This window comes from Paracoccus benzoatiresistens, from assembly GCF_026913015.1.
GTDB classification, from domain to species: Bacteria; Pseudomonadota; Alphaproteobacteria; order Rhodobacterales; family Rhodobacteraceae; genus Paracoccus; species Paracoccus benzoatiresistens.
Genome location: NZ_JAPTYD010000002.1, coordinates 164,877 through 276,478, shown reverse-complemented (window position 1 = coordinate 276,478; position 111,602 = coordinate 164,877). Strand labels below are relative to the sequence as shown.

107 protein-coding genes and 2 tRNA genes (2 of these 109 cut by a window edge) are annotated in these 111,602 nt (G+C 67.6%); 68 read left to right on the top strand and 41 right to left on the bottom strand.

The features are described from left to right. The 24 genes from OU682_RS03385 to OU682_RS03270 all read left to right on the top strand — a co-directional run. Positions 1–1,082 carry the 3' portion of an aminotransferase-like domain-containing protein gene (locus OU682_RS03385; protein WP_503634161.1) on the top strand. Its footprint begins 277 nt before the window's first position, so the window shows 1,082 of its 1,359 coding nt (coding positions 278–1,359); its start codon lies off the left edge, out of view; it ends in the stop codon at positions 1,080–1,082. 130 nt (positions 1,083–1,212) lie between these two features. After that, positions 1,213–1,626: a DUF983 domain-containing protein gene (locus tag OU682_RS03380; protein ID WP_268940649.1), complete on the top strand. Its 414-nt coding sequence runs from the start codon at positions 1,213–1,215 to the stop codon at positions 1,624–1,626. A 144-nt stretch (positions 1,627–1,770) separates the two neighbouring features. Next, complete coding sequence (locus OU682_RS03375) at positions 1,771–2,337, top strand: carboxymuconolactone decarboxylase family protein (RefSeq protein WP_268940648.1); 567 nt, start codon at positions 1,771–1,773, stop codon at positions 2,335–2,337. Next, on the top strand, positions 2,334–3,407 hold the full coding sequence (locus OU682_RS03370) for an acyl-CoA dehydrogenase family protein (RefSeq protein WP_268940647.1): 1,074 nt from the start codon (positions 2,334–2,336) through the stop codon (positions 3,405–3,407). The genes OU682_RS03375 and OU682_RS03370 overlap by 4 nt, the downstream gene beginning before the upstream one ends. Further along, positions 3,404–4,183 carry an ABC transporter ATP-binding protein gene (locus OU682_RS03365; protein WP_268940646.1) on the top strand — a complete coding sequence of 260 codons (780 nt, stop codon included), beginning with the start codon at positions 3,404–3,406 and terminating at the stop codon, positions 4,181–4,183. The genes OU682_RS03370 and OU682_RS03365 overlap by 4 nt, the downstream gene beginning before the upstream one ends. Before the next feature lie 11 nt (positions 4,184–4,194). Further along, complete coding sequence (locus OU682_RS03360; protein ID WP_268940645.1) at positions 4,195–5,382, top strand: ABC transporter substrate-binding protein; 1,188 nt, start codon at positions 4,195–4,197, stop codon at positions 5,380–5,382. Continuing rightward, positions 5,379–6,167: an ABC transporter permease gene (locus OU682_RS03355; RefSeq protein ID WP_268940644.1), complete on the top strand. Its 789-nt coding sequence runs from the start codon at positions 5,379–5,381 to the stop codon at positions 6,165–6,167. The genes OU682_RS03360 and OU682_RS03355 overlap by 4 nt, the downstream gene beginning before the upstream one ends. 187 nt (positions 6,168–6,354) lie before the next feature. Then, positions 6,355–6,912: an FMN reductase gene (gene msuE / locus OU682_RS03350; RefSeq protein ID WP_268940643.1), complete on the top strand. Its 558-nt coding sequence runs from the start codon at positions 6,355–6,357 to the stop codon at positions 6,910–6,912. 19 nt (positions 6,913–6,931) lie between these two features. Further along, positions 6,932–7,126 (top strand): hypothetical protein, encoded by a 195-nt coding sequence (locus OU682_RS03345; RefSeq protein ID WP_268940642.1) that lies wholly within the window; start codon positions 6,932–6,934, stop codon positions 7,124–7,126. A gap of 14 nt (positions 7,127–7,140) precedes the next feature. Next, a complete protein-coding gene (locus OU682_RS03340; RefSeq protein WP_268940641.1) occupies positions 7,141–8,493 on the top strand; it encodes an LLM class flavin-dependent oxidoreductase in 1,353 nt (450 codons plus the stop codon). A gap of 4 nt (positions 8,494–8,497) precedes the next feature. After that, on the top strand, positions 8,498–9,304 hold the full coding sequence (locus tag OU682_RS03335; RefSeq protein WP_268940640.1) for an ABC transporter permease: 807 nt from the start codon (positions 8,498–8,500) through the stop codon (positions 9,302–9,304). A gap of 28 nt (positions 9,305–9,332) precedes the next feature. Continuing rightward, positions 9,333–10,301 (top strand): ABC transporter substrate-binding protein, encoded by a 969-nt coding sequence (locus OU682_RS03330; RefSeq protein ID WP_268940639.1) that lies wholly within the window; start codon positions 9,333–9,335, stop codon positions 10,299–10,301. Next, positions 10,298–11,062 (top strand): ABC transporter ATP-binding protein, encoded by a 765-nt coding sequence (locus OU682_RS03325; protein ID WP_268940638.1) that lies wholly within the window; start codon positions 10,298–10,300, stop codon positions 11,060–11,062. Before OU682_RS03330 ends, OU682_RS03325 begins: the two co-directional genes overlap by 4 nt. 571 nt (positions 11,063–11,633) lie before the next feature. After that, positions 11,634–13,571: a polysaccharide biosynthesis protein gene (locus OU682_RS03320; RefSeq protein WP_268940637.1), complete on the top strand. Its 1,938-nt coding sequence runs from the start codon at positions 11,634–11,636 to the stop codon at positions 13,569–13,571. Next, on the top strand, positions 13,568–14,767 hold the full coding sequence (locus OU682_RS03315) for a glycosyltransferase family 4 protein (RefSeq protein ID WP_268940636.1): 1,200 nt from the start codon (positions 13,568–13,570) through the stop codon (positions 14,765–14,767). Before OU682_RS03320 ends, OU682_RS03315 begins: the two co-directional genes overlap by 4 nt. Then, positions 14,760–15,152: a GtrA family protein gene (locus tag OU682_RS03310; RefSeq protein WP_268940635.1), complete on the top strand. Its 393-nt coding sequence runs from the start codon at positions 14,760–14,762 to the stop codon at positions 15,150–15,152. Before OU682_RS03315 ends, OU682_RS03310 begins: the two co-directional genes overlap by 8 nt. Next, positions 15,149–16,741, top strand: a complete 1,593-nt coding sequence (locus tag OU682_RS03305; RefSeq protein ID WP_268940634.1) for a glycosyltransferase family protein — start codon at positions 15,149–15,151, stop codon at positions 16,739–16,741. The genes OU682_RS03310 and OU682_RS03305 overlap by 4 nt, the downstream gene beginning before the upstream one ends. A 37-nt stretch (positions 16,742–16,778) precedes the next feature. After that, positions 16,779–17,585, top strand: coding sequence for a glucose-1-phosphate cytidylyltransferase (rfbF, locus tag OU682_RS03300; protein WP_268940633.1), 807 nt, complete (start codon positions 16,779–16,781; stop codon positions 17,583–17,585). A 13-nt stretch (positions 17,586–17,598) separates the two neighbouring features. Further along, entirely contained in the window at positions 17,599–18,726 is a 1,128-nt protein-coding gene (rfbG, locus tag OU682_RS03295) for a CDP-glucose 4,6-dehydratase (RefSeq protein WP_268940632.1), read from the top strand. Between the two features lies 1 nt (position 18,727). Continuing rightward, positions 18,728–19,933, top strand: a complete 1,206-nt coding sequence (locus tag OU682_RS03290) for an aminotransferase class I/II-fold pyridoxal phosphate-dependent enzyme (protein WP_268940670.1) — start codon at positions 18,728–18,730, stop codon at positions 19,931–19,933. After that, entirely contained in the window at positions 19,930–21,189 is a 1,260-nt protein-coding gene (locus OU682_RS03285; protein ID WP_268940631.1) for a class I SAM-dependent methyltransferase, read from the top strand. The genes OU682_RS03290 and OU682_RS03285 overlap by 4 nt, the downstream gene beginning before the upstream one ends. Further along, positions 21,189–22,124 carry an NAD-dependent epimerase/dehydratase family protein gene (locus tag OU682_RS03280; protein ID WP_268940630.1) on the top strand — a complete coding sequence of 312 codons (936 nt, stop codon included), beginning with the start codon at positions 21,189–21,191 and terminating at the stop codon, positions 22,122–22,124. Before OU682_RS03285 ends, OU682_RS03280 begins: the two co-directional genes overlap by 1 nt. Beyond that, positions 22,121–23,104, top strand: a complete 984-nt coding sequence (locus OU682_RS03275; RefSeq protein WP_268940629.1) for a glycosyltransferase family 2 protein — start codon at positions 22,121–22,123, stop codon at positions 23,102–23,104. The genes OU682_RS03280 and OU682_RS03275 overlap by 4 nt, the downstream gene beginning before the upstream one ends. Continuing rightward, positions 23,101–24,225 carry a glycosyltransferase gene (locus OU682_RS03270; RefSeq protein ID WP_268940628.1) on the top strand — a complete coding sequence of 375 codons (1,125 nt, stop codon included), beginning with the start codon at positions 23,101–23,103 and terminating at the stop codon, positions 24,223–24,225. The genes OU682_RS03275 and OU682_RS03270 overlap by 4 nt, the downstream gene beginning before the upstream one ends. On the opposite strand, the gene OU682_RS03265 is transcribed toward OU682_RS03270, so the two are convergent. From OU682_RS03265 to OU682_RS03220, 10 genes are read right to left on the bottom strand one after another with little or no spacing between them, the layout of a single operon-like run. Further along, on the bottom strand, positions 24,179–24,832 hold the full coding sequence (locus tag OU682_RS03265; RefSeq protein ID WP_268940627.1) for an HAD family hydrolase: 654 nt from the start codon (positions 24,830–24,832) through the stop codon (positions 24,179–24,181). The genes OU682_RS03270 and OU682_RS03265 overlap by 47 nt on opposite strands. 2 nt (positions 24,833–24,834) lie before the next feature. Then, complete coding sequence (locus tag OU682_RS03260; RefSeq protein WP_268940626.1) at positions 24,835–25,809, bottom strand: ATP-grasp domain-containing protein; 975 nt, start codon at positions 25,807–25,809, stop codon at positions 24,835–24,837. Beyond that, entirely contained in the window at positions 25,802–26,644 is an 843-nt protein-coding gene (locus OU682_RS03255; protein WP_268940625.1) for a sulfotransferase family protein, read from the bottom strand. The genes OU682_RS03260 and OU682_RS03255 overlap by 8 nt, the downstream gene beginning before the upstream one ends. Further along, a complete protein-coding gene (locus tag OU682_RS03250) occupies positions 26,631–27,818 on the bottom strand; it encodes a glycosyltransferase family 4 protein (protein WP_268940624.1) in 1,188 nt (395 codons plus the stop codon). The genes OU682_RS03255 and OU682_RS03250 overlap by 14 nt, the downstream gene beginning before the upstream one ends. After that, a complete protein-coding gene (locus tag OU682_RS03245; RefSeq protein ID WP_268940623.1) occupies positions 27,819–29,054 on the bottom strand; it encodes a polysaccharide biosynthesis/export family protein in 1,236 nt (411 codons plus the stop codon). It lies immediately after the preceding gene. Beyond that, on the bottom strand, positions 29,051–30,304 hold the full coding sequence (locus OU682_RS03240; protein WP_268940622.1) for an O-antigen ligase family protein: 1,254 nt from the start codon (positions 30,302–30,304) through the stop codon (positions 29,051–29,053). The genes OU682_RS03245 and OU682_RS03240 overlap by 4 nt, the downstream gene beginning before the upstream one ends. A 5-nt stretch (positions 30,305–30,309) precedes the next feature. After that, a complete protein-coding gene (locus OU682_RS03235) occupies positions 30,310–31,644 on the bottom strand; it encodes a lipopolysaccharide biosynthesis protein (protein WP_268940621.1) in 1,335 nt (444 codons plus the stop codon). After that, on the bottom strand, positions 31,641–33,050 hold the full coding sequence (locus tag OU682_RS03230; protein WP_268940620.1) for a hypothetical protein: 1,410 nt from the start codon (positions 33,048–33,050) through the stop codon (positions 31,641–31,643). Before OU682_RS03230 ends, OU682_RS03235 begins: the two co-directional genes overlap by 4 nt. After that, positions 33,025–34,878, bottom strand: coding sequence for a GumC family protein (locus OU682_RS03225; RefSeq protein WP_268940619.1), 1,854 nt, complete (start codon positions 34,876–34,878; stop codon positions 33,025–33,027). The genes OU682_RS03230 and OU682_RS03225 overlap by 26 nt, the downstream gene beginning before the upstream one ends. After that, the gene (locus tag OU682_RS03220; protein WP_268940618.1) at positions 34,875–36,035 is read right to left on the bottom strand and encodes a glycosyltransferase; all 1,161 of its coding nucleotides are present in this window, start codon (positions 36,033–36,035) and stop codon (positions 34,875–34,877) included. The genes OU682_RS03225 and OU682_RS03220 overlap by 4 nt, the downstream gene beginning before the upstream one ends. Before the next feature lie 150 nt (positions 36,036–36,185). On the opposite strand from OU682_RS03220, the gene OU682_RS03215 reads away from it, so the two are divergent. From OU682_RS03215 to OU682_RS03175, 9 genes are all read left to right on the top strand, one after another. After that, positions 36,186–36,788 (top strand): sugar transferase, encoded by a 603-nt coding sequence (locus OU682_RS03215; RefSeq protein ID WP_268940617.1) that lies wholly within the window; start codon positions 36,186–36,188, stop codon positions 36,786–36,788. After that, the gene (locus OU682_RS03210; protein WP_268940616.1) at positions 36,785–37,693 is read left to right on the top strand and encodes a methionyl-tRNA formyltransferase; all 909 of its coding nucleotides are present in this window, start codon (positions 36,785–36,787) and stop codon (positions 37,691–37,693) included. Before OU682_RS03215 ends, OU682_RS03210 begins: the two co-directional genes overlap by 4 nt. Then, positions 37,684–38,373, top strand: a complete 690-nt coding sequence (locus OU682_RS03205; RefSeq protein ID WP_268940615.1) for a PIG-L deacetylase family protein — start codon at positions 37,684–37,686, stop codon at positions 38,371–38,373. The genes OU682_RS03210 and OU682_RS03205 overlap by 10 nt, the downstream gene beginning before the upstream one ends. A gap of 9 nt (positions 38,374–38,382) precedes the next feature. Then, complete coding sequence (locus OU682_RS03200) at positions 38,383–39,549, top strand: DegT/DnrJ/EryC1/StrS family aminotransferase (protein WP_268940614.1); 1,167 nt, start codon at positions 38,383–38,385, stop codon at positions 39,547–39,549. After that, entirely contained in the window at positions 39,542–40,687 is a 1,146-nt protein-coding gene (locus OU682_RS03195; protein WP_268940613.1) for an acyltransferase, read from the top strand. The genes OU682_RS03200 and OU682_RS03195 overlap by 8 nt, the downstream gene beginning before the upstream one ends. Positions 40,688–40,711: 24 nt before the next feature. Further along, positions 40,712–41,629 (top strand): NAD-dependent epimerase/dehydratase family protein, encoded by a 918-nt coding sequence (locus OU682_RS03190; RefSeq protein ID WP_268940612.1) that lies wholly within the window; start codon positions 40,712–40,714, stop codon positions 41,627–41,629. Beyond that, positions 41,626–42,207 carry a dTDP-4-dehydrorhamnose 3,5-epimerase family protein gene (locus tag OU682_RS03185; RefSeq protein WP_268940611.1) on the top strand — a complete coding sequence of 194 codons (582 nt, stop codon included), beginning with the start codon at positions 41,626–41,628 and terminating at the stop codon, positions 42,205–42,207. Before OU682_RS03190 ends, OU682_RS03185 begins: the two co-directional genes overlap by 4 nt. 225 nt (positions 42,208–42,432) lie before the next feature. Continuing rightward, entirely contained in the window at positions 42,433–43,470 is a 1,038-nt protein-coding gene (locus tag OU682_RS03180; protein WP_268940610.1) for an NAD-dependent epimerase/dehydratase family protein, read from the top strand. A 319-nt stretch (positions 43,471–43,789) separates the two neighbouring features. Next, positions 43,790–44,740, top strand: a complete 951-nt coding sequence (locus OU682_RS03175; protein ID WP_268940609.1) for a TIGR03885 family FMN-dependent LLM class oxidoreductase — start codon at positions 43,790–43,792, stop codon at positions 44,738–44,740. Between the two features lie 58 nt (positions 44,741–44,798). On the opposite strand, the gene OU682_RS03170 is transcribed toward OU682_RS03175, so the two are convergent. Further along, positions 44,799–46,457 (bottom strand): NAD+ synthase, encoded by a 1,659-nt coding sequence (locus tag OU682_RS03170; RefSeq protein ID WP_268940608.1) that lies wholly within the window; start codon positions 46,455–46,457, stop codon positions 44,799–44,801. A 121-nt stretch (positions 46,458–46,578) separates the two neighbouring features. On the opposite strand from OU682_RS03170, the gene OU682_RS03165 reads away from it, so the two are divergent. Together OU682_RS03165 and OU682_RS03160 are read left to right on the top strand one after the other, a co-directional pair. Continuing rightward, positions 46,579–48,024: an MORN repeat-containing protein gene (locus OU682_RS03165; RefSeq protein WP_268940607.1), complete on the top strand. Its 1,446-nt coding sequence runs from the start codon at positions 46,579–46,581 to the stop codon at positions 48,022–48,024. Between the two features lie 72 nt (positions 48,025–48,096). After that, positions 48,097–48,669 (top strand): ImuA family protein, encoded by a 573-nt coding sequence (locus OU682_RS03160; protein ID WP_268940606.1) that lies wholly within the window; start codon positions 48,097–48,099, stop codon positions 48,667–48,669. 84 nt (positions 48,670–48,753) lie between these two features. Here OU682_RS03160 and OU682_RS03155 read toward each other — a convergent pair whose 3' ends face one another. From OU682_RS03155 to OU682_RS03140, 4 genes are all read right to left on the bottom strand, one after another. Beyond that, a complete protein-coding gene (locus tag OU682_RS03155; protein WP_268940605.1) occupies positions 48,754–49,653 on the bottom strand; it encodes a TonB family protein in 900 nt (299 codons plus the stop codon). Beyond that, positions 49,650–50,147 carry a TonB system transport protein ExbD gene (exbD, locus tag OU682_RS03150; protein WP_268940604.1) on the bottom strand — a complete coding sequence of 166 codons (498 nt, stop codon included), beginning with the start codon at positions 50,145–50,147 and terminating at the stop codon, positions 49,650–49,652. The genes OU682_RS03155 and exbD overlap by 4 nt, the downstream gene beginning before the upstream one ends. 3 nt (positions 50,148–50,150) lie before the next feature. Then, positions 50,151–51,122 (bottom strand): tonB-system energizer ExbB, encoded by a 972-nt coding sequence (exbB, locus tag OU682_RS03145; protein ID WP_268940603.1) that lies wholly within the window; start codon positions 51,120–51,122, stop codon positions 50,151–50,153. A gap of 149 nt (positions 51,123–51,271) precedes the next feature. Then, entirely contained in the window at positions 51,272–52,300 is a 1,029-nt protein-coding gene (locus OU682_RS03140; protein WP_268940602.1) for a siderophore-interacting protein, read from the bottom strand. A gap of 102 nt (positions 52,301–52,402) precedes the next feature. On the opposite strand from OU682_RS03140, the gene mobA reads away from it, so the two are divergent. Together mobA and OU682_RS03130 are read left to right on the top strand one after the other, a co-directional pair. Next, entirely contained in the window at positions 52,403–53,020 is a 618-nt protein-coding gene (gene mobA, locus OU682_RS03135; protein ID WP_268940601.1) for a molybdenum cofactor guanylyltransferase MobA, read from the top strand. 31 nt (positions 53,021–53,051) lie between these two features. Next, positions 53,052–53,765, top strand: a complete 714-nt coding sequence (locus tag OU682_RS03130; protein WP_268940600.1) for a TspO/MBR family protein — start codon at positions 53,052–53,054, stop codon at positions 53,763–53,765. On the opposite strand, the gene OU682_RS03125 is transcribed toward OU682_RS03130, so the two are convergent. Continuing rightward, positions 53,726–55,114, bottom strand: a complete 1,389-nt coding sequence (locus OU682_RS03125) for a cryptochrome/photolyase family protein (RefSeq protein WP_268940599.1) — start codon at positions 55,112–55,114, stop codon at positions 53,726–53,728. The genes OU682_RS03130 and OU682_RS03125 overlap by 40 nt on opposite strands. A 119-nt stretch (positions 55,115–55,233) precedes the next feature. On the opposite strand from OU682_RS03125, the gene cobA reads away from it, so the two are divergent. Both cobA and OU682_RS03115 read left to right on the top strand, forming a co-directional pair. Continuing rightward, positions 55,234–55,974 (top strand): uroporphyrinogen-III C-methyltransferase, encoded by a 741-nt coding sequence (cobA, locus tag OU682_RS03120; RefSeq protein WP_268940598.1) that lies wholly within the window; start codon positions 55,234–55,236, stop codon positions 55,972–55,974. Between the two features lie 112 nt (positions 55,975–56,086). Continuing rightward, positions 56,087–59,461, top strand: a complete 3,375-nt coding sequence (locus tag OU682_RS03115; protein ID WP_268940597.1) for a M10 family metallopeptidase C-terminal domain-containing protein — start codon at positions 56,087–56,089, stop codon at positions 59,459–59,461. A gap of 4 nt (positions 59,462–59,465) precedes the next feature. Here OU682_RS03115 and queG read toward each other — a convergent pair whose 3' ends face one another. The 4 genes from queG to OU682_RS03095 form a co-directional block, all read right to left on the bottom strand. After that, positions 59,466–60,488, bottom strand: coding sequence for a tRNA epoxyqueuosine(34) reductase QueG (gene queG, locus OU682_RS03110; RefSeq protein WP_268940596.1), 1,023 nt, complete (start codon positions 60,486–60,488; stop codon positions 59,466–59,468). 49 nt (positions 60,489–60,537) lie between these two features. Then, a complete protein-coding gene (gene fzlA / locus OU682_RS03105; RefSeq protein WP_268940595.1) occupies positions 60,538–61,224 on the bottom strand; it encodes an FtsZ-binding protein FzlA in 687 nt (228 codons plus the stop codon). A 61-nt stretch (positions 61,225–61,285) separates the two neighbouring features. After that, positions 61,286–62,011: a monofunctional biosynthetic peptidoglycan transglycosylase gene (gene mtgA / locus OU682_RS03100; RefSeq protein WP_268940594.1), complete on the bottom strand. Its 726-nt coding sequence runs from the start codon at positions 62,009–62,011 to the stop codon at positions 61,286–61,288. Between the two features lie 32 nt (positions 62,012–62,043). After that, a complete protein-coding gene (locus tag OU682_RS03095; RefSeq protein WP_268940593.1) occupies positions 62,044–62,592 on the bottom strand; it encodes a DUF1269 domain-containing protein in 549 nt (182 codons plus the stop codon). Between the two features lie 146 nt (positions 62,593–62,738). On the opposite strand from OU682_RS03095, the gene OU682_RS03090 reads away from it, so the two are divergent. Next, on the top strand, positions 62,739–63,047 hold the full coding sequence (locus tag OU682_RS03090) for a hypothetical protein (protein WP_268940592.1): 309 nt from the start codon (positions 62,739–62,741) through the stop codon (positions 63,045–63,047). Between the two features lie 88 nt (positions 63,048–63,135). Then, positions 63,136–63,585, top strand: a complete 450-nt coding sequence (locus tag OU682_RS03085; protein WP_268940591.1) for a DoxX family protein — start codon at positions 63,136–63,138, stop codon at positions 63,583–63,585. Between the two features lie 111 nt (positions 63,586–63,696). On the opposite strand, the gene OU682_RS03080 is transcribed toward OU682_RS03085, so the two are convergent. Continuing rightward, positions 63,697–63,781 (bottom strand) — tRNA-Leu (locus tag OU682_RS03080). 185 nt (positions 63,782–63,966) lie between these two features. Between OU682_RS03080 and OU682_RS03075 the strand changes: the two genes are divergently transcribed. The 5 genes from OU682_RS03075 (at position 63,967) to gltB (ending at position 72,660) form a co-directional block, all read left to right on the top strand. Beyond that, positions 63,967–64,953 (top strand): complex I NDUFA9 subunit family protein, encoded by a 987-nt coding sequence (locus tag OU682_RS03075; RefSeq protein ID WP_268940590.1) that lies wholly within the window; start codon positions 63,967–63,969, stop codon positions 64,951–64,953. Then, complete coding sequence (locus OU682_RS03070) at positions 64,953–65,756, top strand: undecaprenyl-diphosphate phosphatase (RefSeq protein WP_371832195.1); 804 nt, start codon at positions 64,953–64,955, stop codon at positions 65,754–65,756. The genes OU682_RS03075 and OU682_RS03070 overlap by 1 nt, the downstream gene beginning before the upstream one ends. 151 nt (positions 65,757–65,907) lie before the next feature. Further along, entirely contained in the window at positions 65,908–67,404 is a 1,497-nt protein-coding gene (locus OU682_RS03065) for an NAD(P)-dependent oxidoreductase (protein WP_268940589.1), read from the top strand. A gap of 10 nt (positions 67,405–67,414) precedes the next feature. Beyond that, entirely contained in the window at positions 67,415–68,125 is a 711-nt protein-coding gene (locus OU682_RS03060) for a hypothetical protein (RefSeq protein WP_268940588.1), read from the top strand. Continuing rightward, positions 68,122–72,660 carry a glutamate synthase large subunit gene (gene gltB, locus OU682_RS03055; protein WP_268940587.1) on the top strand — a complete coding sequence of 1,513 codons (4,539 nt, stop codon included), beginning with the start codon at positions 68,122–68,124 and terminating at the stop codon, positions 72,658–72,660. The genes OU682_RS03060 and gltB overlap by 4 nt, the downstream gene beginning before the upstream one ends. Positions 72,661–72,811: 151 nt before the next feature. Here the strand turns inward: gltB and OU682_RS03050 are convergent. After that, positions 72,812–72,887: transfer RNA gene (locus OU682_RS03050), tRNA-Lys, on the bottom strand. Between the two features lie 86 nt (positions 72,888–72,973). Between OU682_RS03050 and dapF the strand changes: the two genes are divergently transcribed. After that, complete coding sequence (gene dapF, locus OU682_RS03045; protein WP_268940586.1) at positions 72,974–73,813, top strand: diaminopimelate epimerase; 840 nt, start codon at positions 72,974–72,976, stop codon at positions 73,811–73,813. Beyond that, the gene (gene mtaB, locus OU682_RS03040; RefSeq protein ID WP_268940585.1) at positions 73,810–75,063 is read left to right on the top strand and encodes a tRNA (N(6)-L-threonylcarbamoyladenosine(37)-C(2))-methylthiotransferase MtaB; all 1,254 of its coding nucleotides are present in this window, start codon (positions 73,810–73,812) and stop codon (positions 75,061–75,063) included. Before dapF ends, mtaB begins: the two co-directional genes overlap by 4 nt. Before the next feature lie 15 nt (positions 75,064–75,078). Here mtaB and OU682_RS03035 read toward each other — a convergent pair whose 3' ends face one another. Next, positions 75,079–75,915: a universal stress protein gene (locus OU682_RS03035; RefSeq protein ID WP_268940584.1), complete on the bottom strand. Its 837-nt coding sequence runs from the start codon at positions 75,913–75,915 to the stop codon at positions 75,079–75,081. Positions 75,916–76,116: 201 nt separating this feature from the next. Between OU682_RS03035 and ccoN the strand changes: the two genes are divergently transcribed. From ccoN to ccoP, 4 genes are all read left to right on the top strand, one after another. After that, complete coding sequence (gene ccoN, locus OU682_RS03030) at positions 76,117–77,721, top strand: cytochrome-c oxidase, cbb3-type subunit I (protein WP_268940583.1); 1,605 nt, start codon at positions 76,117–76,119, stop codon at positions 77,719–77,721. Positions 77,722–77,734: 13 nt separating this feature from the next. Next, positions 77,735–78,460 carry a cytochrome-c oxidase, cbb3-type subunit II gene (gene ccoO, locus OU682_RS03025; RefSeq protein ID WP_268940582.1) on the top strand — a complete coding sequence of 242 codons (726 nt, stop codon included), beginning with the start codon at positions 77,735–77,737 and terminating at the stop codon, positions 78,458–78,460. A 9-nt stretch (positions 78,461–78,469) separates the two neighbouring features. Further along, positions 78,470–78,658, top strand: a complete 189-nt coding sequence (locus OU682_RS03020; protein WP_268940581.1) for a cbb3-type cytochrome c oxidase subunit 3 — start codon at positions 78,470–78,472, stop codon at positions 78,656–78,658. A 164-nt stretch (positions 78,659–78,822) separates the two neighbouring features. Beyond that, a complete protein-coding gene (gene ccoP, locus OU682_RS03015) occupies positions 78,823–79,695 on the top strand; it encodes a cytochrome-c oxidase, cbb3-type subunit III (protein ID WP_268940668.1) in 873 nt (290 codons plus the stop codon). A 242-nt stretch (positions 79,696–79,937) separates the two neighbouring features. Here ccoP and OU682_RS03010 read toward each other — a convergent pair whose 3' ends face one another. Both OU682_RS03010 and miaB read right to left on the bottom strand, forming a co-directional pair. After that, positions 79,938–80,300: a hypothetical protein gene (locus tag OU682_RS03010; RefSeq protein WP_268940580.1), complete on the bottom strand. Its 363-nt coding sequence runs from the start codon at positions 80,298–80,300 to the stop codon at positions 79,938–79,940. 230 nt (positions 80,301–80,530) lie between these two features. After that, on the bottom strand, positions 80,531–81,862 hold the full coding sequence (gene miaB, locus OU682_RS03005; RefSeq protein WP_268940579.1) for a tRNA (N6-isopentenyl adenosine(37)-C2)-methylthiotransferase MiaB: 1,332 nt from the start codon (positions 81,860–81,862) through the stop codon (positions 80,531–80,533). Positions 81,863–81,924: 62 nt separating this feature from the next. On the opposite strand from miaB, the gene OU682_RS03000 reads away from it, so the two are divergent. From OU682_RS03000 to OU682_RS02975, 6 genes are all read left to right on the top strand, one after another. Then, entirely contained in the window at positions 81,925–82,251 is a 327-nt protein-coding gene (locus tag OU682_RS03000; protein ID WP_268940578.1) for a TfoX/Sxy family protein, read from the top strand. A gap of 56 nt (positions 82,252–82,307) precedes the next feature. Continuing rightward, positions 82,308–82,937 (top strand): TetR/AcrR family transcriptional regulator, encoded by a 630-nt coding sequence (locus tag OU682_RS02995; protein WP_268940577.1) that lies wholly within the window; start codon positions 82,308–82,310, stop codon positions 82,935–82,937. Beyond that, positions 82,934–83,398: an SRPBCC family protein gene (locus OU682_RS02990; RefSeq protein WP_268940576.1), complete on the top strand. Its 465-nt coding sequence runs from the start codon at positions 82,934–82,936 to the stop codon at positions 83,396–83,398. Before OU682_RS02995 ends, OU682_RS02990 begins: the two co-directional genes overlap by 4 nt. Before the next feature lie 10 nt (positions 83,399–83,408). After that, a complete protein-coding gene (locus tag OU682_RS02985; protein ID WP_268940575.1) occupies positions 83,409–83,831 on the top strand; it encodes a VOC family protein in 423 nt (140 codons plus the stop codon). Further along, positions 83,828–84,298, top strand: a complete 471-nt coding sequence (locus OU682_RS02980; protein ID WP_268940574.1) for a VOC family protein — start codon at positions 83,828–83,830, stop codon at positions 84,296–84,298. Before OU682_RS02985 ends, OU682_RS02980 begins: the two co-directional genes overlap by 4 nt. 67 nt (positions 84,299–84,365) lie before the next feature. After that, complete coding sequence (locus tag OU682_RS02975) at positions 84,366–85,730, top strand: aminotransferase (RefSeq protein ID WP_268940573.1); 1,365 nt, start codon at positions 84,366–84,368, stop codon at positions 85,728–85,730. A gap of 28 nt (positions 85,731–85,758) precedes the next feature. Here the strand turns inward: OU682_RS02975 and OU682_RS02970 are convergent, their stop codons facing one another. From OU682_RS02970 to ubiA, 3 genes are all read right to left on the bottom strand, one after another. Beyond that, a complete protein-coding gene (locus OU682_RS02970; protein WP_268940572.1) occupies positions 85,759–86,079 on the bottom strand; it encodes a hypothetical protein in 321 nt (106 codons plus the stop codon). Positions 86,080–86,101: 22 nt separating this feature from the next. Continuing rightward, positions 86,102–88,270 (bottom strand): OmpA family protein, encoded by a 2,169-nt coding sequence (locus OU682_RS02965; RefSeq protein ID WP_268940571.1) that lies wholly within the window; start codon positions 88,268–88,270, stop codon positions 86,102–86,104. 62 nt (positions 88,271–88,332) lie between these two features. After that, the gene (ubiA, locus tag OU682_RS02960) at positions 88,333–89,271 is read right to left on the bottom strand and encodes a 4-hydroxybenzoate octaprenyltransferase (RefSeq protein WP_268940667.1); all 939 of its coding nucleotides are present in this window, start codon (positions 89,269–89,271) and stop codon (positions 88,333–88,335) included. Between the two features lie 13 nt (positions 89,272–89,284). On the opposite strand from ubiA, the gene OU682_RS02955 reads away from it, so the two are divergent. After that, positions 89,285–90,004 (top strand): 16S rRNA (uracil(1498)-N(3))-methyltransferase, encoded by a 720-nt coding sequence (locus tag OU682_RS02955; protein ID WP_268940570.1) that lies wholly within the window; start codon positions 89,285–89,287, stop codon positions 90,002–90,004. 191 nt (positions 90,005–90,195) lie between these two features. Continuing rightward, on the top strand, positions 90,196–90,390 hold the full coding sequence (locus tag OU682_RS02950) for a DUF1127 domain-containing protein (protein WP_268940569.1): 195 nt from the start codon (positions 90,196–90,198) through the stop codon (positions 90,388–90,390). A gap of 84 nt (positions 90,391–90,474) precedes the next feature. Here the strand turns inward: OU682_RS02950 and OU682_RS02945 are convergent, their stop codons facing one another. The 7 genes from OU682_RS02945 to fsa form a co-directional block, all read right to left on the bottom strand. Further along, the gene (locus OU682_RS02945; protein WP_268940568.1) at positions 90,475–90,723 is read right to left on the bottom strand and encodes a DUF982 domain-containing protein; all 249 of its coding nucleotides are present in this window, start codon (positions 90,721–90,723) and stop codon (positions 90,475–90,477) included. 94 nt (positions 90,724–90,817) lie between these two features. Next, positions 90,818–91,024 carry a cold-shock protein gene (locus OU682_RS02940; RefSeq protein WP_207102360.1) on the bottom strand — a complete coding sequence of 69 codons (207 nt, stop codon included), beginning with the start codon at positions 91,022–91,024 and terminating at the stop codon, positions 90,818–90,820. Positions 91,025–91,187: 163 nt separating this feature from the next. Further along, positions 91,188–92,060 (bottom strand): 50S ribosomal protein L11 methyltransferase, encoded by an 873-nt coding sequence (locus tag OU682_RS02935; protein WP_268940567.1) that lies wholly within the window; start codon positions 92,058–92,060, stop codon positions 91,188–91,190. Further along, complete coding sequence (gene msrA, locus OU682_RS02930; protein ID WP_268940566.1) at positions 92,060–92,635, bottom strand: peptide-methionine (S)-S-oxide reductase MsrA; 576 nt, start codon at positions 92,633–92,635, stop codon at positions 92,060–92,062. Before msrA ends, OU682_RS02935 begins: the two co-directional genes overlap by 1 nt. A 57-nt stretch (positions 92,636–92,692) precedes the next feature. Continuing rightward, positions 92,693–93,637, bottom strand: a complete 945-nt coding sequence (locus OU682_RS02925; protein WP_268940565.1) for a tyrosine recombinase XerC — start codon at positions 93,635–93,637, stop codon at positions 92,693–92,695. Then, positions 93,634–94,317, bottom strand: a complete 684-nt coding sequence (locus OU682_RS02920) for a DUF484 family protein (protein WP_268940564.1) — start codon at positions 94,315–94,317, stop codon at positions 93,634–93,636. Before OU682_RS02920 ends, OU682_RS02925 begins: the two co-directional genes overlap by 4 nt. A gap of 19 nt (positions 94,318–94,336) precedes the next feature. Then, positions 94,337–94,990 carry a fructose-6-phosphate aldolase gene (gene fsa / locus OU682_RS02915; RefSeq protein ID WP_268940563.1) on the bottom strand — a complete coding sequence of 218 codons (654 nt, stop codon included), beginning with the start codon at positions 94,988–94,990 and terminating at the stop codon, positions 94,337–94,339. A 108-nt stretch (positions 94,991–95,098) separates the two neighbouring features. Here fsa and OU682_RS02910 point away from each other — a divergent pair, with 108 nt between their 5' ends. Further along, positions 95,099–97,315, top strand: coding sequence for a primosomal protein N' (locus tag OU682_RS02910; RefSeq protein WP_268940562.1), 2,217 nt, complete (start codon positions 95,099–95,101; stop codon positions 97,313–97,315). Here the strand turns inward: OU682_RS02910 and OU682_RS02905 are convergent. From OU682_RS02905 to OU682_RS02890, 4 genes are all read right to left on the bottom strand, one after another. Then, positions 97,312–98,130: a class I SAM-dependent methyltransferase gene (locus OU682_RS02905; RefSeq protein WP_268940561.1), complete on the bottom strand. Its 819-nt coding sequence runs from the start codon at positions 98,128–98,130 to the stop codon at positions 97,312–97,314. The two genes, OU682_RS02910 and OU682_RS02905, sit on opposite strands and share 4 nt — an antisense overlap. 63 nt (positions 98,131–98,193) lie before the next feature. Next, on the bottom strand, positions 98,194–99,135 hold the full coding sequence (locus OU682_RS02900) for a lytic transglycosylase domain-containing protein (RefSeq protein ID WP_268940560.1): 942 nt from the start codon (positions 99,133–99,135) through the stop codon (positions 98,194–98,196). 22 nt (positions 99,136–99,157) lie between these two features. After that, the gene (locus tag OU682_RS02895; protein WP_268940559.1) at positions 99,158–99,991 is read right to left on the bottom strand and encodes a hypothetical protein; all 834 of its coding nucleotides are present in this window, start codon (positions 99,989–99,991) and stop codon (positions 99,158–99,160) included. Between the two features lie 125 nt (positions 99,992–100,116). Next, the gene (locus tag OU682_RS02890; RefSeq protein ID WP_268940558.1) at positions 100,117–100,965 is read right to left on the bottom strand and encodes a L,D-transpeptidase; all 849 of its coding nucleotides are present in this window, start codon (positions 100,963–100,965) and stop codon (positions 100,117–100,119) included. 343 nt (positions 100,966–101,308) lie between these two features. Between OU682_RS02890 and OU682_RS02885 the strand changes: the two genes are divergently transcribed. Genes OU682_RS02885 through dxs form a run of 5 tightly spaced genes read left to right on the top strand, consistent with a single transcriptional unit; the run spans position 101,309 to position 106,937 of the window. Beyond that, on the top strand, positions 101,309–102,955 hold the full coding sequence (locus OU682_RS02885) for an MFS transporter (protein ID WP_268940557.1): 1,647 nt from the start codon (positions 101,309–101,311) through the stop codon (positions 102,953–102,955). A gap of 6 nt (positions 102,956–102,961) precedes the next feature. Next, positions 102,962–103,882, top strand: a complete 921-nt coding sequence (locus OU682_RS02880) for a histone deacetylase family protein (RefSeq protein WP_268940556.1) — start codon at positions 102,962–102,964, stop codon at positions 103,880–103,882. After that, positions 103,879–104,115, top strand: a complete 237-nt coding sequence (locus OU682_RS02875) for an exodeoxyribonuclease VII small subunit (protein ID WP_207470282.1) — start codon at positions 103,879–103,881, stop codon at positions 104,113–104,115. The genes OU682_RS02880 and OU682_RS02875 overlap by 4 nt, the downstream gene beginning before the upstream one ends. Next, positions 104,115–104,978, top strand: a complete 864-nt coding sequence (locus OU682_RS02870; protein ID WP_268940555.1) for a polyprenyl synthetase family protein — start codon at positions 104,115–104,117, stop codon at positions 104,976–104,978. Before OU682_RS02875 ends, OU682_RS02870 begins: the two co-directional genes overlap by 1 nt. Before the next feature lie 42 nt (positions 104,979–105,020). Then, on the top strand, positions 105,021–106,937 hold the full coding sequence (gene dxs / locus OU682_RS02865; RefSeq protein ID WP_268940554.1) for a 1-deoxy-D-xylulose-5-phosphate synthase: 1,917 nt from the start codon (positions 105,021–105,023) through the stop codon (positions 106,935–106,937). A gap of 272 nt (positions 106,938–107,209) precedes the next feature. Here the strand turns inward: dxs and clpB are convergent, their stop codons facing one another. Next, positions 107,210–109,849 carry an ATP-dependent chaperone ClpB gene (gene clpB, locus OU682_RS02860; RefSeq protein WP_268940553.1) on the bottom strand — a complete coding sequence of 880 codons (2,640 nt, stop codon included), beginning with the start codon at positions 109,847–109,849 and terminating at the stop codon, positions 107,210–107,212. Between the two features lie 154 nt (positions 109,850–110,003). Between clpB and pyrF the strand changes: the two genes are divergently transcribed. Together pyrF and OU682_RS02850 are read left to right on the top strand one after the other, a co-directional pair. Continuing rightward, positions 110,004–110,687, top strand: a complete 684-nt coding sequence (pyrF, locus tag OU682_RS02855; protein WP_268940552.1) for an orotidine-5'-phosphate decarboxylase — start codon at positions 110,004–110,006, stop codon at positions 110,685–110,687. Positions 110,688–110,735: 48 nt separating this feature from the next. Continuing rightward, positions 110,736–111,461 carry a hypothetical protein gene (locus OU682_RS02850; RefSeq protein ID WP_268940551.1) on the top strand — a complete coding sequence of 242 codons (726 nt, stop codon included), beginning with the start codon at positions 110,736–110,738 and terminating at the stop codon, positions 111,459–111,461. Here OU682_RS02850 and OU682_RS02845 read toward each other — a convergent pair. Beyond that, positions 111,409–111,602, bottom strand: partial view of an NUDIX hydrolase gene (locus OU682_RS02845; protein ID WP_268940550.1) — the 3' end only. 289 nt of this gene lie beyond the right edge of the window; only the last 194 of its 483 coding nucleotides appear in the window; its start codon lies beyond the right edge, outside the window; it ends in the stop codon at positions 111,409–111,411. The genes OU682_RS02850 and OU682_RS02845 overlap by 53 nt on opposite strands.

Below are 111,602 nucleotides of genomic sequence, written 5' to 3'. Positions count from 1 at the left end.
ATCTGTCGATGAACATGCCGCCCGAGCCCGCGGACAAGGAGCTTCTGGAGCGGATGGGCGACGGGCTGCGCACGGTCTCGGCCAACCTGACGGCCCTGCTGCGCTATCAGTCCGCCACCGGCAGCGACTGCGACAAGGCCGCGGCCCTGTCCTGGCTGGCCGGGCGCGGCATGCGCCCGGGCCTCGACCGCGTGGCGGTCACGCCGGGCGCCCATGCTGCCATGACGGCCATCTTGTCCATCCTGGCGCGCGCGGGTGACACCGTGCTGTGCGAGGCCGTCACCTATCCCGGCCTGCGCGCCATTGCCGCACGGCTGAACCTGCGGCTTGTCGGCGTTCCGATGGACGGTGATGGCATCATCCCCGAGGCCTTGGAGGAGGTGATCCGCCGGGACAGCCCCAAGGCGCTGTATCTCAACCCGACGGTGCACAATCCCACCACCCTGACGATCCCGCAGGCGCGGCGCGCGCAGATCGCCGCTGTCCTGGCCCGCCACCGCCTGCCGCTGATCGAGGATGATGCCTATGGCTTTGTCCCCGGCGCGCCGCCTCCGCCCCTGGCGGTGCTGGCGCCGGATCTGACATGGCATGTCGGCGGGCTGTCCAAATGCATCGGGGCAGGGCTGCGGCTGGCCTATGTGGTGGCCCCCGACGCCCGCTGCGCGCTTGCCCTGGGCCAGGCGCTGCGGGCGATCTCGGTCATGCCCTCGCCCATCTGCGCCGCCCTGGCGACCCGCTGGATAGAGGACGGGACGGCCGACCGCATCCGCCATTTCCTGCGCAGCGAAAGCGCGGCGCGCCAGAAGATCGCCGCCGAGATTCTCTCGGGTTTAGAGTTCCGGTCCGATCCCGAGGCCTTCAACATCTGGCTGGCCCTGCCGGAAGGCTCAAGCCGGGCCGAGTTGATGGGGCGCATGGCGGGACGGCGTGTCGGGCTGATGCCCTCGGACGCGTTCACGGTGGCGGGCGAGGCGGGCGAGCATGTCCGCGTCTGCCTGGGGGGCGCGATCAGTCGCAGCGAGTTGCAGGCAAGCCTGCTGTTCATGGCCAACTCCCTGTCGGAGGGTGGCTGGATGGGCTGAGGCGATTTGTCCCATCCTGATGCAGGCAATTACTGCCGTTCATGCATTCAATGCCGCTTCAATTTTGCCGCCAGTCCCCTATATCCCGGAGGCACGGAAGCGGTGCAACGCAAACAGGACCCCCATCACGATGTCGAAAACCCTCCAGATCATCCAGCAGCATGGCGACAGCATGAAGCCTGCGCTTCTGCGCGGCGCGCGTCTCAGATGCCCCCGCTGCGGCGAGGGGCGGATGTTTTCCAGCTACCTGAAGGTCGCGCCGCAATGCGGTTGCTGCGGACTTGATCTGACGCCGCAGCGGGCGGACGACGGTCCCGCCTATGTCGTGATCCTGATCGTGGCCCACCTGATCGGCTTTTCGCTGCCGGTGATGTTCGACCTGCTGGGCGACCGGCCCACCATGATCGCCGTGGTGCTGGGCATGGCCAGCGTGGTGCTGTCGCTGGCCATGCTGCCCCCGGTCAAGGGGATGTTCGTTGCCCTGCAATGGTTCAAGGGAATGCACGGCTTTCGCGCCGAGGCTGCCCCGGTTGCGAAGGCCTGAGCGGACAGGAAAAAGTTCTGTCCGCAGCGGGGCCGGCAAAAGGTCTGTCCCTTCTTCCGGAAGGACGGGCCGCGCGGGGTTGCGGTCAGGATCTGACCGGCTAAGGTCGCGCGCGACAGGAAACCAGCCCCGACGGAGAAGGCCATGAGCAGACTTCCCTTGCGTTCGATCGAGGATGCCCCCGAGGCCGCGCAGCCGCGCCTTGAGGCGGCGCAGAAGAACAACGGCTTCCTGCCCAACCTGGTGCGCCTTCTGGCCAATGCGCCGGTCGCCCTGGAAACCTATCAGACCGTGTCCGAGATCAACGGCCGCGCCTCGCTGACGCTTGCCGAGCGCGAGGCTGTGCAGATCACGGCGGCGGCGATCCATGGCTGCGGGTTCTGCGTGGCGGGCCACAGCGCGATCGCCGACAAGAAGGCGCGGCTTGAGGACGCCGTTGTCGGCGCCCTGCGGGACGGAACGACGGTGCCCGATGCCCGGCTGGACGCGGTGGCGCGCTTCACCAAGGCGGTGATCGCATCGCGCGGGGCGGTGTCGAACGCCGAACTGGCCGCCTTCAAGCAGGCCGGCTTCGACGATCAGGCCGCGCTCGAGGTCGTGCTGGGCGTCAGCCTGGCGACCCTGTGCAATTTCGCCAACAACCTGGGCCAGCCTGCGCTGAACCCGGAGCTTTCCGCCTATGAATGGCGCCCGGCGGTGCCTGCCCAATGACGCAGGCCCTGCCGCAGGATCTGGCCGGATGGCTTGCCGCCGAGGCCGAGGGGATCGACAGCGGCGACGTGCCTGCAGCCCTGATCCTGCCGCGCCTGGCGGATGCGGGCTTGGTGCGGATCGGCGTGCCGGGGGACCTGGGCGGCCAGGGGGGCACGGTCATGGACGCGGTCCAGGCGGTTGCCGCCGTGGCCCGGGAGTCGCTGGCTGCGGCCTTCATGCTGTGGGGCCATCGCTGTTTCGTCGAATTCATGGTCCAGACCCCGAACAATGCCCTGCGCGACCGGCTTTTGCCCGATCTGCTGGCGGGGCGGGTGGCCGGGGCCTCGGGCCTGTCGAACGTCATGAAGTTCCTCGCTGGACTCGAGCCGCTGCAGATGACGGCCCGGCCCGAGGGCGAGGATCTTGTCATCGACGGCATGCTGCCCTGGGTCACGAACCTGCGGGGGCAGGGCTTTTTCGTGGCCGCCGCCGCCGATCCCGCCGATGGCGGCCCCGCAATGATCGTGGCGCTTGCCCATGACGATCCCGGCGTTCGGCGCAGCGCGGATCTGTCGTTGATGGCCATGCGCTCGTCCGATACCGCAGCGGTGCGGATCGACGGCGCCCGCATCGGCCGCGACCGGATCATCGCGGCGAACGCCCCCGAATGGCTGCCCGGCGTGCGTCCCGTCTTCATCGCCCTGCAATGCGGCATGGCGATCGGCCTTGCCCGCCGATCCCTGGCCGAGGCCGGGGCCGCGGGCGGGGCAGGGCGCGCCGTGCTGGCCGCCCCGGTGGCGGCGCTGCAGGCGCGGCTGGACCAGGTCACGGCCTCGCTGGATGCGGGCCTTGGCTCGGGCGCCTTTGTGTCCCGCCCCGCCGCGCTGTTCGAGCTGCGCATCGCCCTGTCCGACATCGTGTTCGAGGCCGTGGCCCTGGAACTGCAGGCGGGCGGCGGGCGCTGCTATCTGCAGGGTCCGGGCCAGGGTTTCGCCCGCCGCTGGCGCGAGGCGGCCTTTATCCCGGTCATCACGCCCAGCACCGTGCAGTTGCGCACGATCCTGGCCGCCGCGAGCAAGGCCGCATGACCACCCCCGATGCCCGGCCCGTGCTGCGCGCCGCAGGCGTGGCGCTGCGCTATCCGGGGGCAACCGCACCCGTGCTGGAAGGCTTCGACCTGGAGCTTGCGCCCGGAGAGATCGTTTCCATCCTGGGACCAAGCGGCGTCGGCAAGTCCAGCCTGCTGCGCGTGCTGGCCGGGCTGCAGCCGCCCGACGCCGGTCGGATCGAGATGGAGGGGACGCCCCTGGCGGGCGTCCATCCCCGCCTTGCCATGGCCTTCCAGCAACCTGGCCTGCTGCCCTGGCTGGATCTGGAACGCAATGTCGCCTTCGGGCTGGATTTCAGGCGCCAGCCTCACTTGTCGCCCGACGAACGCCGGGACCGGATCGACCGCGCCATTGCCGAGGTCGGGCTGGACCACGCCCGCCACCTGCGCCCCGCCGCCCTGTCCGGCGGCATGGCGCAGCGCGCCGCCTTGGCCCGATGCCTGGCCCGCCAGCCGCAGGTGCTGCTGCTGGACGAACCCTTCGGCGCGCTGGACGAGGTCACGCGGGCCATGATGCAGGACCTGCTGATCAAGGTCGTGGCCGATTACCAGACCGCAGCCGTGCTGGTCACCCATGACATCGACGAGGCGCTGCTGGTGTCGGACCGCATCGTCCTGCTGGGCGGCAGCCCGGCGGGTACCATCGGCGAATGGCGCCTTGACCTGCCCCGCCCGCGCGAGGATCACCTGGCCGAGCTTGGCCGCATCCGCATCGACATCGTCGGCGCGCTGCGCCGCGCGACCCGCCGCCATTGAAGGAGCCTATCATGCCGACCGAGGACAGCCTGTTTTCCCGCCGCGACATCATGCGCCTGTCGGCGCTTCTGACGGCCTCGGGGGCGCTGCCCTTCCTGAACGCCCGCGCCGCCCGCGCCCAGGATCCCGACGAGCCGGTCCGGATCGGCTATCTGCCGATCACGGACGCCACGCCCCTGCTGGTCGCCCACGGCAAGGGCTTCTTCGAGGCCGAGGGACTGGCCGTCGAGAAGCCCGTGATGTTCCGCGGCTGGTCCCAGATCGTCGAGGCCTTCCTTGCGGGCCAGGTCAATGTCGTCCACCTGCTGTCGCCCATCACCGTCTGGGCGCGCTATGGCAGCCAGACGCCTGCCAAGGTGGTGGCCTGGAACCACACCTCGGGGTCTGCCCTGACGGCGGCGAACGACATCAACTCGGTCGCCGATCTGGGCGGCAGAACGGTGGCGATCCCCTACTGGTATTCGATCCACAACGTCGTCCTGCAACGCCTGCTGCGCGAAAACGGGCTGGAGATCGTGACAAGCGGCACCCCTGCCGCCAACCAGGTGGCGCTGTCCCTGATGTCGCCCGCCGACATGGTGCCGGCGCTGGCTGCGGGCCAGATCGCGGGCTATATCGTGGCCGAACCTTTCAACGCCGCGGCCGAGATCAACGGCATCGGCAAGGTGCTGCGCTTTACCGGCGACGTGTGGAAGGATCACGCCTGCTGCCTGGTCTTCATGCATGAGGACCATCTGGCCAACCGCCCGGAATGGTCGCAAAAGGTCGTTAACGCCATGGTCAAGGCGCAACTCTGGACCCGCGACAACCGGGCAGAAACCGCGCAGCTTCTGTCGTCCGCCGATGCGCAGAAATATACCCCCCATTCCCCCGAGATCCTGTCCCGCGTCCTGACGCCGTCCGAGGCCGACCTTGCGGGCTATGCCGCGTCCGGCGCGATCCGCCATCCCGACTGGCAGGACAAGCGCATCGCCTTCCAGCCCTATCCCTTCCCGTCGTATACCGAGGAGCTGGTGCGGATGCTGAAGGACACCGAGGTCGCGGGTGAGCGCGGCTTCCTGGACGATCTCGACCCGGCCTTTGTCGCGACCGACCTGGTCGATGACAGCTTTGTCAAGAAGGCCCTGCAGGGGATCGGCGGCTTGCCCGCCTTCGGCCTGCCCGAGGGCTGGACCCGGCAAGAGGTCGTCGAGGCGTGAGCAGACCCGCGGGCGACAAGGCGCGCGGCCCGTCCCGGCTGGCCGGTGCGGTGCTGGGCATGGCCGGCATCGGGTTGCTGCTTCTGGCGTGGTGGTTCGCGACCGACGTGATCGCGGGCGACACCAGCTTTGCCCGGCGCTTTTCCCCCTCGCGCACCTTTCCGGCGCTGGCTGGCCTGCTGGCGGGCCCCGATCTGTGGGTGCATGTCGGCCAAAGCCTGCGGCGTGTCCTTGTCGGTCTTGCCGCCGCGCTGCTGGCCGGCGTGCCGCTGGGCCTGCTGGTCGGCGCCTCGCGTCTGGCCGAGGCCGCGACCACGCCCGTCTTCCAGTTCCTGCGCATGATCTCTCCGCTGTCCTGGATGCCGGTCGCAGTGATGGTCTTTGGCGTGGGCGACGCGCCGATCTATTTCCTGCTGGCCTTCGCCGCCGTCTGGCCGATCCTGCTGAACACCGCCGCGGGCGTGCGCCAGCTGGACCCGCAATGGCTGCTGCTGTCCCGCAGCCTTGCCGCCACCCGCTGGGAAACGCTCAGCCGCGTCATCCTGCCCGGCGTCCTGCCCCAGGTGCTGACCGGATTGCGGCTGGCCATCGGCATCACCTGGATCGTTCTGGTCCCGGCCGAGATGCTGGGCGTGCAGGCGGGGCTTGGCTATTTCATCCTCGATACCCGCGACCGGCTGGCCTATGACCAGCTGATCGCGACGGTGCTGGTGATCGGCATCCTGGGCTATCTTCTGGATGCCCTGGCGCGCGCCGCCATCCGCCGGGTCGCCCCCGCCGCCTGAGGCCGCTCGCGAATCAAGCCTGTGCCGCGGGCTTGCGCGCCAGATGCCTGACCCCGACAGAAGCAAATTTCCTGTCCAGCCCGTTGCGGCAGGCAGCACGTTCCAAATCTGCCCGGACCTTTGGAATCGCCTGGAGGACCACTGTCCCCTAAAACACGACCATATAAGTCGTTAATAGGAGATGTGCATGGCCTTCCGCATTGTTGCCTTTTCTGGCAGCCTTTCCGCCCCCTCGAAGACGCGTGCCCTGGTCGATCTGGCGCTGGACAAGCTGACCCGCCGGTTTGATGTCATCGGCGCCAGCTATGACCTGGCGGATCTGCAACCATCGCTTGGCGGGGCAGGCCGGCTGGAGGATCTGGATCCCCTGCCGCTGGGCATCGTGCAGTCGCTGGTCAGCGCCGATGCGCTGATCCTGGGGGCGCCTGTCTACAAGGGCAGCTATCCCGGCCTGTTCAAGCACCTGTTCGACCTGATCGACCCCGAGGCGCTGCGCCACAAGCCGGTGCTGCTGACCGCGACGGGCGGCGGGGATCGCCATGCCCTGGTCATCGAACATCAGCTGCGCCCGCTGATGGGCTTCTTCGAGGCCGCGACGCTCTCCACCGGCGTTTATGCGGGCGCGGGCGATTTCCAGGACGGGATCCCCGCATCCCCCGCGCTGCTGGACCGCCTGGACCGCGCCATCGACCAGTTCGCGCCCTTCATCCCGCGCGAGAACCCCGCCCTGTCGGCCGCCGCCTGATCCCCCGAAAGGAAGCGCCATGACGCGCCACGAGAGTTTTGCCGCAGTCCCCGCAGCCGACGTGCTGCCCGTCACCCCGCGCATCGGGGCCGAGATCCGCAACATCCCCCTGTCGGCCGACCTGCCGGCCGAGACCCAGAACTCGATCAAGGTGCTGCTTCTGCACCACAAGGTGCTGTGCTTCCGCGCCAGCACCGCCCTGACCGCAGCCTGAACGAGGAGAAACCCATGACCCGCAAGATCCGCCTTGGCGCCTTTCTTCCCGGCGGCGGCCAGCATATCGCAAGCTGGCGCCACCCCGACCAGCCCGCCGATGGCGCGGTGAATTTCGACTTCCACGTCCAGCTGGCGCGCGAGGCCGAGCGCGGCCTGTTCGATGCCTATTTCCTGGCCGACGGGCTGGCCACATCGACCGGCGGACTGTCCGAGGGCGGCCCCGCCCGTGTCGCAGGGTTCGAGCCCGTGTCCCTGTTCGCGGCCCTGGCGCCGCTGACGGAGAACCTCGGCTTCATCGCCACCGCCTCGACCACCTATGAGGAGCCGTTCAACACCGCGCGCAAGTTCGCCTCGCTGGACCTGATCTCGGGTGGACGCGCGGGCTGGAACGTGGTCACGACCGCGACCGAGGCCGCGGCGCGGAACTTCAACCTGGACAACCAGCATCCGCATGCCGCCCGCTATCGCCGCGCGGCCGAGCATGTGGCCGTCGTGAAGGCGCTGTGGGACAGTTTCGAGGATGACATCTTCATCCGCGACAAGGACAGCGGCACTTTCTTCGACGGTGCCAAGCTGCACGCTACCCGCCACAAGGGCGAGCATTTCAAGGTCGAGGGGCCGCTGAATGTGCCCCGGTCCCCGCAGGGCCATCCGGTGATCGTTCAGGCGGGCCAGTCCGAGGACGGGCGCGGCCTGGCCGCCGCCACCGCCGAGGTGATCTTCACCGCCCATCAGCGGCTGGACACGGCGCAGGACTTCTATCGCGACATCAAGGCCCGCGCGGCGGGGCAGGGGCGCGATCCGTCGCACATCCTGATCATGCCCGGCGTGTCGCCCTTCGTGGGCCGGACTGAGGACGAGGCGCACGAGAAATACGACCGCCTGACGAGCCTGATCCTGCCGCAGGACGGGGTCGCGCTGCTGAACGGCCTGACCGGGGGCACGCTGGATCTGACCGGCTATGACATCGACGGCCCCCTGCCGCCCGCGCCGCCGACCGAGGGAATGAAGTCGCGCCAGGCGCTGATCCGCCAGATCGCCGACGACAACAACTTTTCCATCCGGCAGCTTTACCAATGGGTCGCCTCGGCCCGCGGGCATTACACCATCATCGGCAGCGCCACCCAGGTGGCCGACATGCTGGAGGAATGGTTCACCAGCGAGGCCGCCGACGGCTTCAACATCCTGCCGCCCTGGCTGCCCACGGGCCTGACGGATTTCGTCGATCTGGTGATCCCGGAACTGCAGCGGCGCGGGCTGTTCCGCACCGCCTACGAGGGCCGCACCCTGCGCGAGAACCTGGGCCTGCCCTTCCCGGTCAACCGCCACGCCGCCGCCCGCGCGGCCGCTCAGGCAGCGGAGTAAGGCCATGACCCTGCAGAACCTCGACACCCCCACGCGCCGCGCCCGCGGCCTTCCCGCCCCGCCGGTCCGCGCGTATCTCGCGCGCTATGGCCTGGTCATCGCCTTCCTGGTGCTGTGGCAGACCTCGGGCAAGCTGGGCTGGATCAGCCCGGCCGTCCTGCCGCCCTTGGACGCGATCCTTGGGGCGCTATGGACCGGGATCGCCAGCGGCGCCCTGGTCGATGATATCGCCATCAGCCTGCAGCGCGCCGGGCTGGCCTTCGGGGCGGCTGCCGCCCTGGGCGTCCCCCTGGGCCTGCTGATGGGGCAGTTGCGCCCCGTCGAGCGCGCGCTGGACCCGATCCTGCAACTGTTCCGCCAGACCTCGGCCCTGGCGCTTTATCCGGTCTTCATCCTGCTGCTGGGCCTGGGCGAGACATCCAAGGTCTTCGTGATCTTCTGGGCCACGCTGTTTCCGACGCTGCTGGCCACCATCGGCGGCGTCAAGCAGGTGGACCGCAAGCTGATCGAGATGGCCGAAAGCTATGGCGCGGGCCGCTTGCAGGTGTTCCGTCGGGTGGTGCTGCCCGCCGCGGTGCCCGCGATCTTCGTGGGGCTGCGCCTGTCGGCCACGACGGCCCTGCTGCTGCTGATCGCGGCCGAGATGATCGGCGCGAACAAGGGCATCGGCTTCCAGGTCATGAACGCCCAGTACAACTTCCAGATCCCGCTGATGTTCGCGGCGATCTTCCTGATGGCCAGCCTGGGCCTGGCCGCCAACGCCGTCCTGGTCCTGCTGCAACGGCGGCTGTGCCGCTGGTCGCTGGACTGAACCCCGCCTCCATTCAAGGGAACACCCGATGAAACACCTCCTGATCTCGCTCGCCCTGTCCACCGCCCTGACTGCCCCTGCCCGGGCCGAAGAGGTGGTGATGCGCTATATGCCCAGCCACGGCGGCGTCAGCGCCCATGACCTGGCCCAGGAATTGGGCTATTTTGAAAGCACCGGCATCGTGCTGGAAAGCGCGGGCTATGCCTCGGGCGGGCCGGAATCGCTGATGGCGCTGGCCGGCGGATCGATCGAGATCGGCAGCGCGGCCACGGCGGCGGTGCTGAATTCCATCATCGGCGGCAACGACTTCGTCGCGGCCTATCCGACCAACGGCATCAACGACCAGGTGCAGTCGATCTTCTATGTGCTGGAAGACAGCCCGATCAAATCGGTCGAGGACATCCCCGGCAAGACCGTCGCGGTCAACACGCTTGGCGCGCATCTGGACTATACCGTGCGCGAGGCGCTGCACGCGAAAGGCCTGCCCGAGGACGCGGCGAACCTGGTGACCGTGCCGGGACCCCAGCTGGAACAGGTGCTGCGCTCGGGCCAGGTCGATGTGGCGGCCTTCGGATACTGGCAGACCACCTTTGAAGGCGCCGCGCGCAAGAATGGCGGGCTGCGGGCGATCTTTGACGACACTGATGTCCTGGGCGAGATCGCCGGCGGCTTTACCGTGCTGCGCAAGGACTGGGTCGCCGAACATCCCGAAGCGGCCGACCAGTTCATCCGCCAATCCGCCCGTGCCCTGGACTATGCCCGCGAGCATCCCGAGGAAACGCGCGAGATCCTGGCCCGCGTCCTGCAGGAACGGGGCGAAAACCCCGAGGTCGCGCAGTATTTCGCGGGCTTCGGCGTGCGTCCCGGCGGGCTTGCCGTCGAACGCGATGTCCAGTTCTGGATCGACGTGCTGGTGCGAGAGGGCAAGCTGCCCGAAGGCAAGCTGAAGGCCAGCGACGTGCTGCTGGTCACGGGCGAGGAGGTGGCCGCGAAATGACCACGGACACCGCCCATCGCGGCCAGGTGGCCCTGCGCCACCTGTCCAAGTCCTTCACCCTGAACGGCCAGCCCCTGCCGGTCCTGCGCAGCCTGTCGCTGGACATCCGCGCGGGCGAGGCGCTGGCCATTGTCGGCCCCTCGGGCTGCGGCAAGACCACGCTTCTGCGCCTGCTGGCAGGGTTGGAGGTCGCCGACAGCGGCCAGGTCGTGATCGACGGCAAGCCCGTCACGGGCGTCGGAACCGAACGGGCGGTGATCTACCAGGAACCCCGCCTGCTGCCCTGGTTGACCGTGCTGGAGAACGTGGCCTTCGGGCTGGAGGTCAGGGGCATGGCCAGGGCCGCAGCCCAGGACCGCGCGCGCCACTACATCCGTCTGGTCGGCCTGTCCGACTTCCAGGGGGCCTGGCCCCGCCAGCTGTCAGGCGGCATGGCGCAGCGCGTGGGCATCGCCCGGGCGCTGACCGTGAAGCCGGAAATCCTGCTGCTGGACGAACCGCTTGGCGCGCTGGACGCGATGACCAAGCTGACCATGCAGGAGGAACTGGCCCGCATCTGGCGCGAGGAGAACGTCACCATGATCCTGGTGACCCATGACCTCGAGGAGGCGATCTTCCTGGCCGACCGGGTGCTGGTCCTGTCCGCCGACGGCACGCCCCCGGCAGTGATCCCAGTGGACCTGCCGCGCCCGCGCGACCGCAACGGGGCCGATTTCGTGCGGATGCGCCGGATGCTGATGGGCCGGTTCGGCCTGCATTAGCCAAGGCCGTGCAGGCGGCTGAACGAAACTGCTTGCCGGTCTCCGGCGGCCTTGGGCCAGGAGCCAGGGAGGTCGGCTGCGGATGTCGCCTGGCTGCGGCCCTGCCACCATTGCAAGTTGAGTGTCCGCTGCCGCAGCCGCCAGCATCCGTAACAGCAAGGCCGGCGGGCTGTCCGCCGGCTTGGGCATTGGAAGGAAACCCACTGATTCGGTGGGGTAACGACAGGACTCTTTTTCAAAAAGGTCCTGCCAGGCAGCGAAAAGCCCGCCCACCAGCGCGCCCCAGTCGAAAACCAGAAAAATAGCCAAATCTTTTAATTAAAATTCAATCGGCTGTTCGAAATTGCCTACGCGTTTCGTGCCTGGCACACATTTTCGATCACGAAATCGAAATGTTTGTTAATATCTGCCTGTGTAGTGAGCCGTGATCTCCACCGGCTGGTGGATCAATTGGTGAGTAATGATTGGAATGAGTACTCAAAAATGGCGCCTTCGGGCGATCAATTCTTATACGCTCAAGCATTTCTCAGCTCGGCTTCTACGGCTGTCAGGTGTTAATGTCAATCGACGGTTGTATTTTTTCGACATCGCCGTAGCGGCGTTCGCGGCGGTCGCGGCCCTGTTCCTGGGTTTTGGCCCGGTCCTGCCGCCCGTTCCATCCGAGGCGATCCAGGGTTATGTCCTGGTATCGGTAATCACCAGTCTTATTTGTTATCCCTTTCTGGGGCTTTATCGCCGGGTCGCGCGTTCATCCTCGTTCAAGGATGTCCAGCGGTTGATTACCGCTGCGTTTATTACAATCACAGGTATCTGGCTGGTCGCATCGGGACTGGGGCATGATAATGTCATTCCCTTGAATGTGTTTATCATTCAATTCCTGATTGTAACTCCGGCGCTGGCTGCAGTCCGATTTGCCGCAAGGGGTCGGGAATTGCTGCGCAACCGCAGCCACGAACAGGCCCGCATTCCTGTTCTGGTGGTGGGCACGGGGGCGACCTGCGACCTGTTCCTGCGCTCCCTGCGAGCGCCGGCCGCGCAGTTCCGCGCCATCGGCATCATCGACGACGCCCGCGGCACGACCGAGATGTATTTCGGCGATGTCCGCATCGTCGACTCGGTCCGCAATCCCGCCAGCCTGATCGACAAGCTGGAGCGCCTGCCCGAGCGCCCCGAGATGCTGCTCTTGACCGAACCCGTGACCCATTTCGACAGCGACGGGATCCGGCGGCTGCTGGGATGGGCGGACGGCAACGGGGTCAAGGTTTCGGCCCTGCCCGATATTGGGACGCCGCGCGCCGCGATCGATCCCCGCCATGTCCCGGTGGTCAGCATCGACCCCGAGACGATCCTGGACCGTCCGCAGATGCGGGTCCAGAAAAGCCTGCTGTTCCAGCAGTTCACGGGCCGGCGGGTGCTGGTGACTGGCGGCGGGGGCTCCATCGGCAGCGAACTGGCCCGCCAGCTGGCCGCTCTGCGCCCGCAGGAACTGGTGCTGATCGAAAGCTGCGAGCTGAACGCCTACAACATCGACATGGCGTTGGCGCAGTATTTCCCCGACGTGCCGCGCAAGATCTATGTCAGCTGCATCCGCAACAAGGACCGGGTGGACAGGATCTTTGCCGAACACCGTCCCGAATTCGTCTTCAACGCCGCCGCGCTGAAGCATGTGCCCCTGGTCGAGATGAACCCCTGCGACGGCGTGCTGACCAACATCATCGGCGCGCGCAACGTGGCCGATGCGTCGCGGCGTGTCGGTGTTCTGGCCATGGTGCAGATTTCGACCGACAAGGCGGTCAACACCACCAACGTGATGGGCGCCACCAAGCGCGTCGCCGAATTCTATTGCCAGGCGCAGGACCGCGCGACCCGCGCGACCGAGGAGCAGACCCGCTTCTTCGTGGTCCGCTTCGGCAACGTGCTGGGATCGTCGGGCTCTCTGATCCCGCTGTTCCAGCGCCAGATCGCGCAGGGCGGGCCGCTGACCGTGACCGATCCGAACATGGAACGCTATTTCATGTCGATCCGGGAAGCGGTCGAGCTGACGCTTCTGTCCGCCGCCGCGGGCTTTGCCGAGAACTCGGAACTGGGCCGGATCTTTGTTCTGGACATGGGCAAGCCGGTCCGCATCCTGGATCTGGCCGAACGGATGATCCGCATGGCGGGCAAGGTGCCCGGCAAGGACATCGAGATCAAGTTCGTGGGGATCCGTCCCGGCGAAAAGCTGTTCGAGGAACTGTTCGACCATAACGAGACCGTCCACCCCGAGGTGTTCCCCGGCGTGCGCGCGGCGACCCCCATGGGCGTTCCCATTGCGGCCCTTCGCGCGGTCATGCAGCGGCTGGAAGCCTCGGCGGTGGCCGGCGATGTCGGGCTGGTGCGCCATTACCTCCGCTCGGCCGTGCCGGGATACGAGGATCCGACCCAGGAAGGGGGGCCGGTCATCCTCACGCCGACGCCCGTCCAGCCCCTGATCCGCCGCGGCTCGCTTTCCGTGGGGGCGGCGGTATGACCGAAACATTTGTCGCCGACAACGCCTTCGCAGCGGCGGGGGCCGTGCCTCGCCGTCGCAGGAAGGTGGTGGTGATCGCCTCGCTTGGCTGGTCGCTGATCAATTTCCGGCTGGAACTGCTGCGCCGCATCCAGGCCAATGGCCATGACCTGCTGGTGCTGTCGCCCGAGATCGACGAGGCCACCGCCACCGCCCTGCGGGCCGAGCGGATCCGCTTTGTCCAGATCCCGATGAGCCGCACGGGCGTCAATCCGGTCAGCGACCTGGTCACCCTGTCCGCGATCCTGCGCATCCTGCTGCGCGAAAGGCCGGACCTCGTGCTGCCCTATACCCTGAAGCCGATCGTCTATGGCGCGCTGGCCGGGCGGCTGGCAGGGGTGCGCACGACGCCGCTGTTCACCGGCCTGGGCTATGCCTTCAACGACCCCGCGCCGGAAGGGCGGCGGCGGGTGATCCGGGACATCGTGGTCCGGCTGCACCGGCTGGCGCTGCGCAAGGTCACCGTCGCCTTCTGCTACAACGATGCCGAGGAACGCGACATCCGCGCCTTTGGCTTGGTTCCGCCCCATGCGCGGCTGGTGCGCGTTCCCGGATCGGGCGTCGATACGCGCCTGTTCCAGGCAAGCGAGCCTCCGACGGATCCCGTGCGCTTCCTGTTCGTGGGGCGCCTGCTGAAAAGCAAGGGCGTCGAGATCCTGGTCGAGGCTGCGCGCCTGTTGCGCGCCGGGGGCGCCCGGTTCGAGCTGTGCCTGCTTGGCCCGACCGACAGCAATCCCGACGCGGTGTCGGCCGAGACGCTGGCCGCCTGGCGGGCCGAGGGGATCGCCGAACTGCCCGGCGCCACCCGCGACGTGCGCCCCTGGCTGGCCGGTGCCTCGGTCTTCGTGCTGCCGACCATGCTGCGCGAAGGCGTGCCGCGGTCGATCCTGGAAGCCATGTCCACGGGCCGCGCGGTCATCACCACGGATGCGCCGGGCTGCGGATCGACCATCAGCGACGGCGTCTCGGGTTTCGTGGTGCCTGCGGGCGACGTGGCGGCGCTGGCGGCGGCGATGCGGCGCTTCATCAAGGCGCCCGGCCTCATCACGCAGATGGGCCGCGCCGCGCGGGCCGAGGTCGCTGCCAACAACGATGTCCATGACATCAATCGCCTGATCCTGACGACGATCGGGCTGGAGGATCCGGTTCATGGCTGATGCCCTTGTCGTGACGATGCCCAACCGCTTCCTGCGCTTTGTCGCCGTGGGCGTGGTGAACACGGGCGTGGGCTATGCGATCTATGCGGCGGGCCTGCTGGCCGGGCTGCCGCCGCAGGCGGCGCTGGTCGTGCAGTTCGTCCTGGGTGCGCTGTGGAACTATGGGATGCACGCCCGGCTGGTCTTCGCCCACCGGGGCCTGCGGCGGCTGCCGGCCTATGTCGGCGCCTATCTGCTGCTCTGGGCCGTCAACGGGCTGGCCCTGCAAGGTCTGCTGGAGGCGGGCGTGGGACCGCTGGCGGCGCAGCTTCTGCTGCTGGCGCCGATGGTGGTGCTGTCCTTTCTTCTCGTCTCGCGAGTGCTTTCTTCAAGGGGTGGACGATGATCGCATCAAGTGACGGCGCGACGCTCTCGATCACCCGCAGCCCAAGCCGCCGCCTGGCCCTGACGGGCGCGCTGCTGGTCCTGGTGCTGGCCGGGCTTTGGGGGCGGATGATGGATTTCGGCCTGCGCCGGGACGAGACGCTGTTCGTCCCGCCCGCCGAACTGCTGGGCCAGATGTCGCTTTATGGCGATTTCTTCTACAATCACCTGCCCTATTCGGCCTGGCTCTTCCGGCTGGTCCACCTGGCGCTGCCGGGCATCGGCCTGCTCGAGGCAGGGCGGATCGCGGTCTTCCTGGGCTGGCTTCTGCTGGTCCTGGGGGGCGGGACCCTGCTGTGGCTGATATCCCGGTCGATGGTCGTGGCGCTGTTCGGGGTGCTGGCGCTGATCTGCAGCGACGTGCTGCTGGAACAGGCGGGAATGGCCGCCACGAACAACCTGCTGCCCCTGGCCTTCGCCTTCGTGGGGTTGGGCCTGTTTACCTGGCAGGTGATCGAGGAGCGCTGCAATTCCGGCCTGCTGTTCCTGTCGGGCCTGTCGGTCGCCATCGCCCTTGGCATGAAGGTCAGCGCCGTGGCCTTTGTCCCGGCGCTGGTCGTGGCGGCCTTCCTGCTGCCCCGGTCCCTGCCGATGGCCATCCGCCTGCGCCATGTCACCCTGCCGGTGATGCTGGGCGGCATCCTGGGCACATTGCCGCTGTTCTGGCTGCTGGCCACCCAGCCGGACCTGTTCCTGGCCCATGTGCTGGGCTTCCATACCGGCCCGCATGTCGCCTACTGGCGCGACCACATGGCGGACGAGCCGAACCTGGTCCTTGGCCTGGGCGACAAGCTGCGCCTGGCCTATACGGTCTGGCTGCGGGGCAGCGCGCTGCTTCTGGTCTTTGCCGCGATGCTGGCAGGCTGGCTTGCCCTGTCGCGCAAGGACGCTAGGGATGCCCGGGCCGCCGGCCCTGCGATCATGCTGGGGGCGGTGCTGCTGTTCTGCGTCGCGCTCAGCTTCCTGCCCACGCCCGCCTTTCCCCAATACTATATCCAGCCGCTGATCTGCCTGCCCCTGCTGATCGCGGTCCTGGCACGGGACACCGTCGGACGCTCCGGTCAGCTGGAGACGGCGGCAGGGGTGGCGGCAGCGCTGTGCCTGCTGCTGGCCTTTCCACGGCTGGCGGACGGGCTGATGGCGCTGCGCCACCCCGACGAAACGGTGGTGAGCAAGGCTCACCGCGCAGGACAGCAGCTTGCGGATGTCCTGGCCGATGCCGGCCATGCGGGGGAACGGGTGCTGGCCCTGAACCCGGTCTATCCGCTGGAAGGCGGCCTGCCGGTCTATCCCGAATTCGCGACCGGGCCCTTTGCCTATCGGATCGCGGATTACACGCCGCCCGGCCTTCGCGCGCATTACCGCATGACCGGGCCCGGCGAAATCACCGCCTTCCTGCAGGCGGACATGCCTGCCGCGATCCTGACGGGTTTCGACGGCACGCTGGAAGAACCGCTGGTGCAGTTCGCCCAGGCGAACGGCTATCGGCGCACGGAACTGACGGAAATAAGCGACCGCTACGGAACAGGGGTTCTGTTCATCCGCCCCTGACACGAAGGCGCCGCCCAGAACACAGGAGGTTAGCATAATGAAGGTCATTCTTCTTGCCGGCGGTCTTGGATCAAGGCTTGCAGAGGAAACGGTCACCATTCCCAAGCCCATGGTCGAGGTCGGTGGCCGCCCGATCATCGCGCGGGTCATGGATATCTACAGCGCCTTTGGCCATCGCGACTTCATCGTGGCGGCGGGCTACAAGGGCAACATGCTCAAGCAGTTCTTCGCGAGCTATCACCTGATCGCGAATGACATCACCGTTTCGGTCGATACCGGCCGGATGGAGCTTCGCCCCCGCACGCCGGGGGGCTGGAACGTGTCCGTGGTCGATACCGGCCCCACGACCATGACCAGCGGCCGGATCGCCCGTTTGCGAGACTGGCTGGACGGCGAGACCTTCATGGTCACCTATTCCGACGGGTTGGGAAACGTGAACATCCAGCAGTTGCTGGACTTCCACCGCGCGCATGGAAAGCTGGCCACGGTGACCGCCGTGCAGCCGCCGGCGCGCTTCGGCAGCCTGGCGCTGCGGGGCGACCGGGTCGATGCCTTCACCGAAAAGGTGCTGGGCTATGACACCTGGATCAACGGCGGCTTCTTCGTCTTCGAGCCCGAGGTCCTGGACTACCTGGTCGACGAGATGGAGCCGCTGGAGCAGACGCCCTTGTCGCAGCTGGCCCGCGACGGGGAACTGATGGCCTATCGCCATTACGGCTTCTGGCATCCGATGGACACGATCCGCGACCGCAACACCCTGAACGAGCTGGCGCAAGAGGATCTGCCGCCCTGGTTGGACTTCAACGAAGCGGCCCAGCAGACGCGGCGCATCGTGGCCATCTGAACGGAACATGCAGATGCAGGTCAGATGGGTGATATCTCCGGGCAGCAGGCTGAATGGCAAGCGGATTCTGCTGACCGGCCACACGGGCTTCAAGGGCAGCTGGCTGGCCTTGTGGCTGGCGCGGCTTGGGGCGCAGGTCAGGGGCGTCGCCCTGCCGCCCCAGGAACCGTCGATGTTCGACAGGGTCGGGGGCGGCGATCTGGTCGAAAGCCGCCTTGCCGACATCAACGACCTGTCGGCGCTGCGCCAGGCGGTCGAAGGCTTCCGCCCCGAGATCATCATCCACATGGCCGCGCAGTCCCTGGTCCGCGCGTCCTATGCCGATCCGGTCGGGACCTTCCTGACCAATGTGATCGGCACCGCCAACGTGATGCAGCTTGGCCGCGACGAGCCCGACCTGCGCGGCATCATCGTGGTGACCAGCGACAAGTGCTACGAGAACCGGGAATGGGTCTGGGGTTATCGCGAAACAGACCCGATGGGCGGCAAGGATCCCTATAGCGCATCGAAGGGCGCGGCCGAGCTTGCCGCCGCCGCCTGGTCGCAGTCCTTCTTCCAGGCGCCCGGGGGACCGCGCATCGCCCGCGCGCGGTCCGGCAATGTCTTCGGCGGCGGCGATTGGGCCGGGGACCGGCTGGTTCCCGACCTGGTGCGCGCGGCGCGGTCCGACCAGCCCGCGATCATCCGCAACCCGGGTTCGGTCCGGCCCTGGCAGCATGTTCTGGAACCGCTGGCGGGCTATCTGATGCTGGCCGAGCTGCTGCTGGTGGATCCCGACCGTGCCGAGGGCGCCTGGAACTTCGGCCCGGGCACCGAGGCCACGGTGGACGTGGCCACGCTGGTCGCGACCCTGTCCCGCCACTGGCCGGGCGGCGGGCTGCCCTATTGCATGGAGCCCGCCTTCGACGGTCTGCCCGAGGCCGGGCTGCTGCGGCTGGACAGCACCAAGGCGACCGTGAGGCTGGGCTGGAAGCCCCGCCTGGATCTGTCGCGCGCGCTGCGCCTGACCGCCGAATGGTACATCGCCGATGCCCGGGGCGACGACATGCGAGAGCTGACCCAAGGCCAGATCGCCAGCTACGAGGAGCTGTGCGGACGGGATCTGGCCCTTCACCCCATGAATGATGGAGCAAGTGCCTGACATGCGAGTCAACTATGGACAGACCGTCCACGGAGAGGACGAAATCGCCGCGGTCGTGAACGTGCTGCGGACATCCACCCAGATGGGCGATCATGTCCGCCGGATGCAGTCCCGCGTGGCCAGGCTTTTCGAGAAAAGCCACGGCATCATGGTCAATTCGGGATCCTCGGCCAACTACCTGGCGATGGAACTGCTGCGCCTGAAGCCGGGGGACGAGGTGATCACCCCGGTGCTGACCTTCGCCACCACGGTCGCGCCCATCGTGCGCGGCGGCATGGTGCCGGTCTTCGTCGATGCGGCGCGCGGCACCTACAACATCGACGTGGACCGCATCGAGGAGATGATCGGCCCGAAAACGCGGGCCATGATGATCCCGTCGCTGATCGGCAACCTGCCCGACTGGAAGCGCATCCGCGAGATTGCCGACCGCCACCGCCTTCTGGTGATCGAGGACAGCGCGGACACGCTGGGCGCGACCATCGACGGGACCTCGACGGGGGTCTACAGCGACATCTCGACCACCAGCTTCTATGGCTCGCACGTCATCAACTGCGCGGGCAACGGCGGAATGCTGTGCGTCAACAACGAGGAATGGAACCGCCGCGCGCTGCTGTTGCGGTCCTGGGGGCGGTCCTCGTCGCTGTTTGCCGACAGCGAGGCGCTGGAAAACCGCTTCAACGTCGAGCTGGACGGCATTCCCTACGACTCCAAGTTCCTGTTCGAGGAACTGGGCTGGAACGTCGAGCCCTCGGAAATGGGCGCGGCCTTCGGTTTGGTCCAGCTGGACAAGCTGCAGGGCAACATCGCCGCCCGCGAGGCGAATTTCGCCGCCCATCTGCAGTTCTTCCGGGCCTACGAGGACTGGTTCATCCTGCCCCGGCAACTGCCGCGGTCGCGCACCGGCTGGCTGGCCTTCCCGCTGACCGTTCGCCCCGACGCGCCCTTCGACCGGCGCGCCCTGCAGACCTGGTTCGAAAGCCGCGACATCCAGACCCGCCCCGTCTTCACCGGCAACATCCTGCGCCAGCCTGCCATGAAGGGCGTGCCCGCACGCATTGCGCCGGGGGGATATCCGATGGCGGACGAGGTGATGACGGGCGGCATCCTGCTGGCCTGCCACCACGGCCTCCAGCCCGACCAGATCGCCTACATGCAGGAAACCTTTCTCGGCTTTGCCAGGCAATACGCGCAGGAGCATGTGAAATGAACGACATGACCGGACCCGCCGCCCGCCCCTCGACACTGGTTCATTGCCGCACCTGCGGATCCGACCGGCTGAAGCTGTTCCTGGCCATGGGCGACCATCCGCCCGCCAACATGTTCCTGCGCCCCGAGGAGTTGGACCAGCCCCACAAGGCCTGGCCGCTGAACGCGCAGGCCTGCCTGGATTGCGGCCTGATCCAGGTCGCCGACCAGGTGCCCGCCGACTATTACCGCCATTACCTTTATGTCCCCTCGGGCGCGGCGACCATGCACGACCACTTTTCCGGGCTTGCCGATGTTCTGATGGACAGGGCGGGGAAGAACGGGCTGATCGTCGATATCGGCTGCAATGACGGGCTGATGCTGGGCTTTGCGGCCAAGAAGGGCGCGCGGGTGCTGGGCGTCGATCCCGCCGCCAATATCGCCCCCATGGCCGAGGCGCGCGGCGTGCCGGTCCACATCGCCTATTTCTCGCCCCGGGTCGCGGCCGAGATCCGCGAAACCCACGGCCCCGCCGCCGTGATCTCGGCCACCAACACCTTCAACCATATCGACGACCTGACCGGTTTTGTCGAAGGCGTGATGACCCTTCTGGCCGATGACGGCGTCTTCGTGGTCGAGGTTCCCTGGGCCAAGGAGATCATCGAGAAGAACCAGTTCGACAACGTCTATCACGAGCATATCTCGGAACTCAGCCTGCGCTCGATGGTGGAACTGGGCAAGCGCACGGGGCTGGAGGTGGTGGATGTCGATCTGCTGCCGGTCCATGCGGGATCGCTGCGCGTCTTCATGCGCCGGCCGGGCAAGGAGCCCGTCTCGGACCGCGTGACAGATTTCCTGGCACAGGAAGATGCGGCGGGCGTGCGCGACACTGCGGCCTATGACCGGTTCGGGGAACGGGCCCAGGAGGCCAAGCGCGACCTTCTGGCGATGCTGGACGACCTGAAGGGCAAGGGCGCCCGGATCGCCGGCTATGGCGCGCCCGCCAAGGGCAACACGATCCTGAACTTCTACAACATCGGCCCGGACAGGCTGGATTACTTGGTGGACCGCAACCCGCTGAAGCACGGCACCTACTCGCCCGGCATGCAGATCGAGATCCGGCCCGTCGAGGCCATCGAGGATGAGACGCCCGACTACCTGCTGGTGCTGGCCTGGAACTTCTTCGATGAAATCCGCAGCCAGCTTGCCGATTACGAGGCCGCGGGCGGCCGCTTCATCGTGCCGCTGCCCACGCCGAAGGTCATCGGTCAAGATTGATGGCGGAGGTTCTGGTCACGGGGGGCACCGGCTTCATCGGGTCGCATCTGGTGCGGGCCTGCATCGCGCGCGGCGATCGCGTGACGGTGCTGACCCGGCCGGACAGCGATGCCTGGCGCCTGGCCGGCCTCGACGGGCGCCTTGCGCTGCTGCGCCTGCCGCCCGAGTGCTTTGCACGTGCCGCCCGCGACCTGGCGCCCGCGCTGGTCTTCCATCTGGCCGCACGGACCCGCTTTCGCGATCCGGGCAGCCCGGCCGCGCTGGCCCAGGCCATCCGACAGAACCTGGACCCGCTGGTCGCAATGGTGACCGCGCTGGCGGACGCCCCGCCGCGCGCCTTTGTCCGGGCGGGAACGCTGGCCGAATTCGGTCTGGCGCCGGCGCCTTACCGCGATGATGTGCCGGAGCGGCCTGCGGGCGCCTATGGCCTGTCGGCGCTGATGGGGACGCAGTATCTGCGAACCGTCCGGGCGCTGACCGGGCTGCCTGCCGTGACCGCCCGGCTGTCACTGACCTATGGGCCCGGCCAGTCGCCCGACTTCCTGGTGCCCCGGCTGGTCAAGGCCGCAATGACGGGCCAGCCCGAGACCCTGGCCCATCCCGCCGCAGAGCGGTCGCTGCTTCATGTCGATGATGTCGTCTCGGCGCTTCTGGCCATTGGCTATCATGCAGCGCGGATGCCGCCCGTTGTCACCGTCTCGGATCCCCGGCCCCTGACGATGGCCGACCTGGCCGCCGAGATCGCCGCCCTTGGCCGCGGCCCGGTCGCGCGCATCGGCGACCCCTCAGCGGGGGCCGCGGACCGGGTGGTTGCCGCCCCATCGGCGGCGCTGACCGGTCTTGGCTGGATGCCCCGCACCGACCGCCGCCTTGCCCTGCGCAGTCTTCTGGAACACGAGGAGGATCGCCTTTGTCTGTCACGAGGTGCCGAATGAAGCAGAAACTTGTTTCGGTCCTGATCCCGGCCCTGAACGAAGAGGAAAACATCGAGCGCTGCTATCGCCGCGTGACCGAGGTCTTCGCGAACCTGCCCGAATACCGGCTGGAAATCATCGTCAACGACAACCACTCCACGGACCGGACCTTCCAGATCCTCCAGGGGCTTGCCGCCCAGGACCCCCGGCTGCGGGTTTACCGTTTTTCGCGCAATGTCGGCTATGGCCGGTCGATCCTGCATGCCTACCAGTCCGCCAACGGCGATTGCGCGATCCAGATCGACAGCGACATGCAGGATCCGCCCGAGCTGATCCCGCAGATGCTGAAGCTGTGGTCCGAGGGAAACGAGGTCGTCTATGGCATCCGCCGGTCCCTGCCGGACGGACCGGTGGTCACGGCCCTGCGCAAGGGGTTCTACTGGTCCATCGCCAAGGTCAGCCCGGACGAACTGCCCCGTGACGCGGGCGAATTCCGGCTGGTGGACCGGCGCGTCCTGGACCGGCTGCGCGGCATCCGCGACCGGACACCCTATGTGCGCGGGCTGATCTCGGCCATGGGGTTCCGGCAGGTGGGCTTCGACTATGAACGCCAGTCGCGCACGGCGGGGCTGTCGAAATTCCCGTTCCGCGCCATGCTGTCGCTGGCGGTGGACGCGCTGGTCAACCATTCGCTGCTGCCGCTGCGGCTGGCCTCGAACATCAGCCTGGTCGTCGGGGCGCTGACCTTCGTGCTGATGATCTTCTACCTGGTCGGGCGGCTGGTCTTCGGCCAGGAATGGCCGGCGGGCTTTGCGACAACGACCGTGCTTCTGCTGTTGTCGATCACGCTGAATGCGATGTTTCTGGGCATCATCGGTGAATATATCGGGAGAATATTCTTGCAAACCAAAGACCTGCATGCGCCCATCGTGGAATCGGCGCTGAACGCCGATGACGGCTACTGGCCCGAGGGGCCGGTCCTGCACCGGCAGTCGGCATGAAGATCCTGTTCATCCAGGGCGGCTTCGATGCCGGCGGGGCCGAAAAGATCGTATCCATGCTGGCCCGCCACCGGTCCGAGAAGGGCGACCAGGTCACCGTGGCCGGAATGCTGATGCCGGCGAAGGGGTCCTATTTTCCCTATCCTCCGGACATCCGCCTGATCGCCTTCGAGACGGGCCGGTCGCGCTATGGGCGCAGCAAGCCGCTTCACCGGCTGGCCTGGCTGCGCGACCTGATCCGGCGCGAAAAGCCCGACCTGGTGATCTCGATGCTGACCAAGGTCAACATCCTGACGCTGCTGGCCAGCATCGGCACGGGAACGCAGGTGATCGTGTCGGAACGCAACAATCCCCGGATGCAGGCCTCGCGCCTGGTGCGCAATGCCCAGACCCTGATGATGCGGCGTGCCGACGGCATCGTCATGCAGACCGAACGCATACGCACGGCCTTGCCGGCGCATTGCCGGTCGCGCGCCGTGGTCATCGTCAATCCCTGCGCCCCGATCGCGGTCGAGCGCCAGCCGCAGGGCGCGGGTTGCAGGATGGTCGCGGTCGGCAGGCTGGATCCGCAAAAGGGCTATGACATGCTGCTGGAGGCCTTTGCCAAGCTGAAGCCGATCCCCGAGGGGGTGACGCTGACGATCTTTGGTGAAGGCCCGTCGCGTCCCGCCCTGGAAGCGCAGCGCGATGCCCTGGGTCTTGCCGACACGGTCAGCCTGCCGGGCCGCAGCGCGGGACCCGCCGACTGGCTGGGCCGGGCGGATCTTCTGGTCGTGTCCTCGCGCTTCGAGGGCTACATGAACACGATCACCGAGGCGACGATCACAGGCGTTCCTGTTGTGGCCTTTGACTGCGACTACGGACCACGCGAACAGATCGTCACGGACAAGAACGGCATCCTTGTCCCGCCGGGGGACATCGTCGCCCTGGCCCGCGCGATGCGCGAACTGGCGCTTTCGCCGCAGCGGCGCGAGGCCCTGTCGGGCTGGATCGATCATTCGCGCTGGCTGAACGATCCGGAGCGGATCCTGGGGGAATGGGACATGCTGATCGATCGGACGGTCCGGAAGCCGGTCAGGCCCCGCCTTGCAGCAGTGGGTCGAGGTCATCAAGCGTCGTGATCAAGGCCTCGGCCTCGTGCGCGTCATCGGGGGCGGGGCAGTGATGCACCCGTTCCGGCCGGGCCAGGCGGATGGTCAGCCATCCCCGCGCCTTTGGCGTCACGAAATCCTTCAGCGGGTTGTCGGCGACATAGATGCAGCGGCCCTGCGCGATGGTTTCGATCATGGCGAAGGCGCGGGGATGGGGTTTGCCGAAGCCCAGAGGCCATTGGCCCGTCGGAATGATCGGATCAAGGCAGCCTGCAAGGCGCAGTGCCTGGATCTTGTTGCGCTGCGTGCGTTCGGGCCCGTCCGTGATCAGGCCTGCCCGGCCCCGCCAGCGGCCCAGAAAAGAGGCCGCGTCGGGACAGAGCGCGATCTGCGGCGGGTGGTCACGGTAAAGCGTGATCAGATCCGCTGCCCGGGTTTCAAGGTCCAGCGCCGCTAGGGCGCGGTCGATGATATGCCTGCGCTCGCCCGCCGCGAACAGCGCCCGGCAGGTTTCCGCGAAGCGCTGTCCTGCGCCGTGGCGCTCGGTCCGGTCCAGATGCGCGCCAAGCGCCGCATAGCCGCTGAAGGCGAAATCGCGTTCCAGATACAGCGTGTCGTCAAGGTCGAAGACCAGCATGGTCAGCCCCGGAATACCGCGTCGTCATAGCGCAGCATCAGCACGCCGTCGCGCCAGTCGTCCCCCGCGCTGCGCGGCAGATCAAGCTCCTCTTCGATCAGCCATTGCGCAAAGCGCGCGCCCGCATGATCCGCCAGCGGATAGCCCCCGCCGAAGCGGGCGTTGATCTCGAAGACCCGGGGGCCGTGGCGGGGATCGTCGATCAACTGGAAGCACAGGCTGCCGCGCGCATCCGGCAGGGCCGCGACCAGCTTTTCGGCGATGGCGCGCAGATCGGCGCGGCGCATGGTTTGGCCCTTCTCGACCTCGCCCGCGCGGATGCGAAGGCGGCGATGCGGGACGACCGTCTGCAGGGTGCCGTCGCGGTCGATGAAGACGTTGACGGTGAATTCCGGGCCTTCCAGCAGCGTCTGGAAGATCATCGGCTCGTCAAAGCTGTCTGGCAGGTCCGAAGGCTGGCGGAAGACGGCAAGCCCGCGGCTGGCGCTGCCGCCGGCGGGCTTGGCAAAGACCGGCCAGTCGATGATCCCCGGATCGCGCCGCAGATCCTGTTCCGTCACCGTCACCGGGACCGGCACGCCTGCCGCGGCCAGAACGCTGGCCGTGCGGTTCTTGTCGCGGACGATGGCGACGGTCGCCGGTCCGCTGACATGGATCCGGGTGCCGATGGCGGCAAAGCGGTCGGCGGCATCGGCATAGGCGCCCAGTTCGGTGTCGATGGTGGGGACGATCAACCGGACGCCGTGGCTGCGGGCCAGATCCAGCATGTGGTCGATGAAGCGGGGATCGTCGCAGCGCGGCGCCTGGTGTGCGTGATCGGCGCTTGCGCAGGCCGAGGACAGATCCGGGTCGAGATCGCTGGCATGCAGGACAACCGCGCGGTCCAGGCGATCGCCCGCCTGCCGGAAGCAATTCAGCAGCCCGACCCTGCGTCCGGCCGAGGATAGAAGAACCGGAAAGCCTGCGTCTTCAGACATGGGCCGCATCCTGTCCGGCCGGGTGGCGCTGGCGCCAGATGGACAGGTCGCGGCCGGTCAGCCGTTCCAGCCGGGCCGTGTCTTCAGCAAAGAAATCCTCCATCCGCGCCGCCAGATCCGGGGCCAGCGGCGGATAGGCCAGTTCGCGCGCGACGCTGGCGCGCAGCAGCCGCAGCGGGGCCAGATGACGCACGGGATCCAGGACGGGGCGCAGCGGCGTCAGCACCCGGCGCAGGCGCGGGGGCACAACGGGCCTGCGGGCATCCTTGACCCTTTCGGCAACCGGGCGGGCCAGCGGACCTGCGCAGCCGATATGGGCGGCCAGCCGGTCCAGGCTGCCTTGCGCGTCCGTCCGGATATCCTCGTAGAACAGGACCAGCAGGCGGTCGGGGGGAAACAGCGCCAGGACGCGGTCGATCTGGCGCGAGTAAAGCCCGTGCGACAGGAACCGGCCATGGGCCGCGCGGCGGGGGTCGAGGTGGTTCTCGATATCCGCGCCGACCTCTCCGCGCCGGAACAGCATGCAGTAATCGGAATAGGCCCGCGCCACCGGATCGCGCAGCTGGGCGATCAGCGACACATCCGGCAGATCCCGGGCGATGCGTTCGGCGGCGGCGGGGTCCGACAGGTAGGTATTCGACTTCTCGCCCGCGATCCGCGCCCCGGCGGCGTCGAAGTGGCGCAGATAGCTGTCCAGCCCCTCCCCGTAATGGCGCGAGAAGAAATGAAGCTCGGGGTCGGGCATGAAGATGTCGGGATTGGCCTGAAGGGAATTCTGCAGCCATGTCGTCGCCGACTTTGCCGCGCCGATGATCAGGAAATCAGGCTTGCGCACGGGCTTTTCCTTGCCTTTGGTTCTGGTGGGCGATGTCGTGGTAGATTGCGCTGACGCGGCGGACATGGGTGTCCACGCCATAGCTGGCCCGCACGTCCTGCCGGGCGGAACTTGTGATGGTCCGGGCCAGGTCGGGGTCCCGGGCAAGGCGCAGGACGGGATCGGCGAAGGCCTCGGGCGGGCCGGGATCGACCAGAAAGCCCGTGCGGTTGTCCGTGATCGCCTCGGGGTTGCCGCCGTGATCGGTCGCGACAACGGGCGTGCCGACATGCATCGCCTCGATCAGGGTCCGGCCGAAGGGCTCGGACAGGGCGGTGATCAGCAGCGCGTCCAGCCCGGCCAGATAGCGGTCGGCGGGGCTGCGGAACCCCATCAGGTGGATGCGGTCCGCGATCCCCAGGGATTCGGCCAGATCGCGGCAAGCGCGATCCAGCGGATCCTGGGGGTTCTCGGGCCGGCCGAAGATCAGCCCCGCCACCGGCCGGTCCAGGCGGGCGGCGATGGCGGCAACGGCGCGGACGAAATGATCCGGCCGCTTGCGGCGGTTGAGGATCCCCATCCAGCCCAGGATCAGCGTATCGGCAGGAAGCCCCAGTTCCGACAGAAGCATGGCGCGGGACGCGGCCCGGTCAGGCGTCCGGGAGGGCAGGTCGAAGGGGCTGCGCACGACCTCGACCCGGCCCGAGACATCCCGCAGGGGGCGGGACGGCATCGCAAAGCGCGACACGGTCAGGATCCGGTCGGCCAGAAGGGGTGCGATGCGGTTGACGCCGAAGGCCGTCGGATCGCCACGGTGATGCCAGACCAGGCGGCAGCCGGCCAGCCGGGCCGGGGCGGCCCAGGTCACATGCATCCGCCCGTCGTTGGTATGGACGATGTCGATCGCCTCCTTGCGCAGGTAGCGGCGCATGGCGGGCAGGGCCCGGCCCACATAGCCCAGGGGCCCCACGTCCTGCCTGTCGCGGCTGTAGCGCGGCGCAAGGATGCCGCCTTCCTGCCACAGGACGAAGTCGCGCCCGCTGTCCCGCAACCGTTGCGCCAGTTCGCCGTCGCGATGCAGAAGGATCCCGGGCTGGACACGGTCGCGGTCCAGCGCGTCGATCAGTTGCAGGGCGGATATGTGGCTGCCCCCGAAGGTGTCGCCGACAAAGGGAAAAAGCACGCGGATCGCCATTCAGTTGCCCCCTGCCGCGGCGATCGAGGCTGTCTCGTCGACCTTCATGACGACCTCCAGCGTGCTGCCGGGGGGCAGCGGCTCGGTCGCCTCGAACACCGCCTGCGGCTGGCCGGGCGTGGCGGGCGTCACGACATATTCGGGCTCCAGCGGGGTGATCCCGGGGACCGGCATCGCCCCCGCCGCGATGGCGGAACTGTAAAGCGCGGTCGCGGTGGACAGCTTGATCTCGTTGGCCGAGATGTCGGCATTGACCTGCCGCAACTGGCTGAGGAAATCGGTGCGGGCCTTTTCGGTCACGCCCAGTTCGTCGCGGGTCGCCTGGTTCAGTTGCTGTTCCGCCAGGAGCCGGGCGTTTTCCAGATCCAGACGCTTGCTTTCAAGATCGCTCAACTGCGTGGACAGGGCGGTGACACGGGCATTCGCGGCCAGGCCCTGGTCGCGCAACTGCTCCATCCCGCCCAGATCGGCCGAGATCTGCGCGATCTGGCTGTCGCGCAGTTCGATCTGCTGTTCGAAGCGCTGGATCTGTTCGGTCAGCACCGCCCGTAGTTCGCCCAGGCTCTCGGTCTCGGCCCCGCGGGCCGAGCGGTTGGCGGCAAACATCGCGGCATCGACCGGCCCCAGTTGCGGGTCCCGGGCCGGCGGGCGGGCATTCGCCGGGGCCGGGGACAACTGGGCCAGCTCGGCCTCGAGCCAGGCCTTGGTCTGCCGAAGCTGCGCCAGGGCATCGCTGGCCAGCTTGACCTCTCCTCCATAAGACGCCGCGCGGTCGGGCGCGCCCGCCGCCGCCCCCGCCGCCGGGCGCAACACCCCGCCCGCCACCGCCACGGCCTGCTGGACCGTCATGCCGGGGCGGTAGGGATAGGCCCCCGGCGCCGTCACCGCGCCCAGGATGTAGATTGGGGCATAGGCGCTGACCTCCAGCGAAACCTCGGGCCGTTCGGGGCTGCCGATCCTTTGCTGAAGCTGCAGCGTGATCTCCTCGGTCAGTTCGGCCAGCGACCGCTTCGCGGCGGGGACCCGCCCGATCAGCGGCAGGTGCAGGTTGCCCTCGGGGCTGATCCGATAGTCACCGTTGATCCCGTCCCAGGCCAGGTAAAGCCCTTCGTCGGCCTTCCAGAAGATCGCGCGCAGGGTCAGCTGGTCCTGCGGGTTCAGCAGATAGGGTTCGGCGCGCAGGGCGGCCGGAACAAGGATCAGGCCCAGGGCCAGCAGCAGTCGAGCAAGTTTCATGTCGGGCTCTTGTGCAAGGAAGGGGCGGCTCCCGGCAGACAGGCTGCCCCCAGGGTCATCAGAAGGATCAGGGGCACGTTCCAGAACCGCCCGTAGAAATGCGGGAATGTGTTCAGCATCATGAAATAGATCAGCAGAACGGCCAGGATCAGCGTGCCCACGATGCGGGTTTGCGACGAGGCTAGGCAGAACAGGGACAGGTAGAGTCCGGCGATCAGCAGCAGCACCAGCCCAAGCAGCGACAGGACGCCCCCTTCGCACAGCAGAAGCAGATAGGTGTTGTGGACAGGCGCCTGGAACACGCTGACCGTGCGGAACTGTTCGGCCCCCAGGCCGATCAGCGGCGTGTCGCGCGCGATCGCGAAGGCTTCCTTGACCAGCTGCAGCCGGTCCGTGAAGGTTCCCGCGGCGTTCAGGTCGCCGCTGGTCAGCGCGCCCAGCACGCGTTCCTGGAAGATCGGCGGAAGCATGGCCGTGCCCTTGATCATCAGCACCGCCGTGCAGGCCATGAGGATCAGGGCAAAGATCGAGATCAGCCGGGGCGAGCCCGAAAAGACCAGCAGCACCAGAAGCCCAAGCGCGGTGCAGCCCAGGCCGGTATTCGACCCCGTCAGCAGGATGCCATAGCCAAGGATGCCCAGTGCCAGCAGAAGCGGCAGCAGGGCCAGTCGCTGCAGCAGATACATGCCGCAGGCCAGCGTGGCGGTGATCGCTCCCAGGGCCGCCAGCTCGTTCTCGCGCTCGACCAGCGAGCGCATCCGCCCGGAAATCGAGATGAAGTCATAGGCGGGATCCGGACCCGTGACATGCACGACGTAAAAGCCGAACAGCATGACCAGGCAGACCGACATGATCAGCGCCTTGACCATCACCAGGCACTGTTCGCGCGACCGCCCCCCCACGACCAGCGGCAGGATGAACAGCGAGAACGTGTATTGCCCGACCACCGTCACCGCTTCCCACACCGCCGCCGCCGCAACCGAGCCCATGATCAGGCCGGTGATCAGCAGCGCATATCCCGCAAGCCAGATCGGCGTCGCCTCGCCAAAGGGGCGGGTGGGGATCCGGCCCTGGATGGTCAGCAGGAACAGGCAGGCAAGGGCCGCGGCGTCCGAGGCGGTGAAATAGATGGCGTCCAGCCGGAAATGGTTCATGGGCGACAGAAACACCACAAGCACCGCGCAGAGGAATTCGGCGTCCCGGACCCAGCCCGTGCCGGGCCGCGTGGCGCTGATGGGTGCGACGGCCATGGCGCTCATCCCCCGGCCCTCAGGCGGGCGATCCGCCGCAGGGTCAGCCAGCCGCAAAGCGTGAGCCAGATCGCGTTGGTGACCAGATGCGTGGCCGCCGCGCCCTCGATCCCCAGGGCCTTGGTCATGGGCAGAAGGATCGCGAAGAAGATGATCGTCGTCAGCAGCGTCACGCGGGACAGATCCCGCGCCAGGCCGATGGCCAGCATGGCCGGCCCGAACATCATGCCCGCCAGATACAGGGCGACGGCAATCGCCTGGATGGTGACCACCGGAACCGCGTCGGCGAAACCGGGGCCGAAGACGGTGACCAGGATCACGGGCAGGTTCATGATCACCGCCGACACCACCACCACCTCGAGCACGACCAAGCCCGCGGTGACGGACAGGACGAAGCGCCCCAGCTTGCGCATCTGGTTGCGCACGGCCATGCGCGTCAGTTCGGGATAAACGACCTGCGAGAAGGGCCGGCCGATGCGCAGGGCCGCCTCGCCAATGCGGCGGGCCAGCTGGTAGAAGCCGATCGCGGCGGCCGGCAGCATCGGCGAAAGCAGGATGATGTCCAGCCGTTGCGTCATCTGCCGCAGGATGACATTGGCGTTGCTGTTCCAGAGCAGATGCAGGAAGCCGGGATTCTCGGCCAGCGCGCCGCGGGGCCGGACCCTTTCGAGCCGGTGGCCGTGGCGGCGCATCTCGCGCAGGGCCATGGCCATGGGCAGCAACCCATCGGCCAGCGTGACCAGCACCAGGATCAGCACGAAGGTCCACAAGCCCGCCCCGGCAAGCCAGGCCAGGGCGATCAGCGCCATGCGCAAAAGCGCTGTCGCCGCATCGGTCACCGCCAGCACGTCGAAGCGGTCATAGATCCGCAGGGCGCCGATACCGGTGGGGCGCAGCGCCAGGATCTGCGCGGCCGATGCCACCGCCAGCATCAGCGCGCCGTCCCCGGGCGGCATTCCCATCCACGGTGCCGCAACGGCGGCCAGCAGGATCGCGACGCCCCCCGCCAGAAGCCCGCCCGCCAGATCGGCCCACAGCGACAGCGTCATCAGCCGTCCGAACCGTCCGCTGTCGCCCTGTTCCAGCGCCTGCGTTCCGTAGAACACCGTGGCCTGCCAGGGTTCCAGATGCAGAAGACGCGACAGCAGCCGCGTATAGGCCTCGATCATCGCCAGATAGCCAAGCGCCGCCGGGCCAAGGCTGCGCGCCGTCAGCCCCAGGGAAACCAGCCCCAGGACCGAGATCCCCGCCTGCGAGCTGAAGATCCAGGCAAGGTTCTTGCCAAGCCGCCGCAGCAGCGTTGAGGAGGGCGCAAGGACCGGCGTGTCGGGCGCGCTCACGGCCGTGTCGCCTCCCGGTCGCCGGCAAGCAGGGCAAGCCAGGTTTCGACCTGCGACAGGCCGCTGCCGTCATTCATCGCCCAGATGTCATCGGGTTTCTGCGGATCCAGGCCGTTGGCGGCCTCGTAGTCATCAGGCAGGCCGTCGCCGTCGGCATCGGGGGCAGGCTCGCGCACCACCGGGTCCGGCCAGCCCTTCACCTCGTCCGGGTGGTCGATCACCTTGCCCTGGCAGCGGGCCAGGTTGCGCAGCGCGCGCTTGTCCAACTCGTCGCGGTGGCTGCGGTCGGGCAGGGCATCGCCCACGGTCGCGGGCAGTTCCTCGGTCAGGCTGTCGGGGGCAAGGACTGGTGCCGACAAGGGCGACCCGTTGCGCACCTCGTGGACCACCGCTTCCGCATCCAGGATCGTCAGGGGCTGTCCGCCCTTGCAGTGGCGCGAGGCGTTCTGTTCCGCGATGACCGAGATCGATTTGCCCGGCTCCCAGTCGAAGACCTGCACCGCCTCGGGCGGCGGGTTGACCGTCGAGGGACCGGCCAGCGCCAGGTTGCCGACATAGCTGATGCTTGCATCCCCGGCCAGGTCGTAGAATTCGCCGAACTGGCTGATCGGGTCGTAGAAGATGTTGCTGATCACCTCGACCGGGCCGATCGTGGTGGCCTTCACATCGGGGTTGCGGTCGCGATGATGGGCAAAGATGTTGCGCCACAGGGTGATCCGGCCGCAGTCATAGCCGCGCCCTTCGGTCGAACAGATCAGCGCCCCCTTGGAATGCCGCCCGTCGGGATGGTTGGCCTTGTCCAGGCTGAAGGCCAGCAGGCTGTCGGCCAGCGTGATGTCCGAGGCGACAGCGCCCGAAACATGGACGTTGAAGGTCTCATCCGGGGCAAAGGCCATCGACAGGTTGCCCAGATAGACGCGGCTGGCATTCTCGACCGTCAGGGCATCGACGGTGTTGCCCTTGCCCGCGCCCGTGCCCGGCCGCAGCTTCAGGAAGCGGATGACCACGTCATGCGCGTTCTTGACGATGAGGGGGCTGTGACCGGCCTTTCCCAGCTTGATCTGGATGCCGCTGCCCGGCGCGGTCTGGCCGGCGATATAGACCTGGGATCCCACCATGATGGGGCTGTCCAGCTCGATCGTGCCGTTCACCCGGAAGACGCAGATCCGCGGGCCCGTGCCGTCTTCGGCGCAGTCGCGCAGGCTGCCCTTGCCGGTGTCGGCCAGGGTCGTCACGGGGATCAGCTTGCCCCCGCGCCAGCCCGTGGCCACCGCGCCAAAGCCCGCCGCGCCCGGAAAGGCCCTGTCCTGCGTCCCCGCCTGTCCCGCGCCAAGGCCCAGCATCAGGCACAGGCCCGCCGCCGCAAGTCGGCGCGCAGGGTCAGTAAGTGCGGCCAGATCCGACATGATCCGCTATTCCCCCGCGATTGTGTTCGACTGAATTGATGACGGTCCCGACCACGTTGACGCCGCTGACGATCAGGCGCTCGACCGCGGCGGCAAGCGCGCGGGCGCTGGTCTTGCCCATGCTGACGACGACCAGCGCCTCGTCGGCAAGGCCGCCCAGCCGGCCCGTATCGGCCGACAGCATCGCGGGCGGCGTGTCGAAGATGATCAGGTCGTATTCCTCGCGCAGGGGCTTGAGGATCCTGTCCCCGAACTGGTCGATCAGGCGCGGGGTCCAGCGGTCCGCGATATTGACCGCCAGCAGCGACAGGCTGTGGCCGTCCTCCACGGGCTGGATGGCCTTGGCCAGCGACAGACGGCCCGTCAGCAGATCCTCGACATCGACGCGATGGCCGGCAACGCCCAGAAGGCGCAGGGTTTCCGGGCGGCGCTGGTCCAGATCGACCAGCAGCACCCCCAGGCCGTCCCGCGCCGCCGTCACCGCAAGCGAGGCCGCGACCGTCGATTTCCCTTCTCGCGGCATGGGCGAGGTCACCATCAGCACGCGCTTGCCGCGATGGCCGCTGGAATTGAACAGGATGGTCAGAAGCGCGCGCAGCGATTCCGCGAAGGAACTGAAGCGCGGGATCATCAGGACCCATCCCGGCATCCGCAGCTGCATCGCGCCCCGCGACCTGATGCGCGGAATGTTGCCCAGGTTGGGCAGGCCGGTGATCTCCCGCGCCTGCTCGCTGGTCCAGACCTGCCTGCTTATCGAGTTCAGCAGAAGCCCCACCAGGAAGGCCAGGATGAAGGATCCGGCAAAGGCCACGGCAAGCGTCGCGGGCCGGTTCGGAGAGGACGGCTGGGTCGGAAGCTCGGCCATGGTGACCTGGCGGGCGCTCTGGGGCACAAGCTCCAGCTGCGGTTCAAGCTCGTTCAGGCGCTCGGTCGCTGTCTGATAGCGGGTGGCCAGCAGGTCCACGACGCGTTCCTGACGCTTGCGGGCCAGTTCGGCCCGGGTGCGGGTGGCCAGCTGTTCCTCGAACTGGTCCAGGGTTTCCTGCCTGCGGGCGACCTCCTCTGCATTGCCCGGCTCGCTTTTCAGGACCGCGATGATGTCGGCGGCGTTGTTGCGCCCCGCCAGCAGCCGCGTCGGCAGGCTGACATCGTCCAGGTTGTTGGTGCGGATGATCTCGCCCAGGGCCTGCTCGGCCTCCGACAGGCTCTGGCCCAGCTGATCGACGCGGTTGCGCAGGAAGCTGACCCAGGTTTCCAGCTGCGCCAGGTCGTCGCGCGACGACCGCGCGATATAGGTCTTGACCACGGTGTTGGCGATGCCGGCGGCCATTTCAGGGGAATTGGCGGTGGCGGTCACGTTCAGCACCAGGCTCTCGCCCGTCCGGAAGATGGTGTAGGAGGCCAGCAGCTTGTCCACCACGAAGGCCTTCTGTTCCGGCGTCAGACTGTCGGGATCGGCCTCGCCGATGAAGGTCGCGTCCTGGAACAGGTCCAGCGATTCGGCGACGCTGGCCGCGAAATCGCGCGAGCGCAGGATGTCGATCTCGGTCTGGACGCGGGCCGAGGTCACGTCGAAGGCCTCGAGCTGCGAATTGGCCCGGCTGACCCGCGTCTCGGACACGGTCAGCGCCATGGCCGAGGTCGAGGTATAGCTGTCGGGGGTGCGCATCAGCAGCGCCGCCGCGGCCCCCATGACCAGGATGATGACGCTCAGCATGGGCCAGAACTGGCGGCGGATCAGCCAGCCAAGATCGGCAAGGCCGATCCGCGATCCGGATGCAACCGCGGCCGGCGGCGTCGGGGTGATGAAGGGCCGTTCCATCGTCATGTCGGAACCTCGGACAGGGTGGACAGGCGATGTGCCGTGGCCGCGCGATAGGCCTTGGCGTGATCGCTGGTATAGACATCCAGGGAAAGCTGCGCTTCGACCCTTTGCCGGGCCTCGCGGCCGATCTGGCGGCGATCCTCGGGGGGGAGGGCCAGCACGCGGGCCATCGCGTCGGCCAGGGCCTGGGGCTGCGCGGGCGGCACCACCAGCCGCGCATCGCCCACCATCCAGGCGCAGTCGCCCATGTCGGTCGTGACGCAGGGCACGCAGGATGCCATCGCCTCGCCCAGGGCCAGCGACTGCGCCTCGCCCCAGGCCGAGGACAGCACGAAGAGGTCGAGCCCCGGCATCAGTTGCGGGATGTCGTCCCGGGCGGGCAGGGTGGTCAGGTGGGCGGCGATGCCAAGGCGCCGGGCCTCGGCCTCGGCGGGGCCGCCGGCATGGCCGTTGCCGATCAGGACAAGATGCACGTCCAGGTCCCGCTCGCGCAGCAGCGCGACCGCCCGCACCAGCGAGACATGGTCCTTCATCGGGTGGGCGCGGGCGACATTGCCGACCAGCAGGCTGTCCGGACCGATGCCGCACAGCGAGCGCAGCCGACCGGCGGCCTGGGGGTCGGGGCGGAATTCCCCGCAGTCGATGGCATTGGGAATCAGAACATCGTTCCGGTCGGAAAACCCGATTCGCCGATGCTGCTGGCGCGCGGCCTGCGAGCAATAGGTAATATGGTCTACTGCCGGAGACATTCTCGCCATGATTCGCAGAATCACGCGGGTTGCTGGTTTTTCATTTCCAAGATCGGCCAGGGAATGGTGAATGCCCCAGACCAGTGCCGGTTTATGGTGCATCAATTTGCGCGCAAGAGTTGAAACCAGGCAGCCGTGATACATCCAGCCGTGGACAAGATCGGGCCGGCTCCGGTCAAGATGCCGCGCCAACCGCAGCACCGCCGCCGGGGCCGAGGCCAGATTGCGCATTCCAAGCGTGGAAACCGACACCCCCAGTTCCGAAATCCTTTCGGAAACGGGGCCGTGCGGCAAAAGCGAAATTACATGGTGATCAAGGCCCTTGTCACCCAGGGCGCGCAAATAACGGTAAAGCATGATTTCAGCCCCACCAACATTCGTACCGGTAACAACATGCGTAACAAACGCCATCTTCACAAAACCCAGTTCAACCGCAGCTTCGGGGCCGTCCGGAAATCTTTACCGACCCCATACTATCGCTAAATTGTTGCATGGCGATAAAAAAAATGCCTATCCTTGAAAATGTAGAGCCGAAAGTTCTCTTGGTTGTATCGGTTGGTCATGAGTCGCCCTGTCGAATTGTTTCTTGCCTCCATTCTGTTTATTGCAACCTTGCCTTTTCAGGGGATTACCTGGATTCTCATATGCCTGCGGATCGGCAGGCCGGTGTTCTTCCGGCAGGTCAGGCAGGGCCGGAGCGCGCGGCCCTTCACCATCGTCAAGTTTCGCACCATGACCGAGGAGCGCGGGCCCGACGGCAGGCTGCTGCCCGATCACCTGCGCCAGATTCCCATGTCCAGGCTGATCCGCCGGCTGCGGCTGGACGAGCTGCCGCAGCTTGTGCTGATCCTGCGCGGCGACATGGCGCTGGTGGGGCCGCGGCCCCTGCTGCCCGAAACCATCGCAGGCTTCGGAGAGGCAGGCCGCCGCCGCTGCATGGTCGCGCCGGGCCTGACAGGCTGGGCGCAGGTCAGCGGCAACACCCGCCTGGATGATGCGCAGAAGCTGGCCCTGGACCTGTGGTATGTGGACCACCGCTCGACCATGCTGGACCTGCGCATCCTGGTCGAGACCGTCGCCGTGGCGCTGCGGGGCGAACATCCGCATCCCGAGAGGCTTTCTGTGGCGCAGCAATGGCTCGCCGCGCAGGGGATCCCCGCATGAGAACAGTCTTTGTTGGCGCCGTCGAGGGCTCGGCACGCGCGCTTGACGGGCTTTGCGCGGCCGGACATGCGCCGGTCCTGGTGATGACGCTGCCGCTGGATCGTGCCGCGAATCATTCGGACTTTGCCGACCTGCGGCCGATCGCCGCCCGCCATGGCATTCCCGTTCATGAAACCGCCCGCAGCAATGCGCCCGACACGCTTGCGGCCCTGCGCGCCGCCGCGCCCGACCTGGCGCTGGTGATCGGCTGGTCGCAGCTGTGCGGGGCGGAATTCCGCGCCATCCCCGCCCTGGGCTGCATCGGCTTCCATCCCTCGGCCCTGCCGCGGATGCGGGGACGCGGCGTGATCCCCTGGCAGATCCTCTGCGGCGAAACGCAGGGCGGCGCCACGCTGTTGTGGCTGGACGAGGGCACCGACAGCGGCGACATCGCCGCGCAGGCGCTGTTCCCGATCGACGCCGGCCGGGACACCGCGCGCAGCCTGTATGACCGGGCCGTAGGCGCGATGGTGCCGCTGGTGATCGACCTGATGGGGCGGCTGGAACGCGGCGAACGGCCCCGGACCGTGCAGGACCACGACCTTGCCACGCTCTGCGCCAAACGCGAGCCGCAGGACGGGATGATCGACTGGACGGCGCCCGCAGCGCAGATCGAGCGGCTGATCCGCGCCGTCTCGCCGCCCTATCCGGCCGCCTTCACCTTTGACGATACGGGCCGGCGCTGCATCCGCGCGGCCCGCCTTTCCGCGCGCGAAGGATATCACATCGGCCTGCCCGGCCAGGTTCAGGCGGTCGGCCACGCGGTCACCGTGCTCTGCGGCGACGGGCGCTGCCTGGACCTGCTGGATTACGACGGCCCGATGCCAAAGATTCACGCCCGCTTTCGGAGTGGCCCATGCCCTTGATCGATCTTGCCGCAGCAGGCCCTGTCCTGATCATCGCCCCCCACCCCGATGACGAGGTTCTGGGCGTCGGCGGCACCATGGCCCGGCTGGCCGACGAAGGCGCCCCCGTCCATGTCGCCGTGCTGACCGCCGGCCGCCCGCCGCGCTTCGACGCCCGTCAGGTCGGCACCGTCCGGGACGAGGCGCGACAGGCCCACCAGACGCTTGGCGTGGCCGAGACGCATTGGCTGGACCTGCCCGCCGCCGCGCTGGACACCGTGTCCCATGCCGAGGCGAATGACAGCCTTGGCGCCCTGGTGCGCCGGATCGACCCGGCGACGATCTTCCTGCCCCATCCGGGCGACATCCATCTGGACCACCAACTGGCCTTCCTGTCCGGGATGGTGGCCTCGCGTCCGCATCAGGCGCGCTTTCCGACGGCGATCCTGGCCTACGAAACGCTGTCGGAAACCAACTGGAACGCCCCCTATCTGACGCCCGCCTTTCTGCCGAACTGCTTCGTGGACATCTCGGCCACCATCGACCGCAAGCTGGCGGCCTTCGGGCAATTCGCATCCCAGCACCGTCCGGCCCCGCATGAACGGTCGGTCGAAACCATCCGCGCGCTTGCCACGCTGCGCGGCGCGACCGTTCATCGTCCCGCCGCCGAAGCCTTTGTCGCCATCCGCCTGCTTGCATGAGGGAACACCATGGCCGCCCGCTGGCCCATTTATGACGACGAACAGATCGAGGCCGTCGCGGCCGTGCTGCGCTCGGGCCGGGTCAATGCCTGGACCGGCCCGGATGTGACCGCATTCGAGCAGGCCTATGTGCAGGCCACCGGCGCGCGCTTTGCCATCGCCATGGCCAATGGCAGCGTGACCATGGACGCGGCCCTTTATGCCCTGGACCTGCAGCCCGGCGACGAGGTGATCGTGACCCCGCGCAGCTTCATCAGCTCGGCCAGTTGCGTGCTTCTGGCGGGGGGCGTGCCGGTCTTTGCCGATGTCGATCCCGACAGCCAGAACATCACGCCCCGGACCATCGAGCCGCTGATCACCCCCCGCACCCGCGGCATCATCCCCGTCCATCTGGCGGGCTGGCCCTGCGACATGCCCGGCATCATGGCCCTGGCCGAACGGCATGGGCTGTGGGTGATGGAGGATTGCGCGCAGGCCCATGGCGCGATGATCGGCGACACGCATGTCGGGCGCTTCGGCACGCTGGCCTCATTGTCCTTCTGCCAGGACAAGATCATGACCACCGGCGGCGAAGGCGGCATGATCCTGACCGACGACGAGGCGCTTTACGAAAGGCTGTGGTCCTTCAAGGATCACGGCAAGTCGCGTGCCGAGACGCTGCGCCAGGATCATCCGCCGGGCTTTCGCTGGCTTCATGCCGCGGGCCCGGGCACGAACCTGCGCATGACCGGCCCCTCGGCGGCGCTTGGGCTGGTCCAGTTGCAGCGCCTGCCGGAATGGCGCGCGATCCGCACGCGCAACGCGATGATCCTGGCGGACGCCTTTGCCGCGCTGCCCGGCCTGCGGGTGCCCTTGCCCGAGGCGGGGCTGACCCATGCCTATTACCGCTTCTATGCCTTCCTGCGCCCGGAACGGCTGCGTCCCGGCTGGACGCGCCAGCGCATCCTCGACAGCCTGGCCGAGCGGGGGCTGACCGCCTTCAGCGGAAGCTGCTCCGAGATTTATCGCGAAGGGACATTCGCCTCGCGCAATATCGGACCGGCGGCGCCCCTGCCGGTCGCCCAGGCCCTGGGGGAAACCAGCCTTGCCTTCCTGGTCGATCCCAGCTGGTCGGCCCCGGACATGCACGACATGGCCCAGGGCGTCGCCGAGGTGCTGGACCAGGCGAATGCCTGAGCCTGCGGTCACGCGGGGGCCGCCCAGACCCGGCCCGCCGGAACGGGGCATGGGCCAGGTGCAAGCCTTTCCCGTTCCGCCGGCAGGACTTGCCAGGCGGCTTGCCGCGCTGGACCAGTTCCGGGGTCTCGCGATCCTGATGATCGTGTTTCTGCATTCGGGGCGAACCTATTTCTTCCGCGGCGGCCACCCGCTGGAGGACGATTCGAACGCCGTCTTCGCGTTGAACGACACCCTGTTCCACAATGCGACTGTCTATTTCACCATGATTTCGGGGATCGTCTATGCCCACGCGCTGTGGCGGAAGGGGCGGTGGAAATTCCTGTCGGGGCGCATCCGCAATGTCCTGCTGCCCTATGTCGTCGTCTCGGTCGGGCTGACGCTGCTCGTGGCCTGGGCGGGACGGAGCCATGACAGCGCCCGGACCCTGCCGGGCCAGATCGTCCACAACGTGCTGTTCGGAGAGGCGATCTATGTCCTGTGGTATATCCCGGTCATCCTGTTCCTGTATCTGATAAGCCCGCTGCTGCTGTGGATCGTGCGGGATGCCCGGCTGCGCTGGCTGACCGTCCTGCTGTCGCTGATGCCCCTGGTCTTCTCGCGCGAGGGGACGGATCTCACGGTTTGGACCATCCTTTATTTCACCGGCGCCTATGTAGTGGCCCTGGTGATCGGATCGGATCTGGACCGCTGGATCGACTGGGCCACGCGCCGCCAGCGCCTGCTGTGGGGCATCAGCCTTGCGGCGACGGTCATCGTCTTCCTGATGTATCGCCACAATATCCTGGATGTCGGGATCACCGATCTTCGGGAAACGATGTTCTATATCCAGCGCATCGCCAGCGGCATTGCGATCGTGGCGCTGCTGGCGCGGGTGCGGCCGATCGCCAGTGCGGGGCTGAAGCGGGCGTTGTGCTGGATCGCGGACATGGCCTTCGCCGTGTATTTCCTGCACGCCCTGATCATCCGCATCATCCTGAAGGGGCTTCGGGTGATCCTGGGCGACGACGGGATGATGGCATACCCGCTGCTGGCCATTCCGGTGATCTTTGTCCTGTCGCTTGGCCTTTGCTGCCTTCTGGTCGTCACGGTCCGGGTGGTCGCGGGCAGATATTCACGGCTTCTGATCGGAGCCTGACATGACCCGAGGGAGGGGGACCGCATGAAGCGCATCGTCTTGACCGGGGCAACCGGGTTTGCGGGCGGCGAGGTTGCAAGGCAGGCTGTCGCCGCGGGGATCGAGGTCATCGCTCCCGTCCGGCCCGGCCCGCGCCGCGAGATGCTGGCCGCCACCCTGCCGCAACTGGATCTTGTTCCCATCCAGCCGGGCCTTTCCGCCCTGCGCGACAGGATCGAAGACCGGCCGCCCGATGCGGTGATCCATCTTGCCGCAAGCTATCTGCCCGATACCGCGGCCGGTGCGGCGGAACGGATGATCGAGGCCAATATCGGTTTCGGCACCGCCCTGCTGGAATTGCTGCTGCCGACGCCCTGCCGTGTCTTCGTCGCGGCCGGCAGCCAATGGCAGCACGCCGCGGAAACCGAGGATTACGTTCCCAACGGGCTTTATGCGGCCACCAAGCAGGCCTTTGGCGACATCCTGGCCCATTACGCCCTGCGCTTCGGCTTTCGCACCATGGTTCTCAAGGTCGCCGACAGCTATGGCCCGAACGACAGGCGCGGCCGGCTGGTCAGCCAGCTGGTCGAGTGCCATCGCACCGGCCGGACCATCGACCTGTCGCCAGGCAAGCAGGAGCTTGACCTGATCCATGTCCGCGATCTGGCCGCAGGTTTCCTGGCGGCGGCCCAGGGCCTGTGGGACGGCACCCTGGACGCGTCGCAAAGCTGGGCGCTGCGGGGTGGAAATCCCCGGCAACTGCGCGAGATCGTGGCGCTGATGGAACGGGTCGCGGGGCGCCCGCTGGGGGTCCGGTTCGGGGCGCTCGATTACCTGCCGGGCACGGTGATGAGGCTGTGGCGCCAGCCGCTTCTACCCGGCTGGCAGCCCAGGGTCGCGCTCGAAGACGGTTTGCGCGATCTTCTGCTGTCCCCCGCAAGGCAGGATCTGTCATGCGCATGACAGACCTTCCCGTCGACGGCGCTCGGCTGGTCAGCCCGCCGTCCTTTGCGGATCAGCGCGGCACGTTTTCGCGGCTGTTCTGCCGGGCCTCGATGCAGGAGGCCGGGCTTCCGGTCGAGATCGCGCAGGTCAACCAATCGGCAAGCCCGGCGCCCTTCACCCTGCGCGGCCTGCACTGGCAGGCCGCCCCCCATGCCGAAGCAAAGCTGGTGACCTGCGTCGCCGGCGCGATCCATGACGTGATCGCCGATGTCCGGCCCGGATCGCCATCCTTCGGGACATGGTGCGCCGTGACCCTGACGGCGGGCGGGAACGAAGTGCTCTATGTCCCGGCAGGCTGCGCACATGGTTTCCTGACGCTGAAGCCCGACACGCAGGTCGTCTATACGACCTCGGCGCCGCATGTGCCCGCCCTTCAGCATGTCCTGCGCTGGAACGATCCCGGCTTTGCCATCGAATGGCCGGCCGTGCCGCTGGTCATGTCGGCCACCGATCGCGATGCGCCGGATTGGGTCGGCCGGGTGACGGCGCGGGCAGCCGCGATCAGTGCGTGCCCTGCGCATCCCGAGCCGCCCTGACATGAAAACGGCGAATGCCGGGCAATCATGCGCACAAATATTTTGACGCATGGCGCCCCGGAAGTCATATTGACGCAGGCGGTTGATCGGAAACCATGGTCACAAACTGCTCTTTCTTCCGGGTTTGCACGAACTGAATTCCAATGGCTGACGGACAAGATTTTCAGATCCGCGCGGCCATTCGTTCAAGATTGATCTTGTAACTGGTATGACTGGAGTGATCGGATGAAGACGGCTCTTGTTACCGGCGCGGCGGGCTTTATCGGCTATCATCTCTCTCGATTGCTGCTGGCCGAGGGATTTCGCGTCGTAGGATTGGACAATCACAACGATTATTACGATCCCCGCCTGAAGGCCGACCGGGAAAGCCTGCTGAAACGGCACCCCCATTACATGGCGGTCCGGGGCAGCGTCGAGACCGGGGGCCTGCTGGCCGACATCATGGCCCGGGAACGGCCCCAGGTGGTCGTTCATCTGGCCGCCCAGGCGGGCGTGCGCTATTCCATCGACAATCCGCGCGCCTATGTCGAATCGAACCTGATCGGCACCTTCGAGCTGCTGGAGGCGGCGCGGGCGCACAAGCCCGACCATCTTCTGCTGGCCTCGACCAGTTCCGTCTACGGGGCCAATACCGAGATGCCGTATCGCGAGACGGACAAGGTCGATACCCAGGTGTCCTTCTACGCGGCGACAAAGAAATCGAACGAGGCGATGGCCCATGCCTATGCCCATCTGTTCGACATCCCGACGACCATGTTCCGCTTCTTCACGGTCTATGGCCCCTGGGGGCGCCCGGACATGGCGCCCTATCTGTTCACCTCGGCGATCCTGGAAGGGCGGCCGATCAAGGTCTTCAACCACGGGAACATGAAGCGCGACTTCACCTATGTCGAGGATCTGGTGCGCGGCATCCGCCTGCTGATGGATGTGCCGCCGACCGGCCCCGCGGTCGAGGGGGACAGCCTGTCGCCCGTCGGTCCCTGGCGGGTCATCAACATCGGCAATGGCCAGCCCGTGCCGCTTCTGGACTTCATCGCCGCCATCGAATCGGCCGCGGGCCAAGAGGCGCAAAAGGTCCTGCTGCCGATGCAGCCCGGCGACGTGATGGCCACCTGGGCCGACAACAGTCTGCTGCGCCGCCTGACCGGCTATGCCCCCCAAACATCCGTCGATGAGGGCGTCCGGGCCTATGTCGAATGGTTCAAGGATTATCATCGGACGCCCGTGCCCCTCCACAAGGGCAAGACCGCGGCGGGCCGTTGATCGCGGCCGCTTTCGGCCATTTCGACCAGCGAAGCCCGCATCCGGGCTGGGTCCTGCGGATGCGGGCGCCGCCAGATACAGGATGACGCAGATGCCGCATGCCGCGGCACGTGTCGCAAAGGCAAGGAAGCCGTCGGAGCTGCCAGGGCGGGGCGTTCCACACGGGCGCCGGGGATGACCCCCCTTCGTCCATCTCGTTCATGCCGCGCCTGCCTGGTTGCCGGATGTGACGGCATCGCGCCCCCCGATTGTCCCGGCGCGGGAACTTCCGGTCCGTTCGGGCGCTTGCAGCCAGAGAACGACAAAGGGACGGTCCTGCATGACGCGCATCGGATACCACTGCTCGCACGAACAATACGCCCCCCGCGCCTTGCGGGATCTGGCGCGCCTGGCCGAAGAGGCGGGCTTTGCCGCGATCAAATGCTCGGACCACATCCAGCCCTGGAGCGAACGTCAGGGCCATTCCGGCCATGCCTGGGTCTGGCTGGGCGCCGCCATGCAGGCGACAACCGTGCCCTTCGGCAATATCGCGGCGCCCGGCTATCGCTATCACCCGGCGGTGATGGCTCAGGCGGCGGCGACGCTGGGGCAGATGTTTCCGGGCCGCTTCTGGCTGGCCTTGGGGACGGGCGAGGCGCTGAACGAGGCCATGACCGGCCAGCCCTGGCCCGACAAGCCCGAGCGCAACGCGCGGCTGAAGGAATGCTTCGACGTGATGCACGCCCTGCTGCGGGGCGAAACCGTGACGCATCGCGGCCGCGTCACCGCGGTCGAGGCGCGGCTGTGGTCGCTGCCCGACACCCCGCCGCCCCTGTTCGGCGCGGCCGCGACCGCCGAAACGGCGCGTTTCCTGGGGGGCTGGGCCGAGGGGCTGCTGACCCTTGGCGGCGATCCGGCCAATGTCGCCAAGGTCATCGACGCCTTCCGCGAGGGCGGCGGCGCGGGCAAGCCCGTCCATATCCAGCACACCATCTCTTGGGCCGCCACCCATGACGAGGCGATGGCGAGTGCGCTGGACCAATGGGCGCCCGTCGCGATCGGCGGAGAGATCAACTGGGACATTCGCCGCCCGTCGGATTTCGATCTTCTGGGCCAGTTCGTGGACAAGGATCAGATCGGCCGGTCGGTAAGCGTGTCCGCCGATCCGGGCAAGCATCGCGCCGACCTGCAGGCCTTCGCCGAACTGGGCGCCGACGTGGTCTTTGTCCACAATGTCGGACGCAACCAGGAGGAATTCATCGACATGGCCGCGCGGGAGCTGGTGGGGTGATGCCCCGTCCCATAACTGCGCGACGCCCGGCGTGGTGGGGTTTCGCCCCACCACGCCCCTACAGCCTGTCGCGCCAGCGGTTCACCAAGGGATAGCGGCGGTCCAGCCAGAAGGCCCTTGTCGAGATGCGCGGACCGGGGGCGGCCTGATACCGCTTCCATTCGCTGCCATAAAGCAGCCTTTCGACCTTGGTCACCGTATCGGCATCGAAGCCCTGTTCCACCAGATCGCGCAGCGACAGGTCCTTTTCGACCAGCCCTTCCAGGATCGCGTCCAGAACCTCGTAGGGGGGCAGCGAATCCTCGTCCTTCTGGTCGGGCCGCAGCTCGGCCGAGGGCGGCTTGGCGATGATCCGGGGCGGGATCACCTCGCCCGCCGGTCCCATCATCCAGTCGCGGTGATTGGCGTTGCGCCAGCGGCAGGTCTGGAACACGCGGGTCTTGTAGAGATCCTTGATCGGGTTATAGCCGCCCGCCATGTCGCCATAGATCGTGGCATAGCCCACGCCGACCTCGGACTTGTTGCCGGTGGTCAGCAGCATCTCGTTGAACTTGTTGGAAAGGGCCATCAGCATCAGTCCGCGCAGGCGGGACTGGATGTTTTCCTCGGTGATGCCGGGCTGCGTGCCGGCCATCAGATGCGCCAGGGCGCTGCCGACCGCGTCGCGCGCGCCCTCGATATGGACGGTGTCCAGCCGCGCGCCAAGCCGGGCGGCGCAATCGGCCGCGTCGTCCAGGCTGGCCTGCGAGGTGTATTCGCTGGGCAGCATCACGCAACGCACGTTCTGCGGGCCGATCGCGTCGGCGGCGATGGTGGCGACAAGCGCGGAATCGATGCCGCCCGACATGCCCAGGACGACCTTTCCGAAACCGGACTTGCGCAGGTATTCGCGCAGGCCCAGCATCATGGCCTGGTAATCCTGTTCCCATTCGTCGGGCTGGGGCGCCATCAGGCCCGGCTCGGCCCGCCAGCCGTCATCGGTCAGCGAGAAGTCCACATGGGCCAGCATCTCCTGGAAGGGCGGCAGTTGGACGACCTTGTGCCCGCCGGGGTTCAGCACGAAGCTGGCGCCGTCGTAAAGCTGGTCGTCCTGGCCGCCCGCCATGTTGACATAGACCAGCGGCAGCCCGGTTTCCACCACGCGGCCGACCATGTGGCCCATGCGCAGGTCCAGCTTGTTGCGGTGATAGGGCGATCCGTTGGGCACCACCAGGATCTCGGCCCCCGTTTCGGCCAGGGTCTCGGCCACGTCGGGGGACCAGCCGTCCTCGCAGATGGGCGATCCGATGCGGGCGCCCGCGACCGGATAGGGGCCGCTGATCGGGCCGGAATCGAACAAGCGCAATTCGTCGAACAGCTGCTTGTGGGGCAGCCGGTGCTTCAGCACGCGGGCGACCAGCGCGCCGTCCTTGAAGACCCAGTAGGCGTTGTACAGCCTGTCGCCGTCCCGCCAGGGGCCGCCGATGCCCAGCGTCGGACCGCCCACGCAGAAAGCCGCAAGGTCAAGGATCTCCTCCTCGGCCTGGCGGATGAAGGCGGGCTTCAGCACCAGATCCTGGGTCTGGTATCCGGTGATGAACATCTCGGGCAGGGCCAGCATGTCGGCGCCGGCGGCCCTCGCGCCCTCCCATGCCTGGCGTGCCTTGTCCGCATTGCCCTGCAGATCGCCCACGGTGGCGTTCAACTGGCCGATGGTCAGGCGGAAGCGGTTGGTCATGGGTAGCGGCCCTTTTTCTTTCGGCCCCGTGATAGGCGACAGGATGCAAAAGGAAAAGTCGGGCTTTGCGCGCAGGGTCCGCTGCGCTAGACCATGGGCAAAAGACGAAGGGCAAGTGGCGATGAAGGCGGCAAGTTGGGTGGCTGTGCTGGCGCTGGTGGCGGGAACCACCGCCGCGGATGCGCAGGTCGTCACAAAGCAATACGACGATGGCGGCGTCTACGAGGGCACCTTCCGCAACGGCCGCCAGCACGGACATGGCATCTATACCCTGCCCAACGGTTATCGCTACGAGGGCGACTGGGTCGAGGGCGAGATCCTGGGCCAGGGCAAGGCCACCTTCCCGAACGGTTCCGTTTATGAAGGCCAGTTCGCCGAGGGCAAGCCCAACGGCACGGGCAAGATCACCTATGCCGATGGCGGCACCTATGAAGGCGATTGGGTCGCGGGCGAGATCACCGGCAAGGGTGTGGCGCGCTATGCCAACGGGTCGGTCTATACCGGCGATTTCGTCAAGGGCCTGCACCAGGGCAAGGGCGTGCTGACCCAGCCCAACGGCTATCGCTACGAAGGCGACTGGAACGCGGGCGTCAAGGAAGGCCAGGGCAAGATCACCTATCCCGATGGCGCGGTCTACGAAGGCGGGATGCTGGCCGGGCAGCGCGCGGGCAAGGGCAAGCTGACCATGGCCGACGGGCTGGTCTATGACGGCATCTGGTCGGCAGGGCAGATGTCGGGCACGGGCGTGCTGGTCCAGGGCTCGGGCGACCGCTACGAAGGCCAGATGCTGAACGGCAAGCGCGAAGGGCAGGGCGTCGCCACCTATGCCAATGGCGATGTCTATGACGGCGCCTTCAAGGCCGACCGCCGCCACGGGCAGGGCACCTTCACCGGCACTGACGGCTATGTCTATACCGGCGCTTGGGTCGAGGGCCGGATGGAGGGCGAGGGCCAGATCACCTATCCCGACGGGTCCGTTTATACCGGCCAGATGAAGGCCGACCGCCCCGACGGCACGGGCACCATCACCTATCCCGACGGCGCCAGCTATTCCGGCCAATGGAAGGCCGGCGTGATCGAGGGCGAGGGCAAGGCCACCTATGCCAATGGCATGGTCTACGAGGGCGGCTTCAGGAACGCCCGCAACCACGGCCAGGGCCGGATGACCTATCCCGACGGCTATGTCTATACCGGCGCTTGGTCCGACGGCCAGCGCCATGGCGAGGGGCAGGCGACCTATCCCGACGGCACCGTCTATACCGGCGGCTTCGCGAACGGCTTGCGCGAAGGGCAGGGCAAGCTGACCACGCCCGACGGCTTTGTCTACGAAGGCGGCTGGAAGGCCGGAGAGATCGACGGCACCGGCGTTGCGACCTATGCCAGCGGCGACCGCTACGAGGGCAGCTTCGTCGCGGGCAAGCGGCAGGGCCAGGGCGTCATGCGCTATGCCAGCGGAGAGGTCGCGTCCGGCCAATGGGACCAGAACCGGCTGGTCGAAAGCGGCCCCGCCCCCCAGGGCGAAGGCGCACAAACGCCCGCCATGCCCGGCGAGGCGCCGACCCCGTAGAGTGCGTGTTCACATGCGCCGCCGCGTTTCAGCCGAACTTTACAGACCGGAATGTTCCTGTAATGTTCCGGCATGCCCGACCTTGACCTGCCAGCCCGACAAACCGCCCCCTTTCCCCTGCGCCCCGCCCGGATGCACGAGGCCGAAGGGGCGGGCCGCCGTATCTTCGCGCTTTATCAGGCGATGCATCATCCGGGGCCGCTGTTCTGGATCCTGCGCGCCCATGAACGCGGGCTGCCCTTCCTGTGGGGCCTGCCACCCGGCATCGCGGACAGGCTGTATCTGGTCCTTGCGGCGGCCGAGACGGACCTGCTCTGGGCGGCCGAGGAAACGCTGCGCAGCCCCGCCGTGGGTCTTGTGGTGGCCGAGCCGCAGGAGCACCTGTCCCTGACCGCAGGCCGCCGCCTGCAGCTTGCGGCCGAGTCGGGGCACACCACCGCGATCATGCTGATCCGGCAGGGTGCGGGGTCGAATGCCGCGGAAACGCGTTGGCATTGCCGGCCGCTGCTGTCGCCGCGCGGGCAGGTGCTGCACGAATGGCACCTGCTGCGCGACAAGCGCGGGGCGCCAAAGGCCTGGGTTCTGGACTGGGACGGCAGGGGCCGGCATGTTGCCGTCCTATCCGAGGCGATGGCGGACCTTTAGGCAGGGGGCTTTTGCCCTGGCACAAATATCCCTTTGGGGAAGCCGCCTGGACGGCGGCGGGGGCAGACAGCCCCCCGCGCCTTTTCAGCGAACCTGCAGGTTGATCGGCAACTGGAAGCCATAGCTTGCATCCGTCAGTTCGGCGGGCGCGCGGGGACAGCGCCCGGCGCGCTGCGCCGCCTGCACCGCAGCCTGGTCCAGCGCAGGATTGCCGGACGATCCCTGGATGCCCACCCCCTGGATGGACCCATTGCGGGAAACCGACAGGTTCAGGGTCACCCGGCCCCCTTCGCGCACCCCGCGCGGGGCGGATGCGCGGCGGCTGATGCAGGACCGGATCTGGCCGCCCCACTGAGACATCAGGCTGGCCTTCTGCTGCGGGCTTGGACCGGTTGCGCCGCTGCCGCCTGCCCCCTGTGGCGCGCGGCGTGCCTGCTGCTGCGCAGGCTGCTCCTGCCGGCGAGGTTCGGCCTGCCGCTGCGGTTCCGGCTGGGGGCGTTCGCGACGCGGTTCGGCCTGGCGCTGCGGCTCTGGCTCGGGCTCGCGTTCGGGGCGGCGCTGCGGCCGGGCCGAGCTGTTCAGCGCCACCTCGGGCGGGGTTTCCAGTTCCGGCGGCGCGGGCGGGAACAGTTCGGCCATGTCCTCCAGCGGTTCCAGTTCCGGCAGGGGCGGCAGGTCCAGCGGCTCGGCCACCTCCTCGGGTGCCGGTTCGGGCTCTGGCTCTGGTTCGGGCTGGGGCTCCGGCTCGACGGGTTCTTCGGCGGCATCGTCGACCGGCTCCTCGGTCGGGGCGACTGATTCCTCGGCCACCTCCTCGGCGGGGGCCAGATCGACGAAGACGGGTTCGGGCAGGCCCGGCGGGGCGGCGGCCTCGGCCTGGCGCATGATCCACAGCGCACCGCCCAGATGCAGCGCCAGCACCAGGGCCGAGGCGCCGCCCCACAGGGCGCCTTCGCGGATCACGCGGCCGGCGCGCCCGCTCATTGGCCGGGTTCCGTCGCTGCGGCGGGCGTTGCGGCAGGCGCCGGGTCCAGGCCGGGCACGGCAGGCGGCACGCCCGCCGTCGTCGCCTCGAGCCCGACAAGCGCGATCTTCAGATAGCCTGTGTCGCGCAGGGTGTTCATCACCTCCATCAGGTCGCCATAGGCGACCTCGCGGTCGGCGCGCAGGAAGATGCGCTGTTCGCGGTCGCCCTCGGTCGCCTCGGCCAGGGCGGCGGCAAGGCCGCCCGGCGCGATGTCCTGGTTGCCAAGCGCCAGCGTCAGATCGGGCTTCACGGTCACATAGACCGGCTGGTCCGGGCGCTGCGCGGGCGTGGCGTTCGACACCGGCAGATCGACATTCACATCGACCGTCGCAAGCGGCGCCGCGACCATGAAGATGATCAGCAGCACCAGCATCACGTCGATGAAGGGGGTGACGTTGATCTCGTGGTTCTCGACCAGATCATCGCCATTGTCGCGGATCCCTCCGGCCATGGCTCAGGCCCCCGGCCTGGCGGTCACGCCGCGGAAATCCAGGTCGCGGCTGACCAGCTGGCGCACGCCCGCCGCCGCATTGGCAAGGCGCAGGCGATAGCCGGTGATGCCGCGGGCGAAGACGTTGTAGATCACCACGGCGGGGATGGCGGCGACCAGGCCGATGGCGGTGGCCAGCAGCGCCTCGGCGATGCCCGGCGCCACGACGGCCAGGTTGGTGGTCTGCGATTCCGAGATGCCGATGAAGCTGTTCATGATCCCCCAGACGGTGCCGAACAGGCCCACAAAGGGCGCGGTGGACCCGATGGTGGCCAGGACGCCCGTGCCCCGGCCCATGCGGCGGCCCGCCACGGCCTCGATCCGGTCCAGCTGCGAATCCACGCGCTCCTTGACGCCGCCATCGCCCGCCACGTCCAGGGCGGGCCGGGACCGGCGGTATTCCTCGGCGGCCTGGCGGATCATCCGCGACACCGGGTCGCGCCGCCCGTTGCTGGATGCGACGGCGGCATCCAGGCTGTCCGCGCTCTGGATGCGGCGGATGCCGCCCTGTGCGGCGGCGCTTGCTCCCCACAGCTCCAGCGCCTTCACGACCAGCACCGTCCAGGTGATGACCGAGGCGAAGGCCAGCCCGATCATCACCGCCTTGACCACGATGTCGGCCGCCCAGAACATGCCCATGGGCGACAGGTCGTGGGGCAGGTTCGGGTCGTGCGCGGGCGGCGTCAGGATCGGCGCAAGCGCGTCCTGCACGGATTGCGGCAGGAATTCGGCGACAGGTGCGGGGGCGGGTTCGGGCGTTGCGGCGGCAGGATTCGGGACAGCCTGCGCAGGGGCCGCAGGAGCCTGAGGCTGGGTCTGGGCCGGCGGGGTCGCCGTATCCGGCGCGGTTTCCTGCGCATGGCCGACCGGGGCCAGCAGGCAGGCAAGCGTGACGGCAACACTCGCGCTCAGGCGCGGCAGCGGCAGGTTGGTCATGGCGTTCCTTGCTTCTTGATCCGCGACAGGCGGGCGGTTCGCAACGGGGCCGGGAATCTGAAGAAGGCGATACCCGGACCCGCAAGTTTGCGTCGGGTATTCAGCAGCCATGTAAAATTGTCAACTATTCAGATAGCTCTGTGCGGCCTTCAAGCGCTCCAATAGGCTGCCAGATGGGCGCGGGACTTGCCGATGCCCAGATCCTCGACGATCGCGGCTTTCAGGGATGCCAGTCGCCTGCGTTCGGTGGCCAGCCAGATTCGATCGGCCCCGGTGCCGTCACGGCGCAGGCGGTGGGCCAGCGCGGCCTCGCCGCCCGGGGCGTGAAGGACGCGGATCCCCGGATGAGGGGGCAGCGGATAATCCGCCCGCGCGCCGAACAGATGGCATTCCCCGGTCGTGCCGGGGCTGGCGGCTTCCAGCATGCGGGCCAGGGCGGGATAGGCCGTTTCGTCCCCGCCGATCAGCAGGCTTGCCCCTTGCACCACGCCACCGCCGCCCGGTCCGGTCAGCCCGACGGGCGTGCCGGGCACTGCCGCGCGGGCAAAGTCGCAGGCCCGGCCGCCATCATGGATGAAGATGTCGGTTTCCAGCCAGCCTGCCGCCGGGTCGATATGGCACACCGTATAGGCGGGGCGGTGCAGGGCCGCGGCGCCCTTGGGCCAGAGGGTCTGGCCGTCCTCGCCGATCACGGGCCAGGCGGGCTTCGTCACGCCCTGAGGCTGCAGGATCAGGCGAAAATGGATCAGCTCGCGCGCGAAACGGCCGAGGTCGCCGCCTTCCAGCCGCAGCCGCAGGAAATCCGTGCCGACCTGCGTGACCCCCGCCACGCGGGCCAGGCTGAAATTCGGCGGATAGGCCCCCGGTCGGTCCAGGGATGACCACGTGATCCGCTGGTCCGGCAGATGCTGCCCGAGGTGAAGGGTGACGGCCTCCAGAAGACTGTGAAGCCGGTCGCGCGCATGGGCGCGAACGTAAAGGATGCTGCCCGTGGGTCCGATCCTGGCGCCGAATTCGTCGCCGCCCGGCAGCTTGCACCAGGTGGACCGGCCATGCCCGTCATGCAGGTCCAGCCCGCGTTCGGCAGCCTCGGCCCGGATCAGGGCGTCGATGGCGGCGAAGGACAGATCGGGAAGGCTGGCCTGGATCTGGTAGGGGGGCAGGGGGTCGTGTCGCATGGCATCTCTCCGGGCGGACAGGACGGTCAACCCTGCCGCCGGCTGTTCTTGTAAGTCACGACTGCCCTTGCCGCCAGAGCCTGCCTGCGCCACAACCGCCCCATGACCCTTCCCCCCGCCATCATCCTTGCCGGAGGCCGCGCGACCCGCATGGGCGGGGGCGACAAATGCCTGCTGGATCTGGATGGCCGCCCGATGCTGGCCGGGATCATCGCGCGCCTGTCGCCGCAATGCGCGCCGCTGGCCCTGAACGCGAACGGCGATCCGGGCCGCTTCGCGGGTTTCGGCCTGCCCGTGCTGCCCGACAGCCTGCCGGATTTTCCGGGACCGCTGGCGGGCATCCTGGCGGGGATGGACTGGGCGGCCTCGCTGGGCGCAGGCGCGGTCATCAGCGTGGCGGGCGATACGCCGTTCTTTCCGCGCGACCTGGCGGAACGCCTTGGCGCGCAGGGCGGCGGCATCGTGCTGGCCGCCAGCCGCGACGGCGGCGGCCGGGTGACCGACCACCCCACCTTCGGGCAATGGCCGGTGGCGCTGCGGGACGAGTTGCGCGCCTTCCTGGTGTCGGGCCAGCGGCGGGTGCGGGGCTTTGCCATGGCCCATTCGGCAACCCTGGCAGTGTGGGACACGGGGGCGGTCGATCCCTTCTTCAACATCAACACCCCCGGGGATCTGGAACGGGCGCGCGGTCTCGGAACGGCTGGCGGGCCGTCGCGTTAAGACGGCAACCCTGGTCAAGATCGCAGGTCTCATGCACCGTCTTCTGCCCGTCCTTGTTCTTCTGGCGGCCCTTGCCTTTGCCGTCTCGCCCCTGCTGTCGAACGGCTTTGGCGGCTATCGGCCCGATCAGTTCCCCATCCCGCAGACCGATCCGCCGATCCAACCCGCCGGCTGGGCCTTCTCGATCTGGGGGCTGATCTTTGCCTGGCTGGTCGCGGGATCGGGCTTTGGCGCCTGGAAGCGGGCCGGGGATCCCGACTGGCAGCCGATGCGGCCCGCGTTGCTGGTCAGCCTCGTCCTTGGCGCCTTCTGGATCGAGACGGCGCATCGGACCCCCATCGGGGCGACGGTTCTGATCGTGGCGATGCTGGTGCCCGCCGTGGCGGCCTTCCTGCGCGCGGGGCGGCGCGATCCGGTCTGGCAGGTGCGGCCCGTGGCGCTTTATGCCGGTTGGCTGACAGCGGCGACGGGGGCGTCCTTCGGCATGGTGCTGGGAGGTCACGGCATCCTGTCCGAACAGGCGGCGGCGATCCTGTGCCTGCTGGGGGTGACGGCCGTGGCCGTGCTGGTCCAAAGCCGCAGGCCCGCGGAATGGGCCTATCCCGCAGGGGTCGTCTGGGCCCTGGTGGGTATCTTCGCCGCGAACCTGTCCCCCGTGAACCCGCCGGTCCTGGCCTTGTCCGGCCTGGCCGCCCTGCTTCTGGCCTATCGCGCCGCGGCCTCCTTGCGGGCGAACCCGCGATAGGCGGCCAGCGCGCGCTGCCGGCCCCGATCCAGATCGACCAGAACCGCCGGGCGGTCTTTTGGATCGAAGCTCCAGGACCGGGGCGCGGCCCGGGCAAAGTCCCTGGCCCCCTCCTCCTTCAGCCAATGGTCGCGATAAAGGCGTCTGGGGTCGAACTTGCTGCCTTGGGTTTCGGGATTGAACACCCGGAAGAAGGGCGAGGCGTCCGGCCCGCAGCCTGCCACCCATTGCCAGTTCATCGCATTGCTGGCCGCGTCCCAATCGGTCAGGCAGCGCGCGAACCGGTCGAGGCCGACCCGCCAGTCGATCATCAGGTGCTTGACCAGGAAGCTGGCCGTGATCATCCGCACGCGGTTGTGCATCCGCCCGGTCGCGAACATCTCCCGCATGCCGGCATCCACCATGGAGATGCCCGTGCGGCCCCTGCGCCAGGCCTCGGCATCCGCATTGTCGCCTTGCCATGAAAAATCATTCCATTCCTTGCGCCAGCAGGCCCGGTCCATGCCGGGCGCTTCATGGAACAGATCGCGCGCGAACTCTCGCCAGGCCAGTTCCCGCAGGAAATCCTCCAGCCCGCCCCGCCCGTGGTCCTGGGCGTTCATGGCCCGGTGCCAGATGCGCCGGGCGCTGATCTCTCCGACGGCAAGGGCGTCCGACAGCCCGGACGTGGCATCGCCAAGGGCGGGGCGGTCGCGGTCCTCGGCATAGCGTGCGGTGATGCGCTCCAGAAAGGCGTCCAGCCGGTCATGGGCTGCGGCTTCCCCGGCCTGGACATGGCGGGCGACCACCGGCCAGCCCCGGTTCATCGCCGCCCGGGCCTCGGGCCAGTCAGGCGCGTCGCTGGCAGGCCAGGTGGTGGGCAGGGACAGGCGCGGCATGGGCAGCGGTGCGGCGATATCCGTCTGGCGCAGGGCGCGCCAGAAGGGGGTGAAGACCTTGAAGCGTGTGCCGCCCTTGGTCAGCACGCTGCCGCGCGGCACCAGATCGGCCAGGGGATGCAGGTGCAGCCTTGCGCCCGCGCTTTCGACCGCGGCCCGCAGACCGTGGTCGCCGGCAAAGGGCAAGCCTTCGCTGCCATGGACGGCCACGGCGCCGGTTTCGTGGATCATCTGCGCCAGAACGGTCGCGGGATCGCCGCGCCGGACGATCAGGCGGCTGCCTTGGGCCTGCAACCCGTCCGCCAGCCCCTGCAGCGCCATGGCCTGCCGCTGGGCCGAGGCGGGATGCGCGCGGGCCTCGGCAGGGTCCAGGATCACCAGGGGAATCACCGGCCCGTCCTTGGCGGCGGCAACCAGGGCGGGGTGGTCGTCCAGCCGAAGCACCCTTCGGAACCAGCAGATGACGGTCATTGCACAGCTTTCGTTCAGTGGTCGGATCCCGCCGCGCCGGGCGGAAAGTTTGCGGGCCGCGCCATTGTCTGGCGCGATGCGGATGATATAGCTGAAATCCCTGCCCGAAAGCTGCCCCCTTGTCCGATCCTGCCACCCCGACCGGTTTTGTCTCGCTTGTCTCGGCCGGGCCGGGTGACCCCGAATTGCTGACGCTGAAGGCCGTGGACCGCCTGGCCCGGGCCGATGTGGTGCTTTACGACGATCTCGCATCGGGCCCGGTGCTGGATCATGCTGGTGCCCAGGCCGAACTGATCGCGGTCGGCAAGCGCGCGGGCCGCCCCTCGGCCCGGCAAGAGCATGTGAACGCGCTGCTGGTCGAACATGCCCTGGCCGGGCGGCGCGTGGTGCGGCTGAAATCGGGCGATGCAGGCTTCTTCGGCCGGCTGGAGGAGGAACTGCTGGCGCTTGTCGCTGCCGGCATTCCCTTCGAGATCGTGCCGGGCGTCACCTCGGCCAGTGCGGCGGCGGCGGCGGCGGGGATCCCGCTGACCCGGCGGCTGACCGCGCGGCGGGTGCAGTTCATCACCGGTGCCGATGTGACGGGCCGGCTGCCGGACGACATCCACTGGGCCGCCATTGCCGATCCGGCGGTCACCACGGTCGTCTTCATGGGCCAGCGCAGCTTTCCCGAACTGGCGGCGGGGCTTCGCGCCCACGGCATGCCGGGCGACACGCCCGCGCTGTTCGCCGAATCCGTGGGCCACCCCCACCAGCGGCTGATCCGCACCACCATCGACGATCTGGCGCAGATGCTGCAGAAATCCGACGTGGTGCAGCCCGGCCTGATCATCTATGGCCCGCTGGCCTTCGACATCTAAAGATTTCGTTAAATTCCAGATAGAAGCCGGTTGTCCGGAAGGCGCGTCTTAGGGTTCTGTTAAGCATCGGCCCCGGTGGCCTTGCAGCTGAAACGCGCATTCAACGGACAAGATGATCTCCTATCGTCACGTGGCCACCTATGGGGCCGCGCAAACCCGATGGTTGTCTGGCGTTGCGGACCTTGCCACGGCAGAGGTCGGCGGAAGCTGGATGCTGTTCGCCGTCAACGCGCGGGGCGGGGTCAGCAGCTATCGCATCAGCGATCCCCTGGCCCCCCTGGCCCAGGTCAGCGGCCAGGCCTTTCCGGCGAACCTTTCCTATCACGCTTCCCCCTCGCTGACGGTGCTGGACATGCAGTCCGGCACCCGCCTGCTGGTCGAGGGGATGTCGGGTGCGGGCGTGGCGGGGCTGTCGGTGGACGGCGCGGGCGGGCTTGGCGGCATCGCACAGCTGTTTCCCGCCCCCGTGGTCGGCGCCCACCTTTCGGCCAGCGGCGAGATGATCAGCACGCAAGGCCGGTTCCTGTTCTCGGCCAGCCAGGATTCGCTGGTGCTGAAGGTCCACAGGATCGGCAGCGACGGCAGCCTTGCGCCCGTCTCCTCCGTCAGTCTGCCGATGCCAAAGGGCGTGGCCGAGGCGTCGCTGGACAAGATCATCGCCATGACCGTCGATGGCCAGCGGCTGCTGGTCGCCATCTCGGGCCTGGGCAATTTCGTCTCGACCCATGCGATCGGGGCGGATGGCGTGCTGGGGCCGGGGGCGATGCATGTCGCGGCCCAGGGGACGGGCTATTACATCCCCTCGGACATCGCGGCCCTCCAGTTCGGGGGGCGCAGCTTCGTGGTGCTGGCGGGCGCGACCTCGTCGTCCTTGTCGGTGTTCCGGGTGGACAAGGCTGGCACGCTGACGGCGACCGACCATGTGGTGGATGAACTGACCACGCGCTTCCAGTCGGTGACGGCGCTGGCGACGGCGGTGGTGGACGGTCGCGGCTATGTGATCGCGGGCGGGGCCGATGGCGGGATCAGCCTCTTTACCCTGCTGCCCGACGGCAGGCTGCTGCATCTGGAGACCATCCTCGATACCGCCGACACGACATTGGCCAAGGTCAGCGCCATCGAGGCGCAGGTGATCGACGGCAGGATCCTGCTGCTTGTCACCTCGGACGGGGAAACGGGGGTGACGCAGCTGGTGATCGACCCCGGCGCGATCGGCACGACCGGCTTCGCCGGGGCTGGGGCTGTCACCGGATCGGCGGGTGACGACCTGCTGGTCGCGGCTGCCGCCACGACCGCCCTTCAGGGCGGTGCGGGCGACGATATCCTGGTAACGGCTGCCGCCAACATCAGGCTGACCGGCGGTGCGGGGTCGGATGTCTTCGCCCTCACCCGCTTTGACGGCCGCGTGGTGATCACCGATTACGAGCCGGGCCTGGACCGGCTGGATCTGTCGATGCTGGGCATGATCCGAAGCACCTGGCAGCTCAGCTTTGCGCCGCAATCCTGGGGGATGCGGATCGTTTATGGCAATTCGGTCCTGGAAATCCGGACCGCATCGGGCAAGGGCCTGGTGCCCACGGATTTCGGCAATGCCATGTTTCCGATCGGGCATTACTGGCTGCCCGAACTGGATCCCGTGACGGTGGATCCTTCGGACCAGCCCACCACGGTCGGCAAATGGGTCTTCGGCTCTGATGCCGCCGATCGGCTGCTGGGCGCAGGTGGCCCCGACGCGATCCACGGGGGGGCGGGCAACGATACCGTTTCGGCAGGCGCGGGGGCCGATACCGTGCATGGCCAGGCGGGCCACGACCTGCTGCGCGGCGCCGCCGGCAACGATCACCTGCTGGGCCAGGGCGGCAACGATACCCTGTTCGGGGACGAGGGGAACGACAGCCTGCAGGCCCATGACGGCAACGATCTTCTGCATGGGGGCCTTGCCGGTGACACGCTGCGCGGGGGCAGCGGCAACGACCTCCTTTATGGCGGGGCGGGGGCGGACCGCCTGTATGGAGAGGCCGGGAACGACGCCCTCTCGGGCGAGGATGACAACGACTACCTCGAGGATCTGTCGGGTGACAACGTCCTGCAGGGCGGCCGGGGAAACGACACGCTGGTCGCGGGCGCGGGCATGGACCGCCTGTGGGGAAATGATGGCAACGACCTGCTGCGCGGGAACGGGGGCAACGATCTGCTGAACGGCCTGTCAGGCAATGACATCCTGCGCGGGGGCCTGGGCAACGACCGGCTGCTGGGCGAGGGGGACGCCGATCAGCTTTTTGGCGAGGCGGGCCACGATCTGGTGGATGGCGGGCCGGGAAATGACCGGATGCATGGCGGTGCCGGAAACGACCGCCTGAATGGCGGTCTGGGACAGGACACCCTGCAGGGGCAGGATGGCCAGGACGCGCTGACCGATCTTCTGGGCAACAACCGCCTGTATGGCGAGGCGGGTAATGACACCTTGCGCGCAGGCGCGGGGATCGACTGGCTGATCGGCGGAACGGGCAACGACAGCCTGCTTGGCGGGGCAGGCAATGACCGCCTGTCTGGCGATGCAGGAAACGACCGCCTGAACGGCGAGGCTGGCCATGACGACCTGCGCGATCTGTCGGGCGACAACCTGCTTCTCGGGGGCCTGGGCAACGATACGCTGCTGGCTGGTCCGGGACGCGACACGCTGGGGGGCGGGCTTGGCGATGACGCCTTGCGGGCAGGGTCGGGCAACGACCGGCTGAACGGAGACGGCGGGAGCGACACCCTGTTCGGTGACGCCGGGAATGATGTCCTGCAGGATCTGTTGGGCAACAACATCCTGTGGGGTGGGGCGGGCAACGACACGCTGACCGCCGGGTCGGGCAACGACCGGCTGAACGGGGATGCCGGCAACGACGCGCTGCGCGGCGGCTTGGGCCAGGATGCCCTGCGCGGGGGCCTGGGCGACGATCGCCTGTGGGGCCAGCTTGGCGCCGATACGCTGTGGGGGGATGCCGGCAACGACATGCTCTGGGGCGATGGGGGCAACGATGTCCTGCTTGGCGGGCTTGGCAATGACGCGCTCCAGGGCGGGGCAGGGCTCGACCGGCTGACGGGCGATGGCGGGAACGACCTCCTGTCGGGCGGGGACGGCCGGGACACGCTGGCGGGCGGCGCGGGCAGGGATACGCTGGTCGGCGGGACCGGGGCCGACCTGCTGACGGGCGGGACCGAGGCCGATGTCTTCCGCTTCCTGTCTCGCGCCGACAGCCCCCAAAGCCTGGCCGACGTGATCCCCGATTTCACCGCCGGGATCGACGACCTGGACCTGAGCGCCCTGAGGCTTGGCTTTGTCGACGATGCCGCCTTCAGCGCCGCCCGTCAGCTCCGCTGGCAACATGTCGGCAATGAAACGCGCGTCATGGCGGATCTGGACGGCGACGGGCAGGCCGATTTCCTTTTGCGGCTTCTGGGCCGCATCGACCTCGACCGCGATGACTTCCTGCTGTGATGCCTCAGGCCCGCGACAAGCGCCCCAGGGCCCAGCGGGCCGCATCCGCCACGGCCGGATCGGCGTCGCCCGCAAGATCGCGCGCCACCCCGGCCAAGTCCTCCCGCCCGGAATTGCCGATGGCATAAAGCACGTTGCGCACGAAGCGGTCGCGGCCGATGCGCTTGATCGGGCTGCCCGAGAAGCGTTCCCGGAAACCTGCGTCGTCCAGCAGGGCAAGCTCCGCCAGGGGCGGCGAATCGACGATGCCGCGATAACGCATCTCGGACCCGGTTTGCGCGAACTTGTTCCAGGGGCAGACCGCAAGACAGTCGTCGCAGCCATAGATGCGGTTGCCCATCAAGGGGCGCAGTTCGGGATCGACCGGGCCCTTGTGCTCGATCGTTAGGTAGGAAATGCAGCGCCGGGCATCCAGCTGGAAGGGCGCGGGAAAGGCGCCGGTCGGACAGGCGTCCAGGCAGGCGCGGCAGGACCCGCAATGGGAACGCTCGGGCGGGTCCGGGGGCAGGGGAACGGTCGTGAAGATCGAGCCCAGGAAGAACCAGCTTCCCAGCTCGCGCGACAGAAGGTTGGTGTGCTTGCCCTGCCAGCCCATGCCCGCCGCCTGCGCCAGCGGCTTTTCCATCACCGGAGCGGTATCGACGAAGACCTTGATCTCCTCGCCCGGCGCCTGCTCCAGCAGCCAGCGGCCAAGCCGCTTCAGCCGCTTCTTGACCAGGTCGTGGTAGTCGCGCCCTTGGGCATAGACGCTGATCGCCGCCCGGTCAGGCTGGTCCAGCACCGCTAGGGGATCGTGTTCGGGCGTGTAAAGCTCGGCCAGCACGATCACCGACCGGGCCTCGGGCCAGAGGGCCGTGGGATCGCCGCGCCAATGGGTCCGCTCGGCCATCCACTGCATCTGCCCGTGCCGACCGGCTTCCAGGAACTGCTGCAGGCGTTCCGCGATCTCGGGCACCGCGCCGGGCGTCGTGACCCGCATCCGCGAAAAGCCGACCGACTCGGCCTCGGCGGCCAGACGCTCTTTCACTTTGGCCCAAATATCCTCTGGGGGTCCGGGGGGCGAAGCGCCCCCGGGCTTATCCGAAATCAAGCTCGGCATAATGGGGGGCCGGGTGGATGCCCGGCACCTGGTCGGCCAGGATCGACCGGAAGGCCGGGCGCGACTTGATCGTCGCATACCAGTCGCGCAGGATGTCCGACCGGTCCCAGTCCACGTCCGAGATGTAATCCAGGCAGGAAAAATGCGCCGCCGCCGTGAAATCAGCCAGCGACAGGCTGTTGCCCGCCAGCCAGCGGCGGGTTTCCAGCAGCGTGGTCAGATAGTCGATATGGTCCTTGATCGCGCGCAGCCCGTCCTTGACCACGCGGCTGTCGGGATAGCCCTGGCGGGTGATCTTCTTCCAGACCCGCTCGGTCAGGATGGGGACGGTGACCTCGGTGTTGAACTTGTCGTCGAACCAGGCGCAAAGGCGGCGCACCTCGTGGCGTTCCAAGGGCGTGGTGGGCATCAGCGCGGGCGAGGGAATGGCCTCGTCCAGGTATTCGACGATTGCCTGGCTTTCGGCCAGCATGTTGCCGCGATGGCGCAGGACAGGCAGCTTTCCGGCCGGGTTGCGGCGCTTCAGGTCGGGCGGGCTTTCCCAATACCGTTCCTCGACCAGCTCGACCTCGATCTTCTTTTCGCCCAGCACCAGCCGCACCTTGCGGCAGAAAGGCGACAGGGCCGAATGGTAAAGCCGGGTGGTCTGGGTGTTGCTGTTCATCGCCTGCTTCTGGACCTTCTTGTCACGACGGCATCCTTGATAAGCCTGCAACCCCCGCTATTCAACCGGCGCGGGGGGTCTGGAAGCAGTCGGCGCGCCCATCCCGCTCAATGGTAGCGGCGCCGTCGGCAATTGCCCGCGACCGGCCTGAGGCGCGGGGGCTGCGCGTCTTGGGTGCGGGCAGGACGGCGGCCAGCCGCGCGGCCTGAACGGGCGTCAGCCTGTCGGGCGTCGTGCCGTAATATTCGCGCGCGGCAGCCTCGATCCCGAAGATCCCCGGCCCGAACTCGGCGACGTTCAGATAGACTTCCAGGATGCGCCGCTTGGACCAGAAGGCCTCGATCATCGGCGTGAAGGCGGTTTCCAGAACCTTGCGCGTCCAGCTGCGCCCCTGCCACAGGAACACGTTCTTGGCGGTCTGCTGGGTCAGGGTCGATGCCCCCCGCGACGACCCCGAGGCCACGACCCTGCGGATTTCCACCATGTCGAAGCCCCAGTGCAGGCAGAAATTCGCATCCTCGGCCGCGACGACCGACCGGCGCATGGCGGGGGCGATGTCCTCGATATCGACCCAGTGGCGCGGGGCGGTGGCTTCCGCCACGATGGTCCAGGTGGTGGGCGGGTTGATCAGGGCATAGAACATGACCAGCCCGACCATCAGCGCCAGGAAGCGCAGCGCCAGCCAGCGCGCCCAGATCCGCAGGCGGCGCAGCGGCCGCCGGCGGATGGCTGGCGCGGGCGCCTCGGGTCCGGCGTCCGGGGGGCTGAACAAAAGGCGAAAGACCATGGGCCGCGTGTCTCACGCGGCCCCGCCTTGCGTCAAGCGCCCGTGATGGGCGTCGCGGGAGGCGTGGCGGGCGGAACCCGCGGCACCAGGCTGCCGCCCGACAGGGCGTCCCGCAGCCGGTCCTCGTCTTCCTGCGACAGCGAGGTTTGCAGGACACGGCCACGGTGGTGGAAGGATTGCAGCCGGTCCAGCACCTTGTCCGCCGTCATCTTGCGCACCAGCACGAAGACCGCCGATCCGCCGGGCGCCAGGGCGCGGGCCGTGCCGCGCATGAAGTCGTCGTTGATGCCCACGTCGGTCAACCGGCCCGCAAGGGCGCCCGAGGCCGCGCCGACCGCCGCCCCCAGCAGCGGGTTCAGGAAGATGAGCCCGATGAACGTGCCCCAGAAGCCGCCGCCAAGCGCGCCTGCGGCGGTCAGGTTCACCGCCTGGTGCAGCTTGATGTCGTCCTCGGAAGGGCGGGTGACGACCACCGCATCCTCCATCTCGATCAGGTAATCCTGCTGCATCTTCACCAGTTCGGCCCGCAGTTCGAACCCGGTGGCCTCGTCGTCGAATGCGATCACGATCAGTTCAGACATGATGTTCTCCTTTCAAGGCTGTGCCCTTCAAACGGCAAGGGCAGGGTCCGCTTTCGCGCTTGTGATGGCAAGGGGCGGAAAAGGCTTGAAAGGCGGCGGCGGGCTGCGCCATACCCTGGCCATCCGCAACGATCCGGCCGCCCGGGATGAGATTTATTGCCACATTCATGCTGATGGTATCGCTTCTGGCGATGTCCGTCACCGTGGCAGGCGCGGATATCACGCGGCCCCCCTGCAGTTCGCAGATCCGCGCCGATGACATGTGCTATGCCGCGGGCCTGCCCGGAGCCGGGGCCGAGGCGGCCAAGAAGCAGGGGATCTGCTTCGTCTGTCTGGTGCCTGCCGAAGGCGCCGACGGTCCCGTGCAGCCGGGTTCGGAGGTCCGCGCGCCATTCGGCGCGGTCGTCCTGGCCGGTGCCCGCTGGACGATCCCCTGGCGGCCGCCGCGCGCCTGATCTCTCGATTCGCAATTTCCCGCGCCCCTCAGGGGCAAAGAACCGTATCCTTGCGCCGCATCCCGGCCGCAAGCTGCTGGAGATCATCATGAGCGACTACAACACCACCCACACCCCCTATGTCATTCCGAAACTGCAAGGGCTTTACGCCACGCTGGCGCCGCTGACGGTGCTTTACATGCGCGTCATCGCCGGCGCCGCCTTCATGGTCCATGGCTGGCCCAAGATCCTTGATCCGATGGCCCGCATCGGCATGGTCGAGGGCCTGGGCTTCCATCCCGGCTGGTTCTGGGCGCCGCTGCTGGCCGCGACCGAGTTCTTTGGCGGCCTGATGCTGGTCCTGGGCCTGCTGACGCGCCCGGCGGCCTTTGCCTGCTCGATCGTGCTCTGCGTCACCACCTGGTTCCACTGGGTCGTGCAGGCCGAAGGCTTCGGCGGGGCCGAGACCTCGCTGCTGTGGCTGTCGATCACGCTGTATTTCGTGGCCCATGGCGGCGGCCGGTTCTCGGTGGACCGCGCCATCGGCAGGCAGTTCTGAAACAGGCGGGGCGGGCGTCGGTCCCGCCCCCCATGTCGCCCCATGCCGGCCCGGCACCTGCCAGGAAAAGAAAAAGCCCCCGGAAAACCGAAGTTTTCCGGGGGCTTTTTATGGTGCCCAGAAGAGGACTCGAACCTCCACGCCTTGCGGCACACGGACCTGAACCGTGCGCGTCTACCAATTCCGCCATCTGGGCCAACTGGTGTGAGGCGGGTCTCTAAAGGCAGTCGCGGGGGGCGTCAATGGGGTTCCCGCAGAAATCTTGCGAAAATCTTCTCCGGTGCCCGTTCGGCCCTGCAAAGCCCGGCCTGTCCGCCTTGTCGCGCCGCGCGGCCTTCGGTATGGAGCAGGCAGCATCGGCATGAAGGAGGCGAGACGCCCATGGCGAAACTGGTCACGATTTTCGGCGGGTCGGGCTTTCTGGGCCGGCAGGTCGCGCGCCTGATGGCCAAGCGGGGCTGGCGCGTCCGCATCGCCGTCCGCCGCCCGGACGAGGCGCTGTTCACCCGTACCTATGGCAGTGTCGGCCAGGTCCAGCCGGTGATGTGCAACATCCGCGACGAACTGTCGGTGCGGGCCGCCATGTCCGAGGCCGATGCGGTGGTCAACTGCGTCAACATCCTGTCCCCCAAGGGCAAGAGCAACTTCAAGTCCGTCTTCGAGCAGGGGGCCGAGAACATCGCCCGCATCTCGGCCGAGATGGGCGTGGCGCGGATCGTCCATGTCTCGGGCATCGGGGTCGATGCCGCTTCGGACAGCGCCTATGTCGCCGGCAAGGCACGGGGCGAGGCCGCGGTGCTGAAGCACCGTCCCGATGCGGTGATCCTGCGCCCCTCGGTCATGTTCGGCCCGGACGACAAGTTCTATAACCGCTTTGCCGCGATGACGCGGCTTGGCCCCGTGCTGCCGATCGTCGGCGGCAAGGTGCGGATGCAGCCGGTCTTCGTCGATGACGTGGCGCTGGCGGCCGTCAAGGGCGCCACCGGCGAGGCCGCGCCCGGCATCTATGAGTTGGGCGGGCCGGACGTGCTGACCATGAAGGAGATCATGGGCCAGGTTCTGAAGGCGACCATACGCCGCCGGGGGCTGGTCAACATGCCCTTCTGGCTGGCGGGCATCGGCGCGCGCGTGCTGGGCATCCTGCAGTTCGTAACGGGAGGGCTGTTCACCAATTCGGTCCTGACGCGCGACCAGCTGGCGCTGCTGAAACGGGACAACGTGGTCTCGCCGGATGCCAGGGGCTTTGCCGATCTGGGCATCCAGCCGGTCGCGGCGGATGCGGTGATCGACCAATACCTGTGGCGCTTCCGCCCGTCCGGGCAGTACGAGGCGATCAAGCGGTCTGCCAAGAACCTGCGCACCCACTGATGGAGCCAAATACCATTGTCGCGGCCGTCCTCGGGATTCTCGAAGGACTGACCGAGTTCATTCCCGTGTCCTCGACCGGGCATATCCTGCTGGCCGGCCATTTCATGGGCTTCGATTCGCCCGGCCGCACCTTCGAGGTGCTGATCCAGTTGGGCGCGGTGCTGGCGATCCTGGGCGTCTATGCGACGCGAATCCTGCAGATCCTGGCGGCAGCCCCGCGTGACGCGGATGCACGGCGCTTTGTCGCGGCGGTGCTGCTGGCCTTCGCGCCCGCGGTGGGGGTGGGCGTGCTGGCGCATGACTTCATCAAGACGGTGCTGTTCGAAACCCCGATGCTGATCGCTGTCATGCTGATCCTGGGCGGGGTGGTGCTGCTTTGGGTGGACCGGACGGCGCGGCACCCGGTCTATACGCGGGCCGAAGATTTTCCCTTGTCGATGGCCTTCAAGATTGGCCTGATCCAGTGCCTGGCGATGATCCCCGGCGTGTCGCGATCGGGCGCCACCATCGTCGGCGGGCTGCTTCTGGGCGCGGATAAGCGTTCGGCCGCGGAATTTTCGTTCTTTCTGGCCATGCCGACCATGCTGGGGGCATTTGCCTATGACCTTTTCAAGAATCGTGACATCCTGGATGCCAGCGCCCTCGGCAACATCGCCGTGGGCTTTGTCGCAGCCTTTGTCAGCGCCCTGATCGTCGTGCGCTGGCTGCTGGGCTATGTCTCGAAGCATGGCTATGCCCTGTTCGGCTGGTGGCGGATCATCGTGGGAGGCGTTGTTCTGGCAGCGCTTTTGGCAGGTAGGTAAGGAAGGATGACCTAATATCTGGCTGCGTGGCGCAGAAATTAAAGCGCTAAGCGGGAAATAACCGGTTTAGGTCAGTCTTGCTGACTTTTCATCTTTATGCCCTTGGTTTATTGGGGCTGCGGAAGTTCCTGTTATTGGAAGGTGCGCAGCGATGGCCACGCAGAAGATGCTCAAGTTCGTCTCGACCCCGCGCGAGATGCCCGAGAAACGTTCGGCCGCGGAGCGCAGCGAGGACTTCCACGAGATCTACCGCGAATTCGCGGCCGCCAAGGCGGCCGAGCAGGCCAGCCGCTGCAGCCAGTGCGGCGTGCCCTATTGCCAGTCACATTGCCCGCTGCACAACAACATCCCCGACTGGCTGCGCCTGACGGCCGAGGGGCGCCTGTTCGAGGCCTATCAGGTCAGCCAGGCGACCAGCACCCTTCCCGAGATTTGCGGCCGCATCTGCCCGCAGGACCGCCTGTGCGAGGGCAACTGCGTGATCGAGCAGTCGGGCCACGGCACCGTCACCATCGGCGCGGTGGAAAAGTACATCAACGACACCGCCTGGGAGCAGGGCTGGATCAAGCCCGTCCAGCCAGATCAGGAACGCGCTGAATCGGTCGGCATCATCGGTGCGGGTCCCGGCGGCCTGTCCGCGGCGCATATGCTGCGCGCGCGGGGCTTCCAGGTCACCGTTTACGACCGCTATGACCGGGCGGGCGGGCTGATGACCTATGGCATCCCCGGCTTCAAGCTGGAAAAGGACGTGGTCCTGCGCCGCAACCGGTGGCTGGAGGAGAGCGGCGTCGAATTCGTGCTGAACTGCAACGTGGGCGAGGATATCAGCTTCGACGCGATCCGCGGCAAGCATGACGCGGTTCTGATCGCGACGGGCGTCTACAAGACCCGCGACCTGGACATCGACAACGCCAATGCCGGCGGCGTGGTGCGGGCCATCGACTATCTGACGGCCTCGAACAAGGTCGATTTCGGCGACGAGGTTCCCGATTTCACCGACGGCGAGCTGAACGCCAGGGGCAAGCGCGTCATCGTCGTGGGCGGCGGCGACACCGCCATGGACTGCGTGCGCACCGCGATCCGCCAGGGCGCGCTGTCGGTCAAGTGCCTGTATCGCCGCGACCGCGCCAACATGCCGGGCTCGCAGCGCGAGGTCCAGAACGCCGAGGAAGAAGGCGTGGAATTCGTCTGGATGTCGGCGCCGGGCAAGTTCATCGGCCATGTCACCGGCGACTTTGCCGCCAACCAGGAAGCCGACGTGGACGGCCCCGTGCGGACCGTGACGCAGATCGCCTCGGTCGGCATCCAGAAGATGCGCCTTGGCGCGCCGGACGTGACGGGTCGCCAGTCGCCCGAACTGATCGAGGGCGCCGATTACGACGAGCCCGCCGACCTGGTGATCAAGGCCCTGGGCTTCGAGCCCGAGGACCTGCCCAGGCTGTGGGGCGTGGATGGGCTGGAGGTGACCCGCTGGGGCACGATCAAGGCCAATTTCCAGACCCACCACACCAGCCTGCCCGGCGTCTTCGCGGTGGGCGACATCGTGCGCGGTGCAAGCCTGGTCGTCTGGGCGATCCGCGACGGGCGCGAGGCCGCCGAATCCATCGCCGGTTACCTGACCGGCGAGGCGCGCGTGGCCGCGGAATGAGGATGGGGCGATGATGCGCAGGATCATCGCGATACCCGGAGCGGCGCTGGCCTTGCTGGCCGCGCTGCCCGGTCACGCCGCAAGCTTCACCCCGCCTCAGGGCTGCCGGCTGGAAGCCACGGTCCAGAACCGCGGCTGCTCGGTCGTGCAGTATTACCGCTGCGACGCCGATCCCGCGGGCGACCAGCGCAGCGCGATCTTTGGCGAGGACGGGCTGCGGCACCTGTCGCGCATCGATGCCGAAACGCGTTGGATGGAAAGCAGCGACCCGAATACCGGTCTGGTCGATGTGCTGGTCGAGCGGTCCAAGGATCACGCGAGCTTCCAGACGCTGCTGAAGACGGGCACCGACGATTTCGACTTCTGGACCGAATCCAATACCGGCGAACGGCTGCGCCACGTGGGCCAGGATGTCCTGACCGGCGAGAGTGCGGTGATCGACGGCCAGGAGCTGGAGCTGACCCGCTTTCAGCTGAAGACCTATGGCGCAGACGGCGAACTGCTGATCGAACGCAGCGGCCAGCAGTTCGTCAGCCGCAAGACGGGCCGCTTTTACGGCGGGATCGAAACCCAGTCCGACTGGACCGGCCAGCGGCAGGAAACCAATGACAGCCCCGTCACCTTCGCCTTTCCGGGCGAGAAAGGCTTCGGGGACACCACACCGCAATACGACTGCGATCAGTTGCTGACGCAGCTTACCGACGAAAGGGTCCGCTCATGAGCAAGGATTGGCAGCAGGAAGAACAGGCCCGTCGCGACTGGATGGCCAAGAACAGCCTGTATCGCGAGGATGACGAGCATTCGTCCTGCGGCGTGGGCCTGGTGGTCAACATCGGCGGCAAGGCCAGCCGCAAGGTGGTGCAGGCGGGGATCGACGCGCTGAAGGCGATCTGGCACCGCGGCGCGGTCGATGCCGATGGCAAGACCGGCGACGGCGCGGGCATCCATGTGCAGATCCCGGTCCCCTTCTTCTATGACCAGGTGCGCCGCACCGGCCACGAGCCGGATCAGAACAAGCTGATCGCCGTGGGCCAGGTCTTCCTGCCGCGCACCAACTTCGCCGCCCAGGAAGCCTGCCGGACCATCGTGGAATCCGAGGTCCTGCGCATGGGCCACTATATCTACGGCTGGCGCCACGTCCCGGTGAACACCTCCGTGCTGGGCGAAAAGGCCAACGCCACCCGCCCCGAGATCGAGCAGATCCTGATCCGCTGCGAAAAGGACATCGACCAGGTCCGGTTCGAGCGTGAGCTTTACATCATCCGCCGCCGCATCGAACGCGCGGCCATCGCGGCGCAGGTCGCGGGCCTTTACTTCTGCTCGCTGTCCTGCCGGTCGATCATCTACAAGGGCATGATGCTGGCCGAACAGGTGGCCGAATTCTATCCCGACCTGAAGGACGAGCGCTTCGAGTCGGCCTTCGCCATCTATCACCAGCGCTATTCGACCAACACCTTCCCGCAATGGTGGCTGGCGCAGCCCTTCCGCATGCTGGCCCATAACGGCGAGATCAACACGCTGAAGGGCAACCTCAACTGGCTGCGCAGCCACGAGATCCGCATGGCCTCCAGCGCCTTCGGCGACATGGCCGAGGACATCAAGCCGATCGTGCCGGCAGGATCGTCGGATTCGGCCGCGCTGGATGCGGTGTTCGAGGTGATGGTGCGGTCGGGCCGTTCGGCGCCGATGACCAAGACCATGCTGGTCCCGGAAAGCTGGTCCAAGGCCACCACCGACATGCCCAAGGCCTGGGCCGACATGTATGCCTATTGCAACGCCGTGATGGAGCCCTGGGACGGCCCCGCCGCCCTGGCGATGACCGATGGCCGCTGGGTTTGCGGCGGGCTTGACCGCAACGGGTTGCGGCCGATGCGCTATGTCGTGACCTCGGACAACCTGCTGATCGCCGGATCCGAGGTCGGCATGGTGCCGGTCGACGAGATGAACGTCCGCGAGAAGGGCGCGCTTGGCCCCGGCCAGATGATCGCCGTCGATATGTGGGACGGCAAGCTTTATCACGACAGCGCCATCAAGGACCGCCTGGCGGGCAGCCAGCCCTTCGGCGAATGGATCGAGAAGGTCGTGGACCTGAACGACATCATGCGCGAACTGCCCGAGCAGGTGCATTTCAGCGGCGAGGAACTGCGCCGCCGCCAGACCGCCGCGGGCTATACCCTGGAGGAGCTGGAGCACGTCCTGTCGCCCATGGCCGAGGACGGCAAGGAATCCATTGCATCCATGGGCGACGACACGCCGCCGGCGGTCCTGTCGAACCAGTACCGCCCGATGAGCCATTTCTTCCGCCAGAACTTCAGCCAGGTCACGAACCCGCCGATCGACTCGCTTCGCGAAACCCGGGTGATGTCGCTCAAGACGCGGTTCGGCAACCTCAAGAACGTGCTGGATGAATCGAGCAGCCAGGCCGAGATCCTGATCCTGGAAAGCCCCTTCGTCGCCAATGGCGAATTCGCGGAAATGACCCGCATGTTCGGCGAGGCGGTGACGCGGATCGACTGCACCTTCCCCGATGGCGCGGGGACCGAGGCCCTGGCCGAGGGGCTGGCCCGCATCCGCGCCGAAGCCGAGGATGCCGTGCGTTCCGGCGCGGGCCATCTGGTGCTGACGGACGAGGCGCAGGGGCCTGATCGCGTTGCCATGCCGATGATCCTGGCGACCAGCGCCGTCCACAGCTGGCTGACCCGCAAGGGGCTGCGGACCTTCTGTTCGCTGAACGTGCGGTCGGCCGAATGCATCGACCCGCATTACTTCGCCGTGCTGATCGGCTGCGGCGCGACCACGGTGAACCCCTACCTGGCCCAGGATTCGATCCAGGACCGGATCGAGCGCGGCCTGCTGCCCGGCACCCTGATCGACAACATGCGCCGTTACCGCGATGCGGTGGACGCGGGCCTGCTGAAGATCATGGCGAAGATGGGGATCTCGGTCATCTCGTCCTATCGCGGCGGTCTGAACTTCGAGGCCGTGGGCCTGTCCCGCGCGATGGTGGCCGAATATTTCCCCGGCATGCACAGCCGCATCTCGGGCATCGGGTTGCACGGGCTGCAGTCCGACCTTGAGGAGCTGCACGACAAGGCCTTCCACAGCGGCCATGTGGATCTGCTCCCGGTCGGCGGCTTCTACAAGATGCGCCGCTCGGGCGAGAAGCACGCTTGGGAAGCCAGCACCATGAAGCTGCTGCAGGTGGCCTGCGACAAGGCGTCCTACGATGTCTGGAAGCAATACAGCGCCGCCATGCGGGCCAACCCGCCGATCCACATCCGCGACCTGCTGGACATCAAGCCGCTGGGCAAGCCGGTCCCGATCGAGGAAGTCGAATCGATCACCTCGATCCGCAAGCGCTTCGTGATGCCGGGCATGTCGCTGGGGGCCTTGTCGCCCGAGGCGCACATGACGCTAAACATCGCGATGAACCGCATCGGCGCCAAGTCCGATTCGGGCGAGGGCGGCGAGGATCCGGCGCATTCGCACCCGCTGCCCAATGGCGACAACCCCTGCGCTAAGATCAAGCAGGTCGCCTCGGGCCGCTTCGGCGTCACCGCCGAATACCTGAACGCCTGCGAGGAACTGGAGATCAAGGTCGCCCAAGGGGCCAAACCCGGCGAGGGCGGGCAGCTGCCCGGCATGAAGGTCACCGACCTGATCGCGCGCCTGCGCCATTCGACCAAGGGCGTGACGCTGATCTCGCCTCCGCCGCATCACGACATCTATTCGATCGAGGATCTGGCGCAGCTGATCTATGACCTGAAGCAGATCAACCCGCGCGCCAAGATCACGGTGAAGCTGGTGGCATCCTCGGGCGTGGGCACCATCGCGGCGGGCGTGGCCAAGGCCAAGGCGGACATCATCCTGATCTCGGGCCACAATGGCGGCACCGGGGCCAGCCCCGCGACTTCGATCAAGTTCGCGGGCCTGCCCTGGGAGATGGGCCTGACCGAGGCGCATCAGGTCCTTGCCATGAACCGCCTGCGCGAACGCGTGACGCTGCGCACCGACGGCGGCCTGCGCACCGGCCGCGACATCGTCATGGCCGCAATGATGGGGGCCGAGGAATACGGCATCGGCACCGCCGCCCTGATCGCCATGGGCTGCATCATGGTCCGCCAGTGCCAGTCGAACACCTGCCCGGTGGGCGTCTGCACGCAGGACGAACGCCTGCGCGCCATGTTCACCGGCAGCGCCGACAAGGTGGTCAACCTGATCACCTTCTATGCGCAGGAGGTCCGCGAGATCCTGGCCTCGATCGGCGCGCGCAGCCTGGACGAGGTGATCGGCCGCGCCGACCTGCTGACCCAGGTCAGCCGGGGCGCCGCGCATCTGGACGACTTGGACCTGAACCCGCTTCTGATCACGGTCGATGGGGCGGAGAAGATCGTCTATGACCGGTCCAAGCCCCGCAATGCCGTGATGGACACGCTGGACGCCGAGATCGTCAAGGACGCCGCCCGCTTCTTCGAGGATGGCGAGAAGATGCAGCTGTCCTATGCGGTGCGGAACACGCTGCGCACCATCGGCACCCGCACGTCGTCGCTGATCGTGCAGAAGTTCGGGATGCGCAACAACCTGCAGCCCGACCACCTGACGATCCGCCTGACGGGATCGGCGGGGCAGTCGCTGGGCGCCTTTGCCGCGCCCGGGTTGAAGATCGAGGTGTCGGGCGACGCCAACGACTATGTGGGCAAGGGCCTGTCGGGCGGCACCATCGTGGTGCGTCCGCCGATGGCAAGCCCGCTGGTGGCTGCGAACAACACGATCATCGGCAACACGGTCCTTTACGGCGCGACGGATGGCTATCTGTTCGCGGCGGGCCGCGCGGGCGAACGCTTCGCCGTCAGGAACTCGGGCGCCAAGGTGGTGATCGAGGGCTGCGGGTCGAACGGCTGCGAATACATGACCGGCGGCGTCGCGGTGATCCTTGGCCGGATCGGCACGAACTTCGGCGCGGGCATGACCGGCGGCATGGCCTACCTGTATGACCCGAACGAGGTGGCGCGCGACTACATCAACCCGGAAACGCTGGTGATGTGCGCTGTCACGAAGGAGCATTGGGAAAACCAGCTGAAAGGCCTGATCGAACGGCACCTCAAGGAAACCGAATCCCGCCGCGCGGCCGAGATCCTGGCGGACTGGGATGTCGAGAAGACCAACTTCCTGCAGCTTTGCCCCAAGGAAATGCTGGCGCACCTGCCGCATCCGATCATGGATGTCGAGGAGCCGGCGGCCGTCCCGGCCGAGTAGGCCGGGTTCCCAAGCCAGATACCGGGCGCGCAGCAATGCGCGCCCGTTTGCATTTGGCGGGCCGGTGGACGGCGGGCAGGGAAGGGGATGCCGGGCGTTCGGACAAAAAATCAGGGCCTGGGCATTTCGGCCCAGGCCCTTGATGTTGTGATGGTGAGCCCGACAGGATTCGAACCTGTGACCCACTGATTAAAAGTCAGTTGCTCTACCAACTGAGCTACGGGCCCAACATGGGGGGCTTACTAGGGGGGGCTGCCGGGAGCGTCAAGCGGAAAAATCATCGGCACTGGCGGAAATTTTCCGCAGCGATTATATGCCCCGCATGAACAGCATTCCCGCGACCAGCCTGCCCTTCATGAAGATGCATGGGCTTGGCAACGATTTCGTCGTTCTCGACCTGCGCGCCGGCGGTGAAGTGCCGGCGGCGGGTGTGATCGCGCGCATCGCCGACCGCAATCGCGGGGTGGGCTTCGATCAGTTGGCGATCATTCAGGATGACGAAAGCGCCGATGTGCGGCTGCGGTTCTGGAACGCGGACGGCTCGCCCAGTTCCGCCTGCGGCAATGCCACGCGCTGCATCGCGCGCCATGTCATGGACCAGACCGGCCGCGACCGGCTGAGCCTGCGCACCGATCACGGCCTCCTGCTGGCCGAGGATGCGGGCAACGGCCTGACGCGCGTCAACATGGGTCCGCCCGTTCTGGACTGGCGGGCGATCCCGCTGGCGCGGGACGTGGACATCGACCACCTGCCGATCGAGGGCGATCCTGTCGCAACCGGGATGGGCAACCCGCATGTGACCTTTTTCGTGGACGACGCGGCAGCGGTCGATCTGGCCGCCTTCGGCCCCGCGATGGAGCATCATCCGCTTTACCCGCAGCGCACCAATGTCGAGGTCGTGCAGGTCGTCTCGCGCGACGAGATCATCCTGCGCATCTGGGAACGCGGCACCGGGCCGACGCTGGCCTCGGGGTCATGTTCCTGCGCGGCGGCGGTGGCCGCGGCCCGGCGTGGGCTGACCGGGCGGCGCGTCGCCGTGAACGTGCCAGGGGGCGTGCTGCATATCGACTGGCGCGACGACGGCGTCTGGATGGAAGGGCCGACGGCGCATGTCTTTTCGGGCGTGCTGACCCCGGAATGGCTGTCGCAATGAGCGCGCCGGTTTTTTCCACCCTGGGCTGCCGCCTCAACGCCTATGAGACCGAGGCGATGCGCGAGATGGCCGAGGCCGCGGGCCTGTCCGGCGCCGTGGTGGTCAACACCTGCGCCGTTACCGCCGAGGCCGTGCGCAAGGCCCGCCAGGAGATCCGCCGCCTGGCGCGCGAAAACCCCGGCGCCCCGGTGATCGTGACCGGCTGCGCCGCCCAGACCGAGCCCGAGACCTTCGCCGCCATGCCCGAGGTCACGCGCGTGATCGGCAATCACGAGAAGATGCAGCCCAAAACGTGGCAAAGCCTGCGCGCGCCCGACCTGATCGGCGAGACCGAGAAGATCCGCGTCGACGACATCATGTCGGTCAAGGAAACGGCGGGCCACCTGATCGACGGCTTCGGCCGTCACCGTGCCTATGTCCAGGTCCAGAACGGCTGCGACCATCGCTGCACCTTCTGCATCATCCCCTTTGGCCGCGGCAATTCGCGGTCGGTGCCCGCGGGCGTGGTCGTCGAACAGATCAAGCGCCTGGTGGGCCGTGGCTTCAACGAGGTCGTGCTGACCGGCGTAGACCTGACAAGCTGGGGCGCCGACCTGCCGGGCACGCCACGCCTGGGCGATCTGGTCATGCGGATCCTGCGGTTGGTGCCCGACCTGCCGCGCCTGCGCATCAGCTCGATCGATTCGATCGAGGCGGACGAGAACCTGATGCTGGCCATCGCCACCGAACCCCGCCTGATGCCGCATCTGCACCTGTCCCTGCAGGCGGGCGACGACATGATCCTGAAGCGGATGAAGCGCCGCCACCTGCGCGACGATGCGATCCGCTTCTGCGAGGAGGCCCGCCGCCTGCGCCCCGACATTGTCTTCGGCGCCGACATCATCGCGGGCTTCCCCACCGAAACCGACGCGATGTTCGAGAACAGCGTGAAGCTGGTCGAGGATTGCGGGCTGACCTTCCTGCATGTCTTCCCCTTCTCGCCCCGCAAGGGCACGCCCGCCGCGCGGATGCCCGCGGTGAAAGGCCCGGTGATCCGCGACCGCGCCGCCCGGCTGCGCGCGGCAGGCGAGGCTGCCCTGCGCGCGCATCTGGACCGGCAGGTCGGCCAAATGCATCGCGTCCTGACCGAAGGCCCGCGCCTTGGCCGGACCGAGCAGTTCACCGAGGTGGCCTTTGCCAGCGACCAGCCCGAAGGCGCGCTGATGGATCTGCGCATCGCGGGCCATGACGGGGCGCGGCTGCTCGCCTGAACCGGCCGCGGCCGTTCAGCGGGCCATGAAGACCGGCACGCGCGCCTTTTCCAGCATGTTGCGCGTCGCCCCGCCCAGGATGGCCTGGCGGAAGCGCGAATGGCCATAGGCGCCCATCACCACCAGGTCGGCGGCGATCTCGGTCGCGCGGCGGTTCAGCTCGTCGCTGATCGTGGCCGCCGTGCGCGCCAGCACGGTGATGTCGGCATGAACGCCATGGCGCGTCAGCAACTGCGCCAGGGGCGCGCCCGGTTCCGTCCCGTCGGCGCTGCGGCGCGGGTCGATGATCGTGATCTCGACCGAGGCTGCGGCCCGCAGCAGGGGCAGGGCGCGGCGCACGGCGGCCAGCGCCTCCAGCGACTGGTTCCAGGCCACCAGCACCTTTCCCGGCGGATCGGCGGGCAGGTCGTTTCCCGGCAGCACCAGGATCGGGCAGCCGCCCTCGAACAGCGCGGCCTCGACCACGGCCTCGGCCTCTCCGGGCGCGTCCTCGCCATAGGGGCGGCCAAGAACCGTCAGGTCGGAAAAGCGGGCGCGCATGCCCACAAGGTTCGCGATGCCGCCGATCTGGGCCACCACGGCCTCGGAGGACCAGCGGAGGTCGCCAAAGCGGGCCAGGTGATGGCGCACGGTCTGGTCCAGCGATTCGGCCTGTTCCATCGCCATGTCGATGGCGTCCTGAAAGGCATAGGGCGTGCCGCCCGGAAAGTAGTAACCCACCTGCGTATGATCGAGACCAAGGCTCAGCACCGACAGGTGGCCATCCTCGCGCGCGGCCAGGGCGGCTGCCGCATCAAGCTGGGGCAGTTGCCGCTGGTCGGACAGGATGGTGAGGATGCTCTTGTAACCCATGACGGACTCCTCTGGTCAGGTTGGGGGCAGCATGGCGCTGTTGCCGGCCTGCGGCCTTGATCGGAATCAAACCGCCGGATTTGACGCAGATCAAGGTTCCGTGTCGTCCCGTTCCCTTATCTCCGATCCCAACGAGGAGGCCATCCTTGCGGCGATTCGCGCTGCCCGGCTCCCTTTGATGAAGGAACGCGGATAAAAGCCATGTGGAATTATGTGAAGCTGATCTTGCTGGGTCTCATCGCCCTGGCAGCCGCGATCGGCGCGAACCTTGCGCGCGATCCGGCCTATATGGTCAACGCTCTGGTCGTCATGCTTGTGGCGGCGGGAATGTTCGTCTGGGCCCTGCGCCGGGTCGATGAGCCGGTGCGCGCGGTCGATACCTCGCAATACATGGACGATGTGGTCCGCTTCGGCGTGGCCGCAACGGCGTTCTGGGGCGTTGTCGGTTTCCTGGTCGGCGTGGTCATCGCCTTCCAGCTGGCCTTCCCGGCGCTGAACCTGTCGGACCTGACGCAGGGCTACACGAACTTCGGCAAGCTGCGCCCGCTGCACACCTCGGCGGTGATCTTTGCCTTCGGGGGCAACGCGCTGATCGCGACCTCGTTCTATATCGTGCAGCGCACCTCGGCCGCGCGGCTGTGGGGCGGCAACCTGGCCTGGTTCGTCTTCTGGGGCTACAACCTGTTCATCGTGCTGGCCGCGACCGGTTATATCGCGGGCGCCACGCAGTCCAAGGAATACGCCGAGCCCGAATGGTATGTGGACTGGTGGCTGACGGTGGTCTGGGTGGCCTATCTGGCCGTGTTCCTGGGCACCGTGATCAAGCGCAAGGAACCCCATATCTACGTCGCAAACTGGTTCTACCTGGCCTTCATCGTGACCATCGCGATGCTGCACATCGTCAACAACCTGTCCGTGCCGGTCAGCATCTTCGGATCGAAGTCGGTCCAGGTCTTCTCGGGCGTGCAGGACGCGATGGTGCAGTGGTGGTATGGCCACAACGCCGTGGGCTTCTTCCTGACCGCGGGCTTCCTGGGGATGATGTACTACTTCATCCCGAAGCAGGCCGAGCGCCCGGTCTATAGCTACAAGCTGTCGATCATCCACTTCTGGGCACTGATCTTCCTTTATATCTGGGCGGGTCCGCACCACCTGCACTATACCGCGCTGCCCGACTGGGCCTCGACGCTGGGGATGGTGTTCTCGATCATGCTGTGGATGCCCTCGTGGGGCGGCATGATCAACGGCCTGATGACGCTGTCGGGGGCCTGGGACAAGCTGCGCACCGACCCGATCCTGCGCATGATGGTGGTGTCCGTCGGCTTCTACGGCATGGCGACCTTCGAGGGCCCGATGATGTCGATCAAGGCCGTCAACTCGCTGAGCCACTATACCGACTGGACCATCGGCCACGTCCATTCCGGCGCCCTGGGCTGGAACGGCATGATCACCTTCGGCGCGCTGTATTACCTGACGCCGCGCCTGTGGGGCCGGGAACGCCTCTACAGCCTGTCGCTGGTCAGCTGGCACTTCTGGTTGGCGACCATCGGCCTGGTTCTCTACGCCGCCTCCATGTGGGTGTCGGGCATCATGGAAGGCCTGATGTGGCGCGAGGTCGATAGCCAAGGCTTCCTGGTCAACGCCTTCGCCGACACCGTGCAGGCCAAGTTCGCGATGAACGTGGTGCGCGCCCTGGGCGGGGTCCTCTACCTCGTCGGCGGGATCATCATGGCCTATAACCTCTGGGCCACCGTGGCCCGCCAGCCCAAAGCCCATTCGACGGCCATCGCCGTGCCGGCCGAATAAGGGAACGCGAGCCATGCAAATTCTTGAAAAACACAAGATCCTTGAAAAGAACGCGACGCTTCTGCTGATCTTTTCCTTTATCGTCGTGACCATCGGCGGCCTGGTCCAGATCACCCCGCTGTTCTACCTGGAAAACACCATCGAGAAGGTGGAGGGGGTCCGCCCCTACACCCCGCTGGAACTGGCCGGGCGCGACGTTTATGTCCGCGAGGGCTGCTATGTCTGCCACAGCCAGATGATCCGCCCGATGCGCGACGAGGTCGAGCGTTACGGCCATTACAGCCTTGCGGCGGAATCCATGTATGACCACCCGTTCCAGTGGGGGTCCAAGCGCACCGGCCCGGATCTGGCCCGGGTGGGGGGGCGCTATTCGGACGAATGGCACCTGGACCACCTGCGCGACCCGCAGTCGGTGGTGCCGGAATCCATCATGCCGCAATACGGCCACTTGATGAACCGGATCATCGGCCCGGAATATGTTCAGGACCGTGTCGAAACCGATGCCCTGGTGGGCGTGCCCTATTCGGACGAGATGATCATGGCTTCGGTCGAGGATTTCCGGGCGCAGGCCGATCCGAACGCCGATGCGGAAGGGCTGCAGGAACGCTATCCGGGCGCGCAGCAGCGCAACTTCGACCGGCAGCCGCAACTGACGGAAATGGACGCCCTGATCGCCTATCTGCAGGTGCTTGGCACGATGGTCGATTTCTCGGCCTTCGAACCCGACGCCTCGCGGTAAGGGGGGCATATGGAAACCTACAGCTTCTTGCGCGGTCTTGCAGACAGCTGGGCGCTGCTGCTGCTGGTGCTGTTCTTCGTGGGCGTGATCCTGTTCGTGTTCCGCCCGGGCGCCAGAAAGGCACAGAAGGATGCCGCCGAAAGCATCTTCCGGCACGAGAACCGACCCGCCGAGTCGGATGAGAAGGAGGGCCGGTGATGGCCGACAGTGACAAGGACAAGCCGGTCGATCCGCACCTGGATCCCACCAATCCCGACAACCGGCTTTCGGTCCAGCGGCGTGCAGCCGACAGCGAGCATGCCGCCAAGATCCTGGGCGAGATCCCCGAACGTTCCCGGCCCGACCAGCCGGTCGCCCCCCGGATGCGCAAGAAGGCCGGCAAGGGCCTGGTGAAAGAGGTCGGCTCGACCGGGCATGAATGGGACGGGATCACCGAATACGACAACCCGATGCCCCGCTGGTGGCTGTGGACCTTTTACGCCACGATCATCTGGGCGGTAGGCTACATGGTCGCCTATCCGGCCGTTCCGCTGGTCAACCGCGCAACCCAGGGATTGCTGGGCACCGACTATCGCCAGGAGGTCGCAGCCGAGATCGAGCGGTTCGACCAGGCCAATGCCGCCATCCAGACCCGCCTGGCCGAGGTCGAGCTGGCCGAGATCCCGGCCGACTCGGAACTGCTGAACTATGCCACCAACGCCGGCGGCGCGATCTTCCGCACCTGGTGCGCGCAATGCCACGGTTCCGGCGCGGGCGGCGCGCGAGGCTATCCGAACCTGCTCGACAACGACTGGCTGTGGGGCGGCACGCTGGAGGATATCCACCTGACGCTGCAGCACGGCATCCGCGATCCGAAGGACGGCGACACGCGCTATTCGGAAATGCCGCATTTCGGCACCGACGGCATCCTGGACCGCGCGCAGATCGACCAGGTCGTGAACCATGTGCTGTCGCTGTCCGACCAGCCGCATGAGGCCGGCAAGGCCGCGGCGGGCGCCCAGGTCTTTGCCGACAACTGCGCGGCCTGCCACATGGAGGACGGCACCGGCGACCGGACGCAGGGCGCGCCCAACCTGGCCGACGCGGTCTGGCTTTACGGCGACGACCACGCGACGCTGACCCGCATCGTCAGCGAAGGCCCCTTCGGCGTGATGCCGGCCTGGAACACGCGCCTTTCCGAGGCCGAGATCCGCGCCGTCGCCACCTATGTCCACGGTCTGGGCGGGGGGGAATAATCCCCGCCCGGACCCCCCGAGCTTTCGCCGCGTCCATCACCGCTGGCGAAAGAGACCGGCCCCCCTGTCCTGTTCGCGCGTTCCTGGGGGCCGGTCTTTCATCATAGCGCCGTCGTCGCATGGGGCGACATCCCGGCGTCCTGAGCTTTCGTGTCGTCCCATCGGCCCGAAAGAGGCCGACCCCTGCTTGTTCGCGCGTTCCCGGGGGTCGGCCGCCCTGCTTGCCTGACAGGAAGGGGGCATCAGCCCGCCTCGTCCCCCGCCAGCGCCACCTGCGCGTGCTGGATCACGGTCCAGTCTTCATGCGCCCGGCGCCGATAGACCGAGGTGCAGGCCGCCTGGAAGCGCGTGTCGCCCTTTGCCGCCCTGACACGATAGCCGACAACGATCACCCCTTCCTCGGGGCGGGATATGGCGGTGTCGGAAAACGTGACCTCGTCCCATTCCGGCGTGCCGCTGACGGCCTGGACTGCGGCCTCGCCGCGGAACAGGTGGGGCCTGTGGCTCAGCGCCATGATGCATTCGGGATCCACCCGTTCGTGATAGCGCTCGTCCGAGGCGCGCCAGAGACTTTCCTCGAAGTTCCAGACCCGATCGTCGTCCATCCTGTTCTCCTCGCCTGATGCGTCAGGCTTAACCGCGCCCGGGGGGCGGGGTTCCGGGAAGGCAGGGGATTCCCGAATGGCGGTGTGGTGGTTGAACAGGCGGGACAAGGAAACGCATGCGTTTTCCCGCCTACGAACGCGACAGCCCCGTGGTGGCGGGGCCAAGGCTTTCGAAGCCAGGCGGTGCGAGTGGCGTGGCCTTCGCCGGCCGGGCGCGGCCCTGCAGCAGCCTAGGCCACCAGTTCCCCATGCAGCGAATTCGCGGCGCTTTCGACGATGCGCACCTGGACCAGGTCGCCGACCTGCGCCTGCGGGGCGTCCACGAAGACCGAATGGAGGTAATCCGACTTGCCGATCATCTGGCCCGCCTTCCGGCCCGGTTTTTCGAACAGCACGCCAAGGGTGCGCCCGACCATGCCTTCCTGCGCGGCCTTCTGCTGTTTCGTCAGCAGGGCCTGCAGCTCCTGCAGGCGTTCGTCGGCGACAGGGCCGTCCACCTCGGGGCGTTCATAGGCCGGGGTGCCCGGGCGGGGCGAGTACTTGAAGCTGAAGGCGGTGCCAAAGTTCACCTCGGCCACCACGCGCAGCGTGTCCTGGTGGTCCTGGTCCGTTTCCCCCGGAAAGCCCACGATGAAGTCGCTGGTCAGCATGATGTCGGGCCGCGCCTCGCGGATGCGGTCGATCAGGCGCAGGTATTGCGCCGCCGTATGCTTGCGGTTCATGGCCTTGAGGATCCGGTCGCTGCCCGACTGCAAGGGAAGGTGCAGATAGGGCATCAGCTGCGGAATGTCGCGATGCGCCGCGATCAGGTCGTCGGCCATGTCGTTCGGGTGGCTGGTGGTATAGCGGATGCGGTCCAGCCCCTCGATCTCGGCCAGCGCGCGGATCAGGCGGCCAAAGCCCCATTCGCCCTCCGAGCCCAGGCCATGCCAGCCGTTCACGTTCTGGCCCAGCAGCGTGATCTCGCGCACGCCGCGATCCACCAGGTCGCGCGCCTCGCGCAGGATGCGGTCCACGGGGCGGCTGACCTCGGCCCCGCGCGTATAGGGGACGACGCAGAAGGCGCAGAACTTGTCGCAGCCCTCCTGCACGGTCAGAAAGGCCGCGGGCGCGCGACGGGTGGCGCGGCGGGCGGGCAGGTGGTCGAACTTGTCTTCCTCGGGGAAGTCGGTGACGATCGCGGGCGCCTCGCCGCGCACCATCGCGGGCAGGCGGTGATAGGTCTGGGGACCCACCACCAGATCGACCAGCGGCATCCGGCGCACGATTTCCTCGCCCTCGGCCTGGGCCACGCAGCCCGCGACGCCGATCTTCAGGTCCGGCTTCTCGGCCTTGAGCGGCTTCAGGCGCCCCAGGTCGGAATAAAGTTTCTCGGCCGCTTTCTCGCGGATATGGCAGGTGTTCAGCAGGACCATGTCGGCGTCGGCCTGATCCTCGGTCAGGACATAGCCTTCCGCGCCCATGGCCTCGGCCATGCGCTGGCTGTCATAGACGTTCATCTGGCAGCCATAGGTCTTGATGAACAGTTTTTTCACTGCCGGGGGATTGGCTTGGTCGGTCATGCCGTGCTGTCCTTGGGGATCGCGTGCTGATACAGCAAACACGAGCGTTTGGAAAGCAGGCCATGGACAGCGACCTGACGACGATCACCAATATCGGCCCGGCGACGGCCAGGGCACTGATCGCCGCGGGCGTGCCCGATGCCGCCACCCTGCGCCGGATCGGCGCGCACGCGGCCTATCGCGCGCTGCTGGTCGCGGGCGAGCGGCCCCATTTCATCGGCTATTACGTTCTGGCGATGTCCCTGCAGGGCCGCCCCTGGAACGACTGCCGGGGCGCGGAAAAGGCCGACTTGCGCGAGCGCTTCGATTCGCTGGTGGCCGAGGTTCGCGCCGCCCCCTTGTCGGGGATCGAGGCGGAACTGGACATGATCGGGCTGCGCCACCGTTGATCCGGCTGGATTTCCTTTGGTTGCCGAACATACCGACTGGTTGGTATGATACACCCATGGCACGCAGGACAAACACCGATCCCGACAAGGGCGACGCACGGACCAGGCTGCTGGAGGCCGCCCGCGACATCGTGCGGCGGCAGGGCTTTGCCGCCACCAGCGTCGATCAGCTTTGCCGCGCGGCGGGGGTGACGAAGGGGGCCTTCTTCCACCACTTCCCCAGCAAGGAAGCGCTTGGGGTGGCCGCCGCGCAGCACTGGTCGGAAACCACCGGCGCGCTGTTCGCGCAGGCGCCCTATCACGACCACCCCGACCCTCTGGACCGGGTGCTGGCCTATGTGGATTTCCGCCGCGACATCATCGCGGGCGGGGTCGAGGAATTCACCTGCCTGGTCGGCACCATGACCTCGGAAGCCTATCACGCCCATCCGGCGATCAGGGCTGCCTGCGCCGAGTCGATCTTCGGCCATGCCGCGACGCTGGAAGCCGATCTTGCCGCCGCCATGGCTGCACGCAAGGTGGCGGGCTTCACCGCCGCCAGCCTTGCCGCCCATATGCAGGCGGTCCTGCAAGGCGCCTTTGTCCTGGCCAAGGCGGCGGATGACCCCGCCCTGGCCACTGGCAGCGTCGATCATCTGAAGCGCTACCTGATGCTGCTGTTCAAACCGAGGGAGGAGACGACATGAAAGATCTGCCGAACGAACTGGTCCTTGACCGCGAGCTGGACGCGCCCCGCGCCGCCATCTGGCGCTGCTGGTCCGAGCCCGCGCTGCTGGAGCAATGGTTCTGCCCCAAGCCCTGGCATGTCACCGATGCGGTTCTTGACCTGCGCCCCGGCGGCGAATTCTCCACCACCATGCACGGCCCGAATGGCGAGGAGTTCCCGAACACCGGTGTCTTCCTGGAACTGGTGCCCGGCGAAAGGCTGGTCTTCACCGACGCCTTCGCACCCGGCTGGATCCCGTCGGGCAAGCCCTTCATGGCCGCCCATGTGACCTTCGAGGACGCGGGCGACGGCAAGACCCGCTATGTCGCCCGCGCGCTCCACTGGACCGCCGAGGCCCGGCAGGAACACGAGGCCATGGGCTTTCACCCCGGCTGGAACGCGGCGGCCGACCAGCTGGAATCCCTGGCGAAGACTTTGTGAGGAGGGCGCGATGAAACCGACCATCTATCTGTTCTTCAAGGGCAACTGCCTGGAGGCGATGACCCACTACGCCGAAACGCTTGGCGGCAAGGTCACGGGCGTCTTCCGCAACGGCGACGCACCCGCCGACAGCCGGATGCCGGGCGGCGACGACCTGGTCATGAACATGGCCGTGGACCTGGACGGCAGCCTAGTGATGGCCTCGGACAATCCCGAGGGCATGTATGACCGGCCGCAAGGCTTTTCCGTGACGGTCGAGACGCCCTCGGCGCCGGAATTCGACCGGGTCTTCGCGGCGCTGTCCGACGGGGCCGAGGCGATCGCCATGGCGCCCGGCGAGACCTTCTGGGCCGAACGCTTCGCGATGTTCCGCGACCGCTTCGGCATTCCATGGATGCTGTCCTTCACCGGATCGAAAGGGGCGCAGCCATGAATGCCAAGGTCAAGGCCTGCTTCTGGTTCGACGGGCAGGCGGCGGAGGCGGTGGATTTCTATGTCTCGCTGCTGCCCGACAGCCGCATCGACGCCATCAGCCATTATGTCGAGGAAATGGGCCTGGCGCCGGCCGGAACCGTTCTGGCCATCGACTTCACCCTGGCCGGGACGCCCTTCCAGGCGATCAATGGCGGGCCCGAGTTCCAGCTGTCCGAGGCCGCGTCCATCAGCATCGCCACCAGGGATCAGGCGGAAACCGACCATCTTTGGGATGCGCTGATCGGGAATGGCGGCACGCCCTCGAGATGCGGCTGGCTGAAGGACCGCTTCGGCATGTCCTGGCAGATCACGCCGGCGCGGGCGACCGAGCTGCTGGCCGGCCCGCAGGCGGGCAAGGTCTGGCCCGTGTTCTTCACGATGTCCAAGATCGACCTCGCCCCCCTGGAGGCTGCCGCGAGGGCATGAGCCGCCCCCATTGAACGCCTTCATCGGCCCGGCTAGCCTGCGGGCACACCTGTCGATGGAGGCACCGATGAACAAACCGCAAAGCTGGGAAGCCCGCGCCGACGCCTATTCGCTTTATGGCTTCACGGACCTGCCCAGCGTCGCAAGCCGTGGCGCGGTCGTCCTGACCCATGGCGAGGGACCCTATGTCGTCGATGTGAACGGCAGGCGCTACCTGGACGCCAATTCCGGGCTGTGGAACATGGTCGCGGGCTTCGACCACAAGGGCCTGGCCGAGGCCGCCAAGGCGCAATACGACCGCTTTCCCGGATACCACGCCTTTTTCGGCCGGCTGTCCGACCAGACCGTGATGCTGTCGGAAAAGCTGGTCGAGGTATCCCCGTTCGAGCGCGGCAAGGTGTTCTACACGAACTCGGGGTCCGAGGCGAACGACACCATGGTCAAGATGCTGTGGTTCCTGCACGCCAGCGAGGGCAAGCCCGAGCGCCGCAAGATCCTGACGCGCTGGAACGCCTATCACGGTGTCACGGTGATTTCGGCCTCCATGACCGGCAAGCCCTATAACGAGGTCTTCGGCCTGCCGCTGCCAGGCTTCATCCACCTGACCTGCCCGCATTACTGGCGCTATGGCACCGAGGGCGAGACCGAGGAGCAGTTCACCGCCCGCCTCGCGCGCGAGCTGGAGGACACGATCCTGCGCGAAGGCCCCGACACCATCGCGGGCTTCTTTGCCGAGCCGGTGCAGGGCGCGGGGGGCGTGATCCCGCCCTCGCAGGGCTATTTCCAGGCGGTGCTGCCGATCCTGAGGAAATACGGCATCCCGATGATCGCGGACGAGGTGATCACGGGCTTCGGGCGCACCGGCAACACCTGGGGCTGCCTGACCTATGACTTCATGCCCGACGCGATCATTTCGTCGAAGAACCTGACCGCGGGGCTGTTCCCGATGGGCGCGGTGATCCTGGGGCCGGATCTGACCGACCGGCTGCAGGCCGCCATCGACCGGATCGAGGAATTTCCGCATGGCTTCACCGCCTCGGGCCACCCGGTCGGCTGCGCCATCGCGCTGAAGGCCATCGACGTGGTGATGAACGAAGGGCTGGCCGAGAACGTGAAACGCCTCGCCCCCCGGTTGGAGGCCGGTCTGCGCGCCATCATGGATCGCAGCGACCATATCGGAGAATTGCGCGGCGTGGGCTTCATGTGGGCGCTGGAGGCCGTGCGCGACAAGGCGACCAAGACCCCGTTCGACTCCAGCCTGTCGGTCAGCGAACGCATCGCCAATGCCTGCACCGACCTGGGTCTGATCTGCCGCCCGCTGGGCCAGTCCATCGTGCTCTGCCCGCCCTTTATCCTGACCGAGGCGCAGATGGACGAGATCTTCGACAAGCTGGAACGGGCGCTGAAGAAGGTCTTCGCCGAGGTCGCGTGACCGCCTGGGGCGCCGTTTCGGCGGCGCCCTAACGCCGCGCCAGCTTGCGTTCGATATAGTCGCGCAATTCCTCGATCTCGGTGCGGCTTTCGCGCAACCCGCCCATGGCGGTTTCCAGTTCCGCCTCTGCCGCGGCCAGGCGGGTCGACAGATCCGCCTCGCGTTTCTCCAGCATCGCGACGGCTGTTTCGCGCTGGCGTTCCGCATCCTGCAGCTTCCGCTCCAGGTCGCCGATATCGGAGTGCGAGACGCGGGTCAGCCGCCCGATCAGCCAGCATGCGAACCAGCCCAGCACAAAGGCTCCGAAAAGAACAAGCGCGGTGGCGGTGATGAATTCGGTGCGGTTCATGCGGGTCCGGTCAGGTTGCGGTTCATTCGGCGGGCGCGCCCTCCTCGTCCGGACGGGGCGCGGGACGCGGCGTCTCGGGCGTGGGGGTCTGCACGGGAAGCCTAATGTTTTCCTCGCGCTCGTCCAGCGTCTGGAAGACCTCGCTGGCGCCGACCGTCGCGGGGGCCATCGGTCCGATGCTGGCCTGCGGGATGTCGGGGCCGAACATCTGCGGCTGCGGCGCGGCGGCATCCGGCCGGACGGGGCCGAACATCGGCGCGGGGTTGAAATCGGGCTGCAGGGGGCCGATCGGATCCTCGGCGGGCTGGTCGGGCGGCGCAGGCTCGGCGGTCACGCCCGACAGCGTGACCGGCGCGGGCAGGGGCGCGCTGCGCACCGGATAATCCGAAAGCAGCCGGAATTCGATGCGGCGGTTTTCCTCGCGCCCTTCCTCGGTCTCGTTGCTGGCGATGGGCTGGCTTTCGCCATAGCCGCGCGCGGTCATGTTGGTCACGTCGATGCCCGCGTCCGCCATGGCGGCGACAAGGGCCTGCGCCCTGCCGCGCGACAGGTCGGCGTTGAAGCCCTCGGATCCCTGGGTGTCGGTATGCCCGCCCGCCTCGAGCTGGAAATCCGCGCATTCGGCCATGATGCCCGCCAGCCGGTCCAGCGTGGGCGCGGGATCGCCCGCGATGGCGGCCTTTGACGGCTCGAAGCCGATCTCGGATTCCGACATCACGATGTTCAGCTGGCGCACGCATTCCGGGCCGTCGGGCAGGTTCAACGCCGAATCCAGCCGCCGGTCGTACCGGATCGCCAGTTCATAGCGCGCCCCCGGTCCCAAGCGTTCGGCCAGCCGCGCCGCCACGCCTTCGGGCGTCGCCGGATCGCCCGAGGTGCCGGTGACGCGGATCAGGTCGGGCGTGACCCGCACGCTGCCCGCTTCCAGGGTGTTCAGCGCCTCGAGCGCGCCGATGACGCGCACGGTCCAGCCCCCGGGAACCGACGGGTCGTTCGTCAGGCTGCCCTGGACGGTGGGGAAGCGCGCGCGGGCGACGCTGTCCACGGTTTCCCGCATCCGCTCGTCGCTGATGCGGCCCTCCATGCTCAGGACCTGGGCGTCGGACAGGGTGGCGGTGAATTCGGCGGGGCCTTGCAGGGCCTTGTCGGGGGCGGTTTCCAGTTCGGATTGCAGCGAGAAGACGGGGGGCAGGACGCGCTGCAACCCCGCCACGGCGGTGTCGAAGGTGGCCTTGTCGACCCCGGGCGGCGCCGTTACGAACACATCCGCATCCGACAGCGTGACCGCGCCCTGGCCCAGGCCTGCAACCGCCCCGATCGCCGCCGCCGCCGCATCGGCCCAGTCGGGCGAGGGCGCGCCGAGCCCCAGCGTGCAGGCCGGAACATCCGCCGCCCCCGCCTTCATCGCGGCCGCGACAATGCGGTCGCGGCCTTCCTCGGTATCTGCGGCACAGGCCTCGAAGCGCGCGCCCCCGCCATCCATGACAAAGCGCAGCGCGAAGGGCGCGATGACCGGGCGCGGGGCCGAGATGTCGGTGACAAGATCCACCCCCGCCGGCAGCGCCTTGCGCAGGGCGGTTTCCAGACGGCCCTTGTCATCCCGGCTGTCGGTGATGGCCGAGATCGTGACGCGCCCCGGCTGGATCGATATCTTGGCCCGGGGCGCCATCTGCGCGGCGCGCAGGCCGTATTGCATCGCCGCATCCCACCCCTCGGGCACGGCATAGTCGGCGGTTTCCAGCAAGTCGGTGACCTGCGGGGCGGCGGTCTCGGATCGCAGCATCCGCACCAGCCCGTTCCGGTCGGTCGAGGCAGGGACCAGCCCGATCAGCGAGATCCCCTCGTCATTGCGCAAGAGTTCCGCCTTGAAGTCGGGCGGCGCCATCGCCTCGGCCGAGGCGATGGTCATCGCGTCCACCACGCGCGAGGGATCGACCACCGTGCCCGCCTGCGTCATGGCGCGGAAGCGGTCCACCTCGGTCGGGGCGGTGCCGGTCAGGCGGACCTGCAGGCCATCGGTTGCGACGCTGACCCAATCCTGCCCCGACGCCTGCAGCGCCTGTTCCACATCCTGGCGCGAGCGTTGTTCGATATAGCTGGCCGCCGTGTCGGCGCCCAGCCAGCACAGACCGCCCGCGGCGGACAGGGCAAGAAGCGTGGTGATGGACGAGGCAAGCCGCCTGCGGGGCATGGGCATGACCTTGGGCTGTTTCCTTGGGCTTCGGATCTAGCGGCGGGCGGCGCTCCGCGCAATCAGACGAGCCCCGCAAGCGCAAGAAACAGCGCAAGGATCAGCCCGGCATCGCGGTTCGACCGGAACAGGCGCAGGCAGACATACCCTTGATCAGGCTGGAATTTCCACAGCTGCCAGCCCAGATGCGCCGCAAAGCCGGCAAGCCCGGCATAGGCAATCAACAGATTGCGACCCGTCAGCCAGATGGCCAGCGCAAACAGCAGAACCGTCAGCACCGCAAAGCCTGCCAGGATGCGCGGGCTGTTCCGGCCGAACAGCCGGGCGGTGGATTTCACGCCGATCAGGGCGTCATCCTCGACATCCTGATGGGCATAGATGGTGTCGTAGAAGATGGTCCAGGCGATGCCCGCGAACCAAGCCACGACCGGCGCCGCGTCCAGCCGCCCCATATGCGCGGCATAGGCCAGCATCACGCCCCAGTTGAAGGCCAGGCCCAGAAAGACCTGCGGCCACCAGGTGAATCGCTTGGCAAAGGGATATACCGCAACCAGGGCCAGCGAGGCCACGCCCATCCAGACCGCCGCCCGATCCAGCGTCAGCAGGATCACGAAGCCCAACAGGCATTGCGCCACCAGCCAGGCATATGCCCCGCGCAGCGTCACCTGTCCCGAGGGCAGGGGGCGGGACCGGGTGCGGGCCACCTTGTCGTCGATGTCGCGGTCGGTGATGTCGTTCCAGGTGCAGCCGGCCCCGCGCATCACCAGCGCGCCGATGCCGCAGGCGATGGCGATCCACAGGTCGGACCAGCGCGGCGCGTCCGCCATCATCGCCAGCCCGATCCCCCACCAGCAGGGCAAGAGCAGCAGCCACGTGCCGATGGGCCGGTCCGCGCGCGACAGCCGCAGCCAGGGCCTCCAGGCCGGGGGGGCGGCCGTGTCCACCCAGTTTCCCTTCGGCGCGTCGACCACGGCGTCTGGTCTTTCCGTCCGGCTTTGCATAGCGTCTGGCCCCATGGCAAGGATCAGGCTGTTCATAGATCACCCCTTGGTCGCGGGACAAGCCGTCCCGCTGGACTCGGGGCAGGCGCATTACCTGTCGGGCGTCATGCGCCTGCCGCCGGGGGCCGTGATCGAGGTCTTCAACGGCCAGGACGGCGCATGGTCGGCGCGCATCGCTGATGCCACCAAGCGCGGCGGGTCGCTGGAGGTGCTGGCGCAGGTCGCCCCGCAGCGCGACCCGCCCGACCTGTGGCTGTGCTTCGCGCCCATCAAGAAGGCGCGCACCGACTTCATCGTCGAAAAGGCGGCCGAGATGGGCGCCGCCCGCATCCTGCCGGTGCAGACCGATTTCACCAATTCCGAACGCATCCGCCAGGATCGCCTGCAGGCCCATGCCGTCGAGGCGGCCGAGCAATGCGGCGGAACCTTTGTCCCCGCCGTGGCCGATCTGGTGTCCCTGTCGCGCCTGCTGGATGGCTGGGACGCGTCCCGCCGCATCCTCTGGGCTGACGAGGCGATGGCGGGTCCCGCCGAGACGCTGGCGAACCTGCCGCGCGGTCCCTGGGCCATCCTGATCGGCCCCGAGGGCGGGTTTTCGGATGCCGAGCGCGCCCGGCTGTCGGGTCTTCCCTTCGTGAGTCGCATCAGCTTGGGGCCGCGAATCCTGCGCGCCGACACGGCTGCCGTTGCGGCACTTGCGCTGTGGCAGGCGGCCTTGGGAGACTGGCAGTAAACCGATGCCGCAATGCGGCATTCCAGGGTCCGAAAGCGACCTTCAGGGGGCCTTTTCCCCTTATTCAGTCTGCACGCCGTGCATATCTGCCTTGCCAAGCCGCCAGCTACATTTCTGCAGGTGCACAATCTATATCCTTGTTCATGAAGCTACTGCCCGATGGTCGGGCACTTCTGAAACAGGTGATGAAAATGTCGACGATGGAACTGAACCGCAGTGTTGCTGTTGGTGGCGTTGGCAATGTCGTTGCGAACTTCTTCTCGATGCTGTCCGCGTGGAACGATGCCCGCGTGACCCGTCGGGAACTGAGCCGCCTGTCGGATCGCGAGCTGGACGATATCGGTCTGTGCCGCGGCGACATCGAGCGGATTGCGCGCGGCCTCTAAGCCAAAGCCATCCCGGTTAAGACGAACGAACCCCCAATGCGGATGCAGAGGGGGTTTTTTCTTGCTCTGATGGTCGGGGCCGCTTCAATGCGGCTGGACAGACCTTAAACCTGCGGATTGTGCCGCGTCCTTGAAGGCCGCGCGGGCTGTTCTGACCGGGATCATGCAATGGGCGGCGGCATCCAGCATCCGGGCGGCATGGGCGCGGGGCGCGTCATCGACCGGCCATTTCCGCTCCAGCCAATAGGCGGCCGTCTCGATGGTGGTGAAGGTCTTCACGTCGCCGTCCCGCAGGACGAACGACAGGGGATATCCCCAGTTAACTTCGATCAAAATTGTGCTTTCATGGAAGTGCCCGGCCCCGCGCCATGCGGCAGGGGCCAGGCCGGGCAGCGATCATGCCGCTGCCCAGGAAGTCGCAGCGCTGTTAGGCCAGCGCAACGTTGGTCGCCGATTCGCGGCCGTCACGGCCCTTTTCGACGTCGAAGGTGATCGCCTGGCCGTCGCGGATATCGCGGATGCCGGCGCGCTCCAGAGCCGAGATGTGAAGGAAGATGTCCTTCGAGCCATGTTCGGGCTGGATGAAGCCGAAACCTTTGGTGGCGTTGAACCATTTCACGGTACCGTTGGCCATCGTGATGTCTCCTGTTTTGTGTCTGCCATCCGCGACATGCGATGGCCCGGCTTAGTGTCGTCAAGGAACATCTGAAGCCGAAAAGGAGACAGAAGGCCGTAAGAAAGACGCTTGCCGACCCTAGATAGCAGGAAACGGGCTCGTTTTCAAGGCCAGGATGCCGTCAGGCCCGACGTTCCATCACCAAGGCCGACCAGTCCGCCAGATCGTCGCGCCGGTCCAGCGCGAAGCCTGCCTCGCGATAGACCGCGATGACCTCCTCGGCCTGCTTGGTCAGGATGCCCGACAGGATGATCCTGCCCCCGGGGGCGACCATCGCGGCCATCTGCGGCGCCAGGTCGATCAGCGGCTGCTTCAGGATATTGGCCAGCACCAGGTCATAGGGGGCATTGTCTTCCAGCATCGCATGGCCGAAGCCCGCCGCCTCGATGCAGATCACGCGCCCGTCCAGGCCATTGGCGATCACATTGGCCGCCGCCGTATCGACTGCCACCGCGTCGATGTCGCTGGCAAGCACCGTCACCGGCCACAGCCGGGCGGACGCCATGGCCAGCACGGCGGTGCCGCAGCCGATATCGACGACACGGCCCGGCTGGAAGCCCTGGGTGGCCAGCCGGTCCAGCGCCTCGAGACAGCCCTTGGTGGTGTTGTGGTGCCCGGTGCCGAAGGCCATCGCGGCCTCGATGCAGAGCGCCTCGACCCCTTCGGGAATCGTGTCGGCATCATGGCTGCCATGGACATAAAAGCGACCCGCGCGCACGGGCGTCAGTTCGCGCTTCACATGGGCGACCCAATCGACATCCGGCACCTCGGAAATCGCAAAGGGATTGGCGCCATGGGCGGCAGCCAGCAGGGCCAGGGCGATCTCGTCGGGGGCCTCGGTGAAATAGGCGCCGACTTCCCAGCGGCCCGATCCGTCCTCGATCTCGAAGACGCCAGTACCGACGGGTTCGGGCTCCAGATCCTCGCAAGCCTCGGCAAGGGCTTCGGCGGCCTCTCGGCCCGGGACATGGGTCAGCGCGGAATAGGTGGTCATCAGATCGGATCCGGGTTGGGCATGGACGCCTCTACCCCCGTGCCCTTGAGGCCGCAATAACCATCCGGGTTCTTTTCCAGGTATTGCTGATGCGCCTCGTGCGCGGGCCAGAAGGGGGCGGGGCCGGTGATCTGCGTGGTGATCTTGCCGAAGCCCGCCACGGCCAGGCGGTTGTCATAATCGATCTTCGACGCCTCGGCCACCGCGTGCTGGCTGTCGTTGAAGGTCATGATGAGGCTGCGATACTGGCTGCCCATGTCATTGCCCTGCCGGTCGCCCTGGGTCGGGTCGTGGTTTTCCCAGAACAGCTGCAGCAGATGGTCATAGCTGATCTTGGAGCTGTCAAAGACGATCCGCACGACCTCGGCATGGCCGGTGGTCCCGGTCTTCACCTGCTCATAGGTCGGGTTCTCGACCGTGCCGCCCGCAAAGCCCACCTGCGTCAGCCAGATGCCGTTCTGCTTCCAGAACAGGCGTTCGACGCCCCAATAGCAGCCCATGCCGAAGATCGCCTGGTCCATGCCCTGGGGGACGGGCTCGTCCATCGGCCGGTTGAAGATCGCATGTGTGGTCATGATGACATCCTTCTGATCAGGCAGAGCAAACGCGCCAGGGTCGGGCGGGGTTCGACCCTAGCCACGGGGATGCGCGGCCTGATAGACGGCCATCAGATGCGCGTCATCGACCCCGGTATAGACCTGCGTGGTCGACAGGCTCGCATGGCCCAGCAGTTCCTGGATGGTGCGCAGGTCGCCCCCGGCTGCCAGCAGATGCGTGGCAAAGGAATGGCGCAGCGCGTGGGGCGTGGCGGTCGGCGGAAGGCCAAGCGCGGCGCGGGCGTTGCGCATCACGCTGTCGATGATCCCGGACGACAGCCGCCCCCCGCGCACGCCGCGAAACAGCGGCTGGTCGGGGGCCAGGGGCCAGGGGCACTGGTGCAGGTAATCGGCCACCGCAGCGCGCGCCACGGGAAGAACGGGCACATGCCGCTGCCGTTCCCCCTTGCCGGTGATGGTCAGGCTGTCGCGGAACGGCCAGTCGGCGCCGTTCAGGTTCAGGGCCTCGGAAATGCGCAGCCCGCAGCCCCACAGCAGCGTCATCACCGCCGTGTCGCGCGCCGCGACCCAGGGCGTGTCGTGACCGACAGCCACCATGTCCAGCGTGTCCTGCGCCTGGTCGGGCGTCAGCGGGCGGGGCAGGGACCGGGTGTATTTCGGGCTGCGGGTGGAGAGTGCCGCAGACAGGTCGTATCCCTCGCGATCGGACATCCAGCGCAGGAAGCTGCGCACCGCCGACTGCCGCCGGGCAAGCGACCGCGCCCCCAGCCCCCGCGCGCGTTCGGCGGCGGCAAAGGCGCGCATGTCGGTCTGGCGCAGGTCGGCCAGCGACTTGGGGGTCGCCGCCTGCCCATGATGGCCGCCGAGAAAGGCAAGAAAGGCCAGCAGGTCGGCGCGATAGGCGGTGATGGTGTGGGGGGACCGGTCGCGGGTCGCGGCCTCGACCTCGAGCCAGCGGGCCAGCGCATGCGACATGGCCGGCGCCAAGGCCAGCAGGTCAGGCGCCGCGGGCGCGGTCATCCGCGCAGCCGCGACAGCAGCACCAGCCGGAAGACCTGCGCGAAGAAGCGCAGAAGGTCGGTGCCGTGGGCGGGCATGAAGCGGGACCTGTCGGCGCTGCCCATCAGCAGCATGGCGCGGGGACGGCGGGCGCCCAGGTCGATGGGCAGCAGCGCCTCGGACGCGACAACCCGGCCATGCATCACCTGCGTGATGGGCGAGGACGGGCGCAGCACGATGTCGTCGCCGCGCGGCGTGCGCCGCCCCGCCGCGACGATCCGGCCGATTGCCCCCTCGGGGACGATCACCGCATTCTCGGGCAAGCCGGGAATGGCGGGGTCGGGTTCGACCACCAGCCGCAGCGTCTCGACCCGCAGAAGCGGCGCGATATCCGATTGCAGGCTGTCCACCAGTTCCGCCAGATCCGACGATTCCAGCAGCCCGATCACCGCGCGATGGATCACCGCGGTGCCCGACTGGTTGTCATAGGCGGCGGCGATCACGCTTTCATGCTGCGATTCCAGCCGGTCGAGCCGCGACTCTAGCGCCTCCATCGCGCGGCCGCGGATGTCGATGACATTGTCGCCCAGTTCGGCCTCGCGCGCCGCGACAAGGGCGCGCATCAGGTCACGGTCGCCCAAGATCACGCCGGGATCGGCCAGAAGTTTGTCGCGAATCTCCTGATCCAGAACCGCCGTCATGCCTGTCCCTTTTTCGTTGTCAGCCGATCTTCTGACCGGTCTTGGCCCAGTCGGCAGTGAACAACTCGAGTCCCTTGTCCGTCAAGACATGCTTGGCCATCGACTTGATCACGGCGGGGGGCGCGGTGATCACGTCGGCGCCGATCTTGCCCACCTCGACGATATGGTTCACGGACCGGATCGAGGCCGCGAGGATCTGCGTCTCGTAGCCATAGTTGTCGTAGATCTCGCGGATGTCGGCGATCAGGTCCACGCCGTCCAGGCCGATGTCGTCAAGACGGCCGACGAAGGGGCTGATGAAGGTGGCGCCCGCCTTGGCGGCCAGAATGGCCTGGGCCGCGGTGAAGCACAGCGTCACGTTGACCATGTGGCCTTCGTCGGCGAAGGTCCGGCAGGCCTTCAGGCCGTCCCAGGTCAGCGGCACCTTGATGGCGATGTTGGGCGCGATCTGCGCCAGGTGGCGGCCTTCGCGGATCATGTCCTCGGCCTTGTCGGCGACCACCTCGGCGCTGACGGGGCCGCTGACCATCTCGCAGATCTCGCGGGTCACTTCCTCGATGTTGCGGCCGGCCTTCAGGATCAGGGACGGATTGGTGGTCACGCCATCGACCATGCCCAGGTCGTTCAGCTCGCGGATGGCGTCCACATCGGCGGTATCAAGGAAGAATTTCATGGCGAGGCTCCCATAAGCGGTTCGGCAGGGGTGATAGCGCAAAAGCCCTTCGTCCGAAAGGGGCAGGCGGGCCTTGCAACAGGCGCGGCGCGCGGCTTTATCAAGGCGATGAAAACCTTGGCTGCCTTTTCCCCGCCTCGATTTTTCCAGGCACAGGCCCGGATCGCGGTCCTGACCGTCGAGCCTGTCGGCGTGCTGGACTATCTGGCGCCCGAAGGGGGCGTGAGCCAGGGCCAGCTGGTGCTGGTGCCTTTGGGACCGCGCCGGGTCATGGGCCTGGTCTGGGGCGAGGGCCTGGGCGATTTCGACCTGGCCAAGCTGCGCCCCGTGGCGCGCGTGCTGGAGGCCGAGCCCTTTGACACGCGCTTCCTGGATTTCCTGACACGCGCCGCCGATTACACCCTGACGCCGCTGCCCTTGATGTTGCGCATGGCCACGCGGGCGCCCGACCTGGACCAGCCGCCCGCCGCGCGCCGGGTGATCGTGCCGGGCGGCACCCCGCCCACGCGCATGACCGAGGCGCGCGAGCGCGTGATGCAGGTGCTGGCCGATCATGGCGGGGCAAGCTTCGCGGCCTCGGAACTGGCGCAACTGGCGGGGGTCGGCACGGCGGTGGTCAAGGGCCTAGTCGCGGCGGGCACGCTGGCCGAAATCCAGGCGCCGCGCGACCTGCCCTATCCCCGCTTGGACGCTTCGAGGCCCGGCAAGCCGCTAGACGCGGAACAGCAGGCGGCGGCGGATGCGTTGCGCGGCGCCGTCCGGACCGGGGCCTACGGCACCACCCTGCTGCGGGGCGTCACCGGGTCGGGCAAGACCGAGGTTTATCTGGAAGCGGTCGCCGAATGCCTGGCGCAGGGCCGGCAGGCGCTGGTCCTGCTGCCGGAAATCGCGCTGTCCGCCGAGTTCCTGGACCGGGTCGAGGCGCGTTTTGGCGCACGTCCCGGCGAATGGCACAGCGGCATCACCCGCACGGAACGCCGTCGTCTGTGGCACATGGCGGGCAAGGGAGAGGTGGGGCTGGTCGTCGGTGCCCGTTCCGCGCTGTTCCTGCCCTTCCGCGACCTGGGCCTGATCGTCGTCGATGAGGAGCACGATTCCAGCTACAAGCAGGAGGATGTCGTTTATTACAGCGCCCGCGACATGGCGGTGCTGCGGGCATCCATCAACGGGGCGCAGGTGGTGCTGGCCTCGGCGACGCCCAGCCTGGAAAGCTGGGTGAACGCGGGCAGCGGGAAATACAGGCGGCTGGACCTGCGCAGCCGTTACGGCACGGCGGAACTGCCCGACATGGCCGCCATCGACCTGCGGGCCGAGGAGATGGCATCGGGCCGCTGGATCTCGCCCGCGCTGGTGGGGGCGGTCGAATCGCGGCTGGCCCGGGGGGAACAGTCCCTGCTGTTCCTGAACCGGCGCGGCTATGCGCCCGTGATGCTGTGCCGGGCCTGCGGCGAGCAGATCGGCTGCCACCAATGCGACGCGCGGATGGTTGAACACCGTTTCCAGAACCGCCTTGTCTGCCACCAGTGCGGCGAAACGCGCCCCATCCCGCTGGCCTGCCCGTCCTGCAAGGTCGAGGGCAAGCTGGCCCCCATCGGCCCCGGCGTCGAGCGCATCGCCGAGGAGGTGGCCGCCCGTTTTCCCGACGCCAAGGCCACGGTGCTGTCCTCGGACCTGTTCCATTCGGCCCGCGCGCTGAAGGAAACCATCGCCGAGATCGCCGAGGGCGACACGCAGATCATCATCGGCACGCAGATCGTCGCCAAGGGCCACAACTTCCCGCGCCTGACGCTGGTGGGCGTCATCGACGCCGACCTTGGCCTGCAAGGCGCCGACCTGCGCGCGGCCGAACGCAGCTTCCAGCTGATGCGGCAGGTCGCGGGCCGGGCCGGGCGGCTGGCGGGAACCGCGCCGGGGGTGGCCTTGCTGCAAACCCACCAGCCCGACCATCCGGTCATCCGCGCCATCCTGTCCGGCGAGGACGAGGCCTTCTGGAACGCCGAAGCCGCCGCGCGCCAGGCCACCGGAATGCCCCCTTTCGGGCGGCTGGCGGGGATCATCCTGTCCCATCCCGATCTGGGCGTGGTCAGCGATTTCGCCCGCCATCTGGCCGCTCATGCCGGCCCGCTGGAACAGGCGGGCGCGCAACTGTGGGGACCGGCGCCTGCGCCGATTGCCCGCATCCGGGGGCGCCATCGGGTGCGGATGCTGGTCCACGCGCCGCGCCAGGCGCCCGTTCAGTCGGCCATCGCGGACTGGCTGGCGCCGCACAAGCCGCCCACGAACCTGCGCCTGTCGGTGGACATCGACCCGCAAAGCTTCCTCTAGCCGCAGGATCGGGGCACCCGTCCGCGCACTGCCCAGGCCCGCGCGGGCAGCGTGATGGATCCGTCGGTATCGCGCGGCAGGCTGCGGGCCAGCCGGTCCCGCAGGCGCTGGCGCGCGTCGCTCTCCAAGCTGGCGCAATAGCCCGGTGCGGGCCCGGCACCCAGGGTAAAGGGCTGCCAGTAATCGTCGAAGTCGCGAAAGGTCGTCGCGATCTCGATCCCGGTTCCCTCCACGTCGTGCAGGCCCGCCCCGGCTGTCAGGGCGATCAATTGCGGCAGGGTGCAAAAGGGAAAGCGCCGATCTTCGGTCAGGTCGGTTGCGGCGGGGTCCAGGGCCGCCGCCTCGGTCCAGAAGGCGCGCATGAAGCCCATTCCGCCCCCCGGATAATCCCAGACATAGAAGCCGATGGTCCCGCCAGGCCGGACGACGCGCATCATCTGCGCCAAGGCTAGCGGCCGGTCGGAAACGAAGTTCAGGACCAGTCCGGCGACGGCGACATCCGCGCTGGCCGCAGGAACCGGCAGGGCCTGCGCGTCGCCGATCAGAAATCGGGCGCGGGGATCGGGGACGATTTCGCGCGCCCGCTCCAGAAACCCGGCCGAGGGGTCGATCCCGACCAGGCTGGCGGGCCCCGCCCGCGCCATGATGGCCGCCGACAGCGCGCCCGTCCCGCAGCCGATCTCCAGCCAGTCCAGGCCTTTCTCCGCCTCCAGCCAGTCCAGGAACAAGGGCGCGATCCGTGCGCTCCACCGGCCCATGTACCGGTCATAGCTGGGGCCTGCCTGCCATGCGTCATGTCTGGACTGCTGCGCCATCCGCCCGCCCTCATGCTGGGAACAGTCTACGCCCGAACGCCGGATCGTCCAACCGGCCTGCGGTCAGTTCTTCAGCACGATGCAGCGTCCGCCCAACTGCCGGAAGCGGGCGCAGAAGCGGTTGGCCTCGGCCTTGCTGTCCCAGCCGACCTGGGCGGTATAGACGGCGCGCGACATCCCGGACAGGCGCTTGCGGACATAGCCCACCTGCTTGTCGCCCAGGATCGGACGCAGGCTGCGGTTCAGGCGCGAGACCTGGCGGCTGACGCCCGACTGGCTGGGATGGCTGGCCACGATCACGCCCCAGGGAGAGACCTTGGGCTGGACCATGAATTCGCGCAGCTTGCGCTCGCCCGCAAGCTTTTCGCAGGCGGGGCGGAAGTCCAGGTCGGGATCCAGCGCCAGCTTCAGTTCGCCCGGCGGGGGCGGGTTGTCGCGCCAGCGCAGCGCCTCGAAGCCGGTGATCGCGGCGACATAGTCCTGGGTTTCATAGGGCAGGCCGCCGTTCTGGCCGATAAAGCGGGCCGCGCGGTTTTCGCCGCCGTTATAGGCCACCGCGGCCAGGCCGATATTGCCGAAGGTGTCGGTCAGGTGGCGCAGGTACCAGGCCGATTTGTGGATCGCCTGCGCGGGGTTGAACGGATCCTTCAGGTCGTAAAGCTCGGCCGTGCCGGGCATGAACTGGGCGATGCCAAGCGCGCCGACGGGGCTGATCGCCCCCGGCTCGAATCGGCTTTCCTTCCACAGAAGGCGGGCCAGGAAGTTCGGGTCAAGCCCGCGCTCCAGGGCGTTGCGTTCGATCAGCATGCAGACATCGGCGGCATAATGATCCAGCCGGATGCAATCGCGCCCGTCATCGGTGCAGCGGACCTTGTCGGACTGGGCCGCGGGCGGGCGCCCTTCGACGGCATCCACGGCGGGAAAGGCCTGGACGGCAGGCGCGGCAAGGACCGCAAGCGCGGCCACCGCCGCCTTGCAGAGGCCCGAAAGGCGAGGGAACGGCATTCGGCGCATCATGGGGCCGGGCTCACGCGTCGTCCGAACGGCGGGCCTTGTTCTTGCCCGCCTTGTTCTTGCCCGTCTTGTCCTTGCCGGATTTCTTGGCGGCCTTGGCCTTGGCCTCGGCCTTCGCCGCCTTCCGGTCTGCTTTCTCGGCTTGTCTTGCGGCCTTTTCGGCCTGCTTGGCCGCCTTCTTTTCAGCCTTGCGGGCTTCCTTCTCGGCCTCTTTCGCGGCCTTCTTCGCGGCCTTGCGGGCCGCCTTGGCCTCGTCGGGAAGCGGGGCGGCGGCAGGGGCGGGGGGCGGCGCCACCTTGACGGCAACCGCGGGTGCCGGCGCGGCCGGCAGGGCGGGGATCTTGGGCTTTGCCAGGGGCAGGGGTTCGTCCTTCTCGGCCGCGGTTGCCGTGGCGGCCTTGGCGCCCGCCTTGGCGACGCGGCGCAATCCGGTGCGCAGGTCGGCCTTGCGGGTCTCGGCCTTCTCGCGGCCGGCGGGCTTGCGCGCGGGCGAGGCAGGGGCGCGCTTGGCAGGCTTCGGCGGGGCGGCAGGCTTGATGGCCGGAGCCTCGGCTGAGTCGACCTTGGCCGCGCCGGGCTGAGGGGCAGCCTCGGCCTGGGGGGACAGCTTGCGCTTGCGCCGTTCGGCCTTGGCGCGGCGCAAGGCGCCGGACAGCAGTTCCCTGGCCGAAACCTGCCCGTCCTCGCTGACCGGGGCTGCCTGGCCTATCGCATCCTCCAGATCCGCGATCAGCTTCAGCAACGCCCCCTCGTCCAAGCCGGCCAGCGCCGGGCCGCGGCTGTTGCCGGTCAAGGCCCGTTGTTCGTCCGTCAGCAGTTCCTGTTCCAGCCTGGTAAAGTTGGGCATCGCTGTTCCCTCGGCGCACGGCCTGATTTTTGCGGCGGATGTTGAAAGAGATTGATCGATTTTGCAAATGGAAAGGCCCCGGAATCAACCGGGGCCCGGACCTGTCCTTGCGAACCGCGCCTTGCCTACTGCACGGCGCTTTCCACCGGCGACATCGTCGTCACCGGCGCACCGGCGGGCGCCGTGACTGTCATCGCCGCATAAGGGTCGCTGACCTGCGATGGCATCCCTGCCGCCGGCGCTGCGGCCATGGCGGTCTGCGTCGGGGCGGCCGGCTCGACATAGCCTTCGGGCGTCTCGATCATCTGGCCTTCCAGGCTGACGCTTTCGGCCTGGCTGCGGACATGGACCGTGGTGCCGTTCCCGATCTTGTCGAACAGGTCGATGACGTCCTGGTTGAACAGCCGGATGCAGCCCGCCGAGGTGGCCTTGCCGATGGAGGACGGGTCCATCGTGCCATGGATGCGGTAATAGGTGTCGCGCCCACCCTCATACAGATACAGCGCCCGCGACCCCAGGGGGTTGTGCATCCCGCCGGACAGCCCGCCCGCAAACTGCGCATACAGATCGGGCTGCGTGCGGATCATGTTGTCGGTCGGCCGCCAGCTGGGCCAGCGCGCCTTGCGTGCGATGGTGGCGGTTCCCGCGTATCCGGTGCCCGCCCGGCCCACGGCCACGCCATAGCGCATCGCCTGGCCGCCCGGCTGGACGTGATACAGCACCCGCGCATAGGGATCGACCACGATCGTGCCCGGCGCCTCGGGGCCGTTATAGGCCACCAGCTGGCGCTGGTTGCGTTCGTTCAGATAGGCGGCGCGGACTGCGGGGATCTCGATCGGCTCGCCGTTGGGGCCGGTGTCCGTCCGGGCCTGGTAGGCTTGCGGCACCGTGGGGTTGGCCAGCGTGATCGGCTGGCTGCTTCCACATGCGGCAAGCCCCAGGGCAACCGCCGTGAACAGGGTAACGAGACGCATCTTCATTCTTCCTTCATGGCATAAACGGCAGCACGGGCAAATCCGGTGCCGGCAGCGTGTCAATTTCGTCTTGATCGACCCCGTAGCAGGCCAGGGGGTGATTCGCGCAGAGTTTCATCAGCCCGTCACATGCACCGGTCGTCAAGCCTTGCTGCCGGGACCGGCCGATGGCGATCCCTGCCTTGTGGCGAAAGCGCGGCAGTCTGTTCAAGAATGACTGACCGTGGAACAACTTATCGTTTGCTTTGGTTTCACCGCAGGCCGCCTCGACGCTGCCAGGACCGAAGATTGCCCCCCGCCACGCGGCTGGCTAGGCTGCACCGATGCCAGAGCGACAGTTCCAGTGACCGACCAGACAGCACCCCGGGCCTCGTCCCCCTCGGCCCTCGCGCCGTTCCGATACCCTGATTTCCGCCTGCTTTGGGGCGCGACGCTGATCTCGAACTTCGGGGGGCTGGTGCAGGCCGTGGGCGCGGCCTGGCTGATGACGCAGCTGACCGACAGCGCCACGCTGATCGCGCTGGTGCAGGCGTCGAACACGCTGCCGATCATGCTGCTGGCGCTGGCATCCGGCGCCTTGGCCGACATCTTCGACCGCAAGACGATCCTTCTGTTCGCGCAGTGCTTCATGGCGGCCGTGTCCGTGCTGCTGGCCATCGTCGCCTGGCAGGGCTGGCTGACGCCCTGGCTGCTGCTGGCCTTCACCTTCCTGATCGGGGCGGGGCAGGCGCTGTACAATCCCCCTTGGCAGGCCAGCATGGGCGACCTGGTGCCGCGCGCCGACCTGCCTGCGGCGGTCACGCTGAACTCGGTGGGCTTCAACCTGATGCGCAGCGTGGGGCCCGCGGCGGGCGGCTTCATCGTGGCGGGCTTCGGGGCGGCGGCGGCATTCGCGGTCAACGCCCTCAGCTATGTGCCGCTGCTGGGCGCGCTGCTGCGCTGGCGCCCGAACATCGCCCCTCGCACCGCCCCGCCCGAGGAGTTCCTGCCCGCCGTGGCCGCCGGGCTGCGCTATGTCCTGTTGTCCCCGAACCTGATGAAGGTGATCGGGCGCGGCGCCCTGTTCGGCTTTGCCGCCGTGTCGGTCCTGGCGCTGCTGCCGCTGGTGGCCAAGTCCCATCCCGAAGGGGGCTCGATGCTGTTCGGCGGCCTTCTGGGCTGCTACGGCGTCGGCGCTATCGCGGGCGCGGCGCTGAACCCCCGCATCCGGGCGCGCTTCAACAACGAGAACGTCGTGCGCATGGCCTTTGCGGGCTTTGCGCTGTCGGCGGTCGTGCTGGGGCAGACGCAGTCCGTCTGGCTGCACGCGCTGGCCCTGCTGCCTGCGGGGGCATCCTGGGTGCTGGCCTTGTCGCTGTTCAACGTGACGGTGCAGCTTTCCACGCCCCGCTGGGTCGTGGCGCGCGCCCTGGCGCTGTATCAGACGGCCACCTTCGGCGGCATGGCGGCCGGGTCCTGGGTCTGGGGCGGCATCGCCGGGGCGCATGGCCTGGATCAGGCGCTGACGGCGGCGGGCATCGTGCTTCTGGCGGGGGCGGTTATCGGCGTCTGGTTCAAGGCGCCCGAGTTCGGCACCGCCGATCTGGACCCGGTCAACCGGTTCCGCGAACCGGCGCTGCGGCTGGACCTGCGCGGGCGGTCGGGGCCGATCATGGTGATGGTGGATTACCGCATCGCCCAGAAGGACACGGCCGAGTTCCTGCGCCTGATGCAATTGCGCCGCAACATCCGCCGCCGCGACGGCGCGCGGAACTGGGCCTTGCTGCGCGATTTGGAACATCCCAACCTGTGGACCGAAAGCTATCACATCGCCACCTGGGACGAATATGTCCGCCACAACCTGCGCCGCACCAAGTCGGATGCCGAGATCACCGTGTCCCTGCGCGCCCTGCACCAGGGCGAGGGCGACCCGCTGGTCCACCGCATGATCGAGCGTCACAGCGTCGGCCCCGAGGACGACCTGCCCCTGATCGGCAAGATGGAGGTCTGATTGCCCATGACCACGGCCCTGTTCACCCACCCGGACGCCGAACGCCACATCACGCCGCCCGGCCACCCTGAACAGGTGGCGCGTTACGGCGCGGTGATCGAGGCTCTGGCCGACCTGACCCTTGATCGGCGAGAGGCCCCCCGGGCCGAGGAGGCCGAGATCCTGCGCTGCCATCCGATGTCCTATCTTGAGCGGATCCGGAACGCTGTCCCCGAGGAAGGCTGGCAGATGCTGGACGCCGACACGCATCTGTCGCCGGGCAGTCTGGACGCCGCCCTGCGCGGGGTGGGCGGCGCGGTGGCGGCGGTGGATGCCGTACTGGCGCGCGAGGCCGCCAATGCCTTTGTCGCCATGCGCCCGCCCGGCCATCACGCCGAACGGGAAAAGCCGATGGGCTTCTGCATCTTCGGCAATGCCGCCATCGCGGCCATGCGGGCGCTCGATCATCATGGGCTCGACCGTGTGGCAGTGCTGGATTTCGACGTCCATCACGGCAACGGCACGCAGGATCTGCTGTGGGATGAACGGCGCGCCTTCTTCGCGTCCACCCACCAGATGCCGCTTTATCCGGGCACGGGCGCGGCCGGGGAAAGGGGCGCGCATGGGCAGATGGTGAACGTGCCCCTGCGGCCCGGATCGGATGGCGCGGCGGGGCAGGCGGCCTGGCGCGACATCCTGGCGCGAGCCCGCGATTTCGCGCCGCAACTGGTGATCCTTTCGGCAGGCTTCGATGCCCATGCCGCCGATCCCCTGGCGCAGCTGGAATGGGAGGAGGCCGATTTCTCTGCCATCACCCGCATGGTCTGCGACATGGCGGCGGATCTGTCGGCCCCGGTGGTATCCTGCCTTGAAGGTGGCTATGATCTCGCGGCTTTGGGCAGGTCAGCCCGCGCCCATGTCCAAGTCCTGCTGGAGGCCCACGAATGAACGACATCGCGACCATGAGCTTCGAGGAGGCCATGAAGGAGCTGGAGGCCACGGTCGGCAAGCTGGAAACCGGCGACGCGACGCTGGATGAGTCGATCCGCCTTTACGAACGCGGCGCCGCCCTGCGCCAGCATTGCGAGAAACGCCTGCGCGAGGCCGAGGACCGGGTGGAAAAGATCACCCTTGCGGCCAATGGCCAGCCCACGGGGACGGAACCGGCCGAGGGGCTGTGATGCAGGACCGGCTGGAGGCGGTGAAGGCGCAGGTCCAGGCCGCGCTTGATCGGGCGATCGGTGCTTTGCCCGCAGGCGAACTGCGCGATGCGATGGCCTATGCCTGCGCGGGCGGCAAGCGGATCCGGGCCTTTCTGGTGATGGAATCGGCGCGCCTGCATGGCGTGCCCGACGATGCCGCGCTGCCCGTCGCCGCGGCGGTCGAGGCGCTGCACGCCTATTCCCTGGTCCATGACGACCTGCCCGCCATGGACGACGACGACCTGCGCCGGGGTCAGCCGACCGTTCATGTGAAATGGTCCGAGGCCACCGCGATCCTGGCGGGCGACGCGCTGCAATCCCTGGCCTTCGGGCTGCTGGCCGATCCGGCGGTGGGCGATCCCGCCGCACGGGTGCGGCTGGTTGCGGCATTCGCGCAGGCCGTGGGCGGGGCCGGAATGGTCTGGGGACAGGCGCTGGACATCGCCGCCGAAACCGCCGCGGCACCGCTGACGCTGGATCAGATCACGCAGTTGCAGGGCGGCAAGACCGGCGCGCTGATCCGCTTTGCCGCCATTGCCGGGCCGCTGATCGCGGATGCCGACACCGCGCCGCTGGCGGCCTATGCCGATGCGCTTGGGCTGGCCTTCCAGATCGCCGACGATATCCTGGACGTGACCGGAAACGAAGATGTGACCGGCAAGCGCGTCGGCAAGGATGTCGCGGCGGGCAAGGCGACTTTCGTGTCCCTGCTGGGCCTTGACGGCGCGCGGGCCGAGGCCGCACGCCTTGTCGACGCCGGCGATGCGGCCCTTGCGCCCTATGGCGAGGATGCCGGAAACTTGCGCCAACTGGCGCGTTTCGTTATCGAACGCGACACCTGAACGACGCCCGCCCCTGCAATCATTCGCCCGAAGGGCCAGCCGATGACCGACCTTGCCAAGACGCCGATCCTCGACCGGGTGCAGCTTCCCTCGGACATGAAGTCCCTGAGCGACCGCGAACTGCACCAGCTGGCCGACGAGTTGCGGTCGGAAACGATCAGCGCCGTCAGCGTCACCGGCGGGCATCTGGGCGCGGGCCTGGGCGTGGTGGAACTGACCGTGGCGCTGCATGCGGTCTTCGACACGCCGCGCGACAAGATCATCTGGGACGTGGGCCACCAGTGCTATCCCCACAAGATCCTGACGGGGCGGCGCGACCGCATCCGCACGCTGCGCATGGGCGGCGGGCTTGCGGGCTTCACCAAGCGCGCGGAAAGCCCCTATGATCCCTTCGGCGCGGGCCACTCCAGCACCTCGATTTCCGCGGCGCTCGGCTTTGCGGTGGCGCGGGATCTGGGCGGCGATCCGGGCGATGCGATCGCGGTGATCGGCGACGGCGCCATGAGCGCAGGCATGGCCTTCGAGGCGCTGAACAACGCGGGGCACCTGGGCAAGCGGCTGATCGTGGTCCTGAACGACAACGAGATGTCGATCGCTCCGCCGGTGGGCGCGCTGTCGTCCTATCTGACCAGCCTTTATACCCGCCGCCCGTTTCAGGACCTGAAGGCCGCCGCCAAGGGCGCCGTGGGCCTGCTGCCGCCGCCAATCCAGGAAGGCGCGCGCCGCGCCAAGGAGATGCTGAAAGGCATGACCATCGGCGGCACGCTGTTCGAGGAACTGGGATTCTCCTATATCGGTCCGGTCGATGGGCATGACCTCGACCAGCTTCTGCCGCTGCTGCGCACGGTGAAATCGCGCGCGACCGGCCCCGTGCTGATCCATGCCGTGACCCGCAAGGGCAAGGGCTTTGCCCCGGCCGAGAACGCCGCCGACCGCGGCCACGCGACCGGCAAGTTCGACATGGTGACCGGCATCCAGGCCAAGGCCAAGTCGAACGCCCCCAGCTATACCGCCGTCTTCGCCAAGGCGCTGATCGACGAGGCCGGGCGCGACGACAGGATCGTGGGCATCACCGCGGCCATGCCGGACGGCACGGGATTGAAGCAGTTTGCCGAACGCTTCCCGCGCCGGACCTTCGACGTGGGCATCGCCGAACAGCACGCGGTCACCTTCGCGGCGGGGCTTGCGGCAGGGGGCATGAAACCCTTCTGCGCGATCTATTCGACCTTCCTGCAGCGCGGCTATGACCAAGTGGTCCACGATGTCGCGGTCCAGAACCTGCCGGTCCGCTTTGCCATCGACCGCGCAGGCCTGGTGGGGCAGGACGGTCCGACCCATGCCGGGGCCTATGACATCGCCTTCCTTGCGAACCTGCCCGGCATGGTCGTCATGGCCGCCGCCGACGAGGCGGAACTGATGCACATGGTCGCCACCGCCGCCGCCCATAACAGCGGCCCCATCGCCTTCCGTTTCCCGCGCGGAGAGGGGACCGGCGTCGAGATGCCCGAGCGCGGGCAGGTGCTGCCCATCGGCAAGGGCCGGATCATCCGCGAAGGCAAGGGCGTCGCCATCCTGTCCTTCGGCACCCGCCTGTCGGAAGCGGAGAAGGCCTGCGAAGCGCTGGCCGCGCGGGGCATATCGCCCACGGTGGCGGATGCGCGCTTCGCCAAGCCGCTGGACCGGGACCTGATCCTGCGGCTGGCGCGGACCCATGACGCCCTGATCACGATGGAGGAAGGCGCGGTCGGCGGCTTCGGCAGCCATGTGGCGCAACTGCTGGCGGATGAGGGGGTCTTCGACCGTGGCTTGCGCTTCCGCTCCATGGTGCTGCCGGACCGATTCGTCGATCACGACGCACCTTTTGCCATGTATGACAGCTCGGCGCTGAATGCGGCGCATATCGAGGCGAAGGTGCTGGAGGTCATGGGAATCGCGCAACTGGCGGGCAGGACCGCCTGACCGGGCTTGCTGCCGAAACAGGCATGCTGCCGGAAAACCTTGCAGCAGCCCCCCGTTTTTCTGCATCGCGGCATGATCCTTGCAAACTGCTGCTGACTTTGATCGGGATCGGGCGCATTATACACTTATGGGGCGAGTGATCCTGCCCCGTTCCTCCCGAACCCGGCGGCGCCAACCGCCGAAATCCGCCAGAGACGCGCCCCTCCTCCCTGCGAAGTCTCTGGCGGTGCCGGGAATGAAAAAGGCGCGGGACGATTGCCCGCGCCTTCGTCTCAGTGAACGGTCGCCTCGGGGCGCGGACCTTCGCCCACTGCCCCCAGCTTGTGACCCGCCCGGCCGATGCGGCTGCCGACGACCAGCCCGTCATCGCCCGCGCTGACATGCACCGTCTGCCCGTCCAGAACCTCGCCCGACAGCAGCAGTTCGGCCAGCGGGTCCTGCAGGGCGCGCTGGATCACGCGCTTCAGCGGACGCGCGCCGAAGACCGGGTCATAGCCCTGGTCGGCCAGCCACTTGCGCGCCGACTCGTCCAGATCCAGCGTGATCTTGCGGCCCGCAAGCCGCTGTTCCAGACGCCGCAACTGGATATCGACGATCCCGTCCATGTTCTGCCGCGACAGGCGGCGGAAGATGATGATCTCGTCCAGGCGGTTCAGGAATTCGGGCCGGAAATGCGCCCGGACCGCCTCCATCACCTGCTGGCGGGCATCGGTCGAATCCGACCCTTCGGGCAGATGCGACAGCGCCTGTGACCCCAGGTTCGAGGTCAGGATGATCAGCGTCTGCTTGAAGTCCACCGTGTGGCCCTGGCCGTCGGTAAGCTGTCCGTCGTCCAGGACCTGCAGCAGCACGTTGAAGACATCCGGGTGGGCCTTCTCGACCTCGTCGAACAGGATCACCTGATAAGGACGCCGCCGCACGGCCTCGGTCAGGACGCCGCCCTCGTCATAGCCGACATAGCCCGGAGGAGCGCCGATCAGCCGCGCCACGGAATGCTTTTCCATGAACTCGGACATGTCGATGCGGACCATCGCGCTGTCGTCGTCGAACATGTATTCGGCCAAGGCCTTGGTCAGTTCGGTCTTGCCGACGCCGGTCGGGCCAAGGAACAGGAAGCTGCCCAGGGGGCGGTTCTCGTCGTTCAGCCCGGCCCGCGCGCGACGGACCGCGTTCGACACCGCCACCACGGCTTCTTGCTGGCCGATGACGCGGGCGCCGATCTGCTCCTCCATCTTCAGAAGCTTCTCGCGCTCGCCTTCCAGCATCTTGCTGGTCGGGATGCCGGTCCAGCGCTCGACCACCTCGGCGATCTGCTCGGGACGCACGGCTTCCTCGACCATCAGCCCGTCGGCGCCGCCATTCTCGGCCTCGGCCAGTTGCCGCTCCAGGCCGGGGATGATGCCATAGGACAGTTCCCCCGCGCGTGCCAGGTTGCCCTCGCGCTTGGCCTGGTCCAGTTCGGCGCGCGCCCGGTCAAGCTGTTCCTTGAGGTTGCGAGACCCTTCCAGCTTGTCGCGTTCGGCCTGCCAGCGGGCGGTCATCTCGGCCGACTGCTGCTGCAGGTCGGACAGGTCCTTCTCCAGCCGCTCCAGCCGGTCACGCGAGGCCGCGTCGTCCTCCTTCTTCAGCGCCTCGGCCTCGATCTGCATCTGCAGGATCTGGCGGTCAAGCTGGTCCAGCTCCTCGGGCTTGCTGTCCACTTCCATGCGCAGACGGCTTGCGGCCTCGTCCATCAGGTCGATCGCCTTGTCGGGCAGGAAGCGGTCGGTGATGTAGCGATGGCTCAGCGTGGCCGCGGCAACCAGGGCCGCGTCGCTGATGCGGACGCCGTGGTGAAGCTCGTATTTCTCCTTGATGCCGCGCAGGATCGAGATCGTGTCCTCGACCGTCGGCTCCTCGACCAGCACGGGCTGGAAGCGGCGGGCAAGGGCCGCGTCCTTCTCGATATACTTGCGGTATTCGTCCAGGGTGGTCGCGCCGACGCAGTGCAACTCGCCCCGCGCCAGGGCAGGCTTGATCAGGTTGGCCGCATCCATCGCGCCATCGGTCTTGCCCGCGCCGACCAGCACGTGAAGCTCGTCGATGAACAGGATGATCTCGCCGGCGGCGTTCTCTATCTCCTTCAGGATCGACTTCAGCCGTTCCTCGAACTCGCCGCGATATTTCGCGCCGGCGATCAGCGCGCCCATGTCCAGCGCCATCAGCTTCTTGTCGCGCAGGCTTTCAGGCACGTCGCCGTCGACGATGCGCAGGGCCAGGCCCTCGGCGATGGCGGTCTTGCCCACGCCGGGTTCGCCGATCAGCACCGGGTTGTTCTTGGTGCGGCGCGACAGCACTTGCATGGCGCGGCGGATTTCCTCGTCCCGGCCGATGATCGGGTCGATCTTGCCTTCGCGTGCGGCGGCTGTCAGGTCGCGGGCGTACTTTTCAAGCGCCTCATAGCTGTCCTCGGCGGAGGCCGAATCCGCCGTGCGGCCCTTGCGGATGTCGTTGATCGCCGCATTCAGCTTTTGCGCGGTGACGCCGCCCGCGGACAGGGCGTCGCGGGCATTGGTGTTGACCATCGCCAGGGCCATCAGGATCCGTTCGGCGGGCACGAAGCTGTCGCCCGCCTTCTTGGCAACCTGCTCGGCCTCGTCCAGCACGCGCACCAGCGAGGGGTCCACATAGACCTGGTTGTTGCCGCCCTTGACCTTGGGCAGCTTGGCGACCGCCGCATCCACGGCCTCACGCACGCGGCGCGCATCGGCGCCTGCGCGGGTGATCAGGTTGGCGGACAGCCCCTGGTCGTCGTCCATCAGCGCCTTGAGCAGATGCTCGGGGACGACCCGCTGGTTTTCCTCGCGGATCGCGATGGTCTGGGCGGCCTGCATGAAGCCGCGCGACCGTTCGGTGAACTTTTCCATGTTCATCGACAATAACTCCTTCCTCTAGCCCCCATGTCGCGGGCACCCTGTCGGCGCGCCCGGGTTCGGGTCTTCAGCTATGATTTGGGTCCTTTGCCAACACTTTCAAGCCGCTTCAGGTTGTGCCATAACGCCGCGATTTTGCGGGAAAGGGCGGATGATGGATGACCGGCTGATCGTGGCGCTGGATGTGCCGAATGCCCTTGCGGGGCTGGAGCTTTCGGACAGGCTGGGCGATGCCGTGGGCTTCTACAAGATCGGCCTGGGGATGCTGACCGGCGGCGGACTGGCGCTTGCGCAGGAACTGAAGGGCGACCACGGCAAGCGCATCTTCCTGGACATGAAGCTGTTCGACATCGGCGCCACGGTGGAAGCCGCCGTGCGCGGGCTGGCCCGGTTCGACCTGGACTTCCTGACCGTCCACGGCGACCCGCATGTGGTGCGCGCCGCCAAGGAAGGGGCTTCCGGGTCGAACCTGAAGATCCTGGGCGTGACGATCCTGACCTCGCTTGAGCGCGCCGACCTGGACGCGGGCATGATCCAGCCGGGCGATCTGCACGAGATCACCGTGGAACGCGCCGCCCGCGCCTTCGAGGCGGGCGCCGACGGCATCATCTGCTCCCCGAGAGAGGCCGCGGCGATCCGCGCCCTGCCGGGATCGCGGCTGATCGTGACGCCGGGCGTGCGTTCCGCGGGCGCCGCCCTGGGCGATCAGAAGCGGGTGGAAACGCCCGCCAACGCCATTGCCGCCGGGGCCGACCATATCGTCGTCGGCCGCCCCATCTGGCAGGCCGCCGATCCGCGCGCCGCCGCGCTGGCCATCCTGGACGAGATGCGCGGCTGATTGACCGCCCGCGCCTTCCGCGCCACCCTGTTGGAAAGGGTGGCGGGCATGGCGGACGAAAGCGGGATTTCACAAAAGACGCATAACGAGCTGGTGCTGTCCTTCCTGGCGGTGCGCCGGGCCATCGGGGCGCTTGGCTTCTTCCTGCCGCTGGCCTTGCTGGCCTATGGCCTGGCCAGCGGCGCGATCCTGACCAGCATCTCGGCCGCCTATTACACGCCGATGCGGGAAATCTTCGTGGGGACCCTGATCGCGCAGGCCGTGTTCCTGTGGAGCTATGAGGGCTATCGCCCCGTCGCGGGCGAGCTGATCAGCGACAAGGCGACGGCCCGAGTGGCGGCGGTGGCGATCGCCCTGGTCGCGCTGGCGCCGACCGACCCGGCCGAAAAGGCCGATGCCCCAGCAGCCGATCCGGCCTGCACGCTGCTGCAATGCATCCTTGGGACTGATCTGTCGTCGAACCTGCATCTGATCGCGGCGACAGTCTTTTTCGCCGCCCTGGCGGTCTATTGCCTGGTGCTGTTCGTGAAGGGCGCGGTGGACGTGGTGGAAAAGGACGCCTCGAACCGGATTTACCGCATCTGCGGCTGGACGATCATCGTCAGCATCGGGCTGGTGGGCGTGCTTTTCGGGACCGGGCTGGAGCAGCGGCTGGCGGCGCTGCGCCCGACCTTCTGGCTGGAAACCATCGCCACCTTCGCCTTTGCGACAAGCTGGATGGTCAAGGGCGACGCGTTGCGCCCGCTGGTGCGGACCGTCGCGGCGATGCGATAAGATCCCCGACCAGATCGCGGAACTGCGGCACCGCCCGGGGATGTGCCGCGAAATCCACCAGGGGCATCATCCGCCAGTCCTGTCCCTCGTCGCCGAGGCGGATCGCGGCGATCTCCGCGGCCCCCAGTTCGCCCTGAAACA

What these genes read in the sequence shown, in the direction of transcription:
- OU682_RS03155 (WP_268940605.1), bottom strand. Translation starts at nt 49,653, where the DNA reads ATGAGCGGGCGCGCCGGCCGCGTGATCCGCGAAGGCGCCCTGTGGGGC.
- OU682_RS03220 (WP_268940618.1), bottom strand. Translation starts at nt 36,035, where the DNA reads ATGGCGTTTGTTACGCATGTTGTTACCGGTACGAATGTTGGTGGGGCT.
- OU682_RS03245 (WP_268940623.1), bottom strand. Translation starts at nt 29,054, where the DNA reads ATGAAACTTGCTCGACTGCTGCTGGCCCTGGGCCTGATCCTTGTTCCG.
- OU682_RS03380 (WP_268940649.1), top strand. Translation starts at nt 1,213, where the DNA reads ATGTCGAAAACCCTCCAGATCATCCAGCAGCATGGCGACAGCATGAAG.
- OU682_RS03310 (WP_268940635.1), top strand. Translation starts at nt 14,760, where the DNA reads ATGGCTGATGCCCTTGTCGTGACGATGCCCAACCGCTTCCTGCGCTTT.
- OU682_RS02900 (WP_268940560.1), bottom strand. Translation starts at nt 99,135, where the DNA reads ATGCCGTTCCCTCGCCTTTCGGGCCTCTGCAAGGCGGCGGTGGCCGCG.
- mtgA (WP_268940594.1), bottom strand. Translation starts at nt 62,011, where the DNA reads ATGGTCTTTCGCCTTTTGTTCAGCCCCCCGGACGCCGGACCCGAGGCG.
- OU682_RS03035 (WP_268940584.1), bottom strand. Translation starts at nt 75,915, where the DNA reads ATGGGTTACAAGAGCATCCTCACCATCCTGTCCGACCAGCGGCAACTG.
- OU682_RS03250 (WP_268940624.1), bottom strand. Translation starts at nt 27,818, where the DNA reads ATGGCGATCCGCGTGCTTTTTCCCTTTGTCGGCGACACCTTCGGGGGC.
- msrA (WP_268940566.1), bottom strand. Translation starts at nt 92,635, where the DNA reads ATGACCACACATGCGATCTTCAACCGGCCGATGGACGAGCCCGTCCCC.
- miaB (WP_268940579.1), bottom strand. Translation starts at nt 81,862, where the DNA reads ATGACCGACCAAGCCAATCCCCCGGCAGTGAAAAAACTGTTCATCAAG.
- OU682_RS02980 (WP_268940574.1), top strand. Translation starts at nt 83,828, where the DNA reads ATGAATGCCAAGGTCAAGGCCTGCTTCTGGTTCGACGGGCAGGCGGCG.
- clpB (WP_268940553.1), bottom strand. Translation starts at nt 109,849, where the DNA reads ATGAACATGGAAAAGTTCACCGAACGGTCGCGCGGCTTCATGCAGGCC.
- rfbF (WP_268940633.1), top strand. Translation starts at nt 16,779, where the DNA reads ATGAAGGTCATTCTTCTTGCCGGCGGTCTTGGATCAAGGCTTGCAGAG.
- OU682_RS03315 (WP_268940636.1), top strand. Translation starts at nt 13,568, where the DNA reads ATGACCGAAACATTTGTCGCCGACAACGCCTTCGCAGCGGCGGGGGCC.
- OU682_RS03270 (WP_268940628.1), top strand. Translation starts at nt 23,101, where the DNA reads ATGAAGATCCTGTTCATCCAGGGCGGCTTCGATGCCGGCGGGGCCGAA.
- OU682_RS02850 (WP_268940551.1), top strand. Translation starts at nt 110,736, where the DNA reads ATGGCGGACGAAAGCGGGATTTCACAAAAGACGCATAACGAGCTGGTG.
- OU682_RS02880 (WP_268940556.1), top strand. Translation starts at nt 102,962, where the DNA reads ATGACCACGGCCCTGTTCACCCACCCGGACGCCGAACGCCACATCACG.
- ubiA (WP_268940667.1), bottom strand. Translation starts at nt 89,271, where the DNA reads ATGCAAAGCCGGACGGAAAGACCAGACGCCGTGGTCGACGCGCCGAAG.
- fzlA (WP_268940595.1), bottom strand. Translation starts at nt 61,224, where the DNA reads ATGAACAGCAACACCCAGACCACCCGGCTTTACCATTCGGCCCTGTCG.
- mtaB (WP_268940585.1), top strand. Translation starts at nt 73,810, where the DNA reads ATGAGCGCGCCGGTTTTTTCCACCCTGGGCTGCCGCCTCAACGCCTAT.
- OU682_RS03060 (WP_268940588.1), top strand. Translation starts at nt 67,415, where the DNA reads ATGATGCGCAGGATCATCGCGATACCCGGAGCGGCGCTGGCCTTGCTG.
- OU682_RS02985 (WP_268940575.1), top strand. Translation starts at nt 83,409, where the DNA reads ATGAAACCGACCATCTATCTGTTCTTCAAGGGCAACTGCCTGGAGGCG.
- OU682_RS02910 (WP_268940562.1), top strand. Translation starts at nt 95,099, where the DNA reads ATGAAAACCTTGGCTGCCTTTTCCCCGCCTCGATTTTTCCAGGCACAG.
- exbD (WP_268940604.1), bottom strand. Translation starts at nt 50,147, where the DNA reads ATGGCCGGAGGGATCCGCGACAATGGCGATGATCTGGTCGAGAACCAC.
- OU682_RS02970 (WP_268940572.1), bottom strand. Translation starts at nt 86,079, where the DNA reads ATGAACCGCACCGAATTCATCACCGCCACCGCGCTTGTTCTTTTCGGA.
- OU682_RS03225 (WP_268940619.1), bottom strand. Translation starts at nt 34,878, where the DNA reads ATGACGATGGAACGGCCCTTCATCACCCCGACGCCGCCGGCCGCGGTT.
- OU682_RS03280 (WP_268940630.1), top strand. Translation starts at nt 21,189, where the DNA reads ATGGCGGAGGTTCTGGTCACGGGGGGCACCGGCTTCATCGGGTCGCAT.
- ccoN (WP_268940583.1), top strand. Translation starts at nt 76,117, where the DNA reads ATGTGGAATTATGTGAAGCTGATCTTGCTGGGTCTCATCGCCCTGGCA.
- OU682_RS03085 (WP_268940591.1), top strand. Translation starts at nt 63,136, where the DNA reads ATGAGCGACTACAACACCACCCACACCCCCTATGTCATTCCGAAACTG.
- OU682_RS03370 (WP_268940647.1), top strand. Translation starts at nt 2,334, where the DNA reads ATGACGCAGGCCCTGCCGCAGGATCTGGCCGGATGGCTTGCCGCCGAG.
- OU682_RS03020 (WP_268940581.1), top strand. Translation starts at nt 78,470, where the DNA reads ATGGAAACCTACAGCTTCTTGCGCGGTCTTGCAGACAGCTGGGCGCTG.
- OU682_RS03125 (WP_268940599.1), bottom strand. Translation starts at nt 55,114, where the DNA reads ATGACCGTCATCTGCTGGTTCCGAAGGGTGCTTCGGCTGGACGACCAC.
- OU682_RS03195 (WP_268940613.1), top strand. Translation starts at nt 39,542, where the DNA reads ATGCCTGAGCCTGCGGTCACGCGGGGGCCGCCCAGACCCGGCCCGCCG.
- OU682_RS03095 (WP_268940593.1), bottom strand. Translation starts at nt 62,592, where the DNA reads ATGTCTGAACTGATCGTGATCGCATTCGACGACGAGGCCACCGGGTTC.
- OU682_RS02905 (WP_268940561.1), bottom strand. Translation starts at nt 98,130, where the DNA reads ATGGCGCAGCAGTCCAGACATGACGCATGGCAGGCAGGCCCCAGCTAT.
- gltB (WP_268940587.1), top strand. Translation starts at nt 68,122, where the DNA reads ATGAGCAAGGATTGGCAGCAGGAAGAACAGGCCCGTCGCGACTGGATG.
- OU682_RS03010 (WP_268940580.1), bottom strand. Translation starts at nt 80,300, where the DNA reads ATGGACGACGATCGGGTCTGGAACTTCGAGGAAAGTCTCTGGCGCGCC.
- OU682_RS03375 (WP_268940648.1), top strand. Translation starts at nt 1,771, where the DNA reads ATGAGCAGACTTCCCTTGCGTTCGATCGAGGATGCCCCCGAGGCCGCG.
- OU682_RS02920 (WP_268940564.1), bottom strand. Translation starts at nt 94,317, where the DNA reads ATGACGGCGGTTCTGGATCAGGAGATTCGCGACAAACTTCTGGCCGAT.
- OU682_RS02955 (WP_268940570.1), top strand. Translation starts at nt 89,285, where the DNA reads ATGGCAAGGATCAGGCTGTTCATAGATCACCCCTTGGTCGCGGGACAA.
- OU682_RS02870 (WP_268940555.1), top strand. Translation starts at nt 104,115, where the DNA reads ATGCAGGACCGGCTGGAGGCGGTGAAGGCGCAGGTCCAGGCCGCGCTT.
- OU682_RS03190 (WP_268940612.1), top strand. Translation starts at nt 40,712, where the DNA reads ATGAAGCGCATCGTCTTGACCGGGGCAACCGGGTTTGCGGGCGGCGAG.
- OU682_RS02965 (WP_268940571.1), bottom strand. Translation starts at nt 88,270, where the DNA reads ATGCCCCGCAGGCGGCTTGCCTCGTCCATCACCACGCTTCTTGCCCTG.
- OU682_RS03290 (WP_268940670.1), top strand. Translation starts at nt 18,728, where the DNA reads ATGCGAGTCAACTATGGACAGACCGTCCACGGAGAGGACGAAATCGCC.
- pyrF (WP_268940552.1), top strand. Translation starts at nt 110,004, where the DNA reads ATGGATGACCGGCTGATCGTGGCGCTGGATGTGCCGAATGCCCTTGCG.
- OU682_RS03275 (WP_268940629.1), top strand. Translation starts at nt 22,121, where the DNA reads ATGAAGCAGAAACTTGTTTCGGTCCTGATCCCGGCCCTGAACGAAGAG.
- OU682_RS03200 (WP_268940614.1), top strand. Translation starts at nt 38,383, where the DNA reads ATGGCCGCCCGCTGGCCCATTTATGACGACGAACAGATCGAGGCCGTC.
- OU682_RS03365 (WP_268940646.1), top strand. Translation starts at nt 3,404, where the DNA reads ATGACCACCCCCGATGCCCGGCCCGTGCTGCGCGCCGCAGGCGTGGCG.
- OU682_RS03130 (WP_268940600.1), top strand. Translation starts at nt 53,052, where the DNA reads ATGCACCGTCTTCTGCCCGTCCTTGTTCTTCTGGCGGCCCTTGCCTTT.
- OU682_RS03160 (WP_268940606.1), top strand. Translation starts at nt 48,097, where the DNA reads ATGCCCGACCTTGACCTGCCAGCCCGACAAACCGCCCCCTTTCCCCTG.
- OU682_RS03090 (WP_268940592.1), top strand. Translation starts at nt 62,739, where the DNA reads ATGAGATTTATTGCCACATTCATGCTGATGGTATCGCTTCTGGCGATG.
- mobA (WP_268940601.1), top strand. Translation starts at nt 52,403, where the DNA reads ATGACCCTTCCCCCCGCCATCATCCTTGCCGGAGGCCGCGCGACCCGC.
- OU682_RS03115 (WP_268940597.1), top strand. Translation starts at nt 56,087, where the DNA reads ATGATCTCCTATCGTCACGTGGCCACCTATGGGGCCGCGCAAACCCGA.
- OU682_RS03340 (WP_268940641.1), top strand. Translation starts at nt 7,141, where the DNA reads ATGACCCGCAAGATCCGCCTTGGCGCCTTTCTTCCCGGCGGCGGCCAG.
- OU682_RS02940 (WP_207102360.1), bottom strand. Translation starts at nt 91,024, where the DNA reads ATGGCCAACGGTACCGTGAAATGGTTCAACGCCACCAAAGGTTTCGGC.
- OU682_RS03075 (WP_268940590.1), top strand. Translation starts at nt 63,967, where the DNA reads ATGGCGAAACTGGTCACGATTTTCGGCGGGTCGGGCTTTCTGGGCCGG.
- OU682_RS03185 (WP_268940611.1), top strand. Translation starts at nt 41,626, where the DNA reads ATGACAGACCTTCCCGTCGACGGCGCTCGGCTGGTCAGCCCGCCGTCC.
- ccoP (WP_268940668.1), top strand. Translation starts at nt 78,823, where the DNA reads ATGCGCAAGAAGGCCGGCAAGGGCCTGGTGAAAGAGGTCGGCTCGACC.
- OU682_RS02990 (WP_268940576.1), top strand. Translation starts at nt 82,934, where the DNA reads ATGAAAGATCTGCCGAACGAACTGGTCCTTGACCGCGAGCTGGACGCG.
- OU682_RS03000 (WP_268940578.1), top strand. Translation starts at nt 81,925, where the DNA reads ATGGACAGCGACCTGACGACGATCACCAATATCGGCCCGGCGACGGCC.
- OU682_RS03335 (WP_268940640.1), top strand. Translation starts at nt 8,498, where the DNA reads ATGACCCTGCAGAACCTCGACACCCCCACGCGCCGCGCCCGCGGCCTT.
- OU682_RS03175 (WP_268940609.1), top strand. Translation starts at nt 43,790, where the DNA reads ATGACGCGCATCGGATACCACTGCTCGCACGAACAATACGCCCCCCGC.
- OU682_RS03140 (WP_268940602.1), bottom strand. Translation starts at nt 52,300, where the DNA reads ATGCGACACGACCCCCTGCCCCCCTACCAGATCCAGGCCAGCCTTCCC.
- OU682_RS03345 (WP_268940642.1), top strand. Translation starts at nt 6,932, where the DNA reads ATGACGCGCCACGAGAGTTTTGCCGCAGTCCCCGCAGCCGACGTGCTG.
- exbB (WP_268940603.1), bottom strand. Translation starts at nt 51,122, where the DNA reads ATGACCAACCTGCCGCTGCCGCGCCTGAGCGCGAGTGTTGCCGTCACG.
- OU682_RS03360 (WP_268940645.1), top strand. Translation starts at nt 4,195, where the DNA reads ATGCCGACCGAGGACAGCCTGTTTTCCCGCCGCGACATCATGCGCCTG.
- OU682_RS02890 (WP_268940558.1), bottom strand. Translation starts at nt 100,965, where the DNA reads ATGCGTCTCGTTACCCTGTTCACGGCGGTTGCCCTGGGGCTTGCCGCA.
- OU682_RS03215 (WP_268940617.1), top strand. Translation starts at nt 36,186, where the DNA reads ATGAGTCGCCCTGTCGAATTGTTTCTTGCCTCCATTCTGTTTATTGCA.
- OU682_RS03165 (WP_268940607.1), top strand. Translation starts at nt 46,579, where the DNA reads ATGAAGGCGGCAAGTTGGGTGGCTGTGCTGGCGCTGGTGGCGGGAACC.
- dapF (WP_268940586.1), top strand. Translation starts at nt 72,974, where the DNA reads ATGCCCCGCATGAACAGCATTCCCGCGACCAGCCTGCCCTTCATGAAG.
- OU682_RS02925 (WP_268940565.1), bottom strand. Translation starts at nt 93,637, where the DNA reads ATGACCGCGCCCGCGGCGCCTGACCTGCTGGCCTTGGCGCCGGCCATG.
- OU682_RS03285 (WP_268940631.1), top strand. Translation starts at nt 19,930, where the DNA reads ATGAACGACATGACCGGACCCGCCGCCCGCCCCTCGACACTGGTTCAT.
- OU682_RS03260 (WP_268940626.1), bottom strand. Translation starts at nt 25,809, where the DNA reads ATGTCTGAAGACGCAGGCTTTCCGGTTCTTCTATCCTCGGCCGGACGC.
- OU682_RS03065 (WP_268940589.1), top strand. Translation starts at nt 65,908, where the DNA reads ATGGCCACGCAGAAGATGCTCAAGTTCGTCTCGACCCCGCGCGAGATG.
- OU682_RS03325 (WP_268940638.1), top strand. Translation starts at nt 10,298, where the DNA reads ATGACCACGGACACCGCCCATCGCGGCCAGGTGGCCCTGCGCCACCTG.
- OU682_RS03230 (WP_268940620.1), bottom strand. Translation starts at nt 33,050, where the DNA reads ATGTCGGATCTGGCCGCACTTACTGACCCTGCGCGCCGACTTGCGGCG.
- ccoO (WP_268940582.1), top strand. Translation starts at nt 77,735, where the DNA reads ATGCAAATTCTTGAAAAACACAAGATCCTTGAAAAGAACGCGACGCTT.
- dxs (WP_268940554.1), top strand. Translation starts at nt 105,021, where the DNA reads ATGACCGACCTTGCCAAGACGCCGATCCTCGACCGGGTGCAGCTTCCC.
- OU682_RS02935 (WP_268940567.1), bottom strand. Translation starts at nt 92,060, where the DNA reads ATGACCACCTATTCCGCGCTGACCCATGTCCCGGGCCGAGAGGCCGCC.
- OU682_RS03170 (WP_268940608.1), bottom strand. Translation starts at nt 46,457, where the DNA reads ATGACCAACCGCTTCCGCCTGACCATCGGCCAGTTGAACGCCACCGTG.
- OU682_RS03210 (WP_268940616.1), top strand. Translation starts at nt 36,785, where the DNA reads ATGAGAACAGTCTTTGTTGGCGCCGTCGAGGGCTCGGCACGCGCGCTT.
- OU682_RS03070 (WP_371832195.1), top strand. Translation starts at nt 64,953, where the DNA reads ATGGAGCCAAATACCATTGTCGCGGCCGTCCTCGGGATTCTCGAAGGA.
- OU682_RS02975 (WP_268940573.1), top strand. Translation starts at nt 84,366, where the DNA reads ATGAACAAACCGCAAAGCTGGGAAGCCCGCGCCGACGCCTATTCGCTT.
- OU682_RS03330 (WP_268940639.1), top strand. Translation starts at nt 9,333, where the DNA reads ATGAAACACCTCCTGATCTCGCTCGCCCTGTCCACCGCCCTGACTGCC.
- OU682_RS02995 (WP_268940577.1), top strand. Translation starts at nt 82,308, where the DNA reads ATGGCACGCAGGACAAACACCGATCCCGACAAGGGCGACGCACGGACC.
- OU682_RS03265 (WP_268940627.1), bottom strand. Translation starts at nt 24,832, where the DNA reads ATGCTGGTCTTCGACCTTGACGACACGCTGTATCTGGAACGCGATTTC.
- OU682_RS03240 (WP_268940622.1), bottom strand. Translation starts at nt 30,304, where the DNA reads ATGGCCGTCGCACCCATCAGCGCCACGCGGCCCGGCACGGGCTGGGTC.
- msuE (WP_268940643.1), top strand. Translation starts at nt 6,355, where the DNA reads ATGGCCTTCCGCATTGTTGCCTTTTCTGGCAGCCTTTCCGCCCCCTCG.
- OU682_RS02875 (WP_207470282.1), top strand. Translation starts at nt 103,879, where the DNA reads ATGAACGACATCGCGACCATGAGCTTCGAGGAGGCCATGAAGGAGCTG.
- OU682_RS02950 (WP_268940569.1), top strand. Translation starts at nt 90,196, where the DNA reads ATGTCGACGATGGAACTGAACCGCAGTGTTGCTGTTGGTGGCGTTGGC.
- OU682_RS03305 (WP_268940634.1), top strand. Translation starts at nt 15,149, where the DNA reads ATGATCGCATCAAGTGACGGCGCGACGCTCTCGATCACCCGCAGCCCA.
- OU682_RS03180 (WP_268940610.1), top strand. Translation starts at nt 42,433, where the DNA reads ATGAAGACGGCTCTTGTTACCGGCGCGGCGGGCTTTATCGGCTATCAT.
- fsa (WP_268940563.1), bottom strand. Translation starts at nt 94,990, where the DNA reads ATGAAATTCTTCCTTGATACCGCCGATGTGGACGCCATCCGCGAGCTG.
- OU682_RS02895 (WP_268940559.1), bottom strand. Translation starts at nt 99,991, where the DNA reads ATGCCCAACTTTACCAGGCTGGAACAGGAACTGCTGACGGACGAACAA.
- rfbG (WP_268940632.1), top strand. Translation starts at nt 17,599, where the DNA reads ATGCAGGTCAGATGGGTGATATCTCCGGGCAGCAGGCTGAATGGCAAG.
- OU682_RS03205 (WP_268940615.1), top strand. Translation starts at nt 37,684, where the DNA reads ATGCCCTTGATCGATCTTGCCGCAGCAGGCCCTGTCCTGATCATCGCC.